The sequence below is a fragment of the Arthrobacter sp. Edens01 genome (assembly GCF_001307035.1).
Lineage (GTDB): Bacteria > Actinomycetota > Actinomycetes > Actinomycetales > Micrococcaceae > Arthrobacter_B.
The window spans coordinates 1,425,548-1,538,033 of the sequence record NZ_LKIU01000005.1 but is presented as its reverse complement, the minus strand read 5'-3'; the positions used below and the strand labels follow the sequence as shown (position 1 = coordinate 1,538,033).

General features: G+C 65.3%; 109 protein-coding genes, 1 tRNA gene, 1 pseudogene and 3 riboswitches (1 of these 114 only partly in view). Of the genes and pseudogenes, 74 read left to right on the top strand and 37 right to left on the bottom strand.

Features of this window, described 5'->3' with window-relative positions:
- From AO716_RS13310 to ribH, 7 genes are all read left to right on the top strand, one after another.
- Positions 1–151 carry the 3' end of an ABC-F family ATP-binding cassette domain-containing protein gene (locus tag AO716_RS13310; RefSeq protein WP_055241492.1) on the top strand. 1,442 nt of this gene lie to the left of the window's left edge, so the window shows 151 of its 1,593 coding nt (coding positions 1,443–1,593); the start codon falls outside the window, past its left edge; it ends in the stop codon at positions 149–151.
- A 106-nt stretch (positions 152–257) separates the two neighbouring features.
- A riboswitch (FMN riboswitch) is annotated at positions 258–404 on the top strand.
- Positions 405–509: 105 nt separating this feature from the next.
- On the top strand, positions 510–1,193 hold the full coding sequence (gene pnuC, locus AO716_RS13305; RefSeq protein ID WP_055241490.1) for a nicotinamide riboside transporter PnuC: 684 nt from the start codon (positions 510–512) through the stop codon (positions 1,191–1,193).
- A 2-nt stretch (positions 1,194–1,195) separates the two neighbouring features.
- A complete protein-coding gene (gene ribD / locus AO716_RS13300) occupies positions 1,196–2,257 on the top strand; it encodes a bifunctional diaminohydroxyphosphoribosylaminopyrimidine deaminase/5-amino-6-(5-phosphoribosylamino)uracil reductase RibD (protein ID WP_055241488.1) in 1,062 nt (353 codons plus the stop codon).
- Between the two features lie 3 nt (positions 2,258–2,260).
- Positions 2,261–2,902, top strand: a complete 642-nt coding sequence (locus tag AO716_RS13295; protein ID WP_055241487.1) for a riboflavin synthase — start codon at positions 2,261–2,263, stop codon at positions 2,900–2,902.
- A complete protein-coding gene (gene ribB / locus AO716_RS13290) occupies positions 2,899–3,540 on the top strand; it encodes a 3,4-dihydroxy-2-butanone-4-phosphate synthase (protein ID WP_055241485.1) in 642 nt (213 codons plus the stop codon). The genes AO716_RS13295 and ribB overlap by 4 nt, the downstream gene beginning before the upstream one ends.
- Positions 3,540–4,169 (top strand): GTP cyclohydrolase II, encoded by a 630-nt coding sequence (gene ribA / locus AO716_RS13285; protein ID WP_055241483.1) that lies wholly within the window; start codon positions 3,540–3,542, stop codon positions 4,167–4,169. Before ribB ends, ribA begins: the two co-directional genes overlap by 1 nt.
- A gap of 27 nt (positions 4,170–4,196) precedes the next feature.
- A complete protein-coding gene (gene ribH / locus AO716_RS13280) occupies positions 4,197–4,679 on the top strand; it encodes a 6,7-dimethyl-8-ribityllumazine synthase (RefSeq protein WP_055241481.1) in 483 nt (160 codons plus the stop codon).
- Here the strand turns inward: ribH and AO716_RS13275 are convergent.
- Entirely contained in the window at positions 4,676–5,155 is a 480-nt protein-coding gene (locus tag AO716_RS13275) for an SRPBCC domain-containing protein (protein WP_055241479.1), read from the bottom strand. The genes ribH and AO716_RS13275 overlap by 4 nt on opposite strands.
- A gap of 73 nt (positions 5,156–5,228) precedes the next feature.
- On the bottom strand, positions 5,229–6,605 hold the full coding sequence (locus AO716_RS13270; protein ID WP_055241477.1) for an MFS transporter: 1,377 nt from the start codon (positions 6,603–6,605) through the stop codon (positions 5,229–5,231).
- 189 nt (positions 6,606–6,794) lie between these two features.
- On the opposite strand from AO716_RS13270, the gene AO716_RS13265 reads away from it, so the two are divergent.
- On the top strand, positions 6,795–7,100 hold the full coding sequence (locus AO716_RS13265) for a hypothetical protein (protein ID WP_055241475.1): 306 nt from the start codon (positions 6,795–6,797) through the stop codon (positions 7,098–7,100).
- Between the two features lie 55 nt (positions 7,101–7,155).
- Here AO716_RS13265 and AO716_RS13260 read toward each other — a convergent pair whose 3' ends face one another.
- Positions 7,156–7,980, bottom strand: coding sequence for an NAD(P)H-binding protein (locus tag AO716_RS13260; RefSeq protein ID WP_055241472.1), 825 nt, complete (start codon positions 7,978–7,980; stop codon positions 7,156–7,158).
- Positions 7,981–8,102: 122 nt separating this feature from the next.
- On the opposite strand from AO716_RS13260, the gene AO716_RS13255 reads away from it, so the two are divergent.
- The 5 genes from AO716_RS13255 (at position 8,103) to AO716_RS13235 (ending at position 12,253) form a co-directional block, all read left to right on the top strand.
- The gene (locus AO716_RS13255; protein ID WP_055241471.1) at positions 8,103–8,618 is read left to right on the top strand and encodes a PH domain-containing protein; all 516 of its coding nucleotides are present in this window, start codon (positions 8,103–8,105) and stop codon (positions 8,616–8,618) included.
- Positions 8,615–10,192, top strand: coding sequence for a PH domain-containing protein (locus AO716_RS13250; protein ID WP_055241469.1), 1,578 nt, complete (start codon positions 8,615–8,617; stop codon positions 10,190–10,192). Before AO716_RS13255 ends, AO716_RS13250 begins: the two co-directional genes overlap by 4 nt.
- Positions 10,189–10,824 (top strand): TetR/AcrR family transcriptional regulator, encoded by a 636-nt coding sequence (locus AO716_RS13245; RefSeq protein WP_055241467.1) that lies wholly within the window; start codon positions 10,189–10,191, stop codon positions 10,822–10,824. The genes AO716_RS13250 and AO716_RS13245 overlap by 4 nt, the downstream gene beginning before the upstream one ends.
- Before the next feature lie 108 nt (positions 10,825–10,932).
- The gene (locus AO716_RS17315; RefSeq protein ID WP_152969963.1) at positions 10,933–11,442 is read left to right on the top strand and encodes a hypothetical protein; all 510 of its coding nucleotides are present in this window, start codon (positions 10,933–10,935) and stop codon (positions 11,440–11,442) included.
- A complete protein-coding gene (locus AO716_RS13235; RefSeq protein WP_055241463.1) occupies positions 11,429–12,253 on the top strand; it encodes a GNAT family N-acetyltransferase in 825 nt (274 codons plus the stop codon). Before AO716_RS17315 ends, AO716_RS13235 begins: the two co-directional genes overlap by 14 nt.
- 4 nt (positions 12,254–12,257) lie before the next feature.
- Here AO716_RS13235 and AO716_RS13230 read toward each other — a convergent pair whose 3' ends face one another.
- On the bottom strand, positions 12,258–13,172 hold the full coding sequence (locus AO716_RS13230) for a CPBP family intramembrane glutamic endopeptidase (protein ID WP_200907623.1): 915 nt from the start codon (positions 13,170–13,172) through the stop codon (positions 12,258–12,260).
- A gap of 281 nt (positions 13,173–13,453) precedes the next feature.
- On the opposite strand from AO716_RS13230, the gene AO716_RS13225 reads away from it, so the two are divergent.
- The 4 genes from AO716_RS13225 to hisF all read left to right on the top strand — a co-directional run bounded on the left by AO716_RS13225 (position 13,454) and on the right by hisF (position 16,201).
- Positions 13,454–14,032, top strand: coding sequence for a DUF3060 domain-containing protein (locus tag AO716_RS13225; protein ID WP_055241460.1), 579 nt, complete (start codon positions 13,454–13,456; stop codon positions 14,030–14,032).
- A 189-nt stretch (positions 14,033–14,221) separates the two neighbouring features.
- Positions 14,222–14,485: a phosphoribosyl-ATP diphosphatase gene (locus AO716_RS13220; protein WP_055241458.1), complete on the top strand. Its 264-nt coding sequence runs from the start codon at positions 14,222–14,224 to the stop codon at positions 14,483–14,485.
- Between the two features lie 90 nt (positions 14,486–14,575).
- A complete protein-coding gene (gene hisG, locus AO716_RS13215) occupies positions 14,576–15,418 on the top strand; it encodes an ATP phosphoribosyltransferase (protein ID WP_055241455.1) in 843 nt (280 codons plus the stop codon).
- A 12-nt stretch (positions 15,419–15,430) separates the two neighbouring features.
- Positions 15,431–16,201 (top strand): imidazole glycerol phosphate synthase subunit HisF, encoded by a 771-nt coding sequence (gene hisF / locus AO716_RS13210; protein ID WP_055241453.1) that lies wholly within the window; start codon positions 15,431–15,433, stop codon positions 16,199–16,201.
- A gap of 77 nt (positions 16,202–16,278) precedes the next feature.
- On the opposite strand, the gene AO716_RS13205 is transcribed toward hisF, so the two are convergent.
- The 4 genes from AO716_RS13205 to AO716_RS13190 all read right to left on the bottom strand — a co-directional run bounded on the left by AO716_RS13205 (position 16,279) and on the right by AO716_RS13190 (position 19,722).
- Complete coding sequence (locus AO716_RS13205; RefSeq protein WP_200907622.1) at positions 16,279–17,208, bottom strand: endo alpha-1,4 polygalactosaminidase; 930 nt, start codon at positions 17,206–17,208, stop codon at positions 16,279–16,281.
- Positions 17,201–17,695: a hypothetical protein gene (locus AO716_RS13200; RefSeq protein WP_055241449.1), complete on the bottom strand. Its 495-nt coding sequence runs from the start codon at positions 17,693–17,695 to the stop codon at positions 17,201–17,203. The genes AO716_RS13205 and AO716_RS13200 overlap by 8 nt, the downstream gene beginning before the upstream one ends.
- Before the next feature lie 79 nt (positions 17,696–17,774).
- Positions 17,775–18,962: a serine hydrolase domain-containing protein gene (locus AO716_RS13195; RefSeq protein ID WP_055241447.1), complete on the bottom strand. Its 1,188-nt coding sequence runs from the start codon at positions 18,960–18,962 to the stop codon at positions 17,775–17,777.
- A gap of 115 nt (positions 18,963–19,077) precedes the next feature.
- Complete coding sequence (locus AO716_RS13190) at positions 19,078–19,722, bottom strand: TIGR03085 family metal-binding protein (protein ID WP_055241445.1); 645 nt, start codon at positions 19,720–19,722, stop codon at positions 19,078–19,080.
- Positions 19,723–19,812: 90 nt separating this feature from the next.
- Between AO716_RS13190 and hisI the strand changes: the two genes are divergently transcribed.
- From hisI to pyk, 11 genes are all read left to right on the top strand, one after another.
- On the top strand, positions 19,813–20,196 hold the full coding sequence (gene hisI, locus AO716_RS13185) for a phosphoribosyl-AMP cyclohydrolase (RefSeq protein ID WP_055241443.1): 384 nt from the start codon (positions 19,813–19,815) through the stop codon (positions 20,194–20,196).
- Between the two features lie 30 nt (positions 20,197–20,226).
- Positions 20,227–21,813, top strand: coding sequence for an anthranilate synthase component I (locus AO716_RS13180; protein ID WP_055241441.1), 1,587 nt, complete (start codon positions 20,227–20,229; stop codon positions 21,811–21,813).
- Positions 21,810–22,430 (top strand): Trp biosynthesis-associated membrane protein, encoded by a 621-nt coding sequence (locus AO716_RS13175; protein WP_055241439.1) that lies wholly within the window; start codon positions 21,810–21,812, stop codon positions 22,428–22,430. The genes AO716_RS13180 and AO716_RS13175 overlap by 4 nt, the downstream gene beginning before the upstream one ends.
- Before the next feature lie 100 nt (positions 22,431–22,530).
- Positions 22,531–22,821, top strand: coding sequence for an HGxxPAAW family protein (locus tag AO716_RS13170; protein WP_055241437.1), 291 nt, complete (start codon positions 22,531–22,533; stop codon positions 22,819–22,821).
- Entirely contained in the window at positions 22,822–23,655 is an 834-nt protein-coding gene (gene trpC / locus AO716_RS13165; RefSeq protein WP_082413558.1) for an indole-3-glycerol phosphate synthase TrpC, read from the top strand. It abuts the gene before it with no gap.
- Between the two features lie 76 nt (positions 23,656–23,731).
- A complete protein-coding gene (gene trpB, locus AO716_RS13160) occupies positions 23,732–25,084 on the top strand; it encodes a tryptophan synthase subunit beta (RefSeq protein ID WP_229780075.1) in 1,353 nt (450 codons plus the stop codon).
- Positions 25,081–25,881 (top strand): tryptophan synthase subunit alpha, encoded by an 801-nt coding sequence (trpA, locus tag AO716_RS13155; RefSeq protein ID WP_055241435.1) that lies wholly within the window; start codon positions 25,081–25,083, stop codon positions 25,879–25,881. Before trpB ends, trpA begins: the two co-directional genes overlap by 4 nt.
- 2 nt (positions 25,882–25,883) lie before the next feature.
- Positions 25,884–26,936 (top strand): prolipoprotein diacylglyceryl transferase, encoded by a 1,053-nt coding sequence (gene lgt, locus AO716_RS13150; protein ID WP_152969962.1) that lies wholly within the window; start codon positions 25,884–25,886, stop codon positions 26,934–26,936.
- A 254-nt stretch (positions 26,937–27,190) separates the two neighbouring features.
- Positions 27,191–31,777, top strand: coding sequence for a glutamate synthase large subunit (gltB, locus tag AO716_RS13145; RefSeq protein WP_055241433.1), 4,587 nt, complete (start codon positions 27,191–27,193; stop codon positions 31,775–31,777).
- Positions 31,770–33,227 carry a glutamate synthase subunit beta gene (locus AO716_RS13140; protein WP_055241431.1) on the top strand — a complete coding sequence of 486 codons (1,458 nt, stop codon included), beginning with the start codon at positions 31,770–31,772 and terminating at the stop codon, positions 33,225–33,227. The genes gltB and AO716_RS13140 overlap by 8 nt, the downstream gene beginning before the upstream one ends.
- 106 nt (positions 33,228–33,333) lie before the next feature.
- Complete coding sequence (pyk, locus tag AO716_RS13135) at positions 33,334–34,845, top strand: pyruvate kinase (protein WP_055241429.1); 1,512 nt, start codon at positions 33,334–33,336, stop codon at positions 34,843–34,845.
- Positions 34,846–34,919: 74 nt separating this feature from the next.
- Here pyk and AO716_RS13130 read toward each other — a convergent pair whose 3' ends face one another.
- Positions 34,920–35,525 (bottom strand): ANTAR domain-containing response regulator, encoded by a 606-nt coding sequence (locus AO716_RS13130; RefSeq protein ID WP_055241428.1) that lies wholly within the window; start codon positions 35,523–35,525, stop codon positions 34,920–34,922.
- Between the two features lie 130 nt (positions 35,526–35,655).
- On the opposite strand from AO716_RS13130, the gene AO716_RS13125 reads away from it, so the two are divergent.
- Positions 35,656–35,740 (top strand) — tRNA-Leu (locus AO716_RS13125).
- 71 nt (positions 35,741–35,811) lie between these two features.
- Here the strand turns inward: AO716_RS13125 and AO716_RS17100 are convergent.
- Positions 35,812–36,870, bottom strand: a pseudogene (locus tag AO716_RS17100) (MFS transporter); the annotation flags it as partial.
- Between the two features lie 298 nt (positions 36,871–37,168).
- Between AO716_RS17100 and AO716_RS13110 the strand changes: the two are divergent.
- Positions 37,169–38,119 carry a zinc-binding dehydrogenase gene (locus AO716_RS13110; protein WP_055241422.1) on the top strand — a complete coding sequence of 317 codons (951 nt, stop codon included), beginning with the start codon at positions 37,169–37,171 and terminating at the stop codon, positions 38,117–38,119.
- Positions 38,120–38,196: 77 nt separating this feature from the next.
- On the opposite strand, the gene AO716_RS13105 is transcribed toward AO716_RS13110, so the two are convergent.
- Positions 38,197–39,129: a 5'-3' exonuclease gene (locus tag AO716_RS13105; protein WP_055241420.1), complete on the bottom strand. Its 933-nt coding sequence runs from the start codon at positions 39,127–39,129 to the stop codon at positions 38,197–38,199.
- A gap of 105 nt (positions 39,130–39,234) precedes the next feature.
- On the opposite strand from AO716_RS13105, the gene AO716_RS13100 reads away from it, so the two are divergent.
- From AO716_RS13100 to AO716_RS13090, 3 genes are all read left to right on the top strand, one after another.
- On the top strand, positions 39,235–40,203 hold the full coding sequence (locus tag AO716_RS13100; protein WP_055241417.1) for a bile acid:sodium symporter family protein: 969 nt from the start codon (positions 39,235–39,237) through the stop codon (positions 40,201–40,203).
- A gap of 81 nt (positions 40,204–40,284) precedes the next feature.
- Positions 40,285–41,109, top strand: coding sequence for an SDR family NAD(P)-dependent oxidoreductase (locus tag AO716_RS13095; RefSeq protein ID WP_055241415.1), 825 nt, complete (start codon positions 40,285–40,287; stop codon positions 41,107–41,109).
- Between the two features lie 89 nt (positions 41,110–41,198).
- Positions 41,199–41,672 carry an NUDIX domain-containing protein gene (locus AO716_RS13090; RefSeq protein WP_055241414.1) on the top strand — a complete coding sequence of 158 codons (474 nt, stop codon included), beginning with the start codon at positions 41,199–41,201 and terminating at the stop codon, positions 41,670–41,672.
- Here the strand turns inward: AO716_RS13090 and AO716_RS13085 are convergent.
- From AO716_RS13085 to AO716_RS13075, 3 genes are all read right to left on the bottom strand, one after another.
- Positions 41,669–42,403: an SDR family oxidoreductase gene (locus tag AO716_RS13085; RefSeq protein WP_055241412.1), complete on the bottom strand. Its 735-nt coding sequence runs from the start codon at positions 42,401–42,403 to the stop codon at positions 41,669–41,671. The two genes, AO716_RS13090 and AO716_RS13085, sit on opposite strands and share 4 nt — an antisense overlap.
- Before the next feature lie 87 nt (positions 42,404–42,490).
- On the bottom strand, positions 42,491–43,486 hold the full coding sequence (locus tag AO716_RS13080; protein ID WP_160317934.1) for a winged helix DNA-binding domain-containing protein: 996 nt from the start codon (positions 43,484–43,486) through the stop codon (positions 42,491–42,493).
- Between the two features lie 150 nt (positions 43,487–43,636).
- Positions 43,637–44,869 (bottom strand): ROK family protein, encoded by a 1,233-nt coding sequence (locus tag AO716_RS13075; RefSeq protein ID WP_235472084.1) that lies wholly within the window; start codon positions 44,867–44,869, stop codon positions 43,637–43,639.
- Positions 44,870–44,979: 110 nt separating this feature from the next.
- Between AO716_RS13075 and gap the strand changes: the two genes are divergently transcribed.
- Positions 44,980–45,990 (top strand): type I glyceraldehyde-3-phosphate dehydrogenase, encoded by a 1,011-nt coding sequence (gene gap / locus AO716_RS13070; protein WP_055241407.1) that lies wholly within the window; start codon positions 44,980–44,982, stop codon positions 45,988–45,990.
- On the opposite strand, the gene AO716_RS13065 is transcribed toward gap, so the two are convergent.
- Complete coding sequence (locus AO716_RS13065; protein ID WP_082413557.1) at positions 45,987–47,357, bottom strand: LssY C-terminal domain-containing protein; 1,371 nt, start codon at positions 47,355–47,357, stop codon at positions 45,987–45,989. The two genes, gap and AO716_RS13065, sit on opposite strands and share 4 nt — an antisense overlap.
- Positions 47,347–48,975, bottom strand: a complete 1,629-nt coding sequence (locus AO716_RS13060) for an SLC13 family permease (protein ID WP_055241406.1) — start codon at positions 48,973–48,975, stop codon at positions 47,347–47,349. Before AO716_RS13060 ends, AO716_RS13065 begins: the two co-directional genes overlap by 11 nt.
- A gap of 227 nt (positions 48,976–49,202) precedes the next feature.
- Between AO716_RS13060 and AO716_RS13055 the strand changes: the two genes are divergently transcribed.
- Entirely contained in the window at positions 49,203–50,300 is a 1,098-nt protein-coding gene (locus tag AO716_RS13055) for a tartrate dehydrogenase (RefSeq protein ID WP_055241403.1), read from the top strand.
- Here AO716_RS13055 and AO716_RS13050 read toward each other — a convergent pair.
- The 3 genes from AO716_RS13050 to AO716_RS13040 all read right to left on the bottom strand — a co-directional run bounded on the left by AO716_RS13050 (position 50,297) and on the right by AO716_RS13040 (position 54,622).
- On the bottom strand, positions 50,297–51,703 hold the full coding sequence (locus AO716_RS13050) for a cryptochrome/photolyase family protein (RefSeq protein ID WP_055241401.1): 1,407 nt from the start codon (positions 51,701–51,703) through the stop codon (positions 50,297–50,299). The genes AO716_RS13055 and AO716_RS13050 overlap by 4 nt on opposite strands.
- Positions 51,704–51,780: 77 nt before the next feature.
- Entirely contained in the window at positions 51,781–53,703 is a 1,923-nt protein-coding gene (locus AO716_RS13045) for an FAD-binding monooxygenase (protein ID WP_055241398.1), read from the bottom strand.
- A gap of 124 nt (positions 53,704–53,827) precedes the next feature.
- Entirely contained in the window at positions 53,828–54,622 is a 795-nt protein-coding gene (locus tag AO716_RS13040) for an IclR family transcriptional regulator (protein WP_055241396.1), read from the bottom strand.
- 190 nt (positions 54,623–54,812) lie between these two features.
- Between AO716_RS13040 and AO716_RS13035 the strand changes: the two genes are divergently transcribed.
- The gene (locus AO716_RS13035) at positions 54,813–56,480 is read left to right on the top strand and encodes an MFS transporter (protein ID WP_055241394.1); all 1,668 of its coding nucleotides are present in this window, start codon (positions 54,813–54,815) and stop codon (positions 56,478–56,480) included.
- Positions 56,477–56,992, top strand: a complete 516-nt coding sequence (locus AO716_RS13030) for a MarR family winged helix-turn-helix transcriptional regulator (protein WP_055241391.1) — start codon at positions 56,477–56,479, stop codon at positions 56,990–56,992. The genes AO716_RS13035 and AO716_RS13030 overlap by 4 nt, the downstream gene beginning before the upstream one ends.
- A 61-nt stretch (positions 56,993–57,053) precedes the next feature.
- Here the strand turns inward: AO716_RS13030 and AO716_RS13025 are convergent, their stop codons facing one another.
- Positions 57,054–58,910 carry an ABC transporter ATP-binding protein gene (locus AO716_RS13025; RefSeq protein WP_055241388.1) on the bottom strand — a complete coding sequence of 619 codons (1,857 nt, stop codon included), beginning with the start codon at positions 58,908–58,910 and terminating at the stop codon, positions 57,054–57,056.
- A 185-nt stretch (positions 58,911–59,095) separates the two neighbouring features.
- Here AO716_RS13025 and AO716_RS13020 point away from each other — a divergent pair, with 185 nt between their 5' ends.
- Positions 59,096–59,578, top strand: coding sequence for a GNAT family N-acetyltransferase (locus AO716_RS13020; RefSeq protein ID WP_055241385.1), 483 nt, complete (start codon positions 59,096–59,098; stop codon positions 59,576–59,578).
- Here the strand turns inward: AO716_RS13020 and AO716_RS13015 are convergent.
- Positions 59,575–59,895: a hypothetical protein gene (locus AO716_RS13015; protein WP_055241382.1), complete on the bottom strand. Its 321-nt coding sequence runs from the start codon at positions 59,893–59,895 to the stop codon at positions 59,575–59,577. The two genes, AO716_RS13020 and AO716_RS13015, sit on opposite strands and share 4 nt — an antisense overlap.
- A gap of 118 nt (positions 59,896–60,013) precedes the next feature.
- Here AO716_RS13015 and AO716_RS13010 point away from each other — a divergent pair, with 118 nt between their 5' ends.
- From AO716_RS13010 to AO716_RS13000, 3 genes are all read left to right on the top strand, one after another.
- A complete protein-coding gene (locus AO716_RS13010) occupies positions 60,014–60,478 on the top strand; it encodes a MarR family winged helix-turn-helix transcriptional regulator (RefSeq protein WP_055241379.1) in 465 nt (154 codons plus the stop codon).
- A 148-nt stretch (positions 60,479–60,626) separates the two neighbouring features.
- Positions 60,627–62,054, top strand: coding sequence for an ABC transporter permease (locus tag AO716_RS13005; protein WP_055241377.1), 1,428 nt, complete (start codon positions 60,627–60,629; stop codon positions 62,052–62,054).
- A gap of 81 nt (positions 62,055–62,135) precedes the next feature.
- Positions 62,136–63,428 carry a pyridoxal phosphate-dependent aminotransferase gene (locus AO716_RS13000; RefSeq protein WP_082413556.1) on the top strand — a complete coding sequence of 431 codons (1,293 nt, stop codon included), beginning with the start codon at positions 62,136–62,138 and terminating at the stop codon, positions 63,426–63,428.
- On the opposite strand, the gene AO716_RS12995 is transcribed toward AO716_RS13000, so the two are convergent.
- Positions 63,425–64,216, bottom strand: coding sequence for a putative protein N(5)-glutamine methyltransferase (locus AO716_RS12995; RefSeq protein WP_055241374.1), 792 nt, complete (start codon positions 64,214–64,216; stop codon positions 63,425–63,427). The genes AO716_RS13000 and AO716_RS12995 overlap by 4 nt on opposite strands.
- A 115-nt stretch (positions 64,217–64,331) precedes the next feature.
- Here AO716_RS12995 and AO716_RS12990 point away from each other — a divergent pair, with 115 nt between their 5' ends.
- Genes AO716_RS12990 through AO716_RS12975 form a run of 4 tightly spaced genes read left to right on the top strand, consistent with a single transcriptional unit; the run spans position 64,332 to position 67,414 of the window.
- Positions 64,332–64,742 (top strand): TOBE domain-containing protein, encoded by a 411-nt coding sequence (locus AO716_RS12990; protein WP_055241372.1) that lies wholly within the window; start codon positions 64,332–64,334, stop codon positions 64,740–64,742.
- Positions 64,739–65,506, top strand: a complete 768-nt coding sequence (gene modA / locus AO716_RS12985; protein WP_055241369.1) for a molybdate ABC transporter substrate-binding protein — start codon at positions 64,739–64,741, stop codon at positions 65,504–65,506. The genes AO716_RS12990 and modA overlap by 4 nt, the downstream gene beginning before the upstream one ends.
- Positions 65,496–66,338, top strand: a complete 843-nt coding sequence (locus AO716_RS12980; RefSeq protein WP_235472083.1) for an ABC transporter permease — start codon at positions 65,496–65,498, stop codon at positions 66,336–66,338. The genes modA and AO716_RS12980 overlap by 11 nt, the downstream gene beginning before the upstream one ends.
- The gene (locus AO716_RS12975) at positions 66,338–67,414 is read left to right on the top strand and encodes a sulfate/molybdate ABC transporter ATP-binding protein (RefSeq protein WP_055241365.1); all 1,077 of its coding nucleotides are present in this window, start codon (positions 66,338–66,340) and stop codon (positions 67,412–67,414) included. Before AO716_RS12980 ends, AO716_RS12975 begins: the two co-directional genes overlap by 1 nt.
- Before the next feature lie 7 nt (positions 67,415–67,421).
- On the opposite strand, the gene AO716_RS12970 is transcribed toward AO716_RS12975, so the two are convergent.
- Both AO716_RS12970 and AO716_RS12965 read right to left on the bottom strand, forming a co-directional pair.
- Positions 67,422–68,165, bottom strand: a complete 744-nt coding sequence (locus tag AO716_RS12970; RefSeq protein ID WP_055241363.1) for an SDR family NAD(P)-dependent oxidoreductase — start codon at positions 68,163–68,165, stop codon at positions 67,422–67,424.
- The gene (locus tag AO716_RS12965; RefSeq protein WP_055241361.1) at positions 68,149–68,871 is read right to left on the bottom strand and encodes a TetR/AcrR family transcriptional regulator; all 723 of its coding nucleotides are present in this window, start codon (positions 68,869–68,871) and stop codon (positions 68,149–68,151) included. Before AO716_RS12965 ends, AO716_RS12970 begins: the two co-directional genes overlap by 17 nt.
- Positions 68,872–68,993: 122 nt before the next feature.
- Here AO716_RS12965 and AO716_RS12960 point away from each other — a divergent pair, with 122 nt between their 5' ends.
- The 3 genes from AO716_RS12960 to AO716_RS12950 all read left to right on the top strand — a co-directional run bounded on the left by AO716_RS12960 (position 68,994) and on the right by AO716_RS12950 (position 71,497).
- Positions 68,994–69,662, top strand: coding sequence for a response regulator transcription factor (locus tag AO716_RS12960; protein ID WP_200907621.1), 669 nt, complete (start codon positions 68,994–68,996; stop codon positions 69,660–69,662).
- Positions 69,659–70,915 carry a sensor histidine kinase gene (locus AO716_RS12955; RefSeq protein WP_055241359.1) on the top strand — a complete coding sequence of 419 codons (1,257 nt, stop codon included), beginning with the start codon at positions 69,659–69,661 and terminating at the stop codon, positions 70,913–70,915. The genes AO716_RS12960 and AO716_RS12955 overlap by 4 nt, the downstream gene beginning before the upstream one ends.
- Positions 70,916–71,002: 87 nt before the next feature.
- A complete protein-coding gene (locus AO716_RS12950) occupies positions 71,003–71,497 on the top strand; it encodes a hypothetical protein (RefSeq protein ID WP_055241358.1) in 495 nt (164 codons plus the stop codon).
- 25 nt (positions 71,498–71,522) lie between these two features.
- Here the strand turns inward: AO716_RS12950 and AO716_RS12945 are convergent, their stop codons facing one another.
- Positions 71,523–72,431: a macrolide 2'-phosphotransferase gene (locus tag AO716_RS12945; RefSeq protein ID WP_235472082.1), complete on the bottom strand. Its 909-nt coding sequence runs from the start codon at positions 72,429–72,431 to the stop codon at positions 71,523–71,525.
- A gap of 116 nt (positions 72,432–72,547) precedes the next feature.
- A riboswitch (SAM riboswitch) is annotated at positions 72,548–72,666 on the top strand.
- A gap of 73 nt (positions 72,667–72,739) precedes the next feature.
- Here AO716_RS12945 and AO716_RS12940 point away from each other — a divergent pair.
- From AO716_RS12940 to hrpB, 4 genes are all read left to right on the top strand, one after another.
- The gene (locus tag AO716_RS12940) at positions 72,740–73,615 is read left to right on the top strand and encodes a MetQ/NlpA family ABC transporter substrate-binding protein (RefSeq protein WP_055241353.1); all 876 of its coding nucleotides are present in this window, start codon (positions 72,740–72,742) and stop codon (positions 73,613–73,615) included.
- Between the two features lie 69 nt (positions 73,616–73,684).
- On the top strand, positions 73,685–74,713 hold the full coding sequence (locus AO716_RS12935) for a methionine ABC transporter ATP-binding protein (protein ID WP_055241351.1): 1,029 nt from the start codon (positions 73,685–73,687) through the stop codon (positions 74,711–74,713).
- 1 nt (position 74,714) lies between these two features.
- The gene (locus AO716_RS12930) at positions 74,715–75,374 is read left to right on the top strand and encodes a methionine ABC transporter permease (RefSeq protein WP_055241349.1); all 660 of its coding nucleotides are present in this window, start codon (positions 74,715–74,717) and stop codon (positions 75,372–75,374) included.
- A gap of 79 nt (positions 75,375–75,453) precedes the next feature.
- Positions 75,454–78,081, top strand: coding sequence for an ATP-dependent helicase HrpB (gene hrpB / locus AO716_RS12925; protein WP_055241347.1), 2,628 nt, complete (start codon positions 75,454–75,456; stop codon positions 78,079–78,081).
- 51 nt (positions 78,082–78,132) lie between these two features.
- Here the strand turns inward: hrpB and AO716_RS17095 are convergent, their stop codons facing one another.
- Positions 78,133–78,645, bottom strand: a complete 513-nt coding sequence (locus AO716_RS17095) for a CarD family transcriptional regulator (RefSeq protein WP_160317933.1) — start codon at positions 78,643–78,645, stop codon at positions 78,133–78,135.
- 327 nt (positions 78,646–78,972) lie between these two features.
- Positions 78,973–79,878 (bottom strand): LysM peptidoglycan-binding domain-containing protein, encoded by a 906-nt coding sequence (locus AO716_RS12915; protein ID WP_055241342.1) that lies wholly within the window; start codon positions 79,876–79,878, stop codon positions 78,973–78,975.
- Positions 79,879–79,881: 3 nt separating this feature from the next.
- A riboswitch (cyclic di-AMP (ydaO/yuaA leader) is annotated at positions 79,882–80,055 on the bottom strand.
- 331 nt (positions 80,056–80,386) lie between these two features.
- On the opposite strand from AO716_RS12915, the gene AO716_RS12910 reads away from it, so the two are divergent.
- Positions 80,387–81,022 carry an MBL fold metallo-hydrolase gene (locus tag AO716_RS12910; RefSeq protein WP_160317932.1) on the top strand — a complete coding sequence of 212 codons (636 nt, stop codon included), beginning with the start codon at positions 80,387–80,389 and terminating at the stop codon, positions 81,020–81,022.
- 46 nt (positions 81,023–81,068) lie between these two features.
- Here the strand turns inward: AO716_RS12910 and AO716_RS12905 are convergent, their stop codons facing one another.
- On the bottom strand, positions 81,069–81,458 hold the full coding sequence (locus AO716_RS12905; protein ID WP_055241338.1) for a hypothetical protein: 390 nt from the start codon (positions 81,456–81,458) through the stop codon (positions 81,069–81,071).
- A gap of 253 nt (positions 81,459–81,711) precedes the next feature.
- Here AO716_RS12905 and AO716_RS12900 point away from each other — a divergent pair, with 253 nt between their 5' ends.
- On the top strand, positions 81,712–82,020 hold the full coding sequence (locus tag AO716_RS12900; RefSeq protein ID WP_055241336.1) for a hypothetical protein: 309 nt from the start codon (positions 81,712–81,714) through the stop codon (positions 82,018–82,020).
- Between the two features lie 181 nt (positions 82,021–82,201).
- Entirely contained in the window at positions 82,202–83,314 is a 1,113-nt protein-coding gene (locus tag AO716_RS12895; RefSeq protein ID WP_235472081.1) for a DNA alkylation repair protein, read from the top strand.
- Here the strand turns inward: AO716_RS12895 and AO716_RS12890 are convergent.
- Positions 83,241–84,440: an XdhC family protein gene (locus AO716_RS12890; RefSeq protein ID WP_055241333.1), complete on the bottom strand. Its 1,200-nt coding sequence runs from the start codon at positions 84,438–84,440 to the stop codon at positions 83,241–83,243. The genes AO716_RS12895 and AO716_RS12890 overlap by 74 nt on opposite strands.
- A 245-nt stretch (positions 84,441–84,685) precedes the next feature.
- Between AO716_RS12890 and AO716_RS12885 the strand changes: the two genes are divergently transcribed.
- The 4 genes from AO716_RS12885 (at position 84,686) to AO716_RS12870 (ending at position 89,759) form a co-directional block, all read left to right on the top strand.
- Entirely contained in the window at positions 84,686–86,041 is a 1,356-nt protein-coding gene (locus tag AO716_RS12885; protein ID WP_055241332.1) for a TrkH family potassium uptake protein, read from the top strand.
- The gene (locus tag AO716_RS12880) at positions 86,034–86,729 is read left to right on the top strand and encodes a potassium channel family protein (protein WP_082413551.1); all 696 of its coding nucleotides are present in this window, start codon (positions 86,034–86,036) and stop codon (positions 86,727–86,729) included. Before AO716_RS12885 ends, AO716_RS12880 begins: the two co-directional genes overlap by 8 nt.
- 134 nt (positions 86,730–86,863) lie before the next feature.
- On the top strand, positions 86,864–87,724 hold the full coding sequence (locus AO716_RS12875) for an oxygenase MpaB family protein (protein WP_055241330.1): 861 nt from the start codon (positions 86,864–86,866) through the stop codon (positions 87,722–87,724).
- Positions 87,711–89,759 carry a glycerophosphodiester phosphodiesterase family protein gene (locus tag AO716_RS12870; protein ID WP_055241329.1) on the top strand — a complete coding sequence of 683 codons (2,049 nt, stop codon included), beginning with the start codon at positions 87,711–87,713 and terminating at the stop codon, positions 89,757–89,759. Before AO716_RS12875 ends, AO716_RS12870 begins: the two co-directional genes overlap by 14 nt.
- A 19-nt stretch (positions 89,760–89,778) precedes the next feature.
- Here the strand turns inward: AO716_RS12870 and AO716_RS12865 are convergent, their stop codons facing one another.
- From AO716_RS12865 to AO716_RS12845, 5 genes are all read right to left on the bottom strand, one after another.
- Complete coding sequence (locus tag AO716_RS12865) at positions 89,779–90,036, bottom strand: metal-sensitive transcriptional regulator (protein ID WP_055241326.1); 258 nt, start codon at positions 90,034–90,036, stop codon at positions 89,779–89,781.
- A 432-nt stretch (positions 90,037–90,468) separates the two neighbouring features.
- Positions 90,469–91,122 (bottom strand): hypothetical protein, encoded by a 654-nt coding sequence (locus tag AO716_RS12860; protein ID WP_055241324.1) that lies wholly within the window; start codon positions 91,120–91,122, stop codon positions 90,469–90,471.
- Positions 91,123–91,248: 126 nt separating this feature from the next.
- Positions 91,249–93,579, bottom strand: a complete 2,331-nt coding sequence (locus AO716_RS17585; protein WP_082413550.1) for an alkaline phosphatase — start codon at positions 93,577–93,579, stop codon at positions 91,249–91,251.
- A 170-nt stretch (positions 93,580–93,749) separates the two neighbouring features.
- The gene (locus AO716_RS12850) at positions 93,750–94,370 is read right to left on the bottom strand and encodes an L-threonylcarbamoyladenylate synthase (protein ID WP_055241319.1); all 621 of its coding nucleotides are present in this window, start codon (positions 94,368–94,370) and stop codon (positions 93,750–93,752) included.
- Positions 94,371–94,418: 48 nt separating this feature from the next.
- The gene (locus AO716_RS12845; protein ID WP_055241318.1) at positions 94,419–94,829 is read right to left on the bottom strand and encodes a DUF302 domain-containing protein; all 411 of its coding nucleotides are present in this window, start codon (positions 94,827–94,829) and stop codon (positions 94,419–94,421) included.
- 149 nt (positions 94,830–94,978) lie between these two features.
- On the opposite strand from AO716_RS12845, the gene AO716_RS12840 reads away from it, so the two are divergent.
- The 5 genes from AO716_RS12840 (at position 94,979) to AO716_RS12820 (ending at position 98,157) form a co-directional block, all read left to right on the top strand.
- Entirely contained in the window at positions 94,979–95,446 is a 468-nt protein-coding gene (locus AO716_RS12840) for a hypothetical protein (RefSeq protein WP_055241316.1), read from the top strand.
- A 32-nt stretch (positions 95,447–95,478) separates the two neighbouring features.
- On the top strand, positions 95,479–95,949 hold the full coding sequence (locus AO716_RS12835) for a hypothetical protein (RefSeq protein ID WP_152969961.1): 471 nt from the start codon (positions 95,479–95,481) through the stop codon (positions 95,947–95,949).
- Between the two features lie 431 nt (positions 95,950–96,380).
- The gene (locus tag AO716_RS12830; protein ID WP_152969960.1) at positions 96,381–96,644 is read left to right on the top strand and encodes a hypothetical protein; all 264 of its coding nucleotides are present in this window, start codon (positions 96,381–96,383) and stop codon (positions 96,642–96,644) included.
- Complete coding sequence (locus AO716_RS12825; RefSeq protein WP_055241310.1) at positions 96,641–97,384, top strand: ABC transporter ATP-binding protein; 744 nt, start codon at positions 96,641–96,643, stop codon at positions 97,382–97,384. Before AO716_RS12830 ends, AO716_RS12825 begins: the two co-directional genes overlap by 4 nt.
- A complete protein-coding gene (locus AO716_RS12820; RefSeq protein WP_055241308.1) occupies positions 97,381–98,157 on the top strand; it encodes an ABC transporter permease in 777 nt (258 codons plus the stop codon). Before AO716_RS12825 ends, AO716_RS12820 begins: the two co-directional genes overlap by 4 nt.
- A gap of 30 nt (positions 98,158–98,187) precedes the next feature.
- On the opposite strand, the gene AO716_RS12815 is transcribed toward AO716_RS12820, so the two are convergent.
- Positions 98,188–98,604, bottom strand: coding sequence for a VOC family protein (locus AO716_RS12815; protein ID WP_055241306.1), 417 nt, complete (start codon positions 98,602–98,604; stop codon positions 98,188–98,190).
- Positions 98,605–98,828: 224 nt separating this feature from the next.
- On the opposite strand from AO716_RS12815, the gene AO716_RS12810 reads away from it, so the two are divergent.
- From AO716_RS12810 to AO716_RS12795, 4 genes are all read left to right on the top strand, one after another.
- Positions 98,829–100,046 (top strand): MFS transporter, encoded by a 1,218-nt coding sequence (locus tag AO716_RS12810; protein ID WP_055241305.1) that lies wholly within the window; start codon positions 98,829–98,831, stop codon positions 100,044–100,046.
- Positions 100,047–100,105: 59 nt separating this feature from the next.
- On the top strand, positions 100,106–101,140 hold the full coding sequence (gene ligD / locus AO716_RS12805) for a non-homologous end-joining DNA ligase (protein WP_055241303.1): 1,035 nt from the start codon (positions 100,106–100,108) through the stop codon (positions 101,138–101,140).
- 94 nt (positions 101,141–101,234) lie between these two features.
- Positions 101,235–101,858 carry a malonic semialdehyde reductase gene (locus tag AO716_RS12800; protein WP_055241301.1) on the top strand — a complete coding sequence of 208 codons (624 nt, stop codon included), beginning with the start codon at positions 101,235–101,237 and terminating at the stop codon, positions 101,856–101,858.
- Positions 101,859–101,984: 126 nt separating this feature from the next.
- Positions 101,985–102,737, top strand: coding sequence for a glycosyltransferase family 2 protein (locus tag AO716_RS12795; protein ID WP_055241299.1), 753 nt, complete (start codon positions 101,985–101,987; stop codon positions 102,735–102,737).
- Here AO716_RS12795 and AO716_RS12790 read toward each other — a convergent pair.
- Positions 102,734–103,687 carry an alpha/beta fold hydrolase gene (locus AO716_RS12790; RefSeq protein ID WP_082413547.1) on the bottom strand — a complete coding sequence of 318 codons (954 nt, stop codon included), beginning with the start codon at positions 103,685–103,687 and terminating at the stop codon, positions 102,734–102,736. The two genes, AO716_RS12795 and AO716_RS12790, sit on opposite strands and share 4 nt — an antisense overlap.
- Positions 103,688–103,818: 131 nt before the next feature.
- Here AO716_RS12790 and AO716_RS12785 point away from each other — a divergent pair, with 131 nt between their 5' ends.
- From AO716_RS12785 to galK, 4 genes are all read left to right on the top strand, one after another.
- Positions 103,819–104,664: a class I SAM-dependent methyltransferase gene (locus AO716_RS12785; protein WP_055241297.1), complete on the top strand. Its 846-nt coding sequence runs from the start codon at positions 103,819–103,821 to the stop codon at positions 104,662–104,664.
- Positions 104,665–104,759: 95 nt separating this feature from the next.
- Positions 104,760–105,572 carry a lysophospholipid acyltransferase family protein gene (locus AO716_RS12780; protein ID WP_055241295.1) on the top strand — a complete coding sequence of 271 codons (813 nt, stop codon included), beginning with the start codon at positions 104,760–104,762 and terminating at the stop codon, positions 105,570–105,572.
- A gap of 3 nt (positions 105,573–105,575) precedes the next feature.
- The gene (galT, locus tag AO716_RS12775; RefSeq protein WP_055241293.1) at positions 105,576–106,709 is read left to right on the top strand and encodes a galactose-1-phosphate uridylyltransferase; all 1,134 of its coding nucleotides are present in this window, start codon (positions 105,576–105,578) and stop codon (positions 106,707–106,709) included.
- Positions 106,706–107,848, top strand: coding sequence for a galactokinase (gene galK, locus AO716_RS12770; RefSeq protein WP_055241291.1), 1,143 nt, complete (start codon positions 106,706–106,708; stop codon positions 107,846–107,848). The genes galT and galK overlap by 4 nt, the downstream gene beginning before the upstream one ends.
- Before the next feature lie 76 nt (positions 107,849–107,924).
- On the opposite strand, the gene AO716_RS12765 is transcribed toward galK, so the two are convergent.
- Positions 107,925–108,581: an SDR family oxidoreductase gene (locus tag AO716_RS12765; protein ID WP_055241289.1), complete on the bottom strand. Its 657-nt coding sequence runs from the start codon at positions 108,579–108,581 to the stop codon at positions 107,925–107,927.
- A 225-nt stretch (positions 108,582–108,806) separates the two neighbouring features.
- Between AO716_RS12765 and AO716_RS12760 the strand changes: the two genes are divergently transcribed.
- Both AO716_RS12760 and abc-f read left to right on the top strand, forming a co-directional pair.
- Complete coding sequence (locus AO716_RS12760; RefSeq protein ID WP_055241287.1) at positions 108,807–110,330, top strand: carboxylesterase/lipase family protein; 1,524 nt, start codon at positions 108,807–108,809, stop codon at positions 110,328–110,330.
- Between the two features lie 66 nt (positions 110,331–110,396).
- A complete protein-coding gene (abc-f, locus tag AO716_RS12755; protein ID WP_055241285.1) occupies positions 110,397–112,034 on the top strand; it encodes a ribosomal protection-like ABC-F family protein in 1,638 nt (545 codons plus the stop codon).
- Positions 112,035–112,486 lie beyond the last annotated feature (452 nt).

Genomic DNA, 112,486 nt, shown 5'->3' with positions numbered 1-112,486 from the left:
CCAGGTCATGGAACAGGCACTGCTGCATTTCCCCGGAGCCGTGGTGGTGGTCAGCCACGACAGGTTCTTCACGGACAAGGTAGCCAACCGCCAGCTGGTCTTCGGAGCCGACGGCGGAGCGCCGGGGGAGATTGACCTGCGCGTCGCGTAAACGTGACCTCCGGCGTCCGGGACATGACGCCCCATGTCCCGGCCGTCACACGCTGCATAAAAACTTGAATCTGCATCCATAACCTGTGCGAGAATGTGGATTACACAAACGTGCTCCGGGGTCGGTGTAATTCCGAACCGGCGGTTATAGTCCGCGACCCGCACGTCCGGCTGGGATCCCTCAGCAGGACGGACGGTTGAACCGGTGAAATTCCGGTACCGACAGTTAAAGTCTGGATGGGAGAAGCACGTACAGTTTGTTGAACCGACGCCTCGGCGTACCCACTTGGGTACCCCGTGCTGTTGATGCATCGCACTGTCGTACCCCCGGAGCCGCCGCTACGGGATAAGGAACGACATTGGATTTTTTGCGGTGGCTCTTTGACGCGCAGATCCCCGTGGGGAGCTCTTCCCTGCTGGTGCGCGAAGTACTAGGCAACATCTTTGGGCTGCTCAGCGCCCTTGGCGGCATGCGCCGGAAGATCTGGGCCTGGCCGGTAGGCATTGCCGGCAACCTGCTCCTTCTGACCGTTTTCCTCGGCTCCATCTTTGGCGACGCCAGCACAGCGAATCTGCTCGGCCAGGCCGGGCGGCAGGTGATGTTCATCGCCGTCGCCATCTACGGCTGGCGCCGCTGGCAGGCCAGCAAAAACTCCGGCGCGGACGCCGTTACGCCGCAGTGGGCGTCAGGACGGGCACGGCTGGGCCTAGTCGCGGGCCTGATCCTGGGCACGGTGGCACTGACTCCCGTGTTCGGGATGCTTGGCTCCTACGAGCCGGTGTGGGCGGATGCCTGGACGTTCGTCGGATCGCTGCTGGCCACCTACGGCATGGCCAAGGGCTGGGTCGAATTCTGGCTCATCTGGGTGGCCGTGGACATCGTCGGTGTCCCGCTGCTCTTTAGCGCCGGCTACTACGCGACGGCGTTTATGTACCTGTTCTACGGCATCTTCACCCTGATCGGATTCTTTGTCTGGTGGCGTGCCAAAGCGAACGAAAAGCCGCAGGTGCAGGTTTCAATGCCGGACCCCACGGTGAGGTAGCCATGGCCTTTTCCGACGCCGAACATACGGCGATGGAGCAGGCGCTCCAGCTGGCATGCAGGGGAGTGCGCGGCGCGAATCCCCTGGTGGGTGCCGTGATCCTCCGCCCTTCCGGAGATGTCCTGGCGACCGGCTGGCACCGCGGTGCCGGAACCCCGCATGCAGAGGCTGATGCCCTCGCATCCGCTGCCGCGGCGGGCACGGACGTGCGCGGGGCAACCATGGTGGTCACTCTGGAACCGTGCAACCACACCGGCCGGACGGGGCCCTGTTCACAGGCGATTCTCCGTGCCGGACTCGCCCGGGTGGTTTACGGTGCCGCGGATACCAACGACGACGCTGCGGGCGGAGCCGCCGCCCTGGCCGCTGCTGGGATCGATGCCGAAGGCGGGCTCCTTGCCGGAGCATCCCGGGAACTGAACCACCGCTGGGCCGTCGCCACAGCAGCGCGTCGTCCGTTTCTCACCGTCAAAACCGCGCAGACACTGGACGGCAGGACGGCAGCGGCAGACGGCACCAGCCAGTGGATCACCTCTCCCGAAGCCCGGGCAGATGCCCAGGACCTGCGTCTCCGGGCCGACGCCATCCTGGCCGGCACCGGGACCGTCCAGGCCGACGATCCCCGGCTGACTGCCCGAGACCCAGACGGCAGCGACGCCGTGCAGCAGCCCCTCCGGGTGGTCATGGGCCACACCCCGGTTCCCGGCGGCGCACGCGTCCGGGGGGCCGACGGGAGGTTCCTGCACCTGAAAACCCATGATCCCGCCGTCGTACTGGCCGAACTGTATGACCGCGGCGTGCGGCACCTGATGGTGGAGGGCGGCGGCACCGTGGCCGGAGCGTTCCTGCGCGCCGGGCTGGCCGATGAGCTGCTGGCATACACCGCGCCCGCCCTGCTGGGTGCGGGCACCCCGGCGTTTGCCGGACTCGGCATTGGGTCCATGGCTCAGATCCAGCGCTGGCGCTGGGACCAGGCCGGGGGCGGGGCTGCCGTCCCCGTGGGACCGGACCTCCGGCTGCACCTCGAACCGCTTCCCGAAAATGACCTCAGAGTAAGGACCTGATACGTGTTTACCGGCATTGTTGCTGAACAGGGCAGCGTAGTTTCCCTGGAATCCGACTCATCCGACGCCGGAAAGGTACTGGTGATCGACGCCCCCCGCACCTCCGGGGAGCTCGGCCTCGGCGGATCGATCGCAGTCAACGGCGTCTGCCTGACCGCAACCGCCATCGACGGGAACCGGATTTCATTGGACGTCATGGGCGAGACCCTGGACCGGACCACAACCGGTTCGCTCGAAGCGGGCCGGAAAGTGAATCTTGAACGCTGCGTTCCTGCCGGCGGGCGCCTGGACGGGCACGTCGTCCAAGGCCATGTGGACGGTGTGGGGACCCTCTTGGAACGCGAAGACCTGGGCAGCTGGGACCGGCTGCGGTTCCGCGTGCCGGCCCGGCTGGCCCGCTACATCGCGGAGAAGGGCTCCATTGCCGTCGACGGCGTTTCCCTCACCGTCACTGCCGTGAGCGAACCACGGGATCCCGAGCCTTGGTTCGAAGTCGGGCTGATTCCCACCACGCTGGCCGAGACCGGGCTGGGTGCACTGAAACCCGGGGCCCCGGTAAATCTGGAAGTGGATGTGCTGGCCAAGTACGCGGAGCGTCTGCTCGCGTTTGCGGCTCCCGCATCCGGCCCCGAGGAGGAAGCATGAGCACCCGGATGGACCCGATTCACGCCGCAATCCGGGCGATCGCTGCGGGAGGCGCCGTCGTCGTCGTGGATGACGAGGACCGCGAAAATGAAGGTGACATTATCTTCGCCGCCCAGCACGCCACCGCTGAACTGATGGGCTTCACCGTGCGGTACACCTCCGGCGTGGTCTGTGTTCCGCTGCCGGGGGAATGGGCGGACCGGCTGGACCTGCCGCCCATGACCGCGGTCAACCAGGACGCCAAGGGCACCGCCTATACGGTGTCCTGCGACGCGGCGTCGGGCACCAGCACCGGCATTAGCGCGGCCGACCGGGCGCTGACTTCGAGGGTGCTGGCGGATCCCGCGTCCCTGGCCGGCGACCTGAACCGGCCGGGACACATCTTTCCGCTGCGTGCCCACGATGGCGGGGTGCGTGCCCGCCGTGGACACACCGAGGCCGCCGTCGAGCTGGCGCGGCTGGCCGGCTGCACACCGGTTGGGGTGATCGCCGAGCTGGTGCGCGACGACGGTTCCATGATGCGCCTGCCCGCCCTGCGGCAGTTCGCTGATGAGCATGGCCTGCCGCTGGTCTCGATCGAGGACCTGGTCGTGTATCTGGCGGCGGCCGCACCGGCAATAGCAGGAGGCCGGCGGTGATGGACGCAGCGAACGTGGTGCCCGGACCCGTAGTCCAGCTGCCGACGGCGTTCGGCGACTTCACCGCGCGGGTCTGGACCGATACACGGACCGGAGCCGAACACCTGAGCGTTTCCGCCCCGGGGACGGACCCCGACGGCGGAACCCCGCTGGTCCGGCTGCATTCCGAATGCCTGACCGGTGATGTATTCGCCTCTTACCGGTGTGACTGCGGGGAGCAGCTGGAACAGGCGCTCGGCCTGATCAGCCTGCACGGTGGAACCGTGCTGTATCTGCGCGGACACGAGGGCAGGGGGATCGGGCTGGCGAACAAACTCCGCGCGTACGCGCTGCAGGAAGCCGGCGCGGACACCGTTGAGGCCAACGAGCAGCTTGGCCTGCCGGTGGATGCACGGGACTATCAGGCCGCGGCGGAGATCCTCCTGCAAATGGGCACGCCGCGGATCCGCCTGCTGACCAACAACCCGGTGAAGCGGGACCGGCTTGAGGCGTACGGCGTCGAGGTGGAGGCGATGGTTCCCTCCGAGGTGCCGGTCCGGGCCGAGAACGAGCGGTATCTGCAGACCAAGCGGGACCGGATGAACCACCACCTGAACCTGCTGCGGGCCAATCCCGTGAAGCAGAGCTAACTACCGTCTACGAAGAGGACACGGAACATGAGCGGACACGGCGCGCCGGATAACGACGTCAGCAGCATCAGGGCCCAGGGCCTGGACATTCGGGTGGCGATTGTTGCCGCCAGCTGGCACACCGAGGTGATGAACGGGCTGGTGGAGGGCGCCCTGCGTGCTGCCTCGGATGCCGGGCTTGGGCCGAAGCTGGTCCGGGTTCCGGGAACGTTTGAGCTCTCCGTAGCTGCCGCGAGGCTGGCGCCGCACTTTGATGCCGTCGTTGCCCTCGGCGTCGTCATCCGCGGCGGAACCCCGCACTTTGATTACGTGTGCTCCTCGGCGACGCAGGGGCTTATACAGGTGAGCGTGCAGACCGGAACGCCGGTTGGTTTTGGCGTGCTGACCTGCGACACGGAGGAGCAGGCGCTGGACCGTGCCGGACTCGAAGGGTCATCGGAGGACAAAGGCTATGAGGCCTTTGCTGCTGCGGTCAACACAGTCGCTGTGCTGCGCGGGGCCGGGGTCTAGGGTTCCGGCCCTGTGCCCGCAAGGGTTTCGTAGGTGGCCCAGAACTCTGCCATGGGACGCGGCTCGCCAGCGAGCTGTGCTTCCAAGTAGAGCAGGTGTGTATGCCAGCCGGGCAGGTAGTTCCCTGTCTCGGCGCCGAGGGCCTCGTGTGTCAGGACCAGCTGCGTGCCGGTGCCAGTGACCGTGAGCTTGAAGCGCAGCCGGGAGACCGGTTCCTCAGGGAAATGCCAGGTCATGACGATCAGCCGCTCCGGTTCGCACTCCAGGATCTCACTGGTGCAGCAGTAGTCCTCGGCGTGCTCGATGATGACTGTGCTGCCGGTCTCGAACTGACCGCTCACCAGCCTGCCCATCCACTGCGGCAGTGCCTCCGGATCGGTGAGTCCCCACCACACCCGGTCCGGAGAAGCGTCCAGATGCCAGGAAATCGAGACTCGTTCGGCGGCTGTGTCCAGCGAGCTGTCTATGAGCGGCATGACGGGAGCCTAGCGGAGGGGCGTTCCTGATGCAGGAACTGCCCCTGAAACGCTTATATCAACCGGGCTCCGGCTAAGCCGGACTGCCGTCCCGCTCCGGCGTTCGGATTCCCAGGAACGCGATCAGTGCGGCGGCGAACATCAGCAGCGCCGTCGCCAGTACCGTCCGCTGGAAACCTGCGTAGTCCAGGGACCCGGCGGAAATGGTGCCGATAAGGGCAACCGTGATGAGGCCGGCCACCCGGCTGACCGCGTTGTTCACGGCGGATCCGATTCCAGCGTCGGTCTCGTTCAGCGCACCAAGCACGGCGGCGGTCAGCGGAGCCACCATGACCGCGAGCCCCAGGCTGAAGAGCAGCAGGCCCGGGAGCAGTTGGGTCAGCAGGTTCAGCGGTGGGCTGACCGAGAGCATCAGCAGGAAACCAATACCCATGATTGCCGGACCGCAGGTCATGAAGATCCGTGGGCCGTACTTCCCGGCCAGGTTTCCGAAGTAAGTGGAGAGCAGGAGCATGGCCACCGGAAGCGGCAGGGAAATGAGACCTGCTTGGATGGCAGTGAAGCCTGCCGCTTCCTGGACGAAAACGGTCAGCGCAAACGTGCCGAGGGAGAGCGCACCGTAAGCGGCTGCGGTCACCAGGTTTCCGTAGCGGAAGTTGCGGACACGGAAGAGGTATAGAGGCATCATCGGCGCTCTGGCGCGTGCTTCCCGAACCACGAACAGCACCAGGGCAGCCAGGCCTCCGGCGAGGGAGAGATACACTGCCGGGTCCGACCAACCCAGCCGCTCCTGTTCAATCAGTGCATAGACGGGGCCGCCCAGTCCGGCAACTGCGAGCAGCGCTCCGGGAATGTCCAGTGCGGTCCGGCGGCGCGGGCTGTCCTGCAGGCCCAGCATCAGCAGCAGGGTCAGCGCCACCGGCAGCACATTGACGGCGAAGATCAGGCGCCAGCTGAACCAGTCAACCAGCACGCCGCCCAGCAGCGGCCCGATGATCGCCGCGGTGCCGGTCCAGGCTGTCCACGTTCCGATGGCGCGGGCGCGCGCCGGCCCGGCATACGCCGTCGTAATTAAGGCCAGACTGCTGGGGACCAGCAATGCGGCCGCCATGCCCTGGATCGCCCGTGCGATGACGAGGACTTCCGGATCCCAGGCCAGGGCACAGCCGATTGATGCGGCGCCGAACCCAATCAGCCCCAAGGTGAGCACCCGGAGCCGGCCGAAGGAGTCGGAGAGCGAACCGGCAAGCAGGATCAGCGCGCCGAGGGTGAGCAGATAGGCGTTGACCGTCCACTGCTGGGTGGCGAGCCCGCCGCCGAGTTCCTCGCCGATGGCCGGCAGGGCGACGGTGACGATGCTGCCGTCAAGGAACGCCACGAATGAGGCGAGGATTGCGACGACGAGCAGGCGGCTGCGCTTGTCGGCAGGGGCCGGTGCGGTTTCCGCCATGTGGTGCGCCCTCTCCGGACAGGATGGCATCTGCTCCCATCATCACACCGGACTGCGTCTTACAGCACTGCCTCGGGGACGGCCTTTCCAGGAAGTTCTGCCGGAAAGCGGTGGCGCACTCCCCGTTCATGCCACAGAATGGCTCCTCATCCGCGCAGTTACCGCAGACCTACCAATGGGGAGAACACCGTGTCCACCAAGATCACCTTCATCATCGACAACCCGGCAGACCCAGAGGCATTTGAAACGGCCTACAAGGGTTTCGAAGGCAGCGCGCGAGAGCTTCCGCGCCTGCAGCGGTTCGAAGCGGGAAAGGTCTGGCCCAAGGAGAACGGCTCACCCACCCCGGCATACCGGACCGTGGACTTGTACTTCGACAGCTATGACGACGCTTCCGCGGCGGTGGCGACGGCCGAAGCCGCGGACTTCATGGGTCAGTTGAAGGCTACCGGGACAACGTTCATGGCCCTGTTTACGGACATCGGCGACGACTGACGCAGGCTGGCCGCCGGCGTATATGCCGCCTGTGCATATAAGGGCGGCTGGCTGATCAGTGCATGGCGCGGAACTGATCGAGGTGCTCGTGTGCCCACTGCCTAAAGGTCCGCGCTGGGCGTCCGGTGACTTCCTTGACGGTGTGCAGGACGGTGCCGGCGTTCCTGGGGGCGTGGGTGGCCAGCTGGATGCCGAATTCGATGTAGTCCGCGTCGTAGCCGTAGTTGCGAAGCCGTTCGCGCTCTTCGTCCTCGCTTAGCTGCACGAATTGGATCGGCTCTCCGATTGCACCGGCGAGCAGGCTGGTTCGCTCGGCCGGTGTGAGCGCCTCGGGTCCGGTCAGCCCGTAGGTCTTTTGTGCGTGCCGGTCCGTAGCGAGCGCTGCGGCAGCGACACCGGCGATGTCAGCTTCATGCACGACGGCGCTGGGATAGTCGGCGAGCATGGAGACTGTGCGTGAGGCTCGTATTTCGGGAGCGAGCTCCAGCGCGTTACCCATGAACTCGGCAGGCTGAATGATGGTCCAGCTGATGGAACTGGCTTTCAGTGCGTTGTCGACAGAGGTGGAGGACCAGCCGCCAAGGACAGTTGCCCGGCTGATGCCGGCGCGCTCTGCGAGATTAACGATCTCCGCCCCGTTGGTCAGATCTTCGCCGTCGTCCCCGCCAAAAGTGATTAGGTGTACGGCGTCCACGCCCTCAAATGCTGTTAGGAGACTGGCAGTGTTGGTGAGGTCGCCTGCGGCCACCTCGATCCCTTTCGGCAGGTCAGCTTTGGAGGGGCTCCGTGTGAGGGCGCGGACAGTGTGGCCGGCTCCGAGCAGCTCAGTGGCCAGGTGACGCCCGACCTGTCCAGTGGCTCCCGTGATGAGAATGCGCATGGCCCTCATCGTGGTACCCATTAAGGACAGTCCGCGTCCGCAATGTTCGTGGGACTGAAAAACGTTCGAATGAGTTTCGACCGAGCGGTTGATTATTCGACCGATCGGTCTAGACTCTGGGCATGACAGCTATTCCGGAGGTCGAGAAGCCCAATATAAAGGTCCGTCCGCCCGCCCATCAGGTGGACCCCCGCGCAACGGCGTGGTGGCTGGTACGAAACCTGTTGCTGTGCGGGATCCCGCTTGTGGTGTTGATAGCGGCCGCTGTTCTCTGGGATCAGGCCAGAATCTGGCTGGCAGCACCGATCGCCGCCGCAGCGCTGGTCCTGGCGGCGCGCGTGGTTATAGAACCGTGGTGGCGCCGGCGCGTGCACCGATGGGAGGTTACTGACCGGGCCACCTACGCATCGAGCGGCTGGCTGGTCACGGAATGGCGGGTGGCCCCGACGTCACGGATTCAAACGGTCGACGCTTTGCGCGGACCCCTTGAGCAGGTCTTCGGTCTCGCCACACTCCGGGTGACAACGGCGTCCTCGTCCGGCGCCGTCAACATACGCGGTCTCGACCGCCGCGTTGCCGAAGATGCCGCCGCACGCCTGGCAGTAATAGCCGAACTCTCCGAAGGGGATGCTACATGAGCGAGCCGGCGGCAGAGCAGTGGCAGCGCCTGAGCAGCCGCGTGGTGTGGGTTGACGTCCTGGTAAGTGTGCTCTCGCTGCTTCCCGGGGTCGCAGCGATCTGGGTTTTCGGCGCTGATCCATCGCTCACCGCGCTCTGGCCACTGGCCTTCGTGGCTGTTGCGGGCCTCAGCGGCGCCGCCGCCGACATCCTGAGGTGGGCCTTCACTACCTACCGCCTTACTGCCATGGACATCGAGCAGCGCAGCGGGGTATTCGTCCGGCGGCACCGCACCCTCCACCGTGACCGGGTGCGCAGCGTAGACATTGCCACCAAGCTCCGCCACCGGATTGCCGGTCTCCGCATCGTCACGGTGGGCGCAGGACAGCAGGCCGGAGCGGGTGAAGCGGCACTTGTCCTGGACGCGCTGTCAGCCGCAGACGCCGCTGCCCTGCGGGAAGACCTTTTCAACACCACCGTGGCCTCACCTTCGCCGACCGCCACCACCGCCGACGTTCTGGACACCACGGACAAGCGTGGGGAGAGGGAAGGCGGAGACAGAGCCGCAGAGGTCCTTGCCGTTTTCAAGCCCTGGTGGGCCGTCTACAACATGTTCAGCATCTGGGCCTACGCCATGGCCGCGGGGCTGCTGTGGGGCGGCTTCTGGTTGCTTTCAAGCTTTGGAATAGATGTTGTTGGCGTCGTTGCCAACATGGCGGACTGGGATTCGCTCGGCTGGGTCGTCATCACCATCCTGGTGCTCGCGGTTACCGGTCTTCTTGGAGCACTAGGACTCGGAGTGAACTTCCTCCTCGGCTACTGGAAATTCGAGCTCGCGCGTATCAGGACGGGGGACCACAGCCATCTGCGGACCCGGCGGGGCCTGCTGAGTACGCGTGAGGTTCTCCGCGACGAGCTCCGGATGCGCGGCCTGTCCATCAGTGAACCCCTCCTATGGAGGTGGATGCGCATGGCCGATACCAATGTCATCACCACGGGCCTCAACGCATGGGACCCGCAGGAGCCGACTGCAATCCTTCCCCGGGGGCCCGTAACCGAGTCACACCGTGTGGCAGGGAAGATCTTCGGACCCGAGAACCCTTTTGAGGCAACGCTGACGAAACACCCGCGAACCGCACTACGGCGTCGTCTCTGGTGGGGGACCGCGGGCTCTGCTGCAGCCCCCGCAGCCCTGCTCCTTCCCGCCCTCACGGGAGTGATACCGGGGTGGATGCCCTGGGCCGCCGCGGCGGCATGGCCACCCGCGCTGCTCGCCGCCGTCGTCGCCTACCGTGCGCTCGGCCACGCCATCGCGGACGAGTACGTGGTAGTGCGCTCCGGGCTCTTAAGCCGCACTACCTCAGCGCTGCGGCGCGACGCGGTGAGCACAGTAGCTGTGCGGCAGTCATTGCTGCAGCGCAGGCTGGGACTGGCTACCGTGTCGGCGATGACCGCCGCCGGCTGGTCCACGTATGAGATCCCCGATGTGCCGACAGACCAGGCTGCAGGGCTTGCCTCAGATGCGGCACCGGGTGTGCTCTGCGACTTCATCGAGCAGGGGCGCCCGCTGGCATCGACGATAATGGCCAAGTGACACCCCCCGAATATCCTTCGCGTACCTTTACCGGAACGGCGCGCCGCGCACAGATCATTCGTGCCGCCATCACGACCGTCAACGAGATTGGCTATCACCGGGCGTCACTGTCCGAGATCGCGGTGCGTGCCGGTGTCGGGAAAAGCGCGATCGTCTACTACTTCGCCTCGAAGGAAGCGCTGCTGCTCGGCGTTGTCGACGAGGTGTTTGGCAACCAGTACGAAGAGATCGTGCCGGCGGTGCAGGCTGAAAAGGATCCTGCCGGGCAGCTCCGCGCCTACGCACGTGCCTACCTGGCCTACGTCGATTCACACCGTGCCGAGATCACGGCGGGATTCGAGATCGTTGTGTCGCACCGAACCGAGGACGGAACGCCGCTCTATCTGGCGGGAACCGAGGAGGACTCGGCATTGCTGCGTGGCATCCTGTCCGCCGGAATGGATGCCGGAGTCTTCCGCCTGATGCCGCTGCACATTGCTGTATCACTCGTTGAATCGCTCCTGGACGTATGGGCCACTGAACTGCAGCGCGATCTGCAGGCCGAGCTCGGCAACTTCGGCGAGGAGACGGTCAATTTCCTGCTTCAGGGGCTCGCTGTTTCCCCGCCGGGCCTGTGCGGCGCGGAGCGCTGACACTCAGGCAAGGTGCGGCCGCGGAACAGTTGCTGATCAGGCACCCCGTGGCTGGAGCTGGCCTCTGGCCGCAAACCTGGCTCAAAAGGCGCATGTAGCGTGTTGACCATGAAGAATCTTCCGCTGTCGCTCGCGCTGGCCGCTATATCTGGTGCGCTCACCCTAAAAAGCCCGGCCGAATGGTCCCCGCGAGTGCGCCGTGCCTACGTTCTTGCCCCCGGCGCCGCAATTGGCGTCATAGTTGCCGCGGCCCTGCGAAGAGGCGCTCAGCAGGGACGGGAGCTGGCTGCCGCCGGGAGAGTGGATCTTGTCACGCCTGCAACTGCCAAGTCCGACGGCGGAGCAGACTGCCCCGCACCTCTTCCTTCCTATGTGCGTACTAATGCGGGTTCACAACGGACAACAACGATCGCATTGACGGCACTGGCTGGCGCGGTGGGCGTTGCCTCGAGCGGGATTCTGGCGCTGACCCTTGTGGTGGATGAGCGGATGGAAACGTGGTTGCTGCGTCGCGGAGCGGCCCGGCCGCGGCTCGTGATGGCGGTCATCACCGCCGTAACTTCCCTCGTCCTGGACCTGATCATGGACTCTAAGGACGCAGAGCATGCCTCTCCGTAGGCCCACCACGTCTTTGCAGCCCTTGCCTCTGTCGCTGGAGTCCGCCATGGACGCCGCGTGGCCGGCACTGGACCGGCACAAGTCCGGCGGCTGGATTCTCCGCGCCGCGGGAGGAGTAACCCAGCGGGCCAACTCTGTCTGGCCGAGGGGAATCAACGGACACTCCGGTGAAGAACTTTCCGGTCTGCTTCGCGAGGCACGGTCCTGGTACGGCCGCCGCCGGCTGCCGGTGATCTTCCAAATCTCCGAGGACGCCGACGACGCGGCGGCCCTGCACAACCTTCTGGACGTGGAGGGGTTCACACGACAGTCCTCAACCCGTGTCCTGACCCGGAGTGCCAAGGATCTCCCTGATCCTGCATTGTTCCCTGGGGCGCCGGCGGTGGAACTGTCGTCGGTGCCCTCGGATGACTGGATGCACGTCTGGTGGCTGGTGGACGGCCGCGGAGGCAACGAGGAACAGGCCATAGCCCTGCGAATCCTCTCAGGCTGTCCCTCCGTGTACGCCCTGGTGCGAAATAATGACGGCCGCCCCGCCGCCGTCGGACGCCTCGCGTTGCCGGAAGGCAGCAGCATGGGCGGCATCTACTGCATGTCTACACTCCCGGAAGCGCGTCGCCAGGGCTTCGCGGCAGCGGTCCTGGAGGAATTGCTGCGGGCAGGTAATGATTCGGACGTAACAGACTTTTGGCTGCAGGTGACTGCGGCGAATCTCGACGCGCAGGGGCTGTACGCCAGAGCCGGCTTTCGGCTCTCCGGCAGCTACGTGTACCGCCAAGACAGCCGGCATAGCGCGCCGAGCGGGCGCTGAACCGTCAGGATCCCGTTCGCCTGCCTGGCGCCCTCTTCCCATTCCTGCGGGAGAACACCACCGCGACGGCGAGAGCCACCACTGCCGCGTTCGCCGTGACGGTGCCCGCCCACGTTGTCGGCGGGACACCCAGAGTGAAGCTGGCAGCGTTGAACATGGTGTGGAAGAGGATGCACAGGAACACCGCGTTCCGGGGCGACAGAGCGAGAATCGCGCCGTAGAGGAAGCGGAACGCCATGATCTGAACAGCGAACATCCAGTAGTCGATGACGCCGGACTCATGGTTCGTGCCCGGGATGAAGAACAGCGGGACGTGCCACAGCAGCCAGATAATTCCGACCACCAGGGAGGAAACAAAATAGCCCCACCGGCGGTAGAGCTGCGGCTGCAGCGCCGTCATCCACCCGGCCTCTTCCATGCCGCCAATGATGAGGTTGCCCGGCAGCGAGAGAAAAAACATGAACCAGGGGAGTGCATATGCGGAGGGCCCCGAGATAAGCAGGTGGAGCGAAAAGTACACGCCGAGTGCCGAGAAGACCAAGAGATAGGCCGCCGGACGGCCCTTGGCAAAGAACACCATCCTCAGCCACGCGCCGGGACCTGAAACCTTCCCGGCCCTCCTCAGGACGAGATAGGAAGCAATGGCCGGCGAGAGGATATAAATCGAGAAGGGCACGTTCGCGAGAAATTCGGGCAACGTTGTGACGACATTGTTCACTTCATACCCGAACCGGGCAGCGATGATCAGTGCGCCCGCGAAGCCATAGGCGATCACGAACGTCAGCGCAGTGAACTGCCAGGCGATGCGTTTGTCCGTCACGCTGCAACGATAACGCTCGCTCACGGAACGGTTTTCCGATTCCCCGCGGCGGCCTGCGAGGGCGGCCATCGCCGCGGGTAAACAGGCCAAGGTTCCCACTCCCTGGTGTTCCTGTGGTCTACGTGGTCACTTCCGTAACACCGGCACCTGGGGATGGGAACCTCGGTGCCCAAACACCCGCGCCGCGCCATTCCGTCCAAGCCAGTCCGATTCAGCCAAGTCTGTGGACAATGGCGAGCCTCAACATGGCCGTCCCGGCCAACGTGTTGGAGACTGGACAGGCAAGCGGAAAAGCCCCGGAAGCGGAACCGCCAAAGAGCGCAGCTTCCCTTGGGGCAGGCCGCACAACACCCAGCCCCGTCTAGCTGAGGAGAACCCGCATGTACCGCAGTTTCCGTGTCACCGCGCCCGTGCTCACCGCAGTCGCGGGCCTGGCACTCGTCACCGGATGCACCAACCCGGCGCCGGAACCCCTGGAAACCGGTATCCCATCAACCAGTGCCGGAACACCGGAGAGCGTGAGCGCGTCTCCAACAGACTCAGGCACATCAGCGGCATCCGGGAACTCCGACGAGACGATTACCCTCAGCCGCGATGAAGAGCACCGAATTACTGAACCGAACACCAGCATTACCGTTACGTGCAACGGCGGGGGAGATATCGACGTCCAGACCAACGGCACCAGCGTGAAGACGACCGGTCAGTGTGAAGACATTGATATCCGCGGCAATGACAACTCAGTTACCGGCGAGAACGCTGAAAGCCTCGATATCGACGGCAACAACAATGAGGCCAACCTTAGGAATGTGCCCGAAATTGATGTCGGCGGGACCGGGAATACTGTCGGCGTCGAGGAGACCCGTGACATCGACGTCGAAGGGGAGAACAACAGCGTCACTTATGCCTCGGGGGATCCCACAGTCGAAACCACGGGCACGAATTCAATCTCGGCCCGATGAACCGTGGTAAACCCGGCGGGGGCGGTGCCGCAGCCAGGGAATGATTCCGATGATCTGAGCAGGCCTTCACCCGGATCAGTGGTTTGAAGATGCGTGGTAGCGCCGGGCGAGGACGCCGCCGGAAGCGTCCTTCGTCACACAGCCGAGCCGGAATGGGGCAGATTGTGACGCAGCGCGTACCCTTGATCTGTGAAAACCTTCGAAGAGCTATTTGCCGAACTCAGTGAGAAGGCGGCGACCCGGCCAGCCGGGTCACGCACCGTCGCCGAACTCGAGTCCGGCGTCCACGGCATCGGCAAGAAGGTAGTCGAAGAGGCCGCAGAAGTCTGGATGGCTGCCGAGTACGAGTCTGACGAAGCCGCAGCAGAGGAGATCTCCCAGCTGCTCTATCACCTGCAGGTCCTTATGCTTGCCAAAGGCATGACCCTGCAGGACGTTTACAAGCATCTCTAGCCACGCGCTGCCTTTGAGTACCCCTCAAACAGTGTGTGGCCCGCCGGCAGGCCCAGTTCCCATCTGACTTCCAGCGAAAGAAATACTCCAATGCTCCGTGTAGCAGTGCCCAACAAGGGCGCCCTTTCCGAATCCGCCTCCGCCATGCTCTCCGAGGCCGGTTACCGCCAGCGCCGCGACAGCCGCGAACTGGTGATGGTCGATCCCGACAACGACATCGAATTCTTCTTCCTCCGCCCGCGCGACATTGCCGTCTACGTCGGCTCCGGAACGCTCGACGTCGGACTCACCGGCCGCGACCTCTTCCTGGACGCGCAGGTGGATGCTGAAGAACTGATGAGCCTCGGCTTTGGTGCATCGACCTTCCGCTTCGCCGGACCGGTGGGGGAGTTCGCCTCCCTTGAAGAACTCAACGGCAAGCGCATCGCCACCAGCTACGACGGACTGCTGCGCGACTACCTGGCCGAACACGGCGTCGATGCGTCTGTGGTTCGCCTGGACGGCGCCGTTGAATCCTCTGTGCGCCTTGGCGTCGCTGACGCGATTGCCGACGTCGTTGAAACCGGTACCACGCTCCGCGCCGCCGGGATGGAGATCTTCGGTGAACCCATCCTGAAGTCCGAAGCCGTGCTGATCGGCCGCAAGGGTGCCAACCCCGCCGGGCTGGAGGTGCTCAAGCGCCGCCTCAAGGGTGTCCTGGTGGCCCGGCAGTACGTGATGATGGACTACGACGTCCGCAAGGAACTGGTCGAAGCGGCCGCTGCCCTCACCCCGGGACTTGAATCCCCGACCGTCTCCCCGCTGCGGGACTCGGACTGGGTAGCCGTGCGCTCCATGATCAAGAAGTCGGACACCAACCGCATCATGGACGAGCTGTACGACCTTGGCGCCCGCGCCATCCTGGTCAGCACCATCCACGCCTGCCGGATCTAGGGGAGCGCAGTCATGAGCGTTGCCATCCGCGTCATTCCCTGCCTGGACGTTGATGCCGGCCGCGTGGTCAAGGGCATCAACTTCGAAGGCCTGCGCGACGCCGGTGACCCGGTTGAGCTGGCCCACCGCTACGACCGCGCCGGTGCAGACGAGCTGACGTTCCTGGACGTCACCGCGTCCTCCGGGGCACGGGAAACCGTGTTCGACGTCGTCTCCCGCACGGCCGAGGAAGTCTTCATTCCGCTGACCGTAGGCGGCGGCGTCCGCACTGTTGAGGATGTTGACCGGCTGCTGCGCTACGGTGCGGACAAGGCGTCCATCAACTCTGCAGCCGTTGCGCGTCCGGACGTGATTGATGAGATCACCCGGCACTTCGGCTCCCAGGTGCTGGTGCTCTCCGTGGACGCGAGGCGAACGCACGACGGTTCAACGCCGTCGGGCTTTGAAATCACCACCCACGGAGGCCGCAAGGGCACGGGGATCGACGCCGTTGCCTGGGCCAGGGAAGCCGCTGACCGGGGCGTGGGGGAGATCCTGCTGAACTCCATCGACGCTGACGGTACCCGGGATGGATTCGACCTGGAAATGATCCGGGCCGTGCGGGCAGCCGTGCAGGTCCCGCTGATCGCTTCCGGCGGCGCCGGCGTGCCTGAGCATTTTCCGCCGGCCATCGCTGCCGGTGCGGATGCCGTGCTGGCGGCGTCAATCTTCCACTTCGGTCCGGACAACGCGATTGCCGACGTCAAGAAGGCCATCGCGGACGCGGGTTATCCCGTCCGGTAGCCATACCGCCGGGCTGTGCCCGGCGGTATGACCGGCTACTGCCGGCATCCTGCTGAGCGTCGCCCTGGAGCCGAAGGTCAGCAGGGCTGCCGGTCCGCCCCGAGATCCAGCGGCTTCAGCATTGAGGACAGGCCGAGGCGCGTGGACTCCGCGCAGAAGTCCAGGGAGCCTTCGTATTCCACGTGCAGCACCGCCTTGCCAGCCTCGGTGAAAGGCAGGTAGTCCCCGCATTCCCCGTACAGTGCGCATTGCTCATTTATGGCGAAGTCGAAGTCGCCCACAAGGTCGGGGATCTGATCCAGGTCGTTCTTCAGCGCCACGGACAGTCCGCGTTCGTGTGCCAGGCGGGCGACGGCGCGGTTGAAGGACAGCTGGTCCGCTGAGCTGAGCTCGAAGCCTGTCTCGTTGCGGTAGCCGTCCACGTTGTCCGGCTCCACGGCATCAAATCCCTTGTGTGCGCAGATGTCCATCCTGGCTGCCAGCAAGGGCAGCAGGATGTCCTGGCGGCGAATATCCAGCCACCGTTCATCCGGCCAGCCGTCCATCACCTTGCCCAGCACCTCGTCCGGAAACCCACCCGAATCCGGGCGGAAATCCTCCCAGGAGCCCACCGACAGGTAGCAGATAACCCGGCGGCCGTCCCGGTGCAGGCGGGCGACCTCGACACGGCTGGTCCGTTCGTAGTCAACGTCGTAGATCCGCGCGTCCACACGGGAATCCAGGGCGCCGGTGAGCTGCCACTGCCAGGTGTCTCCGGGGACGGGGACCCACCGCTTTGCCGCTGATTCCTCAGCATTTGCTGCTTCCCCTGAAACTTCGACCGTTGCCGGAGCCGTGTCCGCGGGGGAGGAGGCACCGTCGTCGCCCGTCACACAGCCTGCCAGGAACACAGCTGCCAGTGCGATGACCGGGATGCGGACCCAACGGGCGTCCTCCAACGGCCCCAGCAGGGGGTTGCGCCGGGACCGGTTCGAGACGAATCTCCGGTCCTGTGCCTGCCTAGGCACGGGCCTGGACCAGGTTGGCGTAGGGCAGGCGGCCGTAGCACCCGCGGAACCGGGCGTGGTAGTCAGCGTGCGCCCGGTTGAGTTCTTCCACCGGCAGTTCCTTCCACGCAACCAGCAGTGCACCGGCGCCGGCCAGCTGCCAGATGAGGCGGCCGTCCCAGTGCCCGGGCGGTCTACCCTTGCCGAAGTCCACAAACTCCTGGATTTGGCGCCTCAGACCGCGGTTGCCGTTGCTGCCGGGGCCGGCCTTGCCGATGAACAGGATGTCCGCCTCCGCGACCCATTCGCCGGCAAGCTCAGCCTCGGCCAGGGACGGGTTCTTCTTCTTGAATACACCGGCGGTGCTCTTTGGAAGGTACCGGGGTTCAAAACCCTCGGGGCGCAGTATGGCGAAGAGCCCCTGGCGCTGCGGGATCCGGTTGACCTCGAGGTGCTCGATCTGCCGGAATCCGGCAAAGCCATCGTCCTTGAGTGTTTTCCTGTTCACCGGAGTCCTTGCACAGAAGTGACCGGTTGCACCGGGCAGCCGGGGGCGAGGGCAACTCGCCCTCCAAGGATATCCGGGCTCATCGGCCCGGATTCGCCGCAAGGACCTCCGCGAAGGACCGGAAAGCCTCGTCCGCCGGGTGCACGCCCGGCACGTTCGATTCGTTCATGAACACCACTATGGTTGCCCCGGTGTCCGGGTCATGGAATGCGGCGGACGTGAACCCGATTCCTTCGCCGTTGTGGCCCCACCAACCGCCGGTCTCACCGATGCCCAGTGCGTACTGGTCATAGGGCGGACCGGTTTCGAGCGGGGCACCTGCCTGGCGCTCGTCCTGTGTATCCGCCTCCAGCAGCGATCCCGTAGCCAGAGCCTCTGCCCATACCCGCGCATCATCCACGGTCGAGAACAAGGATCCGGCTGCCGCGAAAATGGATGGGTTCTCCTGCTGGGGCTCCAGCACGCCGTCCTGCTCGACGTACCCGGTTGGATGCGGCTGGGCCCAATCCGACGGATCCGTGACGTAGCTGGTGGAGGTGAGTGCCAGAGGCTGCAGGATGCGTTCGCCCAGGACCTGGCTAAACGGCTGGCCGGTGACGTTCTCAATAACGGCACCGAGCAGGTTGGTGTTGGCGTTGGTATACACGCGCTGCGCACCGGGCTCGAACTCCGCCGGCTCACCGAGCACAAAGCTGTTGAGCTCTGCCAAGGTGAATATCCGTGCCGGATCCTGCTCATATTCTGAAGCGAAAGCATCGCCGGTGTAGTCGGCATTGCCGCTGGACATCTCCGCGAGCTGCCGCAGAGTAATCCGGTCGCCGTTGGTCACTCCGTCCACATACTCGCCAATGGTGTCATCGAGGTTCAGCAGGCCCTCGTCGGCGAGCTGGAGCAGCAGGGTAACGGTGTAGGACTTCGTGATGCTGCGCAGCGGCCACTCCATGCCGGGGGAGACCGCCGCGCCGCCGGCGGCGTCGGCCGTCCCGGACACGGCCTGCCAGGATCCCGCACCGGCTACCCAGACCCCGGCTGCGGCGCCCGGCACTTCGTAGCGTTCCATGACCTGCTCCAGCTGCGCCTGCAACTCAGCCTGCAGGGCATCGGGCAGCTCGTCCTCGGCCGATACCCCCGGAGACGGCGAGGAAAAGGGTGTTGTCTCGGAGTCCCGGGCGGTGTCAGGGGAGGAGCAGGCGACAAGCAGAAGCGCGGCGGCTGTACCCGCAGCCGCGAGCCGGGTGACAGACGCAAAGACGCAGTTCCTGCCCATGGGGATCTCTCCGAAGCCGGCGGTCAGTGCATTCGGCTTAACACTGGCAGTCCCCGCGTTCCCGGGCAACGAAAAAGGGTCCGGCGAATACGCCGGACCCGTAATCGAAAAAGGGCTAGAGGCCTATGTCGGCGCTTTCAAGCAACGCGACGGCGTCTGCCTGGCCTTCGAACATGACCAGGGCCTGCTGGGTGCGGCCGTGGGCATGCAGCAGGAGCTCGCACGGCTCTCCGACGATCGCCACGGACACAGCGGCACGCTTGGCAACATGGCGGGGACCGTCAGGCCGAACCAGGATGATTCCGACGTCGACACCGCGGTAGAGCAGTGCGGCACGCTTGAGGAGCTCAGACCAGAGGGCTTCCGAGTATTCGGAATCCAGTGCGCGCGGCGCCCAGCGGTCGCCGGCCCGGCGGATGTCTTCGGTGTGCACAAAGTACTCCACCAGGTTGGCGCTGTTGTCCACCGATTTAATCTGCATGGGAGACAGGAGCGGAGGACCTGACCGGAAAGACTTGACCAGCTTGGCGTAGCCCTCGGAAGTGGAGGCTCTGGCGGCCAGGGTGTCCATGGCTTTGGCGGTCTTGGCGGCGAACGGCTTTACGAAAAAGCCGAGCGCTGAGGCGGGCCGGTGTTCGCGCAGGTAAAGGTGCGCAGCAAGATGCCGGGTCTCCCACCCCTCGCAGAGCGTGGGCGCGTGGGGACCGGCCGCGAGCAGTGTTTCGGCCAGGACTTCACGAGAGGGTTCTACGAATTGCATCACTGCTGAAACTAGCATGGAACCCCCCGCATTGCCCGCTGAACGCGGCCATTCGGCCCCGGTGCGGCTAAACACACTAGAATCGTAGGGATGGCAACAGACACCACCCCCCAGACCCCCCATACGGACTCCGAACTGGACCCCGCAGTAGCAGCGACCCTGAAGCGCGATGACGCGGGACTGGTGGCGGCGGTCATCCAGCAGCATGACACCGGTGAGGTGCTGATGCTCGGCTGGATGGACGACGAAGCGCTTCACCGTACCCTCACCACGGGCCGGGTGACCTTCTGGTCCCGTTCCCGTCAGGAGTACTGGCGCAAGGGCGATACTTCCGGGCACGTCCAGCTCGTGAAATCCGTGGCGCTGGACTGCGACGGCGATGCACTCCTGGTTCGCGTGGACCAGGTTGGTGCGGCGTGCCACACGGGCACTCGAACCTGCTTTGAGGGCCGTGGCCTTCCGGTCTCTTCCTAAACACTCCCTTCCAAACCGAAAGCCCGATAAATGCAGGATCTAGGTGTTATTTCCCCTTCGCTGGAGGAATTCCGCGAACTGGCCGCGGACCGGCGGGTTGTTCCGGTCCGGCTCAAGGTGCTCGCTGACGCGCACACGCCGATCGGCATTTACCGCAAGCTGACCGGTGGAGAGCCCGGAACCTTCCTCATGGAGTCCGCGGCGTCCGGTGGTGTCTGGTCCCGTTACTCCTTTATTGGGGCACGCTCCCGCGCCACCCTGACCACCCGCGACGGCGAGGCTTTCTGGCTGGGTGAGCCCCCGGCCGGTGTCCCGGTGGATGGCAACCCGGTGGAAGCGATGGCAGCCACTCTGGCGCTGCTGGCAACAGACCGGTTCGAGGGACTGCCCCCGTTTACCTCCGGCCTGGTCGGTTTTGTGGGCTGGGAATCGGTGCGGCACTGGGAGAAGCTGACTTCCCCGCCCGTGGATGACCTGGACCTGCCGGAGATCGCCATGAACCTGGTCTCCGACATGGCAATTCACGACAACTCGGACGGCACCGTGCTGCTGGTGGCCAACGCCATCAACTTCGACGGCTCCGACGAGCGGGTCGATGATGCCTGGCTCGACGCCGTCGGACGCCTGCACAGCATGCTGGACCGCCTCGCGGCCCAGTCGCCCCAGGCGGTCACCGTACTTGAGGGCGGAACTGTCGACGTTTCCGCGCTCACCGCCGGCGTCAAGGAGTCCTGGCCCAAGCCGGAGTACCTGCGGGCCGTGGAACGCGGCAAGGAGGCGATTGTCGACGGCGAGGTTTTCCAGGTGGTCATCTCGCGCCGCTTCGAAATGGACTGCCGGGCCGAGGCCCTGGATGTCTACCGGGTGCTGCGCACCACCAACCCCAGCCCTTACATGTACCTTTTCAACTTTGAGGACGCCCGCGGGAACCCGTTCGCCGTTGTTGGGTCCTCTCCCGAAGCCCTGGTTACGGTGACCGGACGCGAGGTCATCACTCACCCGATTGCCGGATCCCGGCCGCGGGGGAAGACCCAGGAGCTGGACCGCGCCCTCGCCGAGGAGCTGCTCGCCGATGAGAAGGAACGCGCCGAGCACCTGATGCTCGTGGACCTGGCCCGCAACGACCTCTCCAAGGTCTGCCGCCCGGGCAGTGTGGACGTCACCCAGTTCATGGAGGTGGAGCGTTTCAGCCACATCATGCACCTGGTCTCCACCGTGGTGGGCGAACTCTCACCGCAGCACTCTTCGTATGACGTGCTTTCAGCCACGTTCCCGGCGGGCACCCTCTCCGGCGCGCCCAAGCCGCGCGCGTTGAGGCTGCTGGACGAACTTGAACCCCACCGGCGCGGCATTTACGGCGGCGTGGTCGGGTACCTGGACTTCGCCGGGGACATGGACATGGCCATCGCAATCCGCTCGGCCCTGCTTCGTGACGGCAAGGCCTACGTCCAGGCCGGCGGCGGAATCGTGGCGGATTCCGATCTTGAAGCCGAAGCCCTTGAGACGGTCAACAAGGCGGCGGCCCCGCTGCGTGCGGCGTTGATCGCCGGGGGTCTGGAACCGGTCACCGAGTCGGTGGCCCGGCAGATTTTCAACAGTCAGGAAGAGAACAAGTGAGCACAAGGCCAGCCTCCGGCGCTCCGCGCTGGCGGCGCAAATCAACGGTTGTCCTGGGAACGGTACTGCTCGGCGCAGCAGCGTTCGGTACCACCACCCGGACCTGGCTCGACGTCGTGCTGCCGCAAGCCGCGGTGGAAACCCCCGACATCGCCGTGGCGGGAAGTGAAGCAGCTACCGCCGTAACGGCGTTTGCCGTTGTGGCGCTGGCGGCAGCCCTTGCTGCGTCCATCGCCGGGAAGGTGGCCCGCTGGGTCATTTCCGTGGTGCTGCTGGTTGCCGGAACCGGTGTGGCGTACGCAAGCGCCGCGGTCATCAGCGATCCGGAGCAGGGTGCGGCCGGCGCCGTGGGCAAGGCTGTGGGCGTGAGCGGAAGCGCGGGTGCCGAAGTCACCCTCACCGCCATGCCCTACCTCGCCGCTGCCGCCGGCGTGCTGATCGCACTGGCCGGTGTGTGGCTGGCGGTGGCCTCCCGCACCTGGCCGGTCTCCCGCCGTTACGCCGCCCAGCCGGCCACCGGTGCCGCTGAGAAAACCGAGTCAACACAGCCCCCGATCGATGACATCGACAGCTGGGACCGCCTGACCAAGGGCGAAGACCCCACGAATTTCCGCTAAGCCGGGCCGTGCCCGGCCCAGCGCGCGGCGCAACAAGTACGAGAGTTTCTGCCAGCTAATGGCAGAATGGACCACAGACCCGTTTACGAGGAGATTTACCATGAGCACAAACGCCCTTGACCAGCAGGACACCAAGCCCGAGAACGATTCCGAGGCCCACGCCAGCATCCATGACGAGACCATCGGCCACGGCAACACCCCCGCCGCCTGGACCTGTGTGCTGATCATGATGGCAGGTGCCCTGGTTTCCAGCATTGGCTTCGTTATGGCCAGCTGGCTGATCTTCGGCATTGGCCTCGGCGTTATGGTCCTGGGCCTGGTCGTCGGCGGCGTCATGAAGAAGGCCGGCTACGGCGTCGGCGGCTCGAAGCTGAAGAACAGCGGACACTAAGTGACCGTTCTCGACGACATCATTGCCGGTGTCCGCGAGGACATGGCCCAGCGGAAGCTGAACCAGCCGCTGGAAACGGTGCAGGAGCGTGCCGCGCAGGCCGCTCCTGCGCTGGATGCCTTCGATGCCCTCGGCGGCAACGACAATCCGCGGACCGCCCTCCGGGTGATTTCCGAGGTTAAGCGCTCCAGCCCTTCCAAGGGTGCACTGGCTGAGATTGCCGATCCGGCGGATCTGGCCGTGCGCTACGAACAGGGTGGTGCCGCCGTCATTAGCGTGCTGACCGAGGCGCGCCGTTTCAACGGCTCGCTGGCGGATTTCGACGCCGTGCGGACCGCGGTAGGCATCCCGCTGCTGCGCAAGGACTTTACGGTTGATCCGTACCAGATCTGGGAAGCCCGCGCGCACGGGGCCGACCTGGTGCTGCTGATTGTGGCAGCCCTCGACGACGATCAGCTCCGTTCTTTCCTGGACCTGACCCATGAACTGGGCATGAATGCACTGGTTGAGGCCCACACCGCGGAGGAAATCCAGCGTGCCGGTGCAGCCGGCGCCCGGATCATCGGCGTCAACGTCCGTAACCTGAAGACGCTCGACGTGGACCGTTCGGTCTTCGCCTCCCTCTCCGAGTCCATTCCGGCCGGTGCGGTCGTAGTGGCCGAATCGGGGGTGCGTGATGCCTCCGACGTCGCGCACTACGCAGCACACGGCGCCAACGCGGTGCTGGTGGGCGAGGCACTGGTAAAGCACGACGATCCCGCAGCCACCATTGCGGAGTTCATGGAAACAGGAGCCGCGGCCATCGCCGACCGGCTGCAGGCCAGCGGACGCTGAGGACAACTTTCGACAAACCTTCCGTTAACCGCCAACAGCGGCGGTCCACGGACATAAGCAGGACAGGACAGGCCCCATGACCGGGATCCCGGAGAACAGCAGCCCAGCCGCAGCGGCAGGCACGCCAGAGCAGACGGTGACCGGGCAGGTGACTGAGTCCTTCCTTGCCGGGGGACCGTCGCTTCGCCACGCCGCCGGCCCGTACTTCGGGGAATACGGCGGGCGCTGGATGCCTGAATCCCTCATCGCGGCGCTGGATGAGCTCACTGACACCTTTGAGAAGGCCAAGGCAGATCCCGAGTTCACCGCCCAGATCGCTGAGCTGAACCGCAGCTACTCCGGTCGCCCCTCGCTGCTCACCGAGGCCAAGCGGTTCGCCGAGCATGCCGGGGGAGTGCGGATCTTCCTCAAGCGCGAGGACCTGAACCACACCGGCTCCCACAAGATCAATAACGTCCTTGGCCAGGCGCTCCTGGCCAAGCGCATGGGCAAGACCCGCATCATCGCTGAAACCGGTGCCGGGCAGCACGGCGTCGCCAGCGCCACCGCGGCCGCCCTGCTGGGGCTTGAATGTGTTGTCTACATGGGTGCCGAAGACTGCCGCCGGCAGGCGCTGAACGTCGCTCGCATGGAACTGCTGGGCGCAAAGGTCATCCCGGTCACCAACGGATCACAGACCCTCAAGGACGCCATCAACGAAGCCCTGCGGGACTGGGTGGCCAACGTATCCAACACCCATTACCTGCTCGGTACCGCTGCCGGTGCGCATCCTTTCCCAGCGATGGTCCGCTACTTCCACGAAGTCATCGGCGAAGAGGCACGCGAACAGATCCTGGAGCAGACCGGCAGGCTGCCCGATGCCGTGTGCGCCTGCGTGGGCGGCGGCTCCAACGCAATCGGAATCTTCCACGGTTTCCTGGATGACCCCTCCGTCGCTATCTACGGTTTCGAAGCCGGCGGCGACGGCGTGGACACACCGCGCCACGCTGCCACCATCACCCTGGGCCGTCCCGGCGTCCTCCACGGCGCCCGCACCTACCTGATGCAGGACGAGGACGGGCAGACGATCGAGTCCCATTCGATTTCCGCCGGCCTGGACTACCCCGGTGTGGGCCCCGAACACGCCTACCTCGCGGACATTGGACGGGTTTCCTACGAACCCATCAACGACAGCGAGGCGATGGAGGCCTTCAAGCTCCTCTGCCGCACCGAAGGCATCATTCCCGCCATCGAGTCTTCCCACGCCCTGGCAGGCGCCATAAAGGTGGGCCAGCGCCTGGCCGCGGAAGGCGATCCTTCCGGGAAGATCGTGATGGTCAACCTCTCCGGTCGCGGGGACAAGGATGTAGCCACCGCTGCCGAATGGTTCAACCTGCTCGACGAGAAGTCAGCTGAAGCCGAAATCGGCAAAGAAGGAGAACAGCTGTGAGCCTCTCAACCGCCAGCAAGTCCGCCGCCGCAATTGACCGGGCACGCGCCGACGGCCGTGCAGCCCTGGTGGGCTACCTCCCGGCAGGTTTCCCGTCCGTAAAGGAAACCATTGAAGCCGGCATTGAACTGGCCCGCGGCGGAGCCGACCTCATCGAAATCGGTATCCCGTATTCGGATCCGGTCATGGACGGTTCAGTCATCCAGGCTGCCACAAGCCAGGCCCTCGAAGCCGGGTTCCGCGTCCAGGAAGTGTTCGACGTCGTTGCCGGCATCACCGCCGAAACCGACGCCGCCGTACTGGTCATGACCTACTGGAACCCGGTAATGCGCATGGGAGTGGATGAGTTCTCCCGCCGCCTGGCTGAAGCCGGGGGAGCAGGACTCATTACCCCCGACCTGATTCCCGACGAAGCCGGTGAATGGATCGAAGCCTCGGACAAGTACGGACTGGACCGTGTTTTCCTTGTCGCTCCGTCTTCCACGCCCGAACGGATGAAGTCCACCGTCCAGGCCAGCCGCGGCTTTGTGTACGCGGTGTCCATCATGGGCGTCACGGGCACCCGCACCCAGGTGTCCGACGCCGCTGAGGGCGTTGTCAGCGCGGCCCGCGCTGCCGGAGCGGACCGCGTCTGCGTCGGACTCGGAGTGTCCACCTCGAACCATGTCCGGGAAATCGGCGCCTACGCTGACGGCGTTATTGTAGGCACCGCCCTGGTGGCAGCGCTCCGCGACGGCGGTCCCGCCGCAGTCGGGGAACTGGCCCGAGAACTCAGTACCGGAACCGGAAAGAACTGACCATGCCGATGTCCCTGGCGGTCCAGGCCGCAATTCCCAGCCCGCCCGCCGAGTTCAGCAGCTTCTCGCTGGGGCCGCTGACCATCCACGCGTACGCCCTGTGCATCCTGGCCGGCATCATCCTGGCCCTGTGGATGACCTCCGCCCGCTGGAAGCACCGCGGACTGCCGCAGGACACCGTCTGGGACATCGCCATCTGGGCCATACCCTTCGGCATCATCGGCGGCCGGCTGTACCACGTCATCTCCTCCCCGGACGCGTACTTCGGTCCGAACGGAGACCTGGCGCTCATTCCGCAGATCTGGCGCGGCGGGCTCGGTATCTGGGGAGCGATTGCACTGGGCGCCGTCGGCGCCTGGATCGCCTGCCGGCGGGCAGGCATCAAACTCTCTACGTTTGCGGACGTCGCTGCACCGGGCATCCTGCTGGCGCAGGCGGTGGGACGGTGGGGAAACTGGTTCAACCAGGAGCTCTTCGGCGGTCCCACGGACCTGCCGTGGGGGCTTGAAATCGACCCCAACAACACGAACTTCCCCGACGGCACCGCCCCGGGCACCCTGTTCCACCCCACCTTCCTGTATGAATCGCTGTGGAACCTTGCCGGAGTGGCACTCCTGCTGGCGCTGGACCGCCGGTTCAGGCTGCGCGGCGGACGGCTCTTCTGGCTCTACGCCGCCTTCTACACCGCTGGCCGGGTCTGGATCGAGATGCTGCGCATCGACGACGCGGAAATGGTCACGCTGTTCGGCACTACCCAGCGCCTGAACGTGTGGACTTCGATAGCGCTGCTGGTCTTCTCGATCGGCATGTTCATCTTCCTGTCCCTGCGGGCCCGCAAGGTTCCCGAACCGTCCCCGTACCTGCCCGGCTATACCCCGCCGGCCGGCGAAACCGCTGGCGGGAGTAACAATTCACCGGTTGATAACAAGAGCGAAACAGATTCCCGGAATGTGAAATCTGCGTCACAATCGAGTGACACGCGTGCTAATGTCGCAGAGACAAAAAACGAGGCAGCCAAGCCTCAGCGGCCCGGAGATTCGGGCCCAGCCACCTAGGACCAGTTCCCCGGGTTACCACCCGCGGCTGGTTCGGATGCCACACTGCGGTGGCGGCTAGCGGTAACCGTGCCGGGGACAACCCCGGCAGGACACCGGACGGTTCCGGCCATTGTGAACCGGCCCCCATCACAGCATGCAGGGTCTGTTCACCGGCTTAACCGTAATCATCTGACACGCCGGCCGGCACATGCTGCCGGCGTGGGGCCAACGTCGTCCCCTCCCAACGCTCAACAGGGGGAAGGACTTACCCTATGACTGACGCAATGTCCCCTCAGGCCGCCCAGGTGGTGTCTCCGTTCCAGCGGTTCGCGGCCTATCCGGAAGATTCAGGACTGTACCGCGCGGAAAACGAGAAGGATGCGTGCGGCCTGGCCGTCATCGCAACCCTTCGCGGGGAACCCGGACACGACATCGTCGACGCCGCGCTGACAGCCCTGCGCAACCTTGAACACCGGGGTGCCGTTGGTGCCGATGAAGGGACCGGCGACGGCGCCGGAATCCTGACCCAGGTTCCCGACGAGTTCTTCCGTGCCGTTGCAGGTTTCGAACTTCCCGCGCCGGGCGGATACGCCGTCGGCACCGCCTTCCTCCCCACCGAGGAACGCGAGCAGGAAACCGCCCGCGCAGGTGTTGAAGCCATTGCCGAATCCGAGGGCCTGAGAGTCCTGGGCTGGCGTGAAGTACCCGTTGTGGCTGACCTTGTGGGCGCCATGTCCCGGGCCTGCATGCCGTACTTCGTCCAGGTTTTCCTCGCCCCGGACGACGAGGACTGCACCGACCTCGATGCCCGGGCCTTCCGCGTCCGGAAGCGGTCGCAGAACAAGTTCGGCGTCTACTTCCCGTCCCTGTCCTCCAAGACCATGGTCTACAAGGGCATGGTCACCACGGCCCAGCTTGAGCCGTTCTTCCCGGACCTCTCTGATCCGCGGTTCAAGACCAAGCTCGGCATCGTGCACTCGCGCTTCTCCACCAACACGTTCCCGTCCTGGCCGCTGGCCCAGCCCTTCCGCACCATCGCCCACAACGGCGAGATCAACACGGTCAAAGGCAACCGGAACTGGATGCGCGCCCGGCAGTCCCAGCTCAAGAGCCCGCTGCTGGGGGAGACCCCCGAGGAACTCTTCCCTATCTGCACTCCCGGTGCCTCCGACTCCGCTTCCTTTGACGAGGTCGCGGAGCTGCTGATGCTCTCCGGCCGTCCGATCACGCATGCAGTGATGATGATGATCCCCGAGGCCTGGGAAAACCACGCGACCATGGATCCCGCCCGCCGTGCCTTCTACCAGTACCACTCCATGCTCATGGAACCGTGGGACGGACCGGCAGCAGTCTCCTTCACCGACGGCGACCAGGTGGGTGCCGTTCTGGACCGCAACGGCCTGCGTCCGGCCCGCTACTGGATCACCGAAGACGGCCTGGTTGTCCTTGCCTCCGAGGTTGGCGTGGTGGACATTGATCCGGCCAAGGTGGTCCGCAAGGGCCGTGTCTCCCCGGGCAAGATGTTCCTGGTGGACACCGCCGAAGGCCGCCTGGTGGAGGACTCGGAGATCAAGGCGGAGATCGCTGCCGCCAACCCCTGGGCGGAATGGGTCCGTGAGAACCAGGTGTCCCTGGAGGAACTGCCCGAGCGCGAGCACGTGCTGCACACCAAGGCATCCATCAACCGGCGTCAGCGCACCTTCGGCTACACCCAGGAAGAACTCCGTATCCTGCTGGGCCCGATGGCCCGCAGCGGTGCCGAGCCCCTGGGAGCCATGGGATCGGACACCCCCATTGCCGTGCTCTCCAAGCGGCCCCGGCTGCTCTTTGACTACTTTGTGCAGTCCTTCGCCCAGGTCACCAACCCGCCGCTGGATGCCATCCGCGAAGAGCTGGTCACCTCCCTGCAGAGTTCGATCGGCCCGAACGGCAACCTGCTGGCACTGGGTCAGGTCAAGACACACCAGATCGCGCTGAAGTTCCCGGTGATCAACAACGACGAGCTGGCCAAGATCGCCAACCTCAAGAATGTTGAAGGCGAAAAGGTCGCCCTGAAGGTCCGCGGCCTTTACCGGCCCGACGGCGGCGAATCGGAACTGCGGGCCCGCATCAGCGAGATCTGTGAAAAGGTCTCCGGTGCAGTCAACCGCGGGGTCCAGTACATTGTGCTCTCCGACCGTGATTCCAACGCCCAGTGGGCACCGATCCCGTCCCTTCTGCTGCTCTCGGCAGTGCACCACCACCTGCTCAAGAGCGCCAACCGCACCAAGATCTCCCTGATCGTGGAGGCCGGAGACGTGCGGGAAGTGCACCATGTGGCCGTGCTGATCGGCTACGGCGCCTCCGCCGTGAACCCGTACCTGGCGATGGAAAGCTGCGAGGAACTGGTTCGCAACGGTGATATCACCGGTGTCACCCGGGAACAGGCAGTTGCCAACCTGATCAAGGGCCTTGGCAAGGGCGTCCTGAAAATCATGTCCAAGATGGGCATCTCCACCGTCGCTTCCTACTGCGGCGCGCAGACGTTCGAAGCCATTGGCCTGGGCCAGGAACTGGTGGACGAGTTCTTCCACGGCACCCAAACCCAGCTCGGCGGCGTCGGCCTGGACGTCATTGCGGCCGAAGCCGCTGCCCGCCACACCCACGCCTACCCCGCGGATGAGATCGAGGAGCCGCACCGCAGCCTGGAGAACGGCGGTGAGTACCAGTGGCGCCGCGAGGGCCCGCCGCACCTGTTCAACCCGGAGACGGTGTTCCGTCTGCAGCACTCCACCCGTGAGCGCCGCTACGACGTGTTCAAGGCCTACACCCGGGGTGTGGATGACCAGTCGAAGAACCTGATGACACTGCGCGGACTGCTGGACTTCAAGACCGGTGAACGCCCGCCGGTTCCACTGGAAGAAGTCGAGCCCGTCTCCAGCATCGTGAAGCGCTTCTCCACCGGTGCCATGAGCTACGGCTCCATCTCGAAGGAAGCCCACGAGACCCTGGCCATTGCAATGAACCGTTTGGGCGCCAAGTCCAACACCGGTGAAGGCGGCGAGGACGTGGACCGGCTCCTGGACCCGGAGCGCCGCTCGGCCATCAAGCAGGTGGCTTCCGGACGCTTTGGCGTCACCAGCCTTTACCTCACCAACGCGGACGACGTGCAGATCAAGATGGCGCAGGGCGCCAAGCCCGGCGAAGGCGGCCAGCTGATGGCGCAGAAGGTCTACCCGTGGGTGGCCAGTACCCGGCACTCCACACCCGGCGTCGGCCTGATTTCACCGCCTCCGCACCACGACATCTACTCGATCGAAGACCTCGCCCAGCTGATCTACGACCTCAAGCGGGCGAACCCGTCCGCCCGGGTCCACGTCAAGCTGGTCTCCGAGGCCGGAATCGGCACTGTGGCAGCGGGCGTGACCAAGGCCAAGGCCGACGTCGTGCTGGTGTCCGGCCACGACGGCGGCACCGGCGCGTCACCGCTGAACTCGCTCAAGCACGCCGGCGCTCCCTGGGAGCTGGGCCTCGCCGAAACCCAGCAGACGCTGATGCTCAACGGCCTGCGCGACCGCGTTGTGGTGCAGGTGGACGGCCAGCTGAAGACCGGACGCGACGTTGTGATTGCGGCCCTGCTCGGCGGCGAGGAGTTCGGGTTCGCCACCGCACCGCTGGTAGTTTCCGGCTGCATCATGATGCGCGTGTGCCATCTGGACACCTGCCCCGTGGGCGTCGCGACTCAGAACCCTGAACTGCGCTCCCGCTTCACGGGCAAGCCTGAATTCGTGGTGAACTTCTTCGAGTTCCTGGCAGAGGAAGTACGGGAACTGCTCGCCGAACTCGGTTTCCGAAGCCTGGAAGAGGCGATTGGGCACAGCGAAATGCTGGACACCCGTGCCGCCGTGGACCACTGGAAGGCCGACGGACTGGACCTGGAGCCGATCCTGCGCGGACACGAAGTGGACCCCGGTGCGCCGCTGCGCAGCCTGGTGCCGCAGAACCACGAACTGGATGCGCACTTCGACAACAAGCTGATCGAAATGAGCTCTGACGCGCTGGCCAGCCGCCAGCCGGTCCGGATCGCGCTCGACGTCGTCAACACTGACCGCTCGGTGGGAACCATGCTGGGCCACACAGTCACCAAGACCTTCGGCACCGATGTCCTGGCGACCGACACGATTGACATCACCCTCACCGGACAGGCCGGACAGTCACTTGGCGCCTTCCTGCCGGCCGGCATCACCCTGCGGCTCTACGGAGACTCCAACGACTACGTGGGCAAGGGCCTTTCCGGCGGGCGGATCATCGTCCGCCCGGACCGCGGCAACGTGTTCCCGGCTGAACGCAACGTCATTGCGGGCAACGTGATCGGCTACGGCGCCACCAGCGGAGAGATGTTCCTGCGCGGACAGGTGGGCGAACGCTTCCTGGTCCGCAACTCCGGCGCCACGGCCGTTGTGGAAGGCATCGGCGACCACGGCTGCGAGTACATGACAGGCGGCCAGACGCTGATCCTGGGCTCTACCGGACGGAACTTCGGTGCGGGCATGTCCGGCGGCACCGCTTTCGTGGTGGACCTGGACCCCGCACGGGTGAACAAGGACGCACTGGAGAACGGCGAACTGCTGCTTCTGCAGCCCGACGCCGAGGACGTGGACATTGTCCGCGGACTGCTCATCAAGCACGCTGAGGAAACCGGATCCACGCTGGCCGCCGGCCTGCTGGAGGATTTCGAGAACACTGTTTCCCGCATAACCAAGGTGCTGCCGCGCGATTACGCAGCTGTGCTCGACGCCCGTGCCTCCGCGGCCGAAGCGGGGCTGGACCCCGACGGCGCCGAGGCATGGACCAAGATTCTGGAGGTAACCGGTGGCTGACCCACGCGGATTTTTGAAAGTACGGGAGCGCGAAACGCAGCCCCGCCGGCCCGTTTCCGTCCGCATCATGGACTACAAGGAAGTCTACGAGCGGCAGGAAAAGGGAGTCCTCAAGGAGCAGGCCGGACGCTGCATGGACTGCGGCATTCCGTTCTGCCACCAGGGCTGCCCGCTGGGGAACCTGATCCCCGAATGGAACGACCTCACGTGGCGGGACAAGGGCCAGGAAGCCATCGAGCGCCTGCACGCCACGAACAACTTCCCCGAGTTCACCGGCAGGCTCTGCCCGGCGCCGTGCGAAGCGTCCTGCGTGCTGGGCATCAACCAGCCGCCGGTAACCATCAAGCAGGTCGAAGTCTCCATCATCGACCAGGCCTTCGACGAGAACTGGGTCCACCCGCACGCTCCGGAACGGCTCACCGACAAGACCATCGCCGTCGTAGGCTCCGGCCCGGCGGGACTGGCCGCGGCCCAGCAGCTAACGCGGGCAGGCCATACCGTTGCCGTCTATGAGCGTGACGACAAGATCGGCGGCCTGCTCCGGTACGGCATCCCCGACTTCAAGATGGAAAAGCTGCAGGTGGACCGCCGCCTGGAACAGATGCGTGCCGAGGGCACCCGGTTCCGCACCGGTGTTGAGGTTGGCAAGGACATCTCCTGGGAGCAGCTGCGCCGCCGGTATGACGCGGTGGTGATTGCCACCGGTGCCACGGTTCCGCGCGATCTGCCAATCCCGGGGCGGGAACTGTCCGGCGTCGTCTTCGCGATGGATTATCTGGTGCAGTCCAACCGGGCCGTTGCGGGGGAGAAGGTCAAGAACCAGATCCATGCCGAAGGCAAGCACGTGGTCATCCTGGGCGGCGGCGACACGGGAGCCGACTGCATCGGCACGGCCCACCGGCAGCAGGCGGCGTCCGTGACGACCCTGGCAATCGGCAAGCAGCCGCCGGCAGAGCGTGCCGCTCACCAGCCGTGGCCCATGTACCCGACCCTCTTCGAAGTGGCCAGCGCCCACGAAGAAGGCGGCGAGCGGACCTACCTTGCCTCCACCGTTGAGTTCGTAGGCGAGGACGGAAAGCTCACCGGCGTGAAGGTTGCGGAAACCGAGTTCGTGGACGGGAAGCGGCTGCCGAAGGCCGGGACGGAGCGGGTCATACCCGCTGACCTGGTGTTCCTGTCACTGGGCTTCACTGGTCCGGAGCCTGCCGGGCTGGCCGAGCAGGTCAACACCGAGTTTGACGAGCGTTCCAACGTGAAGCGCGACGGGTACTACATGACGGCGACGCCCGGTGTATTCGCTGCCGGTGATGCCGGACGCGGCCAGTCACTGATCGTCTGGGCCATCGCGGAGGGGCGTGCCTGTGCTGCCGCGGTGGACCTGTGGCTGGAAGGTTCCACCCGGCTCCCTGCCCCTGTGGCTCCGGGTGACCGCGCTATCGCACCGCTGTAACAGACCGAATTCCAAGGGCGCCGGACCACCGTCCGGCGCCCTTGGCGCAGGCGGAACAGCACGTTTCGGCCTGCGGAAAAGCCAACGGAAGACTAGGGTAGGACATATGAGACGCGCAAAGATCGTTGCAACCTTCGGACCCGCTATCGCCAGTTACGAAAACACCGTAGCCGTGCTGCGTGCGGGGGTGGATGTCGCCCGTATGAACATGAGCCACGGGGACCATTCTGTCCATAACAACACCTATGAGAACGTGCGTAGGGCGTCCGCGGAGCTGGGCAAGCCCGTTGGCATTTTCGCCGACCTGCAGGGCCCCAAGATCCGCCTGGGACGGTTCGTGGACGGACCGCATCACCTGAACCGCGGTGACGTCTTCACCATCACCATTGAAGACGTTCCCGGCACCTCAGAGATTTGCTCCACCACGTACAAGGGCCTTCCCGGTGACGTGAACGTGGGGGACACCCTGCTCATTGACGACGGCAAGGTGGGCCTGCGGGCCACTGCCGTAGACGACACCAAGGTCGTCACCGAAGTGACTGTGCCCGGACCGGTTTCCAACAACAAGGGCATCAACCTTCCCGGCGTGGCTGTGAACGTACCGGCCATGAGCGAGAAGGACGAGGCAGACCTGCGGTGGGCCATCCGCCGCGGAGTGGACATGGTTGCGCTGTCCTTCGTCCGGAACGCCGTTGACGTGGCACGGGTGCACGAGGTCATGGACGAAGAGGGACGCCGCGTTCCGGTCATCGCCAAGATCGAGAAGCCGCAGGCAGTCGCTGCGATCGAGGAAATCATCGACGCATTCGACGCGATCATGGTCGCCCGCGGCGATCTCGGCGTTGAACTTCCGCTGGAAGACGTTCCCCTGGTCCAGAAGAATGCCATTGAGCTGGCCCGCCGCTGGGCCAAGCCCGTCATCGTGGCCACCCAGGTCCTGGAATCCATGATCGACAGCCCCCGGCCGACCCGCGCCGAGGCCTCCGACTGCGCCAACGCGGTACTCGACGGCGCAGACGCAGTCATGCTCTCCGGTGAAACGTCCGTGGGCAAGTACCCGATTGACACCGTGAAGACCATGGCCAGGATCATCGAATCCACCGAGGAACACGGCCTGAACCGGGTTCCCCCGCTGGGCAGCAAGCCGCGCACGCGGGGCGGAGCCATCACGCGTGCCGCCGTGGAGATTGCCGACCAGCTGGACGCGGCCTGCATCTGTACGTTCACGCAGTCCGGTGACTCAGCCCGCCGGCTCTCCCGCCTGCGCCCCAAGAAGCCGGTGTTCGCCTTCACCCCCGTGGAGTCGACCCTGAACTACATGTCCCTGTTCTGGGGTATCCAGCCCATGCTCGTGCCGTTCGTGGAGCACACGGACAAGATGACGGAACAGGTTGACCAGACCCTGCTGGAAAAGGGCATTGTCGAGGAGGACGCAATGGTGGTCATCGCTGCCGGTTCGCCTCCCGGACAGGCCGGCTCCACCAACCTGATCAAGGTCCACCGTGTTGGCGATGCCGCCGACACCGGCCAGTCCGGTGACGGCCGCCGCCGCGAGAAGGAGAAGGTCGGCCCGTGGCCGGTCAAGGAAGCCAACAAGGGCAAGGCCCGGTCCATCTAGGACCCCTGCCGTAATAGGAAGAACCCCCGTCCGGAGATCCGGACGGGGGTTCTTCCTATTGGGTCTGAAAGGAGCTAGTTGACCTGGTTGATGATGGTCTCGGCAACCTCACGCATGCTCAGGCGGCGGTCCATGGAGGTCTTCTGGATCCAGCGGAAGGCCTCTGGCTCGGTGAGCCCCATCTTGGTGGTCAGCAGGGACTTGGCCCGCTCCACCAGCTTGCGGGTAGCGAACTGTTCCTTGAGGTCCGTTACTTCGTTTTCGAGTGCCTTGATTTCCTCGTGGCGGGACAGCGCAATTTCGATGGCCGGGATCAGGTCAGCGGGCGTGAACGGCTTGACTACGTATGCCATGGCGCCGGCCTCGCGGGCACGCTCCACCAGTTCCTTCTGGCTGAACGCCGTCAGCAGGACCACAGGGGCGATCCGGGCCTTCACGATGGCTTCGGCTGCGCTGATGCCGTCCATAACCGGCATCTTGACGTCCATCAGCACCAGGTCGGGCTTGAGCTCGTTGGCCATCTGCACGGCCTTCTCGCCGTTGTCCGCCTCACCGACGACGTCATAGCCCTCACCGGTGAGGATCTCGACGATGTCCAGACGGATGAGAGTTTCATCCTCTGCAACGAGGACGCGCCGCGCGGGACTATTGGACGGTACGGACTCGGATGACTCAGACACAGATGCTCCTTGGAAAGACGACAGCACTACCGGTGGCTGCCGGTAGTTCACGAAAACAGCCTATCTGCATGTAGAGTGGTTTCGCGCCCAACACGGGGAATCAATCCGCTTGATCAACGTCACAGGGCCTGCCCGAATGGCGGAATTGGCAGACGCGCTGCACTCAAAATGCAGTATCGAAAGGTGTGTGGGTTCGAGTCCCACTTCGGGCACCAGCAGCAGTCCACGCAAGTATGACTGCAACCAGGAGCACTGCTGCATAGCCCAGTCCTGAGTAGCCGACAGCGGTGAGCACCGGACCTGCCAGTGCACCTCCGGCCGCACCGGCCGCGTTCATCCCCAAATCGGATACCCCCTGGACCGCCGGCCGCTCCGGAACCTCAACCGCTTCGGAGACGAGTGCCGACGCCGAAACCACCGACGCGGACCACCCCAGTCCCAGCAGAACAAGGCTCACCGTCACTGCTGCACCGGAATCCGCAGCTGTTCCGGCCACGATCAAAGCCGCCAGCAGCAGCCCCTGTCCCAACAGGATCACCCGGTGGCGTCCGGCGCGGTCCGAAAGCCAGCCAAAGACCGGAGACAACGCGTACATCCCGGCAATGTGCAGGCTGATGGTGAACCCAACGAGACTGATCGACGCGCCGTGGCTGCTCAGGTGCACCGGGGTCATCGACATCAGCGCCACCATCACCGCATGGCTCAGGGCAATGACTGCCACCGCGTACCGCGCCTGCGCGTTGGTCCGCAGGATCCTGAACCCCGACCGTTTCGAAGCCGGAGATGCATCCCCTGCACCTGCGGCGCGCAGGCGCTTCAGTTCCAGCAGCGGGTCCGGCCGCAGCCCCGTGAGGTAAACGGCGGCGGCTGCCAGCTGCGCGGCGAGCGAAAAGACAAACGCACCGGTTAGCGGCGGCAGGCCCAGCGAGCTTCCCAGTACTTCTCCGGGCCCGAAGAGGTTCGGCCCCAGCACTGCCCCTATGGTTGTTGACCACAGCACTATTGAAAGGTCCCGCCCGCGGCTGCCCGGGGTTGAAAGGTCGGCGGCCGCGAAGCGGGCCTGCAGGCTGACGGCGCTTCCGGCTCCCAGCAGCGCCAGGCCCGCCAGGAGGATCGGGAAAATGCCGGCGACGGCGGAGGAGACTGCGGTGACCGCCCCGGCAGCTGAGACCAGTGCACCAACCGAGAGGGACACCCTGCGTCCGCGTGCCTGGGCAAGGCGGGCCAGCGGAACCGCTGCCGCAGCTGCACCCAGGGTGCTCATGGTCGCTGCCATTCCGGACCAGGCGGGGGAGCCGGACAGGGCTGCGGCCAGCAGCGCACCGAGGGAAAGCGTGGCTCCCATGCCTATTCCGCCCAGGATCTGCCCCGCCACCAGGACGGCAAGTACGCGGCGCTGGGACAGATGTGCAGGGGCCTGGGAACCCGTTGCCGGGGTGCTGGGCTGATCGTGCATTGTTCCCCGTCCGTGCGTGATTGGTTCTGCTGGCAGGATATCCCGGTCCGCACCCAAAAGTTGGCCCTGACGTGCTGTTCTTCACATCCCAAACGGCCTTTTTGCGGGGCTGGCCGGGCGTAGGGTGAAAATGTGGAGGGCACCTGGACCAGGGCCTCCACTGAGCCAAATGAAAAGGAGATGCCCCATGAAGGCATGGCAGTTCACCGGCACAAACAAGCCCCTGGAACTCAATGAAGTACCCGAACCCCACGCAGGCCCGGGACAGGTGGTCGTCGAAGTCAAGGCAGCAGGCGTCTGCCACTCCGATGTCACCGCCCTGGACGATCCGGGATGGATGCCCCTGTTCTTCGAACTCCCGCGCACGATGGGCCACGAGAATGCCGGTGTGATCACCGAGGTTGGCCCGGGCATGGAGCACTGGAAGGTCGGAGACCGTGTGGGCCTGGCCCCGGTCATGAGCGACGGCGATGCGCTGGGTTACGGCAAGTGGGACGGTGGATTCGCGCCCAAGCTCGTTGCCACCGATGACAACCTGGTGAAGCTCCCCGACGAAGTCCCGTTCGACCTCGCTGCCATGGCCACCGACGCAGGCCTCACCGCCTACCATGCGATCATGGCCGTGGGCGGCGCCAAGGCCGGCATGAAGGTTGGCGTCATTGGGCTTGGCGGGCTCGGCTACATCGGCGCCCGCGTGGCAGTACTCTCCGGCGCAGAGGTCTACGGCGCGGAAATCAACGCCGAGACGCGCAAGCTCGCCGATGAGATCGGCCTGGCCGGCGTTGCCGAGTCCATCACCGAGTTCAAGGACAAGGGACTGGACCTGATCGTGGACTACGCCGGTTTCGGCACCACCACGTCACAGGCCATCGAAACCCTGGCCGAGTTTGGAACGCTTGTGCAGGTAGGCATGGGCCGTCTTGAGGCCACTATCAACACCTACCCGATCATCATTAACCAGCTGAGCATCAAGGGTTCAAAGTCCGGGACCAAGGAAGATCTCGAAGCCCTGTACGAGCTGATGAAGTCCGGCAAGCTGAACCCGCCGATGAACATCATCACGCACGCAGAGATTCCGGATGCCATCGACAAGCTGCGCGCCGGCGGCGTGATCGGCCGCTTCATCGCGCAGTACTGAGAGCCGCACAGTACTGAGGACCGCACAGTGCTGAGGATCGCGCAGCACTGAGACCCGCAGGACTGCGGGTCACGGGCTCAGGCAGCTGAGTCCAGGGACGCCAGGAGCCGGCGGACCGAACCACCCAGGTTCCAGTCCCCGGCCAGGGTCTCAAGACGGGCCCGCCGGTCCCCGGTGACCGGCTGCAGCCTGGCATCCTTCAGTGACGGCACCTCGAGGCCGCGCACCAGCCGAACCACGGCGGGCGCGGCCTCGAGGTATTCCCGGGCAGCGTCGAGTTTGGACCGCATGTTTGCCGAGAGGGTGCTGCCCTTGTCCCCGGCGGCCGCCAGCAGGGAATCAAGGGTGCCGAACTCGGCAAGCAGGGATGCGGCGGTCTTCTCGCCGATGCCGGACACGCCGGGCAAACCGTCCGAGCTGTCGCCCCGCAGGGTCGCGTAGTCCGCGTACTGTTCCGGAAGCACCCGGTATTTGGCAACGACGGCGGCGTCGTCCATTTCCTTGAGGTTTTTCATGCCTCCCGCCGTGTAGAGGACCCGGATGCCGCGGCTGTCGTCGATGACCTGGAACAGGTCACGGTCCCCGGTCACCACGTCCACCGGCATCCCGGCCTGGGCGGCATAGCTGCCAATCACGTCGTCGGCTTCGTGGTCCGGAACGCCGGCGACGGCGATCCCCGCCAGGGAAAGGACCTCCTGGATCATCGGGATCTGTGCCTCAAGCGCGTCCGGTACCTCTTCGACGTCGCTCCCGCCGTCCACCACGCGGGCCACGCGGTGCTCCTTGTAGGTCGGCAGCAGGTCAACCCGCCACTGCGGCCGCCAGTTCTCGTCCCAGCACGCGATCAGGTGGGTCGGCTTGAACTCGGTCACCAGCCGGGCAATCATATCCGCGAGTCCGCGGACCGCATTGACCGGGGTGCCGTCCTGCCGGCGCAGTGAGTCCGGAAGCCCGTAGAAGGCACGGAAGTACAGCGAAGCGGTGTCGAGTAGCATTAGGCGATCGGACATACGGCTGATCCTTGCATGAATCCACCTCCTCTGCAGCGGTGTATCAAGCCCAGCTGCGGCGCGTCGGACTGCTCCCGCAGGGCAGGCTGTGCCAGCATTTGGGGCATGGCCAGGACTCCCGGTACCTCCGTTCCCCAGCCGGTTCGGGCAGCTGAAGAACGCAGCGCCCGGATAGCGGTGACTGTCTTCCCGCTATTGATCCTTGCCGGAGGAGCGGTGGCCCTGGTGTTTCCGGAGCCGTTCTCCGGCCTTGGCCCGCTGATCAACCCCGGGCTCATGGTGATCATGTTCGGCATGGGACTGACCCTGACCCTGCCGGATTTCGCCCTGGTGGTACGGCAGCCCCTACCGGTACTGCTGGGCGTCATCGCCCAGTTTCTAATCATGCCGCTGCTGGGGCTGGGCATCGCCTGGGCCCTGCAGCTTCCTCCGGAACTGGCTGCCGGGGTCATTCTGGTGGGCTGTGCGCCCGGCGGCACGGCGTCGAACGTTGTGGCCTACCTGGCGCGTGGAAACGTTGCGCTGTCGGTTGCCATGACCTCGGTGTCAACGCTGCTGGCTCCGCTGTTCACACCGTTGCTGGCCCTGTGGCTTGCCGGGCGGTACATGTCTGTAGACGCCGGTTCCATGGCGCTCACGATCGTCCAGATCGTGCTGATCCCCGTCATCCTGGGACTGGTTATTCGCTCCGTGGCACCACGGGCCGTGGACCGGGTCCTCCCCGCGCTGCCCTGGATCTCGGTCCTGGCGATCACATTCGTGGTTGTAGCGGTAGTGGCGGGAAGCGCTGCAGCGATCCTCACCGCAGGCTGGCTGATCCTGCTGGCCGTAGTCCTGCACAATGGCCTGGGCCTGGCCCTCGGTTACGGAGCCGGCCGGCTGTTCCGGCTGCCGGTGCCCTCCCGCCGCACCATGGGAGTGGAGGTGGGCATGCAGAACTCCGGGCTGGCTGCCGGCCTGGCGCGGGAATACTTCAGTCCCGAAGCAGCCCTGCCGGCGGCGGTGTTTTCGGTCTGGCACAACGTCTCCGGAGCGCTTGCGGCTTCGTACTGGCGGCGTCGTCCGAGCTCCTGAAACCCGGGCCGGCCACTTTCCCTGCCGGCGGGGCGCCGCTAGGGTGAGGCAGTCCCGGTATTTCGAGGAAAGCAGGCCCCAGTGGCTCCCAAAACCATTGTGATCACCGGTGCGTCCGACGGCGTGGGCGCAGCGGCCGCGCGGCGGCTCGCCGCAGACGGGCACCACGTCGTTCCGGTGGGGAGATCCCTGGAGAAAACGGCGGCGGTCGCGGAGGAAATCGGCAGCGAGTACTTCACCGCTGACTTTGCGGACCTGGGCCAGGTCCGCAGCCTGGCCTCGGACCTCCTTCAGCGCTATCCGGAAATTGATGTCCTGGCGAACAACGCCGGAGCAATCTTCGGCAAGGAGCGCCAAACTACGGTCGACGGACATGAGATGACGTTTCAGGTGAATTACCTTGCACCGTTCCTGCTGACACGGCTGCTGACCGACCGCCTGCTGCATTCCCGGGGAACGGTCATCAACACCTCCAGCGCCGCCAGCCGCCTCTTCGCCAAGCTGGACATTAACGACCTGGAGGAGGAAAAGAACTACTCGCCCCAAAAGGCCTATGGAAACTCGAAACTCGAGCAGATCCTCTTCACGGAGGAGTTCGACCGGAGGTACCGCGCTGCCGGGGCTACCTCCACAGCCTTCCACCCGGGAGTCATTGGTTCGAGTTTCTCAAGTGCCGAGGGATCCGCCATGCGCTCGGTTTACCAGGGGATCATTGGCCGGTTCCTGCAGAGTCCGGAGAAGGGGGCGCAGACGCTGGTGTTCCTGGCCGAGGGCACCCCGGGAGCCGACTACCCTACGGGAAAGTACTTTGTCCGGTCCAAGCCGGCCCGGACCAACCGGCTGGCGGGGGATCACCTGCTGGCACTGGACCTGTGGAACCGTTCCGTGGCCATGCTGGAGGGGTAGGCACGTGTCCGCTTAGACGCTCAGGAAGTCCTCCAGCAGGCCTGTCTGTTCCCTGGCTGGCTGATCGAACGAATAAGGAGCACAACTGCATGCGCACCAGCGCCGGGATCCTGCTCTACCGTCGCACCCCGGAGGAAGCCGCCGGCGCCGCCGTCGAGGTTTGGATCGCACATATGGGTGGCCCCTTCTGGGCGCGCAAAGAGGATCACGCATGGTCCGTTCCCAAGGGTGAATTCACTGCTCCGGAGCCGCCGCTCACCGCAGCCCTCCGCGAGTTCGCCGAAGAGATGGGCTGGCCGGCGCCAGAGGGCGAGTACGAACTCCTGGGAACCTTCCGGCAGTCCTCAGCGAAGTTGATTACGGTTTTTGCGGCTGCTGCGGATTTCCCCGGACGGGAAATCCGCAGCAACACTTTTGTTCTTGAATGGCCTGCCGGCTCCGGTAACCTTGGAGACTTTCCGGAAGTTGACCGCGCCGGCTGGTTCACCGCAGAGGAAGCCCGGGCCAAACTGGTCAAAGGCCAGATCCAGGTGCTTGACGCCCTTCTGGCCAGACTGGACTAATGCAGCTGCTTTCGGGGCCGCACCGTGACCTCATTGAGCCCGACGCCCGGCGGCTGTGCGACCGCGAAGGCCACCACTGCTGCGACGTCCTCCGCGGTAATCGAAACTTCGGCGTAGGACGCTTCAGTCTGTGCCCTGGTTTCCGGGTCCGTGATGTGACCGGGCAGTTCCGTAGCGACCGCGCCGGGCTCGATGACGGTGACGCGCACGTCCGGAAGGAGTTCCTTGCGCAGACAGTCGGAGAATCCGATCAGGCCCCATTTGGTGGCGGCATAGACTGCGTCACCGGGCCGGGAAGTCCGGCCCGCGACGGATGAAATATTGACCAGGTCACCGCTGCGCTCACGCAGCTGATCCAGGAAAACCTCCGTCGCAGTGATGGCCCCCAGGAGGTTGACGTTGACCATTCTCTGGTAATCGGAGTCGAGTTCCGGTCCGAACGGGCCCAGAAGCATGACTCCGGCGTTGTTGACCAGCACGTCTGCTCCTCCGAGCTCGGTTTCTACCCGCTGTGCAGCCAGGAGCAGATCATCCCGCCGGGTAACGTCCGCTTCAAGGGCGAGGGTGCCTGGCCCAAGTTCAGCGGCCAGGGCGTCCAAACGGTCCTTCCTGCGGGCGAGCAGGGCAACGCTGAATCCTGCGGCATGCAGGGTCCGCGCAGTTGCCGCTCCGATTCCGGAAGAAGCGCCCGTTATGACGGCAGCCTTTCCGCTGTTCTCCTCAGTGCCCATGCCGGTAACCTTCCGGTCAGTACTGCGTGGATAGGTCCCATCCACGCTAGCCGCGCTGGCCGTTGCCCAACAGTGCTTCCGGAGCCTTCAGGCCCGCTTCACTGTCACCGGTGTGCCCAGGTAGGCGGCATAGCGGTCCGCAGCGCGTTCCACGGCGTTCCAGTCGCGGGTAGTGACCGGCGAAAACGGCTGGACCGAAACCGCCGTGGCGTTCCGGGTGGTCTTCCGCGACCAAATCCCGGCTACCCGTCCGTGCAGCATCAGGGTGGGCTTGAAGACCCCGTTGTTGCCCGGGACCGTCAACGGCGCATGTTCGGCGGTAAGTGCGGCGCTGCGGTCCTTGTAGCCGAGCAGGTATTCATCGAATCCCGGAAGCAGGACGGCGGATTCCAGCCGTGCAGTCTGTGCTGCAGGGGCAGTCGCGGCCAACTGCCAGTGGACGGCGCCGTCGTATTCGATCTCTTCCACCTCCCGGCCGCAGGCCGCGATGCCGCGCCGGACAGCGGTGACGGGCAGCTTGGTCCACCATGCCATGTCAGCAATCGTGGCGGGTGAGCGGCCGGCCAGGTACCGGCGGACCAGCTCGGCCAGGGCGGCGTCCCCTTCAAGGTTCCTGCGCTGCGGTATCCATTCATCGAGCAGGACGAACTGCTGCTCGGCGCCGTTGAACGGTCCAAGAACCGTGGTGCCGGCGACCGCGAGGTGCCACAGCAGATGGTAACCTCGCTGTCCTGCGGTGGAGATGCCTGCGGTCTCGAACCGTGCCAGCAGGTCCTTCCTGCCCAGCGCCGTTCCGCCGGACAGGGATTCCACGGCGGTTTCCCTGGCCCGATCCAAGGTTCTCGGGTCCAGTTCGAGTTCTTCCCGGCGGCGGGCTGCCGAACGCAGCGTCCGTTCGGAGGTAAGAGCCAGGATCCAGTGAACATCTTCGGCACGCATCACGTGCAGGGTGCCCCGGAAGGGCCAGGTGCGAACCAATGCCGCATTGTCGAAGGATTCCCTGACCTGAGCCAGCGTGGCGTCCGTGCGCAGTCCCAGGGACCACAGGACGCCTGGCAGGTCCTGGCCCTGGAGGGCGAACATCCTGGTGCCTGCTGCTTCCGGACCGGCCTGATCCCCTGACGGAGAAGCGGAAAGGGGGAGTCCGTGGCTATGTCGGCGCCGCCGCAGCAGTTCGGTCCGCGTAATGGACTTCATTCCACCCTCCGGTGCCGGGAACCATGAACCGCAAGTCTAAGCCGGGTTCTCCGCCTCCGGTGAGACGGCAGGCACGCTGCCGGGGCGCAAATCAAGCAGGCGGGCCTCCACGTAGTCGAGTGCCAGCCGGACGGCACCGGTGGCAACCAGCATCTCGCCGAGCTCGGAGACGGCAAGGCGGGGCGGATCCGGAACATAGTGTGCCAGCTCTTCGGTCATGACCGGCAGCAGGGCGGTGGCGGAAGCTGCTACAGCACCGCCAATCACGATCAGGCGCGGGTCAAAGAAGGTGGAGACGAGTGCCACAACCCGGGCCATCCGCCGGGCAATCCGGTCAAGGATCTCCGCGGCAGTGCCGTCTCCTGCTGCGGCTGCCTCGAACACGTAGCGTGCTGAAACGCGGTTGGTCTGAGTGCCCACCAGTTCCCGGATCATTCCGGTGTGTCCCGCATCCAGCGCGGCGGTGCCCCAAAGACGGGCCAGTTTGGCAATGCCGTCCTGGTTGCCCACACCCTCCACCAGTTCAAGTCCTCCCATGGTTCCGGCGCGGCCCCGCGCGCCGTGGACCAGTCGTCCGGATTCGATGACACCTGTCCCCAGCCGTTCGCCGGCGAGGATCACCGCAAGGTTTTTCTCATTGGCACCTGCCCCGCGCCAGCGCTCGGCGAGTGCCGCCAGCTTCGCATCGTTTTCGACGAGCACGGGCCAGCCGAAGCCCTTGCTGAACTCTTCGGTGAGGCCAAGGTCGAACATTGGTGCCAGTTCCTGGCCGGGGGCGATGCTGCCTTCGGGCGTCACCTGCGCGGCGATTCCGAGTGCGACCCCCAGCACGCTGGACTCCTGGACCGCGGCATCCGAGAGTGCCTTCCGTGCGGCCGCTATGACCGCAGAGCGGCGGTCTGCGGGCGTACCGCCGCGGTGGGGGAAGCGGGACTCGGTACCGCCAACCACGGTCCCGGCGAGGTTGGAGACCATAACCCGGACGGTGGCCAGGCCGACGTCGAGCCCCAGCACGAACCCGGCGCTCTCGTTGAACTCAAACCGGCGGGCCGGGCGGCCCTTTTGTCCGCCCGTGCGCGGGGAGGGGGCTTCACGCGCCCATCCGCGGGCGATCAGGTCGTCGCACACAGCTATTACCGTGGCCCGGGTGAGGCCGGTGGCTTCGATCAGATCCGTCCCGGTGGCCGACGGTACGCCGCGCAGCACGTCAAGGACAGAGCGCAGGTTGGTACGGCGGAGCAGCTGCGGCGTGCTGGCGGAGGTGTCCAAAGTTAGGGCCCCTTTGACGAGTGGCGGGAATAACAGCATAATTGTACTAGTTCATATATTTAGTCTCTAAATCTAATGACACTCTAACCCCTAGCCTTCAGGAGGCCCTCGTGAGTATCCGAGTTGGAATCAACGGTTTTGGCCGCATCGGGCGCAATTTCCTCCGCGCCGCCCTGCAGAAGGGAAGCGGTTTCGACGTCGTGGCCGTCAACGACCTGGCTGACCCGGAACAGCTGGCCCACCTGCTCAAGTACGACTCGGTCGCAGGACGCCTGGCCGAGGACGTCAGCGTGAGCGACGGCAACCTGCTGGTAGGGGGCCGCACCATCAAGGTTCTGGCCGAGCGCGATCCGGGCAGCCTGCCGTGGCGCGACCTTGGTGTGGACATCGTCATCGAATCCACCGGCCTGTTCACGAAGGCAGCAGACGCTGAGAAGCACATTGCTGCCGGCGCCCGGAAGGTCCTGATTTCCGCTCCCGCCAAGGACGAGGACTTCACGGTGGTGATGGGCGTGAACGACGGCGATTACGATTCCGAGAAGCACAACATCATCTCCAACGCTTCCTGCACCACCAACTGCCTGGCACCGATGGCCGACGTGCTCAACCGTGAATTCGGCATTGAGCAGGGTCTGATGACCACTATTCACGCCTACACGGCAGACCAGAATCTGCAGGACTCCCCGCACCGCGACCTTCGCCGGGCCCGTGCCGCCGCGCTGAACGTGATTCCCACGTCCACCGGCGCAGCCAAGGCCATTGGCGTGGTCCTTCCTGAACTCAAGGGCAAGCTGGACGGCTACGCCATGCGCGTTCCGGTCCCCACCGGCTCGGCCACGGATCTGACCGTCACGGTCAGCCGCGAAACCACCGTGGAAGAGGTCAACGAGGCGTTCCGCGCCGCGGCCGCTTCGGACCGCTGGTCCGGGATCCTGACCTTCACCGAGGACCCGATCGTTTCCTCGGACATCGTCGGGGACCCGGCCTCCTGCATCTTTGACTCCGGCCTGACCAAGGTCCAGGGCAACCAGGTCAAGATCGTTGGCTGGTACGACAACGAGTGGGGTTACTCCTCCCGCCTGGTGGACCTGACCTCGCTGGTGGCTTCCAAGCTCAGCTAGTTCCGTCCGGGGATCCCTTCTCCCCGCCGAAAGGGCAGAAACGGCTCGTTTGAACGCTGAAACGAGCCGTTTCTGCCCTTTCGTTTAAGGTGGGAGAACTTCCGCGCCCGGCCGCTGGAGAGGGCCAGGAGAATGAGCACGTCCAGCGCATAGGCCGGCCGCTCGCTTTGCAGGACCTGGTCCGGGTCCCCTGCAATGAACGTTGCCCCCTGAAGGATGATGGACACCGAGCTCAGGGCCATGGCCGTAATCCGCGCCCAGTTGGTTCCCCTCAGGACCAGCAGCGCCAGGGTGCCTTCGAAGGCCGAGAAGGCCAGCAGCACAATCCCGGCCGGAACGTACACGTCTGCTGCGGCGAACAGTTCGCGGTCATTCCCGGCAAGGTCTGCCACCCACGTCCGTTCGGCCGAGCCGGTAAAGAGCAGCCCGGCAACCGCGAGGGCGGCAGCCACGCGCAGCAGGATCAGCACCGCGCCAACAACAATCGGTGCCGGACGCCCCGCGCGGTGCCGTCCCCGCCTGCCGCCAAGCTGGTCCTGATAAGCCCCGTGCACGGCGCCGGCGTCGAGGATGGGCAGGTTTCCGTCCGTGCGGATGCTGTCACCGCCGCCGTTGCGTGAGTGGTAGCCCGAGGAAAAGTCCTGGATGACTGTCAGGGATACTTCATCGGATGCTCCGAGTACGGATTCAACAACGTGGTCGCGCTCATGGTCCACGTCCGGGCTGATCCGGTGGGTCACCTGCAGCGTGAAGTAGGAGAGTCCCACGGCCCGGTCGTAGGACGCTGCGGCCAGCCAGTCCACGGCGATCCCTCCCGGCAGCTTCCACCCGTCCGGACACTTCCAGAACCGGATATGGTGCCGTTTCCCGGGATTGCCGTCCACTTCCTGCTGGTAGGCGAAGTCCTGCTGGCGTTCGAAAAGGAACAGCGGAGAAACCGGAGCCGCATCGTAGCTGCGGCGGAGGAGGGTCGAGGTGACGATCTTCCAGCTGCTCTCAAAATTTACGGGGTCCGCCTGCGTCCAGCCAGCCGTCCGCATGAGGGCATGCAGCTGCCCGGCGCTCCCGTTGAACGCCAGGTTCACGGGGTCGCCGAACAATCCGTCGCTGGTCCGGGTGCGGCCCATGAAATAGTCGGGCACGTAAATGCTGGTGAGGATCCTGTGCAGCCGGGGCAGTACCAGATAGGCCAGGGCAGCCCAGAAGAACACCAGGAACCAGAGGCGCCTGAGGGTCAGGCTTTCGTCCAGGAGCAGGACGGCAAACCAGATGGCTGCCACCCCGCCGAAAACGAAGAACCCCCAGTCGAAGCCTGCCTCGACGGCGGCCCGGCGCGTCCGGGCCTGTCCGTCCTGGTCAGCCGCCAATCCCCACCAGGCCAACCATGAGCGGCAGCAGCGCGATGATCAGCGCCGCCCCAAGAATGTCGAACACCAGGCCGGTGCGGATCATGCGGATGATCGGGACGGCACCGGACCCGTACACAATCGCGTTCTGCGGTGTGGAGACCGGGAGCATAAAGCCGAACGACGCTGCGAAGGTGGCAGCCAAGGCCGGAACAAACGGGTCCAGTCCCATGGCGGTGCACAGGGGTATGACAATGGGAACCACGACGGCGGCGGAGGCGGTATTGCTGGTGGTCTCCGAAATCAGGATCGCCAGGAGCGTGGAGAAGGCCGTGATCGCAACGATGCTGGTGATCCCCAAGCTGTCCGACGCGGCGTTGCCAATGGTCTCAGCGAGCCCGGTTTCTGCCAGCAGGGCCCCGAAGATGATGCCGGTGCCGAACAGCAGAATGGTTCCCCAGTCGATCTTGGCAGCATCGGTCCATGTCAGGGTTGCCTTCCGTTCCTTCCAGTTCGTGGGCAGGATGAACAGGAGCGACGCCCCCAGCACTGCCACAATCCCTTCATCCAGCCGGTCATCGAGGAAGGCATAAACCTCCGAGTCGGTCCCCGCTATCAGCGAAGCGACTGCGGGGGTCAGCCACAGCACGACTGTGACGCCGAAGGCGATCAGCGTATTGATCTCGGCCCGGCTCATCTTCCCGTGCTCGGCCTTCTGCTCGCGGATGTACTCCTCCACGCCCTCGATCCGGCGGACCTCGGGACGGTTCAGCAGGAACATAACCAGGGCCAGGATGACGAACATGCCCAGGCACAGCGGCGCGGCGGCGGCCATCCACTGGGCGAAGGAGATCCGCTCGCCAGTGGCTTCTTCAATAAGCCCGCGGCCGATCAGGTTCGGCGGGGAACCAACCGGGGTGAGCAGCCCGCCCACGCTGGCGCCGTAGGCAAGCATCAGCATCAGGGCCGCGCCAACCCGCAGTCGGAGCGGATCAAAGTCCGGCCTCACTTCGCCGCGGTCCTGCATCAGCTTGGCAATCACCACCAGGATCCCCAGCGCCGTGGGCAGCAGCATTGCCACCGTGGCGGTGTTGGAGACAAAGGCCGAGAGCAGGCAGGTGATCGCACCGAAGGCGATGATCACCCGGTAGGTTGAGCGCCCGACTCCCGGCAGTGACAGGACGGCGAACGCCAGGCGCTGCGCCAGGCCGTGTTTGAGCATGGCCTGGGCCAGGATGAACGCCCCGATGAACGTGAAAATGGTGGTCGACCCGAACGGCGCGAGCACGGCCGTGGATGGGGCTACGCCCAGGATCACGACGGCGGCGACTCCAATAAGGCCACCGACCGGGATGGGTACAGGCTCACAGATCCACAGCACGATGACCCCCAGCAGGATCGCCGCGAGCAGCTGCTGGGTCTGGTCCATGTCTGAGGGCCACAGCGCGAACACGATGGTGACCGCCGGGGCAAGGAAGAACCCAATGGTTTGGCGGGCTCGTTCAAAACGCTCCTCGCGCGGCGAAAGTGTCTGTTCGCTCAGGGTCCGGAACGTGCGTCCGCCCAGCAGTGCCGCTTCAACGTCAGTTCGGACCGGTTCTCCGCCGCTGGTCCGTGAGGGGGATAGATCCTGGGACATCCTTGTCCTCCGTATCGGTGGGTGACGTGCAGACAAAGGTAGCCCCGCGCACTTCGGCCCGGAAGAGCGGCGGGATGCGGACGGCCCGGGCAGGCTGAACTTCCGGCGCACCAGTCCCGTTCTTTGGGGGGCGGGGCATGTGTGTTGCCTGGCAGAGGGGTGGCATTCCGCCGGCCGGGGCAGATAGGCTCGCGCATTCGGCGAAGTGTTCAGGACGGCAGGACCAGATGGAACAGAGTTTTCGGATTGCGGTAATTCCCGGAGACGGGATCGGGGGAGAGGTAATCGCTGCCGGTCAGCAGGTGCTGGAGGCGCTGGCGCGCGGCTCAGGGGGAACCTGTCGATTCGAGTGGATCGAGTACCCCTGGGGCAGCGCCTACTATGCCGGGCACGGTGTGATGATGGACCCCAAAGGTCTGGAGCTCCTGCAGGACACGGATGCGATCTACTTCGGCGCAGTGGGCTGGGAGAACGTGCCCGACCACACCAGCCTGTGGGGCCTGCGGCTGAACATCACCCAGAACTTTGACCAGTGGGCAAACATCCGTCCGGTGAAGTTCCTGCCCGGAATCCAGTCCCCCCTTCGCCGGGCAGACACTGCCGATTTGGGCTGGATAGTGGTCCGGGAGAACTCCGAAGGAGAATACGCCGGGCTGGGTGGGCGGAACCTTGCCGGCCGCGGGCCCGGCAACGAGGTCGCCGTCCAGACAGCGCTCTTTACCGAGGCCGGCTGCGAACGGATCATCCGGTTCGCGTTCGACCTGGCTCTCGACCGGACTGTGCCGAAGGTTTCCTCGGTGACCAAGTCGAACGCCCAGCAGTACGGGATGGTCCTCTGGGACGAAGTGTTCCGCCGGGTGGCAGCGGACTATCCCGGCGTGGAAACCGAGAGCGTCCTGGTTGATGCCATGAGCGCAAAGTTCGTTCTGCAGCCGGAGAGCCTGTCCGTTGTGGTGGCGTCCAACCTTTTTGCAGATATCCTCTCCGACCTTGGATCCGCACTGGCGGGCAGCCTCGGGCTGGCCGCCAGCGCCAACCTCAACCCCGAGCGGCGCTTCCCGTCCATGTTCGAACCGGTGCACGGATCCGCGCCGGACATCGCAGGGCGGGGAATCAGCAACCCGGTGGGAGCGATCGCCAGCGGCGCCCTGATGCTGGACCATCTGGGACTGCCGGGGGAAGCCCGCCGGCTGGAGCAGGCGATTGAGGCCGTCACGGCGTCGGGCATAAGGACCCGCGACGTTGGCGGCAGCGCCGGAACGGCGGAAGTCACTGAGGCCGTCATCGCTGCGCTTCGTGCCACCGCAGCAGGCGGAGCGGGCTAGCGGATGCTTCCATACGCGTCGAGGGCGTGCTGCCGGGATTCCCCGAGGTCCACCAGCGGCTCCGGATAGGACGGCGTCAACGCTTCCGGAACCCATCTGGCGATGTAGGCGCCGTCGGGATCAAAGCGTTTGGCCTGGGTCACGGGGTTGAAGATACGGAAGAAGGGAGCTGCGTCTGCCCCGGAACCTGCCACCCACTGCCAGTTGGCGGGATTGCTGGCCGGATCCGCGTCCACCAAGGTTTCCCAGAACCATTCCTCGCCCACGCGCCAGTGGACGCCAAGGTTCTTGACCAGGAAGCTGGCGGCGACCATACGAACGCGGTTATGCATCCAGCCCATCTCCCACAGCTGGCGCTGGCCGGCGTCCACCAGCGGAATTCCGGTGAGTCCGGCCTTCCAGGCATCCAAGGGGTCCAGATCCTGCAGCGGATCCGCCGCGCGGCCGGCGCGCAGGATGGGCGGAGTCTGCGGACCGGCATCCTCCGGCCATTCCCAGGGAAAAGCATCGAAGGCCGGGCGGAGGTTCCTCGTTGCCAGGTCCGGATTGTGGAAGAGCTGATGCCAGCAGAACTCGCGCCAGCCGATTTCAGTGCCGAACACGTCCGGACCCGGGCCGTTCCCCCGGACCCGGGAGAGCGCATGCCAGACCTGGAACGGGCTGAGGTGTCCCCACCGCAGGTACGGAGAGAGTCTGCTGGTCCCGGGCGTGGCAGGGTGGTTCCGGCCGTCCTCGTAATCCTGCACCGGCCCGTCGAGGAACTCCCGGAGAGAGGCCAGTCCAGCCCTTTCACCGGGAGTCCAGGCTTTGGAGAGGCCCGCGGACCAGTCAGGGTTGCGGGGCAGAAGGTTCCAGTCGTTGAGGTCCTCACCGGCAGGCAGGCCCGACGGCGGTGCGGCGCACCTGGCCGGAGTGTCCAGCGGTGCACGGAAATCCAGTGCCGAGACCGTGCGCCAGAACGGAGTGAAGACCCGGTAAGGAGCGCCCTGCCCGGTGCGAACAGTCCAGGGTTCGTGGAGCAGAGAGCCCTGGAAGCTCTCTGCCTGGAGTCCGGCGGCGGCGGCCCATTGTTTGATGGCGGTGTCCACTTCACGCTCGGGACCGCCGTAGCGCCGGTTCCAGAAGATCCGGTCGGCACCCGACTGGCGCAGAAACCCGGGAACGCTCCGGGCCGCTGGTCCCCGAAGGAGCACCAGGGGGATACCGAGCGCTGACAGATCCTTCTTCAAAGCCAGCAGTGCGTGGTGCAGCCACCACTTCGCCGCCGAACCGAGGGGGCGGATCCCCTCCGTCTCTTCGTCCAGGACGTAGAGGGCTGCGGCATCGCCCTCATGTACGGCGGCCAGAAGGGCGGGGTTGTCCGCCGTGCGCAGGTCATCGCGCAGCCAGGCAATGGAGACCACGTGCAGGTCCTTTCACTGGTGGTGCACCGGGTAGTACGACCCTACCCGCGGCGGAACCTGCATGCGCGTTCCGCGGGTTAGTTCGCAGGCTCCAGCATGATCCCTGCGAAGAAGTCTGCAAGTTCCCCGTGGGCGTCCAATGGCAGGACATGGGCCACGTACTGGTCCGGGCGCACCACCACCAGGGCTCCGCCGCTGCGGTCGATGCCGCGCTCGTCGAAGATGTCCCCGGCACGCGGGTCCGGTGTGAACGTCTTCTCGTAGTCAATCAGTCCAAAGGGCTGCTTCCGGGGAAGCAGGAAGGCAGGTAGGTCAGCCACACTGAAGCTCCGGTGTCCCTGCTGGTAGACAGCACGCATGTCGAAGACCCCGTCGGGGTCGGCGCCCGCGGGGGTATAGAGACGCACGGGGGAAGCCGGATCCCCGGACAGGTAACGGCAGAGCCCGGCGAGCCGGGAGTCCGCATCCCCCGGGGCTGCGGCGTCGGCAAAGGCATAGAGCCGCCAGCGCCCGTCGGCCTGCGCCTGGTGCCCCAGCTCCAGCGGTTTCGCATCTGCAAGGCGGATGACCGGGGCGGAGTGGAAACGTTCGCCCACCGGGAAGCCCTTGGCCAGGTCCTGGTAGTCAGCGGTACCGGTGATCTGGTTCTGCGGGTACTCCGTCGCGAAGCCGGCAGTGAAGCGCCCGCCCTGGGTGAAGATTGCCTGCCGCTCGGCCGGATCCATGCCTCCGCCGTCGGGATTGGCCGGGTCCCTGGGTTTCGCCGCCATGGCGCTGGACCAGAGCAGATCGAAATCGATCAGCCTCTGCGCGATCACCTGCCGTTCAGCTGAGTAGGTGTCCAGCAGCGACGCTGGACTTCGGTCCTGAAGAACCGCTCCAAGTTTCCAGCCGAGATTGAAGCCGTCCTGCATGGACACGTTCATCCCCTGGCCGGCCTTCGCCGAATGGGTATGGCAGGCGTCTCCGGCAATGAACACGCGGGGGGAGCGGCTGCCGCGTTCCTCCGGCCGCACGTCGTCGAACCGGTCTGCAACGCGCTGCCCGACTTCGTACACTGACCACCAGGCGATGTCCTGGACCTCGAGCGTGTAGGGATCGAGAATCCTGCGGGCTGCCTCAATGATGCTTTCGGCGGTGAAGCGGTTCCGTGCGTCCCGGTCGCCGGGGTCAAGGTCGCCGAGGTCCACGTACAGGCGCACCAGGTAGCCGCCCTCGCGGGGAATGATGAGGATGCTGCCGCCGGACGCGGACTGGATGGCCGATTTCAGCCGGATGTCCGGGAAATCGGTAACCGCCAGGACGTCCATGACTCCCCAGGCGTGGTTCCGCGCGTCGCCGCGCAACTGGATGCCGAGGGACTTGCGAACAGCCGAGCGGGCGCCGTCGCAGCCCACCACATACTTGGCGCGCACCGTCACTTCCTCACCGGTGTCCGGTCCTCCGGTGCGGCGGAGCGTCACGGTGACGGGATACCCGCCACCGTTTCCGACGGTGACAGCTGTGGCTTCCAGTCCGTAGTCCGGTTCCAGGCGGGTGGGGGAGTTGCGCATGTGCTCGAGCAGGTAGTCCTGCATCCGGGCCTGGTTCACGATCACGTGGGGGTATTCGGAGAGCCCGTCGGCGACGTCCTGGACCCTGCCCGTGCGTTCGATTCCGGTTCCGGCGGCTGCGGGACCCCAGAACGTGGTCTCGTTAACCCAGTAGGCTTCGCGCACCAGCCTGTCCGCGAGGCCGAATGCCTCGAACATTTCCACGGTCCGGCAGGCGACGCCGTCGGCCTGGCCTTTCGCCAACGGACCTTCCCGGCGTTCGACAATGCGAGCGGTGATACCTGGAAACTCGGCGAGCTGGGCTGCAAGGACCACACCCGCCGGGCCGGTTCCCACCACAAGGACGTCGACTTCCTCAGGCAGGGGGCCTTGCCCGTTTTCGCGGCCGGGGGCTGCGGGCCGGACATCGGGGTCGCCGGGACGGTAGCCGTCGGAATAGAACTGCACTGTTGCTCCTGCGGTTGGGCGGCCCGCTGCGGGGGCCGGAAACGTTGCTGGCGCCGCGGGGCGCTCCGGCCAACAGTAGTGACGCACGGAACACATGGAGTACAGGATTCTGCACAGCAGAATGTTAGGAAGTGCCGGGGATCAGTCCGCCCGTGTCGAGGCCACGGACCAGGTCCCGGCCTGCGGTCATGAGTGTCCTCAGGGTGGCTGTTTCCTGGATTCGTTCGGCGCGGTCCAGGGGAGCGCTGACCGAGATGCCCAGCACTGCCTGGTGCCGCGGGGAGGCAGAGACGGGAACTCCGACGGCGGCAAGTCCCGCCTCCGTGCCTCCGATGTTCACGGCGTAGCCGAGTCTGCGGACCTCCCGGAGTTCGTTCAGCAGTTCCGGCACCCGGACGGTGCCCGACGTCCCGGGCTGGGGCTGGCGGGCATAGAGGTGGCCGACGGCGGAGTCGGACAGGGTGGACAGGATCGCTTTCCCAGCCGAGGACAAATGGGCTGGAAGGACTGTTCCCGCGCGGTTGCCCACCCGGAGCAGCTGCGGTCCCTCTGCACTGAAGAGGTATCTGGCGGTAGTGCCAACGCGTTCCACGAGGTTGACTGTTTCCTGGAGGCCGAGGGCCAGTGCTTCCAGATGAGGACGCGCGGCGGCGATGAGTGCACGGTCGGGGCCGGCTGCCGTGCCGCTGCGCAGGGCAGGGCCGGCGCAGTACCGCCGCTGGTCGTCCTGGAGGGCGAATCCGCGGTAGACCAGCGTGGACATTAACCGGTGTGCAGTGGACGGGGCTACGTCGAGGGCCCGCGCTGCGTCGGCGATCCGCAGCCAGCTGTTCTCCTGCAGCAGGAGGATCAGCTGCAGGGCACGGTCTGCTGAGTCGACGGCATAACCGGGCTTCTTGACGATTCGAATGTTCTGCACAGCAGAATCCTAATGCGGCACTGTGTTCTTCAGCACGAAAGTAGTTGTCTAAGGCAACCACTTGTATAGTTGACATGAATCAACTATCAGCAGGAGTCCGATGCCCCCCGCAGCCAAAAGCGCCACAATCCCGCCCGAGAAGCCCAGGAGGGTGAAATCGCCCAAGAGGACGGTTTCGCCCGATGGAACCATGACTCACCGCCAGGTGCTGGAGTCCCTGTCCGGACTGCTCCTGGGCATGTTCGTTTCCATCCTCGCGGGCACCGTGGTGTCCACGTCGCTGCCGCTGATCATCTCGGACCTCGACGGCGACCAGTCCGCCTACACCTGGGTGGTTACGGGAACGCTGCTCGCGACGACCGTCTCGACGCCGCTCTGGGGCAAGTTTGCCGACCTGTTCAACCGCAAGCTCCTCATCCAGCTTGCACTGGGCATCTTTGTGCTCGGATCGGCCCTGGCGGGCTTCTCGCAGGACACCGGCACGCTCATCGTCTTCCGCGTGCTGCAGGGCCTGGGCGCCGGCGGCCTTGCTGCGCTGAGCCAGATCATCATGGCGGACATCATCAGCCCGCGGGACCGCGGGAAGTACGCCGGACTCTTCGGAGCCGTGATGGCTGTTGGAACTGTCGGCGGGCCGCTGCTGGGCGGCGTCGTAACTGATGCCTTTGGCTGGCGCTGGAACTTCTTCATCGCCCTTCCGGTAGCCATTGCAGCGATCATCCTGCTGCAGCTCACCCTGCACCTGCCCAAGCATGCCAAGCGCAAAGTCCACATCGACTACCTTGGCGCCGTCCTGATCGCCGGCGGTGTATCGCTGCTGATGATCTGGGTGACCCTTGCCGGCAACCAGTTTGGCTGGGCATCCCTGGCGTCCTTCCTGATGGTCGCCGGTTCCGCCCTCCTGCTGATCGCAGCCGTGATCGTGGAGTTCAAGTCCCCGGAACCGATCATCCCGCTGTCCATGTTCAAGAACCGCACGTTCACGCTTGCCGTGGTGGCCAGCATCTCGGTGGGCGTTTCAATGTTCGGCACTTCGGTGTTCCTGGCCCAGTACATGCAGCTCGCCCGCGGCGCCACGCCCACTGAATCCGGGCTGCTGACCATCCCCATGATGGCCGGCCTTCTCATCGCGTCCACCCTGTTTGGCGGTGTCATCAGCCGGACGGGCAAGTGGAAGGCCATCATGGTCTCCGGCGGGGTCCTCACCGTCCTCGGAACGATCCTGCTGGGCACGCTGACGTACGAAACCAACCTGGTGCTGGTGGGCGTCTACATGGCCGTACTTGGCGCCGGGCTTGGCATGCTTATGCAGAACCTGGTGCTGGTGGTCCAGAACTCCATTGAAGTGAAGAACCTCGGCGTCGCGACCAGTGCCGTCACCTTCTTCCGCAGCCTCGGCGGCACCGTGGGTGTGTCGGTGCTCGGTTCGGTGCTTGGCACTATTGTGTCCAGCCACATCAAGGACGGCATCAGCGCCCTGGCTCCCGCGGACCAGGCGGCTGCGGCCGTCGCCCTCGGCAGCGGCACCATTCCCAAGATCTCCGAATTGCCCGCTGCTATCGCCGCCCTGGTGGAAAGTGCCTACGGAGTCGGCGTGGGGCATGTGTTCATGTACAGCGTTCCGCTGGCTGTCGTGACACTGATTGCCGTTATCTTCCTTCCGAACGCCAAACTGGGCCGGCAGAACGCCGTGCAGCTGAAGAAGGCCGCCGCTGCCAAGGCAACCGCCGGAGGTCCCGCCGCTGCGGAGGTGGAGTCCGCCGAACACGCTCTTTCTGCTGCTGCCACCGGGTCTGTTGGCCTGGTTGACCCGTCCTCACCGGCCGGGCAGCCGGGCGGCGAACACGCCGGAAAGTGACTTCCCAGGAGCTCTCCCGTGAGCAGGCGCAGCGCGAGGTTGAACAGAATCTGCGCCTGCTGACCGAGGTTGTCCGCTCCCGGATGCGTGAAGCCGCCCGGGGCGTGGATCCGTCGCTGTCCTTGTTCGGACTGAAAGTGCTCCAGCTGCTCAAGCGGTTCGGGCCGCTGCACTCAGGTGCTGTGGCTGAACTGCTGATGGTGGATAAGAGTGTCATCAGCCGGCAGTCGCGCCAGCTCGAGGTCCTGGGCCTGATCGAGGTCCAGCCTGATCCTGCGGACGGGCGGGTCCGGGTGCTGGTGCTGACACCAGCCGCCGCCGAACGGGTGACGGCCGTGCAGACGGGGATCATGCTCGATCCGGCTGTGCTGGGCTCCTGGTCCACCGAGGACCTGCACCGGTTCGCCGGGTACCTTGCCCGGCTTGGCGGCGGCGGGAGCCCTGGACTGCGGGAGTCCCTGGCCCGGCAGGACGCCCAGGGCACGACGGCGGTGCTGGAGGAACCTGCCTAGGCGCACGTCCCGACGTAAACAGCGGAAGGCGGCACCATCATCGGGCTGGCCTTCCGCTGTTCTAGTTCAACGCGGGCGCCTCGGCCCGGCGTGCGGCCAGCCGGGCAAACGGTCCATTGGCCGCTGCCAGTTCGGCCGGAGTTCCGCGTTCAACGATCTGCCCGGCGTCGAGCACAACCACCTGGTCGGCGTTCTGGACCGTGGAAAGCCGGTGCGCGATGGTGAGGGTGGTGCGTCCTGCGGAGAGCTGCTCCAGAGCCAGCTGCACCTGTGCCTCGGTGGTGTTGTCCAAGGCTGAGGTCGCCTCATCCAGTACGAGCACCGGGGGATTGCGCAGGATTGTCCGCGCGATGGCCAGGCGCTGCTGCTCCCCGCCGGAGAAGCGGTGGCCGCGGGCTCCGACCAGCGTGTCCAGGCCTTCGGGGAGTGAATCGATGGCCGCCGAGATTTGGGCCGCACGCAGTGCCTGCCAGAGTTCATCATCAGCGGCCTCAGGGGCAGCCAGCAGCAGGTTCTCCCGCACCGAGGCATGAATCAGGTAGGTCTCCTGCGAAACGACGCCCACGATCCGGGACAGGTCCTGCGGGTGGATATCCCGAACATCAACTCCGTCAATGGTGACCCGTCCCGCGGCTGGGTCGTTCAGCCGCGGGATCAGTGAAGCCAGAGTGGACTTGCCGGACCCGGTCGCTCCCACCACCGCGGTGGTTGTTCCCGATGCCAGCGTCAGCTTAATGTTGCGCAGCACCGGTGTGCCGCCGTCGTACGCGAAATCCACGTCCTCAAAGCGAACCTCGCCGCGCACCCGGCCCGATTCCAGACGCACCGGATCCTCCGGTGCCTTCAGCTGCGGTTCGAGGTCCAGGTACTCGAAGATCCGGCTGAAGAAGGCCAGCGCGGTCACCCACTGCACGCCGATGTCCAGCAGGCCCATTACGGGCCGGAAGATCGCTGCCTGCAGTCCGGTGAACGCGACCAGGGTCCCGATGGTCATGCCTCCGCTCGTCGCCGGGAAGCCGGCGGCCAGGTAGATCACAGCGGGAATGGCGGCGAAGACAATCTGCATGGTGGCCATCCGCCAGCGGCCGGCAAGCTGGCTGCGCAGTTCCAGGCCCACCAGGTTCTCCGAACGTGCGGTGAAGCGTTCGGCGTCGCGCGGGACGGTGCCCAGTGTCTTTGCCAGCCGGACGCCGGACACGGAGAGGCCCTCTTCAACCTGTGTGTGCAGGGCGGCGAGTTCGCGCTGCCGTTCGTCGGTGATGCTCCGCCGCAGCTTGGCTACGCGCCGGGACAGCCAGATGGCCGGCGGGAGGACCACCAATGAAATCAGGCTCAGTCCGGGGGAGAGGGCAGCCATGGCGATGGCCGTGGCAATGGTGGTTGTCAGGTTGGAGGCTACGCCGGTTGCGGTGGTTGTGACGACGGACTGCATGCCGGAAATGTCGTGGGTGAGGCGGGACTGGACTTCGCCGCCGCGGGTTTTGGTGAAGAATCCCAGCGACTGCGCCTGCAGATGGGTGAAGAGTTTGGTCCGCAGGGTGTGCATGACCCGCTGGCCCATGGCGGTGGCAAGCCAGGTCTGGACCACGCCGATCACGCTGGTCAGGGCCGCTACACCAACCATGGAGGCGGTGAGGATGGCCAGCAGGCGCAGGTCCTGGTTGGGCAGCGCGTCATCGATGACGGCTCGTACCAGGAATGGCTGGGCCAGGTTGACCACCGAGGCTGCGGAGATCAGAAGCACAACGACGGCGATGGTGCGCGTGTGCGGTGCGAACAGGGCTGCGATGCGGCGCAGGCTGACCGGATGGCGGGTGAGCTGTTTCTTATCGGCAGGGTTCAGGCGCGCCGGTCCGCGTCCTCCGCCGCCTCCGCCGGGGCCGCTGGTTCCGGGGACTGCGCCAGGTCCGTCGGGCATGCCGGCGCCTGGGCGTTCTCGGGTGCTGTGGGTTGTTGCCAAGGTTCCTCCTGCGGGATGTCCGCTGCGGGCGGGTTGACTGCCGGCGGATATGTAGAGGTTACCTCATTATGTGGTTTATGGGTATATGTGGGCGCCTTGTCACAGTAGGCATACACCACGTGCCGGCCCCTAGTTTGAACCGTATGACGATTTCGCTGCGCCGCGCGGACTTCTTGGATCCGCGCCTGTCAGTTTTCCTGCAGGCCCACCTGGATGAGCTGCGTCCCACAGCACCTGCTGAGAGCCGGCATGCCCTGGATCTGGACGCCCTCCGCCATTCCTCGGTTCGACTATGGGTAGCCTGGGACGGCGAGTCCATTGCCGCGACGGGTGCCCTTGTCGTCCTGGAGCCGGGGCACGAGGAGCTCAAGTCAATGCGGACAGCCCCCGCAGCGCGCGGCCGCGGCGTCGGCCGGTTGATGCTGGAGCATCTGCTGGAGGATGCAGCTGCCCGCTCGGTTCAGCGGATCTCGCTGGAGACCGGAAGCGTGGACTTCTTCGCTCCTGCGCGTCGGCTCTATGAAAGTGCAGGGTTCGTTGCGTGCCCTCCCTTTGGCAGGTACAACGAGGATCCGAACAGCGTGTATTTGAGTCTGGCGCTTCCTGTGCCGTCCGGTCCCGCCTAGGGGTCCGGGCTATTCCGGCACCGAAACGCCTCATACTCTCTCTTTCGAGCCTCGAGCTCTTCCTGGTAGGCCATTGCCTGCCGGCGCCGTTCCTCGTCCTCCCGTCGTTTATCGGCAAGCCGCACGGAGGAGCGCCACTGGGCCCGATGAATGAACGCAATCAGAGCCAGCGCGATCCCGGACAGGAGGAGAGCCAGTGCCACCGGCCGCGGCCCGTCGCCCTCGACCAGCCGCATGATGCCCAAGGGGATCAGCCACCCGATAGTAAACCCAACCATGCTCCAGACCGTCCGGGGGAGCTTCACGAATTCTCGCACGGTGTCCTATCCTCAGTCGGTTGGCTGGGCTTGGCTGGTCTGCCGGAGTCTACATCCGCACACAAGTACGGCGGCTACCTCAAAGTGTGGTTATACATTGAATGGCTAGACTGGGGACATGCCGCACCCCGACGCCGACTCCGCCGCCCTGGGCGATCTGATGCACGCTGCCTTCCGGGGCCTGCGCGGCCGCTGGATGAAGCAGCTGGCACCGTTTGACCTCACTCCGCACCAGTTCCGCGCGCTCAACGCCGTGGCACGCAGCGGAGGCGAGGGCGGACTGCGGCTCAAAGACCTGGCAGAGATGCTCCGCATAGCGCCGCGGTCGGCCACGGAAGTCGTGGATCAGCTGGAATCCAAGAACCTGGTGCAGCGGGGACCGGATCCCTCCGACCGGCGCGCCACCCTCATCTCGCTGACGGACGAAGGCATAAAAATGCGCTCCGAAGTGCGCGAGGACAGAGCACGGCAGGCCGATGAGTACTTTGCCGTTCTCTCCGAGGAAGACCGTACCGAACTCGAACGAATCCTGGCGCAGCTGGCACAAGAGAAGCCGCACGGCAGCCGGCACCACAGCGGTTAACCCGGGGAAAGTTCTGCCGCACACGCCGCCGGGGCCGCCTTGGACCTGTGCGCCGGCTAAGGCTGCACGTACCGTTCATAGGGATAGTGCTTCCCCCAACGTTCGGCACGTGCGGTAACACCGCGCGGTATCCCGGGAGGTAGTTCCCATGCCCGCACACGAACCACGCTCACGCCGCGGCACAGAACCCAGCGCGCGCCCCCAGTACAACGGCAGCCGCGCAGGAGCCTATTTCTCCCCGCGCACCTGGCTGCTCCCGCTGCTGGTCCTGCTGGTCCTGGGCGGAGCCGGCTCCGCGCTGTACATCGGCGGGCTGGGCAGTCCGGAGAGCAACCTCAACCACCTGCCGGTCGCCGTCGTGAACCGCGACCAGGGTGCGGACACCCCCACCGGCCAGGAGAATTTCGGTGAGAACCTCACCAGGACTATGGAGGATGGTTTCTCCTCGTCGGATGAAATTGAGCTGCGCCCGCTGAGCTGGGATGAGGCGCAGTCCCAGCTCCGTTCCGGGCAGGTCTTTGCTGCGGTGGTGGTGGAGGAGGACTTCTCCGAAGCCGCAGTATCACTCGTCTCCTCCTCGCTGACCGACGGCGACGCCAGCCGCCCTCAGATCACCCTTTACACCAATCCGCTGGCCAGCCCGCTGGCGAGCCAGCTCGCGGCCGAGGCCGTCGAACCGGCGCTGAAGCAGGCCAGCACCAGTGTGGGCGAACAGCTGGAGGAAACCGCCCGCCAGGCCCAGGGTGAGGCAACCGAACGCCAGGACGCCGAGCTGACCGAGGCAGGAGTCCCGGCACAGGTGCAGGAACAGCTGGCACCGAAGATCGACGGAACCTCCGCCGAGGTGCTGCGGGATCCGATCCAAATCACCGAAACGGCCTTCCAGAAACCTCCCGACGGCGCCGCGCTGGGCATGGGTGCCTTCTTCTACTCGGTCCTGCTGATGGTGGTGGGCCTCAGCGGGTCCGTGACGCTGCACTTTTTGGTGGACTCCCGCGTGGGCGTCCTTCCCGTGGAGCTGGGGCCGCGCTACGTCCTGGGCCCAAGGCTGCTCCCGGCACGCTGGGTGGATTTCCTGCTCAAGTGGGGCATCGCCGTCGTCGCCGGACTTCCCACGGCGGGACTGATGATGTGGGTGGCGAACGCCGTGGGCATGCCCATCCCGCACGGCGGGTGGTTCTTCTTCAGCACCTGGCTGTCCATCGTCACGGTGTCCGCAGTGACCTTTGCCCTGATCACGATCTTCGGCAGCGCAGGCATGGTGCTGTCGCTGATCTACGTGGTGTTCATGGGCCTTCCGGCTGCTACCGGTGTGGTGCCGCTGGAAACGCTCCCCGGATTCTTCGCCTTTATTGCCCGCGGCGAGCCGCTGTACCAGATGACTATCGCCAACAAAGCGATCCTTTACTACGACGCCGAAGCCTCCGCCGGCCTGCAGGCAGGGCTGATCGGGATGGGAATCATCGTTCTGATCGCCGTGGTGCTGGCCCTGCTGTTCTCGTTCCTCTACGACCGGATGCGCGGAGTCCGCGAAGCGGCGGCGGACGTGGAAAAGCACGCTCCCCGCGCCGCCTAACACCTCAGGCCGTGGGGTGCCTGGAACCGCTTTGTCCTGTGCCGGTTTGGTTCGGAGCCGCCGCGGTGGGAAAATCCGATCATGCCCCTGATGCAGAATTCCAGCCGTTTGCAGAACATCCGCTACGACCTGAGGGGGCCGGTACAGGCCGTCGCCAAGCAGATGGAGGCGGCGGGGCAGCGCATCCTGAAGATGAATCTCGGTGATCCGGCACCGTTCGGACTCGAAGCTCCGGAATCAATCGTGGTTGACATGATCCACCACCTGCGCGGAGCTCAGGGCTACAGCGATTCCAAGGGCATTTACTCAGCCCGGACCGCGATCTCGCAGTACTACCAGACCCGCGGACTGATGCAGATTGGCGTCGATGACATCTGGGTTGGCAACGGGGTCAGTGAACTGATCTCAATGACCCTGCAGGCGTTCCTGGAGGCCGGCGACCAGGTGCTGATTCCATCACCGGACTATCCGTTGTGGACGGCCTCGGTGATGCTCTCCGGCGGAGAAGCCGTTCATTATGCCTGCGACGAGGAGAACAACTGGTGGCCGGACATGGCCGACCTCGAAGCCAAGATCAGCGACCGCACCCGTGCGATCGTCATCATCAATCCGAACAACCCCACCGGCGCGGTCTACCCCCGGCACATCCTTGAGCAGTTCGTCGACCTGGCCCGCCGCTACAACCTGGTGCTTTTTTCGGACGAGATCTACGAAAAGATCCTCTACCGGGGTGCAGAACACATCCATACGGCCTCGCTGGCGGGTGACCTTCCGGTGTTGACTTTCTCCGGACTGTCGAAGGCCTACCGGATGCCCGGCTACCGGGCCGGCTGGGTGGCGATCACGGGAAAGCGGGCGGACACCGCCAGCTACCGGGAGTCACTGGACCTGCTGGCGTCCCTGCGCCTGTGCCCCAACGTGCCGGCACAGCATGCAATTCAGACGTCCCTGGGCGGATACCAGAGCATCAATGACCTGGTGAAGCCCGGCGGCCGCCTCGCTGAGCAGAGCGACCTCGCCTGCCGGCTCCTCAATCAGATCCCCGGCGTCAGCTGTGTGCCCGCGTCCGGTGCCATGTACCTGTTTCCGAAACTGGACCGGGGCATGTATCCGTTCGACGACGACGAGAAGTTTGTCCTGGATCTGCTGGAGGAACAGAAGATCCTGGTCTCGCAGGGCACTGCGTTCCATTGGCCTGCCCCTGACCACTTCCGGTTCGTGATCCTGCCCGCCGAGGAAGACATCCGCGACGCAGTCAACCGGATTGCCGAGTTCCTCGAAGGGCACCGGGTGTCGGATGCAGCAATGGATGCCGGCGCCGGGACTGTGGCCGATGCCGGGAACGAAGCCGGACAGGCCGCGCCCGCAGCCTAGACGTAACGGTTCTTCAGCGTGCCGGACACCACCGCTGTGGCGGTGTCCGTGTCGGTGCGGACTGCTGCGTCAAACCCGGCGGCGGCGAAATCCTCAGCCAGGTCCGTGGCCTGGCCGCCGCTGCACTCAGCCAGCAGTTCCCCGCCCCGGCTTAGCCATTGCGGTGCCTGGGCGGCGATCCGGCGGAGCAGTTCCAGCCCCTCCCTGCCGCCGTCCAGTGCGGCGGCGGGTTCATGAATACGGGCCTCCCGGGGGAGGAAGGGCAGCTGCTCCGTAGGAACGTAGGGAGCATTGGCAACAACTACGTCGATCCTCCCGCGCAGGTGCCGGGGCAGGGCGTCGAACAGGTCCCCCTGGTATACCTGCGCCTGCCCACCCAGATTCGTGCGGGCGGCGGCGACTGCCTCCGGCGCTAGATCCGCCGCGTGCAGTTCCACCTGGGGGATAGCCGCGGCAAAGACGGTACTTAGTGCGCCGCTGCCACAGCACAGATCCAGGATTACAGGGGCGTTCCGGCGGTTCGCGGACTCGAGTGCCGCAGCGGCGAGGAACTCCGTGCGCCGGCGCGGAATGAAGACACCCGGATACACGTGCACACGCCGTCCCAGGAACTCTGCCCAGCCCAGCACATATTCAAGCGGTTCGCCCGTGAGCCGCCGCCGAAGCAGGCTCTCTGCCTCGCTCGCTGAGGAAGCACCGCGTAGAAGCAGGTCCGCCTCTTCCAGTGCGAAGACGCATCCAGCCTGCTGCAGCTGCGCCGCGAATCGGAGCTGCTGGTCGGCTTCCATGCCGCCGCTCCTTCCCTTTGCGTAGGCCACTGAACAAGCTCTCCTACCGGATGTGATGCCGCAAATATCTCCGCACTGAATGGAAATGAACGCATCTGCGGTTTATTGTCGTTGCATGCCTAGCCTGAGAGTTGCCGAAGCTGCACGGTTCCTTGGTGTCAGTGACGACACTGTGCGCCGTTGGATTGAGAACGGTACCCTGACCGGACACCGGGACGCCAGTGGCAGACAGGTCATCGACAGTCTGGAACTGGCCCAGCTTGCCCGCCGGCAGTCCCAGCTGCCCGAGGATCCAACGGAAATCGCGAGCTCCGCCCGCAACCGGTTCGTGGGACTGGTTACCGAGATCATCTCGGACAAGGTGATGTCCCAGGTCGAGATCCAGTGCGGACCGTTCCGCGTTGTCTCCCTCATGAGCACCGAGGCCGTCCGCGAACTGGGACTCGAACCCGGTTCCACCGCAACGGCGGTGGTGAAGGCAACCAACGTCATCGTTGAAACGCCGCCGGGAAAGAAGCTTCCGTGAGCCGGTGCCGTTTCGGTACGGTCATTACGGCCTCACTGGTCGTCGGCGTGCTGGCCGGGTGCTCCAACACGGCCGCGCAGCAGAGGGAAAGCGGTCAACTGACCGTGTTTGCTGCAGCGTCCCTGTCCGCTCCCTTCACCCGGCTGGCGGAGGACTTCGAGGCGGCTAATCCCGGGACTGCGGTGCGGCTTAACGTGGCCGGGTCCGCAGACCTCGCCGCCCAGATCCTTGCCGGTGCACCGGTGGACGTTTTCGCTTCCGCTGATGAGGCCAACATGGCCAAGGTGGTGGACGGAGGGCTCACGGCCGGTGAACCCCGGGACATCGCAACGAATACCCTGACCATCGCCGTCCCAAAGGGAAATCCGGCGGGCATCACTGGATTTGCCGATCTGGCCGGCGCGGGTGTGCAGGTGGTGGTCTGTGCCGTGCAGGTTCCCTGCGGCGCTGCTGCGGCAGAGCTGGAAGAAGCCGCCGGCCTTCGCCTTTCGCCGGTCAGTGAAGAGACTTCGGTAACGGGAGTACTGGGCAAGGTGGCTTCCGGAGAAGCCGATGCCGGGCTGGTCTACGTTACTGACGTCCTTGCGGCTGGAGAGAGTGTCCAGGAGGTACCGTTTCCCGAGGCGCAGCAGGCCGTGAACCGGTATCCGCTGGTTCAGCTCGCCGGCCCCGCCGATGCAGACCTGGCAGCTGCGTTTGTCCGGTTCATCCGGGGCGCCGAAGGCCAGGCGGCGCTGGAGGAGGCCGGTTTTGGTGCCCCCTAGCAGTACGGTGCCGCTGCCGCGCTGGGTGCTGGCCGGCGCCGTCGCCGGAGCGCTGTTCCTGCTGCTGCCGCTGGCCGCGGTGACCGCTGAGGTCAACTGGGCAGAGTTCATCCCCCTGGTGACGTCGGACGCCTCGCTCGCTGCCCTGTCGCTGAGCCTGCGCACCGCAGCCGCGAGCACCCTGCTCTGCATCCTGCTCGGCGTACCGCTGGCCCTGGTCCTGGCCAGGACGCGGTTCCCGGGAAAGCGGCTCGTCCGGTCCCTGGTGCTGCTTCCTCTGGTGCTGCCTCCGGTGGTGGGCGGCATCGCCCTGCTGTATACCTTTGGACGCCAGGGGCTGCTTGGCGGGACGCTGGACCTGCTGGGCATTCAGGTCGCTTTCTCAACCACGGCGGTGATCCTGGCTCAGACCTTTGTGGCACTGCCCTTCCTGGTCCTGACCCTTGAAGGAGCCCTCCGGACTGCAGGAACCCGCTACGAAGCCGTTGCTGCAACGCTCGGCGCCCGCCCCTGGACGGTCCTCCGCCGGGTCACCGTACCGCTGGTTCTCCCCGGACTGGCGAGCGGGGCAGTGCTTTCCTTTGCCCGCTGCCTGGGTGAGTTCGGTGCCACCCTGGCCTTCGCAGGCAGCCTGCAGGGTGTAACCCGGACCCTTCCGCTGGAGATTTACCTCCAGCGGGAGGCCGACGCCGACGCCGCGGTGGCACTCTCGCTCGTACTGGTCGTGGTGGCTGTGGCAGTGGTGGGGCTGTCCTACCGGTCTGCGCCGGGACGCTCCGCTTCCACCCGGTCCGCTGCGGGACGTTCAGCACCGGCAGGAGCAGCGGGCTGATGGCACTGCGAATCCAGGCGGAGCTTCCGGATCGCGGGGTGGACGTCGCCTTCGAAATCGGGGACGGGGAGACCGTGGCTCTGCTCGGTCCCAACGGGGCCGGGAAATCGACCGTTGTATCGCTGCTGGCCGGCCTGGTGCAGGCAGAGAACGGCCGCGCTGAGCTGAACGGCACCATCCTCTTCAGCCTCTCCAACGGCAAAGGACTGTCCCTCCCGGCCTACCGCCGCGGAACGTCCCTCCTCGCCCAGGAAGCGCTCCTGTTTCCGCACCTGAGTGCCGAGGAGAACGTTGCCTTCGGCCCGCGCAGCACGGGCACCTCACGCAGGGCGGCCCGGGCAGCTGCCCGGCGCTGGCTCGCCGAAACGGATGCCGCTGCATTCGCCTCCAAACGGCCGGGTGAGCTCTCAGGCGGCCAGGCGCAGCGGGTGGCCCTGGCCCGCGCCCTGGCTGCGGAACCGGACCTGCTGCTGCTGGATGAACCCATGGCGGCCCTGGACGTTGAGACGGTTCCAGTGATGCGCAGGCTGCTCAAGCGTGTCCTGGCCGGGCGCAGCGCACTGATCGTCACCCACGATGTGCTCGATGCCCTCACCCTCGCGGACCGGGTCCTGGTGATGCAGGAAGGACGGATCGTTGAATCCGGCCCGCCCGCCGAGGTGCTGCGGCGCCCGCAGAATCCCTTCACAGCCAGCCTTGCCGGACTCAATCTAATCCGTGGAGGGGTTAGCGGCGGCCGTCTCGTGACCGCCGATGGACTGCAGATCACAGTTCCGGACGCCGGTGCTGCAGCGCAGGCCGCCGGCGCGCTCCTGGCGGCGTTCCCGCCGTCGGCCGTTGCGGTCCGAAGGCCGGGCGCACCCGGCACTGCTGACCCGGGCCGGGAAGTCCTGAGCGTTACCGTAACGGATCTTGAACCGCAGGGGGACCGGATTCGGGTGCGGGGCGCGGGCCTGGCTGCGGATATCAGCCCGGCCGCCGCAGCCGAACTGTCCCTGGGCGTGGGAGAGCAGGCGGAGTTCCTTCTCGATACCTCAGCGGTGACCAGTTATGCGGCGACGGCGGTGCCGGGCTAGCAGCCGCTTAGTACAGCTTGATGGAGCCGCCGTCTGCCATCAGGGTCTGTCCCGTCATATAGCGGGAGTTTTCACTGCCCAGGAACACAACGACGGGGGCAATGTCCGTTTCCGGATCACCGAGCCGGCCGAGCGGAATACCGTCGAGGACTTCCTGGTAAGCGTCCGGGAATGCCTTGCTCCACTGCACGATTCCCGGAGTCAGGGCAACGGGAGAAACTACATTGACCCGGATGCCGTCAGCTGCCCACTCGGTGGCGGCCGTCCTGGTAATGGCGCGGATGGCTTCCTTCGCCGCGGAGTAGGCCACCTGGTTGGGCAGGCCCTTCATACCGGCTCCGGAAGCAAAATTGATGATGCTGCCGCGGGTCTTTTTCAGTTCCGGATAGGCGGCGCGCATGAGGTAGAAAGTGGCCATCGTTCCGGTGTTGAAGGACAAGTCCCAGATCTCTTTGGTGGTTTCCAGGATGGAGGCCTGCCTGGAAGCGTGCGCATTGTTTACCAGGATGTCCAGGCCGCCGAAGCGCTCCACCGTCTCGGCGACGATTGCAGCGGCGTTCGCCTCGACCGAAATATCCCTGGCAATGAAAATCGCCTCGCCGTCGAGCTCAGCCAGCAGCTTCTCACCCTGATCCTGGTCAATGTCCACGACGGCGACCCTTGCCCCTTCGGCGAGGAACCGCCGGACGATTCCCCGGCCGATGCCTCCTGCACCGCCGGTGACGATCGCGGTCTTATTCTTCAGTTGCATGATCTTCCTTCCGTAAAACCGGCTCCCGGGAAGGACCCGGTGCCTGGGCGCTGAATTCGATGCCGCGGATGAAGTTGGCCACCAGGAAGTCCAGGGACTGCCGGGAAACCTCGTCATTGATGCTGCGGTGCTGGAAGCGTTCTGCCCGCGGATAGGGTTCCGGGTTGTGCGGCTGCAGGTTGCCGGATTCCCGCTTTGACCCGTCGGGACCGGAAACAGGCGTGGCAGGAACTGCCGGCGTTGAATCAGCCGCCGCGGCAACGGACACGGTTCCTATGACTGCAGCTGAGACTCCCAGCAGGCAGTCGAACCCTTCGTCTTCCGTCAGGCCGGCAGCGGAGAGACTGGAGAGCAGGCGTTCCACATCTGCCGGGTCAGCCAGATTGACCACGCGCCGCGGACTCAGAATGATGCCCAGCAGCCAGGGGTGGGTGGTAAAGGTATGCCACAGGGAGCCGGCCATGTGCGCCAGCATGTCCTGCCACCGGTGTTCTCCCTCCGGCAGGAGGGAGTAGCTCTTCACGGCGTCGGCCATCAACAGGAGAAGTTCCTGCCGGCCGGCCACGTGGCGGTAGAGAGCCATCGCCGAAACGCCCAGGTCACCGGCGACCCGGCGCATGCTGACGGCCTCCAGCCCTTCGTTATCCGCGATCCGGGCAGCAGTACGGGCAATCACTGCCGAACTTAGCGGCTGGTCTGCTGCCACGGAACTTCCTCCGAACGGTGGTGTTGAGTTACTGCCGGAACCACTCGCGGAATCCGGGTTGTTTACAGTGTAAACCCGCAAGGGCGGGTACATCCGGTTCTGCCCGCTCATATACTCGCGCAATGGAGGGCCAACCGCGGATCCTGGTGGTGGAAGATGACGTGCGCCTGGCACAGATGCTTACGGAGATCCTTGAGTCAGAGGGTTATTCAGTAACTGCAGCCCATGACGGGCAGCGGGCCCTTCACGTGGGCCTCACCCAGGACTTTGACGTACTTCTGCTGGACCGCGGCCTGCCGGCGATCGAAGGCCTGGATGTCCTGGCGCGGCTGCGCAGCAGGGGAGTTGCTGTGCCGGCCCTGGTGCTTTCCGCCCTTGGAAACCCTTCCGACCGGGTCGAAGGGCTGGACCGCGGGGCAGAGGATTACATGGGCAAACCGTTCGACGTCGACGAGCTGCTGGCCCGCCTTCGCGCGCTGCGTCGCCGCACAGCGCCGCAGGTGCCCGTGCTGCCTGTACCCGGCGGAATGTTTGATACCGGCGGCAGGACTGTGACGCAAAGCGATGGAGCGGTGGCAGTGCTTTCCGAGCGGGAGGCAGCTCTTCTGGAAGTGCTGGCGCGCCGCCCCCTGCAGGTCTTTCCCCGTGAGGACCTGCATGACCTTGTGTTCCCGGACGCCGATGACGACGGCGTTGTGGATACCTACGTCCATTACCTGCGCCGCAAGCTCGGCAGGGCCTCGGTCCTGACGGTACGGGGAATCGGCTACCGGCTGGGCAAGTCAGCATGACGCGGCGCTGGTTCCGGACGGAGCGGGGGAACGACGCCGATCCGCGGCGGGCGGCACGCCGTCTGGCTTTGCAGTTCACGGCACTGACAGTTGTACTCCTCTCCCTGGCCGGAGCGGTTGTCTACTATCTGGCGGCCGCCGGTGCCGAACGGGCGCTGCAGGACCGCCTTGAATCGGCGGCAGCCCTGAAGAACCCGCGGGATGCTCCGCTGGACATCTTCCTTGCTGTCTATGACCGTGGCCGGCTGAGCGTATCGAGGGACATGCCCGAGGGCCTTCCGGTTGAAACATCACTTGCATCCGTGGCTGCCGGCGGCGGGGAAGTCGAGGAAACAGTCGACGCGTCGGGTACTACGTTTCGTGTGCTGACCAGGACTGACGGCAGGGACGTAGTCCAGGCGGCAATTGATACTTCCGAAACCCGCGGGCAGCTGGACCGGCTGGTGCTCGCCCTCGTTTCAGCCGTCCTGCTTTCTGCAGTGGTTGCGGCGCTCTTTTCCGTCCTGGCGGCACGGGCTGCGATGCGTCCGCTGGTGGAGGCGCTGGCGCTGCAGCGCAGGTTTGTCTCCGATGCCAGCCATGAACTGCGCACACCCCTAACTCTGCTCAGCACCCGGGCGCAGCTGCTTCGGCGCCGTCTGGGTGCCCGGCCTGCGGAAGGTGGTCCGGCGGAACGGTTCGAACCGCCTGAGCAGAAGTTCGTGGAGTCCGGCCTGGATGAAATTATCGCGGACACGGGAGTGCTGACCGGAATCCTGGAGGATCTGCTGGAGTCCGCCGATCCCCGCCGGGCGGGCCCGCCGGAGCCCGTTGACCTGGGCGCCGCGGCGCGGCAGGGGGCCGAGACTTTCGCCACCGCGTTAAGGGCTAACGGACTGCAGCTGAAGCTTGATGTCCCAGGTACGCCGGTTCGAGTCCGTGCCGCGCCGGCAGCGGTGCAGCGGGTAATCACTGCGCTGCTGGCCAACGCGTCCGATTACGCCCGTTCCACCGTTTGGGTCCAGGTATCGGCAAGCGGGCGCGAAGGTGTCCTCCGGGTTTCCGACGACGGCCCGGGCCTGCCCAGCGAACTCCGCGGGCGGGTGTTTGAACGCTTCGCCTCTGTGCGGGAGACCTCCGGCGGGCATACCCGCCACTATGGACTTGGCCTTGCCCTGGTCGCTGAGATTGCCGGGAGGTTCGGCGGGACGGTGCAGGCTGAACCGGGCCACGGCATGGGCGCCTCGCTGACGGTTCGCCTTCCGCTGGACTAAGGCGGACTTCTAAGAAACTTCGAAGAAAGACCCGGTTGGATAGAAAACGTAGGTATCCACACTCTGTTTGCGAAGGTGAAAGCAACCATGGAGATTGGCAGCAAAGCCAAGAAGATCATTGTCTGGAGTGCCAGTGGCCTGGCAGCTGCCGGCCTGCTGACCGGCACTTTCTTCACAGGTATGGCCGTTGCGGATAACACGGAACCTGCGTCGGTCACGTCCGAACTCGACGGCGAGCGTCCGGAGCGTCCTGAGCACGGCGATCACGGAGACCTGCCGCAGGACAACGATACTGAGGGCAGGGATTCCCAAAATAAGGATTCAGGGAGCCAGGACACTCAGGACGAGGACACTCAGGACGAGGACTCGCAGGACAGCGGCTCGGCGCGGCCGGACCGGCCGGATCGTGACGGCGGGCCGGACGATGATGGCAGGTCCGGCAAGGACGGCTCCGGCAAGGAAGACGCCGGCCAGGGGGACAACAAAGACGGCCACGGGGAACGTGGCGGCCACGGCCCGCGCCACGGGCTCCCCGAGAGCGAAGGCGAAGTACCGGCTGAGGATGCTCCGGCCCGGAGCTAGGTGCCGTGCCCGGCAGCTGCGGTTCCTAGACCTGCAGCAGCTGGGCCTGGGCAGCTTCCCGATGTTCGGCCTGACCGGTGGTCAGCGCAAACATTGCATAGTTCAGCGGCCCTGCAGCGATCAAAGCGGTGCAGCGCTCTGCCAGGCGCGGCTCGGCAACGCCGGCCGCGTCCTGGTAGGCGCGCACCACAGCGTCGAAAGAGTCCGGCGAGATGAGCTGAACGTACATGAACTCCAGTGCCGGGTCGCTGACCTTGGCCGTGGTCCAGTCCAGAACGGAGACGATCCGGTCTGTTTCATCGAGCAGCAGATGCGCCGGGTACAGCTCCCCGTGGGTCAGGACCACCCGCTGCGGCCACAGACCGTCCTCGTCCAGCCACCGCCGCCAGCCGGAGAGCAGGGCAGAATCGATCCGGAATTCGCCCTCCACCCTTTCCAGGTTCTCAGCCCAGTACCCGCGGACTGCCTCAGGATTCTCTGACGGAATACCCGCTGCCGCGGCGGCAGCGGGATCCATCGTGTGGAGGGAAGCTATCAGCGCTGCCAGGGACTCAAGGTATTTCGCGGAAGCAGGATCGAAATGCCAGTTCGGCTGGTTCTCCGCGTTCATAGTGAGGCCCGGCGTTCCAGGCAGCAGAGGGTAGGCCACCAGATCGGATTCCTGGATTTTCCAGTCCGGCACGGCGACACCCAGCCTCGGACGCACAAAGTCCAGGATTGCCTGTTCACGCGCCTGGTGTGCTGCGACGTCGGGGCGTCGCGGGAGCCGCAGTACCCACTCCTGGCCAGTGCCGGCCTCCGTGGCGAAGGCGACGCGGTAATCCAGGCCGGCTTCATTGAAGCTGACACTGCCCGGATCCAGCGTCAGGCCATGAGAGGCGGCCAAGTCGAAGATATCCCCGGGGCTCGGCTGTGTTTCGGGCATCTGGCTCATTTTTCCTTCTCTCCTGTGAGACGTTGCATTTCGCTGGAATTCACCGTGTGACGCCGCACGACGCCGGATGTCGCGCCGGTGGCCATCGTATCTTCCGGTCCCTACTGTGGGGGAAGAATCAAGAGCTCCAGCCATCGGCCCTGGCCGGCTGGACAGCAACCCTCTCGTCGTAGCGGGGTGCTCCAGGTGAAGATTCGGCCCTGCCGCGGACATCCCCGCGGGGCAAGTACGGCGCCGGCACTGCCCTCACAGCGGCCTGCGCCCCATCGTTCACGGCCCGCCGTGAACCCACCGGAGAGAACCGAACCATGAAAATCAGCAGGAAACTCCTGTCCCTGGCCGCTGCACCCCTCTTAGTCCTGGGCATCGCAGCCTGCGGCTCTGCAGCAGGTGACGAAGGAACCGTAAAGATCGGCGTCGTGGGTGCCAGTGATCCGTACTGGGCAACCTACGAGGAAGCTGCCGAAGCGGAAGGCATCGACGTCGAAATCATCGACTTCGCGGAATACACCCAGCCCAACCCCGCTCTCACCGAGGGCGAACTGGACCTGAACCAGTTCCAGCACATCATCTACCTTGCCCGGTATAACGTCTCTGCCGGGGAGGACCTGGTTCCGGTGGGATCCACCGCCATCTACCCGCTGGGTCTGTACTCCACGCAATACGACTCGGTGGAGGAGATCCCCGACGGCGCCACTGTGGCGGTGCCCAATGACGAGAGCAACCTGGCCCGCGGGCTGCTGGTGCTGCAGTCCGCAGGACTGGTGACCCTGGCCGACGGCGGAAGCGCCTTCTCCACGCTCGATGACGTCGATGAGGCCAAGTCCAAGGTGAAGGTCACTACGCTCGAAGCATCCCTCACACCGACGTCGCTTCCGGACGTCGCCGCGGCGATCATCAACAACGACTTCGTCGAGGATGCCGGGCTCAGTGCCGCTGACGCCATTGCCCAGGACGATCCCTCCGATCCCAAGGCGATCCCGTATGTGAACGTTTTCGCTGCACGTTCCGGGGAAGAGAACAACGAGACCTACCTGAAGCTGGTGGAGATCTACCAGAACACGCAGGCCGTGCAGGACGGAGTGCAGAAGGCTTCAGGGAACACCGCTGAGTTCCTCAAGGTGCCGGTCGAAGACCTGCGCAGTTCACTGGCCGACGTCCAGAAGGACATCGAAGAACAGTAGGCAATCCGCCCGCGGGCCGGTTCGGCGCTGCCGGACCGGCCCGCGCAGCCTGTCGGACAAGGAACAGCAATGGCTCTCATTTCACTGCGGAACGTCTCCAAGACCTATCCGCCTGCCCGCCGGGGCGAACCCCCGGTTACGGCGCTGCAGGACATCAGCCTTGAAATAGAAGCCGGGGAGATCTTCGGCATCATCGGGTATTCCGGAGCAGGCAAAAGCACCCTGGTTAGGCTCATCAACGGATTGGAGGCTTCCACCGGGGGAGAGATCACAGTGGATGGCCGCGCGGTTTCCGGTGTGCCCGAGCGCAAACTTAAAAGCCTGCGGCTGGACATTGGAATGATCTTCCAGCAGTTCAACCTTTTCAACTCCAAGACCGTTCGCAGCAACATCGCGTACCCGCTTCGTGTTGCCGGGCGCAGCAAAGACGAGATCACTGCCCGGACCAATGAGCTCCTGGCCTTCGTTGGGCTCACGGATAAAGCCGGCAGTTATCCTGAACAGCTTTCCGGCGGGCAGAAACAGCGGGTGGGCATCGCCCGGGCATTGGCAGCCTCCCCGAAGATCCTGCTCGCGGACGAAGCGACCTCGGCGCTGGATCCCGAAACGACCCAGGAAGTCCTGGCCCTGCTCCGCAGGGTGAACCGGGAGCTGGGGATCACCATTGTGGTGATTACCCACGAGATGGAGGTCATCAAGGACCTCGCCACGCGGGTCGCCGTGATGGACGCCGGGAGGATCGTTGAACAGGGCGGCGTGTTCGAGGTTTTCTCCAACCCGCGGGAAGAGTCCTCGCGCCGGTTCGTCTCCACCGTGGTCCGGGGGATTCCGTCAGCTGAGGAGGTGCGTACGCTGCGTTCCCGGCACGAGGGGCGGATGGTGACTCTTTCCTTCCGTGACGGGCACAGTTCCCAGGCTGCGGTGTTCCTGGAACTTGCAGCTGCCGGCGTCGGTTTTGAGCTGGTTTACGGCGGCATCAATGACATATCAGGCCGGGCGTTCGGCCATCTGACCCTGGCGCTCAAGGGCGCCGACCAGGCGATCGACGGCGCCCTGGCTGCCGTCGGGCATGGCATCAAGGTAACGGAGCTGGGCTGACATGGAAGACCTGATACCCCTGACGCCCCAGCTGTGGACCGCTGTGGGAGAAACCCTGTACATCGTGGGCCTGAGCCTGCTGTTCGGCGGGATAGGCGGACTGCTGATCGGACTGGGGCTGTACACCACCCGGTCCGGTGCCCTGCTGGCCAACCGTGCCGTCTTTGGGATCCTGAACGTGCTGGTCAATATTTTCCGGCCCATTCCCTTCATCATCTTCCTCGCCGCGGCCCAGCCGCTGGCGCGTTCAGTTACGGGCAGCGGAATCGGCAACAACGCCATCATCTTCACCCTCTCGCTGGCAGCGGCCTTCGGCATCAGCCGGATTGTGGAGCAGAATCTGCTGACTGTGCAGCCCGGGGTTATCGAGGCAGCACGTTCCGTGGGAGCAGGGCGGAGGCGCATCATCCTGACGATCCTCATTCCCGAGGCGCTTGGACCGCTGATCCTGGGGTATACGTACATTTTCGTGGCACTCGTGGACATGTCTGCGGTGGCCGGGTACGTCGGCGGCGGCGGCCTGGGCAACTTTGCCATCCAGTACGGCTACCGCCAGTTCAACCCCGTGGTGACGTGGGCAGCCGTGGCGGTGATCATCGTCCTGGTCCAGCTGGTCCAGTTCCTGGGCAACCAGACCGCACGGAAAGTCCTGCGGCGCTGACCATCCCGGCGGCTGATTCCGGCCGGATGATGGGCAACAGCCTGACGGGTCTGTTGGCCGGGCGGGAGACAATAGGCAGGTGAACACTGCATTCCCCGCCGCCGACCTGCTTCCCAAGGGACCCTTTGATCTGTCCAGGCTTGGCAGGGGACTCGTGTTCGCCCAGGCCCTCCCTGCTGCCGCCGCCGCATTGACGCCCGGCAGCACCTGTGCCGGCAGCGCCGTCGTGCAGGCCCCGCCCGGAACCGGCAAAACCACCCTGATACCGCCGCTGGTCGCCAACCTTGTGGCAGGGGCCGGCGTGCCCGGACGCGTCGTAGTGACCCAACCGCGCAGGGTCGCTGCGCGTGCAGCCGCCCGCCGGCTGGCGGCCCTCGACGGCAGCGCTGTGGGGGAGCGGGCGGGCTACACCGTCCGGGGGGAAAGCCACGCCGGCAGCCGGACCCTGGTCGAGTTCGTCACCCCGGGGATCCTGCTCCGGAGGCTGCTGGCAGACCCGGGCCTGGACGGAACAGCCGCCGTCATCCTGGATGAAGTCCACGAACGCGGGCTGGAAACCGATCTCCTCATCGGGATGCTCGCCGAGGTACGGCAGCTGCGAGAGGATATGACACTGGTTGCCATGTCCGCCACGCTGGATGCCGGCCGATTCGCAGAGCTGATCGCTTCCCCGGAAACTCCCGCACCGGTGATCGACTGCCCGTCCGCCTTGTATCCGCTGGAGGTCAGGTGGCAGCCGCCTGCCGGGAAACGGCTGGATGAGCGGGGGATCACCCCCGGTTTCCTGGATGCGCTGGCCGGTCTCGCAGCGCGCGGACATGCCCTGGCTCTGGCTGAGGACCCGACAACCGATGCACTGGTCTTTGCCCCGGGTGCCCGGGAAGTAGCTCACGTGGCCCGGCGCCTGCGGCAGGAACTGGGAACCGGCACGGAGGTCCTTGAGCTGCACGGCCAGGCGCCTGCGGCGGAGCAGGACAGGGCCGTCTCCGGCCGGTCACCGGGCGGCCTGCCGCGCATCATCGTGTCCACCTCCCTGGCTGAGTCATCCCTGACAGTTCCCGGGGTGAGGCTGGTGGTCGATTCCGGCCTCTCGCGTGAGCCGCGGCGCGACGCCGCCCGCGGCATGAGTGGCCTGGTCACGGTCAGCTGCTCCCGGGCCTCGGCACAGCAGCGTGCAGGCAGGGCGGCCAGACAAGGCCCCGGCACCGTGATCCGGGCCTACTCCGAGGCAGCCTATGCCGCGGCTCCGGCCCAGCCCGCGCCGGAGGCAGCCGCAGCGGACCTCACGGCTGCGGCACTGGTCCTGGCCTGCTGGGGAACTCCGGGCGGGCGCGGGCTGCCCCTGCCGCAGACGCTTCCGGCCCCTGCGCTGGAAGACGCTGAAGCCGTACTGCGCAGCATCGGTGCCGTCGATGCGGAGGGACGCGCCACAGACACCGGGCAGGCACTGGCACGCATCCCTGCTGACCCGCGGCTTGCCCGGGCCCTTGTCGACGGTTCACCGCGGCTGGGTGCACGCAGCGCAGCCGAGATCACGGCCATGCTCGCCGGAGACTACCGGCCCGCAGGTGCCGACCTGGTGCGGCTCCTTGCCGCGCTGCGCTCAGGAAAGGACCCGGGCTCCCGTGCTTTCAGCCGCGAAGTCCTGCGCCTGCAGCAGTTCGCGAGGTCCCCCCAGGCCGCGACGGCGTCGGATCAGCGTGTTGGAACTGGGGAAGCTGTCGGTTATCTGGTGGCCCTCGCCTTCCCGGACCGGGTTGCGCGGCGGGTGGCCGGAGCTTCGGACGAGCAGTACCTGCTTGCCTCCGGGACAAGGGCAGGGCTGCCGGCAGACAGTCCGCTGCGGGGGCACGAGTGGCTGGCAGTGGCGGACGTTTCCCGGGCAGCAGGCAGAGCCGCGGCGGGCACCGGCGCCGTCATCAGGGCAGCTGCGCCGCTTGATGACGGTACAGCGGAGGACGCCGCATCACAGCTGCTTGTGGAAGAAATCATCGCCCGGTTCGACGGCGGCAAGGTTAGTGCCCGGCGCGTGCGGCGGCTGGGTGCCATCGAACTTGCATCCACGCCGGTCCGGCCAGCCGCGGCGCAGGGCCGCGGTGCAGTGGCACGGGCGCTGGCAGAACAGGGGCTGGGGGCTGTTGGCTGGTCGCCGGCGGCCGAGGGGCTGCGGCGGCGGCTTGCACTGCTTCACCGTGAACTTGGGGCGCCCTGGCCCGACGTCAGCGACAGGGCGCTGCTGGCCCGCCTCGATGACTGGCTGGGACCGGAACTGGAAGCTCTGGCTTCAGGCGCCCGGGCCTCCGATGTGAATCTGCTGGAGCCGCTGCGGCGCCTGCTGCCCTGGCCGGAGGCATCCGGACTCGACGCCCTTGCCCCGGAACGGATCCTGGTGCCAAGCGGCACCCAGGAAAGGATCAGTTATCCGGACGTGGAGGACGACGCCGGACGGCCGGTGCTGGCAGTCAAGCTCCAGAAGTGCTTCGGCTGGGCGGAATCTCCGCGGATCGCTGACGGCAGGGTGCGCCTGCAGTTCCACCTGCTCTCGCCGGCTGGTCGGCCGCTGGCGGTGACCGATGACCTGGCATCATTCTGGTCCGGTCCGTACTCGCAGGTCCGTGCGGAGATGCGCGGCCGTTACCCGCGGCACCCCTGGCCCGAGGATCCCTGGACGGCACCTGCGACTGCCAGGACCAAGGCCCGGATGTAGTGCAGGCCGCCACCCCGGGGTGACGGCCTGCACGGCGTGAAGAACAGGGGGCTACGTGACGGGCTCAGACAGTGAGTCCGCCGAACCCGACCACACGCCGTCAAGAACAGCGGATGCTTCATCCTCGCTTACGCCGAGCGAGAGGGAAATCTCCGTGAGCAGCGGACGGCGGGCATGCCTGAGCATGTCCCGCTCAGCGTGCGAAAGTCCCTTGTCCAGGGACCTGAGCGTCAGGTTGCGGACCACCCTGGCTACGTCTGTGATGTTGCCGCTGGCCAGCAGCTCGGTGTTTTCCTTGAAGCGGCGGGACCACTGGGTCTCTTCGGCGTCTGCGCCGGCCTTCAGCACTTCCATGAGTTTCTGGAGTTCCGGGCCGTTCAGCACCGGACGAAGCCCAACTTCTGCGGCTTTGGCCATGGGCACCCACACCTCAAGCTTGTTGGCCTGAACCTCCAGTACGAGGTACTCCATCTCCTCGCCGCGCACTTTACGTGTGGCGAGACGGAGAATTGCTGCGGGACCGTGGTGGGGGTGGACTACGGTTTGGCCTACGTTAAACGTCAATGTGGTTACCTCTGGCTGCGTCGATACCTGACCCGACATCCGCGGCGGCCCGGTTGGAAAGGCGCTCGGGGGACGGTCGTCCCGCCACCCGCCCGGACGTGCTGGGCAATCGTGACGGAAGCGCGGATGCGGTACCAGCACATGGGTGAAGGTTCCGGCAGCCGCGAGTCTGGCAGTTTCCATTATTTCATGTCTTCGGCCGATGTACCGGTGTGCGTGCCAAGCCCGTCCGGTTCGTAAGGCGGTTAAACCCGAAGTGCCCCTCCCGGTTCCGGGAAGGGCACTTCGGTGCAGGCGGCTGGGTGCCAGCGCGCCCGGCTGCGCGGACTATGCGCGGTAGTAGACGGGGCCGGAGCCGAGGTTGGCGGTGGCGATAACGGTCTGGTTGCCGTTCATTCCGCTGTGGATGGCCTGGCCGTCGCCGATGTAGATGGCGATGTGGGGGACACCTGCTCCGCCGTTGGCGTAGTAGATCATGTCACCCGGCTGCGGGTTGGATACCGGGGTGCCGTAGGCGGCCAGCTGTGCCGGTGCCAGGTCGCCCACCGAGTGGCCTGCTGCACGCAGTGCCTGCTCGACGAGGATGGTGCAGTCCTGCATGGCGCCCAGCTGGGCGTAGGCAGAGCTGAGCATGATCGCGCCGGCGCCTGACGCTGCAGCGGGTGCTGCGGCGGGAACAGCGGCCTGGGTGGTGACGTTGCTGTAGTCGGTGTAGGTTCCCGGGTCGGTGTAGGCGGCGGCCGGAGCAGCGGCTTCGACCGGAGCGGTGTAGGTTTCCACCGGCGCGGTGTAGGCGGCGGGAGCCGGGGCAGCTGCAGCCTCACCGGAGACAGTGATCACGTCACCCGGGTAGATGATGGATTCCATTCCCAGTCCGTTCAGCGCAAAGACGCTGTCAAGGCTGACTCCATAAGCGGCGGCGATTTCACCGAGGGTGTCGCCGGAGACTACGGTGTGGGTGGTTGCCGCAGCGGGGGCAGCGGTTTCGGCTGCCGGTGCCGCGACGGTTTCTGCCACGGGAGCAACGAAGCTGGCTGCTGCAGCCGGGGCGGCTGTGTCATTGGCAACGACGCCGGCCTGGGCCGGAGCTGCCATGCCGAACATCAGGCCGGAGCCTGCCACAACCGCTGCTGCGGTGCCGGTAACGGTGCGGGCTTTGCCCGGTGCTGCTTTTGCGATGGTGGTCCAGATGCTGGACTCAGCGCAGTGACGTCCGCGATTCTTAGAAGACAAGGTATTACCTCTCCCTATACCTGCGAGGTGAGCTGTCGGGTTCGGATGGGAGTCACCCGGCCGCCGGTCTCATCCGGTCGGCTTAACCCCAAGGATTCAAAGGACCCAAAAAATTGGTTCCCCCGCCCCTGCCGTCGTAGTGCAAAAGGGACCCCGGGCAAGCGGCAGAGTTAGGTAACGAGCCTGGGGGCGCCGCATCAGGTTTGCGGCATGCCAAGGACACTACACGGAAATTCATCTTGGTTGCAATTCGGTAACGGCGGCGTGTTGCCATTGTGTTGTTTGGGTCACCATGCTAATAGACAGCCTGCTGTCTTCCTCAGTCACATGCGGCACAGGACTACCAGCCCGGCGGCGGTCTGCGATCCACATTTCTAAACCGCCCGCACACTCCGCGTTTTGCTGCACAGGGTGGCGGTTCCATCGATCAGGACTACCCTTAAGTACCCCCGTATTCCGGCGAAGGAGAGCGGTTGTGGTTCAGGAACCCAGTGGCAGCGGAGTCCGCTTGCCAGTCCAGGAAATCGTCCGCGAGATCGTCATTCCGGCCGGCGTTGCCGGTCCTGATCCCCTGGTTATGGATGTTCGCTGCTATGCCGTGGCGCAACCCGGAGGGATTGTGGTCATTGACACAGGAATGCCCGACGCTGAGTCGGGAATTGCTGAGGCGGTGGAAGCGCTGGGGGGTTCATTCGGAGACGTTAGGGACATCATCCTGACGCATCTGCATATGGACCACGTGGGCTCGCTGTTCGCGATTGCCGAGCAGGCGCCAATGGCTGCCATTTATGCCGGTGGGCCCGATTCACCTGACATCCGGGCTCCGCGGCGGGTGCAGGGCCTGGGCGAAGGCGACTATGTTCAGGACCTGCAGATCTTCGCCACACCCGGCCACACCCCGGGGCACGTGAGCGTGTTCCATGAAGGCTCCGGAACCCTGTTTATAGGCGACGCAGCCGTAAGTGCTGAAGGCGGAGTTGAGCGCAGCCCGGAAGCATTTACGTCTGATGCGGCGCGTGCGGAGGAATCCCTGGAGCGAATTGCCGCCCTGGAGCCCGAACGGATGCTCTTCGCTCACGGCGCGGAGATTGCTTCTCCCGTGCAGTCGCTGGCACGCCTGCTTGGCGGGCCGTACGGGAGCTAGGTCCCTGCCGGCCGGCTCGAGCCGCCAGAGGGGAGGTTCTGGCGCCTTATTTGGTGCTGAACCAGACGAACCAACCTGCTGCGGCGGCAGTGAGCACACCAGCGGCCACCAGTGCCAGGCCGGAAATGCCGGAGACGCCGGCAAGAAGCAGCCAGCACAAACCGAGCACGAGGGCGGCTGCACCGGCACAGAAAGCGCGGCTCCGGCCGGCGGATGCGCTGAGGTACGCTGCAACGCTTGCGGAGCAGGTGAACGAACCGCCCAGTACGGCACCGCCAATCAGAGTCCAGAGGATGAAGCGGGCAGCATCCCCGGATTCGACCGTGTCCGCAAGGCGGAGCTGGAAGTTGAGGAGGCCCAGTCCCATCCCGACAACCGCCCCAAAGGGGATGAGGAGAAAGATCTTCCTGCTGGCCCTGGCGGGCTTAGTGCTCATGGGTTCAACTCTATCGCCGCATCGTGAGGGCGGCGTCACTCGCCGGGGGCTATTTATGAATGATTCAGAATAACTGCTAATCTCGAAGCATCACGCAGAACGTATCCGTTCGGCGTTCCCGTCCGCCCCGATGCACGCAGGCGGCGGACCCGCAGCGAGGCCATGCCAGTGCCGGCTGCCCCGACTTAAAACCCATGCCGTCCCGGCGGCGCACTTTGTGCTGCCCGGAACAGACTGCTGTCTTAGGAGAATCGTGTTCAAAACCAAGAAATCCGCGCCGGGCATCACCTCCCCGCAGACCCGCGTGCCGGCCCTCGGCGGCAGCTATGTTGCCCGCTTTGGCGGAGCCGGGCCAGTTGCGTCAGCAGCAGAGCCCCAGGCAGAGTTCCGCTCCGTCCTGCCGTCCTACACCACGCAGTTCGACGGCGGGATCCGTTCCCGCCGCGATCCGGCAGTGGACAATTACACGGCGGCCTTTCCGGAAGCGTCCAGCCGGGAACCAGCCGTACTCCGGCCTGCCGGGATCGGCCGACGCGGCTGCTATACCGACGTTGACCTCTAACCGGGGCGCCGGGCTGACCGGCCGTCCTGTCCGGGCCGCGAGGGATCGGCACCACGGGGATGCCGAGGCCGTCCCGTCTGAGTCCCGGTGCCGCCCGCTCCCTCCGGTTTCGGCACCGATAGGATGAATCCGGGAATCGGACAGTAGAGCAGGCAGCAGCGGGGGGAACACAATGGGCGCAATGGACAACCTGCTGGGACCGGCCGAAGTCGCCGTCCTGCACCGGTGCCTGGCCGCCGCCGCGCCGGTGCATGGGCTGCAGAAGCTGATGGAGTCCGTTCCAGCGCTCGACCCGCTTTCGCTGCGGTCCCGCACCGACCTGCTGGCCGGGGTTTTGGCCGGCGCATACCCTTCCTACGCCAAGGCATCTGCGGCCTACCGGTCCGCCCTGCAGGACCCGGGTTTTGAAGGATGGATTATGTGGCCGGTATCCGAGTCGGCCGTCACGCTGGCCCTTGCCGACGGCAGCAGTTCAGCTTTTGACGACGTCCTCGAGCTGCTGGCTGAACTGACGCCGAGGCTGACCAGTGAGTTCGCCATCCGCAGACTGCTTCAGGCGGACCTGAACCGTGCTTTGGACACAGTTGGGCGCTGGGTTGTGCACCCGGACCCGCGGGTGCGGCGCCTTGCCAGCGAGGGCACCAGGCCATACCTGCCGTGGGCTATTCGCGTCCCTGCGCTCACTGAACGCCCCCGGGCCACCCTGCCCATCCTTGATGCACTCCGTGACGACCCCAGCGAGGACGTACGCCGGTCGGTCGCCAACCACTTGAACGACATCTCCCGCCATGCGCCCGAAATCACTGTGCAGACGGCGGCCCGGTGGCAGGAAACAGCATCACCGGCCACCCTCCGTGTCATTCGCCACGGACTCCGAACCCTGATCAAGAAGGCGGATCCAAACGCCCTGGCTCTGCTGGGATTCACCCCCGCAGAAATCACCGTCGAGGGACCGGAGTCCCCAACTACGCGGCTGAGCCTTCCCGGCCGAATGACATTTGGCTGCACCCTCGAAAACACCGGCAGCACTGCAGCCCGTCTCGCCGTCGACTACGTAGTCCACTACGTCAAGGCGAACGGGCAGACTGCGCCCAAGGTTTTCAAACTGGCCGTGCTGGATCTGGCCCCGGGGGAGCGCCGGACACTGGCCGCTGCGCATGAATTCCGGCAGATGACCACCCGCCGCCACTATGCCGGCAAGCATTCCCTCCAGCTGCAGGTCAACGGAGTCCGGTACGGCGGCCTGGCGTTTGAACTTGAGCTGGCGGAAGCGGCTGATCCATCCGGGCAGTAAGCGGACGCTCCTGGTGGTGGATCCGTTCGTCGAGCAGCCGGAGCGGGATGCCTGATCCTCCCCAGGCCTTGCCGATGAACTCGGCGGCGATGGATACGGCGGTTTCCTCGGGAGTCCGTGCCCCAAGGTCCAGGCCGATTGGGCTGTGGAGAACCGCCAGCTCTTCGGCGCTGATTCCCGCCTCCGCCAGGCGCTGCAGCCGTTCCCGGTGGGTGCGCCGTGATCCCATGGCACCAACGTAGGCAACCGCGGGCCCGCCAAGGACTGCTGCCAGCAGAGGAACATCGAACCTGGGGTCGTGGGTGAGGACACAGACCACACATCGGGCATCGATTAGCCCGGCGTCGAGCTGCTCCTGGTAATAGACATGGGGCCAGGCGGCAACCACCTGGGCTGCGTCCGGAAAGCGTCTTTCCGTCGCAAAGACAGGACGTGCGTCGCAGATGGTTACCTGATAACCCAGGAAAGCGCCCAGACGGGAAAGTGCTGAGGCAAAGTCAACCGCGCCAAACACAAGCAGCCGGGGAGGCGGAGCGAAGGCGCTGACAAAGACAGACATCCCGGTACCCAGCCGTTCCCCGTCAGGCCCGTAGGTGAGCACACCGCTGCGGCCCCCAGCAATCAGGCCTGCCGCGTCGTCCGCCGCGGCCTGGTCTGCCCGCGGACTTCCCAGGGAGCCCAGTACCCCTTCCGGCAGGACCACCAGTTTCCGTCCCAGCCGCTCCGGGTCCGGGTGCTCGATTATGGTCGCAATCCCTGTTCCCAGACCGGACCCAACCGCGGCGTGCGCTGGCCCGAGGACCGCAGACTGCGCGGGCGGGAGTGCCTCGATGAAGACTTCCATGGTTCCGCCGCAGGTCAGCCCAACGGCGAAGGCGTCACCGTCACTGACCCCGAAACTTGCCAGAACGGGTCCGGAGCCGGCAATGCAGTCAAGCGCCTGTTCGTACACAGCGCCTTCCACACAGCCCCCGGACACGGAGCCGACGACCGCGCCGTCACCGGTTACCAGCATCTGTGCTCCGGGAGGGCGGGGTGCGGAGTCGAAAGTCCGCACCACGGTGGCCAGTGCAGCAGTCCGGCCCGCTTCCCACTCTGCGGCCAGTGTCCGGTGGAGCTCGTGCATGGTTCAGCTGCTCCTCTCCCCGCCCGCACCCCTGCCTGGCTGCCCGCCGGGTCTCGGCGGGCCAGCAGCGGGGTGTACCCGTAGTTAATCCAGCGGCTTTTGGTAGAGCACTCTACAACCGGAGCTGCGCTGGGCAACCGGGACTTCGCTGCGTTTCGCCCCCGGGGCGGCCGGATCCGGATTGATTGAACCGGATAGGCCGCCGCGGCGGTGACCGGAGGGGGGCCCGGGCGTACTGTCAGTGTGTGGCTGAACGCCCCAGGCAGGGACACCGCGGGCGGGTCTCGCGTCCTTCACAGGTGGTCTTCCTCGGTTTTGTGGCCGCTGCCCTCTGCGGAACGGGACTGCTGATGCTGCCTGTCTCCGATGCGGCCCCCGGCAGCGCCTCCTTCACTGATGCCCTGTTCACGGCGGTCTCTGCGCTGTGCGTGACGGGACTGTCCGTCGTCGAGACCCACGTGTACTGGTCCACCTTCGGGCACGTGGTCATCCTTGCGCTGATCCAGATCGGCGGACTGGGTGTCATGACGTTCGCATCCATCGTGGGGCTGGCCGTTATTGGCAGGTTCACGTTCCGTTCAAGGCTCCAGGCGATTGCAGAAAACCGGAGTCAGGAACTGGACGGGACCCCCAAGGTGGTCGCCGGCGTCGTCAAGATATCCCTGGGAACGGAAGCGGTAATTGCCCTGGTCCTCGCAGTGCGTTTTTGGCTCGGATACGGAAAGGAACCCGGTGAAGCGCTCTGGCTGGCAGCCTTCCACGCCGTATCGGCCTTCAATAACGCCGGCTTTTCGCTGTTCGAAGGCAACCTTGAGGCCTACGCTTCAGACCCGCTGATCTGTCTTCCGGTGGCGGCAGCAGTGATTATTGGCGGGCTGGGCTTTCCCGTGCTGGTCCAGCTGCGGAGGGCCTGGCGACAACCGCTGCGCTGGAGCATCAACACACGGCTGGTGGTGTGGGGAACCCTGATCCTGCTGCCTGCGGGAAGCGTGTTCATAGCCGCCAGCGAATGGAACAACCCGGACACCTTTGGGGGAATGTCCGGCCCGGAGCGCGTGCTTGCAGCCTTCTTTATGTCGGTGCAAACCAGGACCGCGGGATTCAGTTCGATTGATGTAGCCCAGATGGAACCGCTGTCCTGGCTGGGCATGGATGTGCTGATGTTCATTGGGGCCGGACCTGCGGGCACCGGCGGCGGCATTAAGGTAACAACGTTTGCGGTGCTCGTGTTCGTCGTCGTGGCTGAGGCACGCGGCAACCCGGAAGTGAGCGCACTGGGCAAGGCACTGCCCGCCTACACTGCGCGCCAGGCGCTGGTAGTCGTGCTCGTTGCGGCCGGACTGATTGCGGTGTCAACCGCAGCCCTTATGGCGCTCACGGACTACTCAATGGATCGTCTGCTCTTCGAAACCGTCTCGGCCTTCGGGACGGTTGGTTTGTCTGCGGGGGTATCTTCCGCCCTGCCCGTAGCAGGGGAGCTGATCCTGGTGGTACTCATGTTCACAGGAAGACTCGGGCCCATCCTGCTGGCGTCGGCACTTGCCCTTCAGGAGCGCAGGCTCAAGTACAGACTCCCTGAGGAAAGGCCGATCATTGGCTAGGCTCAACATCTTTACCGGAAGGGAGTCGGCGCGGATCCGCGAGTCCGACGCCGTGGCCGTGATCGGACTTGGCAGGTTCGGCCAGTCACTCGCCCTCGAACTCATGGCCAGCGGAATCGACGTGCTGGGCATTGACGGGGAACAGCAGGTGGTCCAGAGCCTGGACGGACGCCTGACCTATGTGGTGATGGCGGACGCCACCCAGGAGGATGTGCTCCGCCAGCTCTCAATTCCCGAGTTCAACCGGGTGGTGGTTGCCATAGGGCAGGACGTTGGTGCAAGCATCCTGACCATATCCCTGCTGCTGCGATTCGGAGTCCCGCAGATCTGGGCCGAAGCGGTCAGCGAAGCGCACGGTACGGTCCTGCGGCAGCTGGGTGTCCAGCACGTCATCTTTCCTGAAAAGGACATGGGACGGAGGGTTGCCCACCTGGTCCAGGGCAGCATGCTCGACTACATCCCCCTGGGCGGGGACTTCGCGGTGGTCGAGACCTCGCCCCGGCAGTTCCTGGCTGGTTCCACTATTCACGGGGCGGAAGTGCGCCGCCGCTACGGCGTGGTGATTGTGGCGCTGCGCAAGTCCGACGGCGAATGGAAGTTCGCGGAGCCGGACATAGTCCTCGAAGAGGGCGACGAACTCCTGGTTGCCGGCCCCACCGGGAAGGCCGAAGCCTTTAGCCGCCTGTAACCGGCGGATGCCCCAATTGTGTCGCAGTCATGACGCGGGTCCAGGGGCCGTGCTTATATACTCAACGCAAGTTGGACGTAGTCCAATTTTGATTGGTCATCCGGAATCCGTCCTGACCTGCATGAGGAGCAAATGTGACACAGACAGCCCGTCCAACCGATCAGCCGCGGCAGGACGACGGTTACTTTGGTCCGGAGAGCATCAGCTGGCGCCTCTATGCTGATCCGTCTTCCAAGCTTGGCGGAATCGCAGCACTGCTGCTCCAGGCCCTGAACCCCGGCATGATGCGGCTGTTCTCCGAAGTCAGCGTCACCGGCCAGGATGCCGCTGCCCGGGGGGAACGCACGGGGCAGTACATCGACACCACGATCTTCGGCGACAAAGCGCACGCCGACGCCGCTGCACGCGCCGTGCGGGGCATGCACAAGCACGCCAACTGGCAGGATCCCACTACCGGGGAAACGCTTCGTGCCGAGACCGGTGACTGGATGGACTGGACCCACAACACGCTGGTCTACGCCGTGCTGCGTGCTGCAGATGCCTTTGGGCCCAGTCTCACCGCCCAGGAGCGTGACCAGTTTGTGGTCGAGCAGCACATTGCTGCCGAGCTGGTCGGGATTGACCCGGCCCGTTTGCCTGCGACCTGTGCCGACCTGGAGAAGTACATTGACGACCAGCGCCACTGGCTGGCGCTCTCCCTTCCCGCCGCTGAAGTGAGCCGGGCGATCCGCAAGCCGTCGCTCCGGGGCAATCCGGTGAAGGTCTGGACGGGAATCGTTATCCAGGACGGGATACTTTCCCTCCTGCCGGACTGGGCGCTGCTCCTTTACGGTGTGGCCGGGCGGCCAATGAACCTGCGCGGTGCGGCAAGGACCACCAGGGGAATGATGGCGGCGGCGCGCCATAACCACTCCTACGAGAACGTGATTACTGGCCTGACCACGAAAGTCGACACGCATCCGTACCGAAAGGTGCGCAACCGTGCAGGCAAGTAGGCACGACGGGAAGGTCCGGCCGAACCTTTCGCAGCGTGCCGCCGGAATTCCGCGGCTGGCCAGACGGGCGGGCCTTCAGGAGTGGCCGGCCGGCCTGCGCAGCCGCGTTCTGTTCCCCGCCCTCCTGAAGGCAGGCTGGTCGATCCTCAGGCAGGGCGGCTGGCGGCTGCTTCTGGTGTATGCGCTGAGCCAGGCCGTGCCGCTCGCGATCATCTCCCCGCTGATCCACTGGATGTTTACCGAGGCACTTGCTGCTGCCGGGGTCCATGCAGTGGATTCTGCAGCCTTGGCCTCGGCCTTCGGCAACGGGCGTTCACTTGGATGGATTGCGGCCCTTTGTGTCCTCGCGGTGGCAACGGTTTCTCTGCAGCTCAGCGTGCTGGTGGTGGCTGCCGGGCGGGTGCGTTCCGGTCTCAGTCTTGGCCCTGCAGCGCTGTTTCGCGGGATGCTTCCCGTCTTGAAGCGCCTTCCGCGGCTGGGATCCCTTCCTCTTGGGGTTTACCTGTTCCTGGTGGTTCCCCTAACCCAGGCCGGTCTCTTTTCAGTCCTTACGCATTCAATTGCCGTTCCGAATTTCGTCTCGGGTGAGATGCTGAAGTCCACACCGGGAACCCTGGCTTACGTGGGTTTCCTGATGGTTGTGGGTACTCTTGCGCTGCGTTATTCGCTGGCGGTTCCGTTCTTTGCCCTGGGAGGAGTTGCCGGCGGCAAAGCCATGAGGCTTAGCTGGCAGGTGACAAGCCGGACCACGCTTGCTTTGCTGGCTGCGGGTGCGGCGGCAACGGCCGGTGCGTTGCTGGCCGGCGCAGCTTTGGTTTTCCTGTCCCTGCTCCCCACCCTTGCTGCCGATCTGTTCCTGCCTGCGGGTGCAGCCCGTGTTGCTGCGTACAGTCTTGGAACCGCACAGGTGGCTGGTGTTGTTCTTGCCGGCAGTTTCGTCATGTTTATTGCGGGCATGCTGATCGAACTCACCGAACGCAGTCTTCCGCTGCTTCCGGGGAAGGTCACGTGGCATTCAGGTGACGACGGCGGTGTTGCGGGCGGGACCGCTGACAGCGCAAAAGCCGGTACCGGCACTGAATCCACAGGCGTCCACGGGCTTGGCCGGGGTGGTGGCTCCGGCGTCCAGGCAGCCGCGACGTCCAGCGCCCGCCATGGCATCCGCTCCGGCGCCGCGCGAGCCGGTGCGGCCAGTGCCGCCGTCGTGCTTGCCCTGATTTTGGGAACTCTGAACATTCCTGTGATGGAGGGACTGCGGGAGGTTCCCCAGGCCTTGATTCTGGGTCATCGCGGGTTCAGCGGCGGGGGAGCGGAGAATACGATCTCCGGGCTGCGTGCGGCTTCATCAGCTGGTGCCGACATGGTGGAGATGGATGTCATGCAGACCTCTGACGGCGGGTTTGTGGTGATGCATGACGCGTCTCTTCAGCGCCTGGCGGGCCGGAATGCTGCTGTGGCGGATCTGACGCTCGCTGAACTTACGTCGATGACTGTGCAGGACCAGTTTGGCCATACCGACTTGATCCCGTCCCTGACCGATTACGTCCGGGCTGCCCAGGAGATTGGGGAGCCGTTGCTAATCGAGATGAAGATGCACGGCGGGGAGACTGAGGACTATGTGGAGCGCCTGGTTGCCGAGCTTGAATCACTGGAAGCACTCGAAGAGAACATCTACCACTCGCTCGACAAAGACAGTGCTGAGGAGCTCAAGCGCCTGCGTCCCGGTTTGTACGTGGGCCTGACTATGGCTGTTGCTGGTGTAGCCGCGCCGGAGACCACCGCCGACTTCATCGTGGTTGAGGAGGCGTCATATACCGATGCTGTTCGGGAGTCGGCATGGAAAGACGGCAAGGAGTTCTACGTCTGGACAGTGAACGGACCGGAGGCCATTCGGAACATGCTGCGTGATGGTGTGGACGGGATCATTACGGACCATCCCGATCTTGCGTTGCAGGACCGGAACCAGATGGGACCCAATGAGCCCATGAGCAGCAAGTTGTATGACGCGCTTATGCGGTTCGTGGTGATTTTCTAGGGCTGCGGGGGCGCCGGAGCTAGGCCAGCGACATAAAGAGTTTTTCCATCTCTGCACGGTCCACCGCGGGGTCGTCGCTGGTCAGGCACTGTTCAAGGCCCGAGGCGATAATCGCAAAACCTGCACGGTCCACGGCCTTCGAGACTGCCGAAAGCTGAGTGACAATGTCCTTGCAGTCACGGCCTTCCTCCAGCATGCGTGCGACCGCTGCCAGCTGTCCCTGGGCGCGCTTGAGACGGTTGATGATGGGGCCGGTGTCTTCGCTGTCTAGCTGCATTTGTGTCTCCTGTGCTGCGTGATGCGGGTGTCTGACTCCCGTTCATGTTATACCCCGGCGGGTAATTTGCATACCCCTAGGGGTATCCCTCATAGTGGTGCTGTTGCCAGGCAAACGCCCTGGTGGACGATTCATAGCAAGGAGAAAACCATGTGCCGTGCCGTAAAGTGCCGTAGCTGCGGAAAATCGACCTGGGCAGGGTGTGGAAACCATGTGCAGGAAGTCATGCGCAATATCCCGAAGTCTGACCGCTGCACCTGCGACCGGAACTCGCCCAGGCCCAAGCCCGAAAACGCCGGCTGGCTGGCCAAACTCTTCGGCCGGTAAGGCACCGGGAGACTGCACCGCGCCCATGGGGGCCCGCTGATCATGCGGGTGTGAAGCCGGCGCGTACGGGCGGACCGCGCCGGCTCCCGGCCTGGAACGCCGGTCCTAGAGGACAACTCCATCGGGCAGTTCGGGAGCATCAAACTTCTGCCGCTCACACTCCGCCTGCAGGGGCGGATACGTCTGGGCAATCAGGTCCAGGATCCGGTTCCGCACAATCAAATACGCTTCTCCCACGCCAACAACGCCCTTGAACTCCTTCAGCTCCTCCTCATAGGAGGTCTGCCTGTGACGGAGGTAGTTCACGGTCATCCGGTCACGCCGCGCCTGAGACGTCCGTGGGCCAGCCGGAGACTGATTCCTGCGCAACCGGGAATTGTAGTGATCCAAAGCCAGCTGTTGGACTTCGTCCCATGGTTCCGGATCAATCCGCAGCTCCAAAGCCCTGGCCGCAGCGACAGCCTCCTTCTTCTTCGCCAGCGCTCGTTCCCGAGCAGCCAGCTGGCGCTTACGTGATGCTTCCCGGGCCCTGCGGAAATCCTCTGTGGCTTCAACGGCCTCCACTCTCTCCCGGGAGTAGAGCTTCATGGGCGCAGCCTTCCTGGAGAACGGATTGCGTGCGGTGCGGTCCGGTTCCGGGAGGAAAGTCCTGATCTGCGTCTCAGTCCATCCCCGTTCCTTCTTAAGGTCCGCCGCAATCAGGAAATCTTCACTGTTGGCAGGCTTCGGACGCGGCGGATGGTGCTTTCCACGGGACATAGGTGCTTCTTCGATGGTGCGGGCAGGGCACCCTCCAGTCTAGTGACTCATCCGGCACACAGAACGACGGCGGCCCCGGCCCGTCCGGGCGCGGAAGCCGCCGTCGCCGGTCAGTCCCGGATAAGGCTAGGAACGGCCGTAGGCCCGGGGAAGCGGGATCCCGCGCTGCTCCATCACCAGCCGCAGCCTGGTCGGATAGTCAGTGATGATGCCGTCCACACCGAGGTCAATCAGATAGTTCATGACCGCAGGCTCGTTCACCGTCCACGGCACGATCTTCAACCCCGCATCCCTGGCCTCGGCAACCATCTGCCGGGTGACGGAGGTGTAAATCGGTGAAATCACGTCGTAACCCTGGGCGGCAGCGGCCATGACGGCAGAACCGTCGTAGTCATCAATATCGATTCCGCCGAGGATCGGCGCAGCTCCGGGCTGGCCAATCTCCAGTGTGCCGGGTGCGGCAACCAGTGCAACGCGGGGCAGCCGCGGAGCCAGGCGCCCAACCAGATTCAAAGCTGACCAGTCAAAGGACTGGATAGTCACCCGGTCTGACATACCGGACCTGCGGACTTCATTCACCACGGCTCGGGTAAGGGCTTCCATTCCCGGCCCGCCGGCACGGCCGTCCTCAACTTTTGTCTCGATATTGAAGCCAACATTCCGGGCCCTCAGCTCCTTGGCCAGGGCGAAAACGTCCCTCAGCTCCGCGATGCGGTTCCCCTCAACGACCTGCTGTTCGGGATACCCCGGAAGCTGTGCGAAGCCGCAGTCCAGGGTCTTGAGCTGCGCCAGCGTCAGCTCTGCAACCCGGTCGCCCACATAAGGGAAGTCAGGGTCGTTGGCGCCGGCAGGTTCAGTGTCACGGCATTTCGTGGCCAGGATGACGTCGTCATGCCAGACGACGACGGCGCCGTCCTCACTCAGGTGCGTGTCCAGTTCCAGCGTGCTCACGCCCAGCTGAAGCGAATGCCTGAATGCAGCCAGCGATTCCTCGGTGTACTCGCCCCGCCCTCCGCGGTGGGACTGGAGGTCCAGGGCGGAGCGTTTGGCGCCGGTCCGCATCTGTTCAACCATCACGTCGAAAATGTGCGTGTCCTCGTAGAACCCGCCCAGCCTTTCCGACCCGGGTCCCATGGCGGTGAGCGGGACGTCAAGGGCCGTGTGGCCGTCGGTTGTCCAGTCAACACTGAAGACCTGGTCTGAGTTCGCGACGGGAAGCGGTCCGTCCTCCGCCGAGATCCCGTCGCCGGACTCATCCTGGTCGTCGTTGAACGCCTCGATGGTCATGCCGCCGGTCTGATGATCGCCGACGACAATCAGCAGAGTGTTGCCGTCCGCCTCAGCGAAGTCCCGGGCCACTGCCACGGACTGCTCGAAGGCAATGCCTGACTTAATGGTCAGCTCGGCATCGTTGACGTGGGACATCGAGTCGATGCCCTCATCCTCCACGAGCAGGAAGAATCCCTCGCCCTCGGTTCCGCCGCCCCCGCCGTGTCCTCCTCCGCCGCCGTGCCCGCCGCCGTGCCCGCCGCCGTGCCGGGCCTGCGGTGCGGAGGTGGAGAGCAGCTCCAGCGCTTTCTGCGTCATGGTGGTCAACGGAACCGTCGGTTCGTAGATCTCCTCGACGTCGTCTCCGTACTGGAACATTTCCTCGTTGGCGAACAGTCCGAGCACCTTCGGGCCCTGGGCTTGGAGGAGCCCTCCCTCATCCCAGACGTATTCATAACCGTCGGCCTGTGCCTGCTCAACCAGGTTGACGGTGCCGGTGCTTTCCTCGGACGGATCCTCAGGCGGGTTGTCCGGGTGCATTCCGGGGTTTCCGGCCGGATACCAGTGGTCCTCGCCGCCGCCCAGGATCAGGTCCGGCCGGCTGGACTCCAGGAACTGGCGGGCAATTTCGCTCTGCGCGCCGCGGTCCGCCACATGGGCACCGAACGCCGCCGGCGTGGCGTCCGTTACCTGGGCAGTGGTAACCAGCCCTGTCGATTTGCCCAGGGCAGCTGCGATCTCCAGCGCCGTAGGCACCGGCAGTCCATTGAGGTCGACGCCGATTGCCCCGTTGTATGTTTTCACTCCGGTGGACATTGTGGTTGCCGCCGCAGCCGAGTCGGTGACGAAGGTTTCCGGATCAGCCGAGTTGGTGTGCACCAGGCCAAGTTCCGGCAGCGAGTCCATCACCAGTTCACCGGTAAGTCCAACGTGAGAGAGCCGGATGGCGTTGCGCTGGGCCGTGCCCATGCCGTCGCCTACCATCAGGATGATGTTCCTGGCGGCCTGCGGTTCATCGGGTCTCGGCTTCTTGGGGCCGCGGTCCTTCTTGTTCCCCGCCGGCTGCAGGTCTGTCTGTCCGGCTGGGGTTTCCGTCGGGTCGCCGGCAAGGCCGGACCCTCCGCCGCAGCCGGAGAGGATCAATCCGCCCAGTATCGCCGTCGTTACTGTCAGTCTTCCCTTGTTCATTTATGGATTCCCGTCTCAGAGTGTGCGAGTGGTGACGCAATCCCCCCAATCAAGTGCGTTCACCCTTCGGGAGCACTGCGGGAGTGTCAACAGCAGCCGGGAATATAGGGGCCGGGCACGCAGGATCGCTGCGGCTTCAGAGCCAGGGCGAACCAGAGGCAGGGCAGCGCCTACTCGAACCGGGACGCGTCTCCGGTTCCGTGGCGCACCACCTCGGCAACACCCGAGGAAAAGTCGACTACGGTCGTAGGATCCGGACCGCAGTGGCCCGAGTCGACCACTCCGTCCAGGACGTGGTCCAGGCGTTCCTTGATTTCCCAGCCCTCGGTCAATGCCTCCTCCTGGCCCGGCAGGAGCAGTGTGCTGGAAAGAATTGGCTCATCGAGGTCCGCGAGAATGGCCTGGACCACCTTGTTGTCCGGGATGCGCACGCCCACCGTCTTCTTTTTGGGATGCAGCAGCCGGCGCGGCACTTCCTTCGTCGCAGGAAGAATGAACGTGTAGCTCCCCGGTGTCACTGCCTTCAACGAGCGGAAGACGTCGTTGTCCAGCTGGACAAACTGGCCCAGCTGGGCGAAGTCACGGCAAACCAGGGTGAAATGGTGTTTGGGATCAAGGTCCCGGATGCTGCGGATGCGGTCCAGGGCGTCGCGGTTGCCTACCTGGGCACCGAGTGCGTAGCAGGAATCGGTGGGGTAGGCGATCAGGCCGCCGCCGCGCAGCATGGCGGTGATCTGGCTGATAGTGCGGGGCTGGGGATTCTCAGGATGAACATCAAAGTATCTGGCCATGGGATGAGCTTACGCGGACGGTGAAAGCACCTGCCCGGACTGGTCCGCTTAAACCGGGCCGGCAGACTCGCTCAGGGTGTGCATGGCCGCCTGCAGTCCATCCGAGGTCCGTGAGACAACCTGTGCCAGCTGTTCCTGTCCCGCGAGGTCAACCAGTGACTCGGGGTTCAGGGCCTCAATTACGGACACTGCCCCGCCCGGGTCCTCACGGACTACTACGTTGCAGGGGACCGCAACCCCGATTGCACGGTCCAGTTCCATGGCCTCACCGGCCAGGGCCGTATTGCACGTCCCCAGAATGCGGTAGCCCAGCATCCAGTCCGGTGCCGAGGCGCCAAGCTGGGCCGCGAAGTCGGAATCGCTCATAATGTCGAAGCCGTGGGCCGCGAGGGACTCCTTGGTTAGCCGTACGGCCTCTTTGAACGGAGCCCGAACTGCAACGGTAAAGGTGTTTTCCATGGGACAACCCTCTCGGCGTAGGCGCCGGCCGGATTCCGGCGTTCCACAGCCAGCATAGGACCGCGGAGAGATCCCAAAACAGGGGATGTGCGCTGATTCCCGGTCAGGGGCGTGGACTGGACCGTACCGCAGAGCCAATACTTCCTGCCATGGGAATACGGCGTTCGGAGTTACAGGCATATCCCGACGGCGCCGGCCCTCCGCGGCGGCCCCGCTCCGGCAGGGAGAAAGCACTGGTCGTCCTTGAGTTTGCAACGGGCACTGCAGCAGCGGCGTCCGGCGCGTTGCTTACTGCCCGGCCCGGCGGAGCGTTCCTGCACTCGGGTCCGTCGGTGCTGCGCAACACTCCTTTTCGCAGCTGGCGCCTGCCCGGTGCCCTCTTGGCCGCGGGATGCGGAGGCGGATTCCTGCTGGCGGGGTTCCTCCAGCTGCGCGGCCACCGCCGGGCCAGGGCGCTGTCCGTTGCTGCCGGCACCGCGCTCGTTGCACTCGAGGTGTGGGAGGCCGCGTATATCGAGTTTCAGCCGCTGGTTCTCCTGTACGGAACCGCAGGATGTGCCGTGGCTGTCCTGGCGCTTTCCCTGCCCCCGGAAAAGAAGTTGTCACCCCAGGGTTGACGAGGGTTTACCCGGGGTCTACCGTTGGGCGCATGATTCGTAAACCCCGGGATGACAGGATGGCAGGCGCCTCTGTACAAGGCCAAACCGAGGATCCGGCCTGGGCCCGGACACTGGCCCACCGGACAGATCCCGCGGAGCGGCTCGATGCCGCCCTCCGCTTCAGTGATGCAGGTGTATCTGCGGCGGAGGTCAGCTCAGTCCTGAAGGACGGTGGAGACGCACTGTTCGCAGCGGCGGCAGCCGGGCGGCCGGGCTGGGCGGAACCCTTTGGCGGGCTGAAGGCTGCGGCCCTGCTGGCAGCGGAGCTCAGTGCACTGGCAGCGGCGCTCAACTCGCGTGCCTCCGGAGTCCGCTCGGCCGCCGTCGCCCTTCTGCTGGAGGACTACAGTGCCGTCTCCGTGGCACGGGAGCTGGGAGTGTCGCGGCAAAAGGTGTATGAGGTCAGCCGTTCCGGGTTCAAACCCCCGTACCTCGACACCGTGCCGTGGAGGAGGCCCTGAACAATGCGCGAGCACGTCGACCTTCCCGACGAAGACCGTCAGCGGCTGGTCCACCCGATGGACCTCCCCGACGCGCGCAGGTCCTATGTACGCTCCCTGTGGCTTCGGGAAGCCGCGTCTCCCAAGTTCTTCTTTCTGCTCGCCGCATTCCTTTGGGCGGTCAGCAACAACTTCATCACACCGCTTGCCGCACCGTTGTCCACGGCGGTGTTTGCGGCCCTGGCTGCACGGAAAGCCGAGAGGGACTCATGGTCATACATTCCACGGCGGCGCCACGACCTGGCACGGGAAACCCCCGGGGCATGGGTAATCGCGGGAGCTGCGTTTCGCGCCGGAGCCCTTTTCCTCGGTTTGGCGGTTATCTGCATCAGGGCTGCTGCGCTGTCTCTCCCTGAGGGGTGGCGGCCTGGACCGTTGGTTCCGGAGCCGCGGTGGCGGTTCTTATGGGAGTGGAACTGGTATGGGTTCTCCGTACGGCCCGCGCCAACCGGGAACGGGTGCGCGTCTGGCCGCAGGTCTTCACCCTGGCCGCTGTTATCGGGGCGGTCGCCCTGGCCGTTGCCGTGCTCTCAGGAGAAGGCGCCGGGTGGAGGCTGGAGGAGATTGCTGCCGGCGCCGCCGTGATCGTAGGGGTACAGGTCATCTGGTGGATTTCACAGGCGCGGCCGCGCCGCGGGCTGGAGGAACAATCATGAGCACCACCGTGATCGACGTTCGGAACGCTGCTCTCCGGCTCTCCGGGAAACCAGTGCTGCGGGACGTGAGTTTCACCGTCGCCGAGGGAGAGATTTTCGGCATCCTTGGCCCCAACGGCGCCGGAAAGAGCACGACGGCGGAGTGTCTGTCAGGAGCCCTGGTGCCCGAACACGGCAGCATCAGGGTGGCTGGAATGCAGCCGCACCATGACCTTGCAGGGATCCGGGAAACCGTGGGCTACCAGTTCCAGTCTGCCCAGCTCCCGCCGGCTCTGCGTGCCCGGGAAGCCATTGAGCTATTTGCGTCCTTTTATCCTTCGCCCCGGAACAGCGTGGAACTGCTGGAGGCTGTCGGTCTGGGGGACTGCGCAAAAACGCCGTACGGGCGGATGTCCGGAGGGCAGCAGCAGAGGTTGTCCATTGCCCTGGCACTCGTCGGAAACCCCCGCATCATCGTGCTGGATGAGCTCACCACCGGGCTCGATCCGGAGGGCCGCCGTGACGTCCTGGAGCTGATCCGCCAAATGCGGCGGGAAGGGGTGAGCGTTGTGCTGATTACCCACTTCATGGACGAGGCACAGCGGCTTTGCGACCGCGTCGCGGTGCTCTTCCGGGGCACCACCTGCTGGACCGGGCCGCCCTCCGAACTCGTGGCTGAGGCCCGTGGACGGAACCCCGAAGTGAATGACCTCGCCGACGCCTACCTTGGCCTGCTTGAGGAACTAAGGAGAAACCAGTGACAACGCTGCCTTCGACCCACAAGCCCCAGCCATCGGCAACCGCGGCATTGCTGGGCACGGAGGTCCGGCTCTTCCTCCGGTCTCCGGTCCTGCTGTTTATGGCACTGGGATTTCCCGCTGCACTGCTGGCCCTGCAGGGGCTGCTCATCCCGGGGACCCGCGATCCGCTGAATGGAGCCGGGTCCATGAGCGCATTGGACTTCTTCGTTCCAATGGCACTGTCCGTGGTGATGGCCAGCGTGGGTTTGTCCAACCTTCCTTCAACGCTGGGCGGCTACCGGCAGCTGGGACTTTTCCGGCGGCTCGGGGCGACTCCGGCCGGCGCGCACCGGGTCCTGGGTGCGCAGCTTGCCGTTAGTACGGCCTCCCTCGCGGCTGGGGCAGCCCTCGCGGCCGTCATCGCGGTGTGGGCGCTCGGTGCGAGACCTCCGGAGGTTCCACTGGCGGCGCTTGCAGTGTTCCTGCTGGGATCCGTGCAGATGCTCGCCCTGGGCGCCGTCGTCGGATCCCGGGCCAGGAGCGCGCAGAGTGCCAACGGGATTGGAACCCTCATCCTCTTCGCATCACTGTTCTTCGCAGGAGTGTGGACCCCCGGGCCGTTGATGCCGGAGCCGGCAGCCGCCGTCGCAGGATACACCCCGCTCGGCGCTGCCGCAGAGAGCCTGACGGCAGCCTGGTACGGACAACCGCTGGACCTGGTTCCCGTCGTTGTGATGGTTCTCTGGACCGTGCTGTTCTCTGCGCTTGCCGTCCGGCTCTTCCGCTGGCGCTAGGAACCTCCGCCCGGAACGCCGCAGCCGCCGCTACGATCCGCCGTCCTCGATGCTGATCATCCAGCTGGTACCAAAACGGTCGGTCAGCATCCCGAAAACATCACCCCACGGAGCCCGCTCCAGCGGCATCGTCATCTGTCCGCCGTCCAGCAGTTTGTCCCAGTAGCCGCGCAGTTCGTCGCCGTCGTTGCCGCTAAGCGAAATGGAGTAGCTGCTGCCCTCGTCCAGGTTCATGCTGTCCGGGGTGTCAGAGGCCATAAGGACAAAACCCTTGTCCGTGGTCAGCGAGGAATGCATGATCTTGCCGGCCTCGGCCGGGTCTTCGGCCATGTTCATATCGCCAAAGGTAGAGCTCTCCAGGGTTCCGCCAAATACGTCCTGGTAGAACGCCATGGCCTCCGCCGCATTGTCGCGGAAACTCAGGTAGGGATTCATCTGGCTGGGCATGGCAGGTCCTCTCGTGGGGATGGTGGGTGCGGCGCAGCACCGGTGTCCGAAAAGTATGCACTTGGCCACACCGGCGGGGAAGAGGGTGCCGGGAAGTCCGCGAAATCCCGCCCGCCCGGCCCGGAGCGGGCCGTCACGCAGTGCGCTCGGCCGCGCCTGCGGGAGTAGCGTTGGGTAGTTGGGTTAGGCAACCTAACAGGGAATCAACGGACACGGAGCGAACATTGCCGCAGCAGGGCAAATCCACCAGGGATGACGCCGGAGATGGCCGGCTGTGGAGCAAGCCCTTCAGCCTTGCCATCGCGGTGAACTTCTTTATCTCACTCGTCTTCTACCTTCTGATGACCTCAATGGCGCTTTATGCCGTTGACCGCTTCGGGGCCTCTGACACCGCTGCCGGGCTGACGGCCGGCTCCTTCGTTCTTGGCGCCCTCACAGCGCGGGTATTCGCCGGAAAGTTCCTGGACTTCGTCGGCCGGCGCAGGATGCTGCTGGCCGGCCTGCTCTTCTATACAGTTGCCGCGCTGTTCTATACCCCGGCAGGCAGCCTGGAAATCCTCATTGCCATCCGGGTAATCCACGGTGCCGCTTTCGGACTGGCCAGCACGGCGCTTTCCGCCTCTGTCATGGCGCTTATTCCTGCAGGCCGCCGCGGAGAGGGGACCGGATACTTTTCGATCTCCAACACCCTGGCCACCGCCGTCGGACCGTTCCTCGCAGTCCTGCTCGTGGACCGCACCAGCTACGGCGTGCTTTACATGGTCACGGCAGCGTGTGCCGCAGCATCCCTGCTGGTTGCCCTGGCGCTGCGGCTTCCCGAACGCACGCTCAGTCCGGCTGAAGTCGCAGCGAAATGGCGGATGCGCCCGGCTGACGTCCTGGAACCCCGCGCGGCAGCCATCGCATCGGTGATGCTGGTGGCCGGCGTCGCCTACTCGGGAGTGCTGACCTTCCTGAACTCCTACGCACAGGAGCAGGACATGGTGGCAGCGGCGTCGGGCTTTTTCCTGATCTACGCAGGCGTAGTCTTCGTCTCCCGCTTCGTGGTCGGCCGCCTGCAGGACACCCGCGGTGACAACGCCGTCGTCTACCCGATCCTGGCCTCCTTCGCGGTGGGGCTGGGGCTGCTGGCATGGGCGCCCAACAGCACCGTCCTGGCAATTGCCGGCGCCTTCGTGGGCATGGGCTTCGGAGCGCTGATGCCCACCGCGCAGGCCATCGCCGTCACTGTGGCTCCGGACCACCGGATTGGGATCGCCACCTCCACGTTCTTCCTGATGCTCGACGCCGGAATTGGACTTGGACCGTTCCTGCTGGGCCTGCTCATCCCCCTGACCGGATTCACCGGAATGTACGCGGTCCTGGCGGTGGTTGTCGGGGCAGCAATGATCCTGTACCACTTTGTCCACGGCCGCTCAGCCCGCCGGCCGTCAAGGCCCTGACCGGCCACAGCACCGCAGGAAACGCTGACATGCCTGCGGTCAGCAGGTAGCCTGCCTGCATGGCCGCGAAAGCAACTACCATTTCCGTGCCCGGTCCCGACGGCGTCCGCGAGGTACGCATCTCCAGCCCGGACCGCGTGCTGTGGCCGGAGTCCGGTTTCACCAAACTGGATCTGGCCACATACATGGTTGCCGTGGGCGGGGCATTCGTCGCTGCCAACGGTGACCGCCCGCTGTCACTGCAGCGTTTCCCGGGCGGGATAGACGGTGAACAGTTCTTCTCGAAGAACCCGCCCAAAGGAGCGCCCGACTACGTCCGGGACGTAATGGTGGTGTACCCAAGTGCACGTTCCCATCCGCAGCTGGTTATTGACGAACCCGCCGCAGCCGTCTGGGCGGTGCAGATGAATACCATCGTGTTCCATCCATGGCCCTCCCGTGCCGAAGATTCGGATAACCCGGACCAGCTTCGGATCGACCTGGATCCGCAGCCCGGAACCGACTTCGACGACGCAGTTCCGGCCGCAGCCGCCCTTCGGGAGGTGCTCGCTGAAGCAGGGCTCGAGGCCTATATCAAGACCTCGGGCAACCGGGGGCTGCACGTCTTCGCGCCCATTGAACCGGTGCGGGAGTTCCAGGACGTCCGGCACGCCGTTATCGCCGCCGCCCGGGAACTTGAACGCCGCATGCCACAGCAGGTGACGACGTCGTGGTGGAAAGAGGAACGCGGCGAGAAAGTGTTCGTTGACTTCAACCAGGCCAACCGCGACCGCACCATGGCCGGGGCATACAGCCCGCGGGCACTGCCGCATGCACCGGTCTCCACTCCCGTCACCTGGGACGAGCTTGAGAGCGTGGATCCGCGTTCCTTCACGGTGGAAACGGTGCCGGACAGGCTGGCGGACACAGGGGACCCATGGGCAGACTTCGGCGACCGTCCGGGCAGCATTGACGTGCTGCTCCAGTGGTGGCAGCGGGACCTTGAAAGCGGGCTCGGCGAGCTCCCGTTTCCTCCCGACTACCCGAAGATGCCCGGTGAGCCTCCACGGGTCCAGCCGAGCCGGAGGAAGATGGACCTGCCCGAAGAATCGTAGGTGTGAGGATTATCACCCGGTCGATTGGGAAGGGGGCGGGTGGCGGCGGTGTTAAGCACCTCGAGTAACTCCGCCAAAAAGAAAGTCCTTCTTCATGAGCAACAGCGCCACCCAGTCACTCCAGGACCACGCCGTCGTCAGCAGCGAAGCCCTCGACACCCTGTTCCTGGAAGCACGCACCGCCAACACCTTCAGCTCCGAACCGGTCACGGAGGAGCAGATGCGGGCCATCTACGAACTGACGAAGATGGGTCCCACATCGATGAACATCCAGCCGATGCGCATCACCTGGGTGAACTCCCCGGAAGCCCGGGAACGCCTGGTCAAGCACATGGCCGAAGGCAACCAGGGCAAGACCGCTTCAGCCCCCGCAGTTGCCGTGCTCAGCTTCGACACTGAATGGCACGAAGGCTTCCCGACCTTCTTCCCCCACGCTGCAGAGCGCAAGGCCATGTTCGACGGCAACGAAGAGCTGCGCACGGTTATGGGCAACAACAACGCCCACATGCAGGCTGCCTACTTCATCATGGCTGTCCGTTCCGTTGGCCTGGCTGCCGGACCCATGGGCGCGTTTGACGCCGCAGCGATTGATGCTGAGTTCCACGCCGGTACCAGTCAGCGCACCTTTATGGTTGTCAACGTCGGAAAGCCCGGCGAGAACCCGTGGTTCGACCGCCTGCCGCGCTACGACTACGAGGCCGTGACCACCACCCTGTAGCCCTCCGCAGCAAAAAGGGCCGGCACCTGCCGGCCCTTTTTGCTGCCCCGGCCGTGTTCGCCCCGCTTCTCCTTCCACTCCGGACAGCGGCGGTGGGAGGATGTCATAGGCCGGAGGGCAGGGGATATGGCAACCATTTCAGTAGTAATACCCGCGCATAACGACGCCCCGTTCCTTGCCGTCTGCCTGGCAGCCCTGGCAAGGCAGACCCGCGTTCCTGACGAGGTTGTGGTGGTGGACAACTGCTCCGAGGATGACACGGCCGGGGTGTGCGCAGCGGCGGGTGTGCGCAGGGTAGTCGAGGCCCTCCCGGGTGTGGCCGCGGCAACCGCATGCGGTTTCGACGCGGCTGAAGGGGACATCCTCGCCCGGCTGGACGCCGATTCCGTGCCACCGCCGTACTGGCTGGCCCGGATGGAAGAGCTGGTGGAGGACGCCGGTCCCATGACGGCAGTTACCGGCCCCGGCAACTTCTACGGCGGCAACCGGCTCACCCGCTGGATAGCTGAGAACCTCTACATAGCGGGTTACCGCTGGTCAATGAACATCCTTATGGGGCATCCGCCGATTTTCGGCTCAAACTTCGCCCTGCACGCGTCCATGTGGAAACGGCTGCGGGAGGGAATGCACCGGTCCGGCAGCCGGATCCATGACGATCTGGATCTGAGCTGGCAGATTGCCCCGGACATGGACGTCCTATGGGTGGACTCCCTGCGGGTCGGGGTCTCTGCCCGCCCGCTGGAAAGCTGGAGGGGCCTGGGGCGGCGGCTCTCCATGGCATGGACAACCTTCCGCACGGACTTCGAGCAGCAGGGCCCGGTGGAACGCCGGAGGCTGCGGCGCCGGTGGCGAACAGAGCACGGTCCCGGCCGCGCCTAACCGACAGCCGGCGGCGCCCCGTCCGCGTAGAGCGCCAGCAGGTCCCGCGCCAGCTGGTTTGGTGCGGTCTCGCACGGGCTGTGCCCACCCCGGTAAACCGCCAGCCGGGCCTTGATTGCCCGGGCAAATCCGGCATGTACCCGGTTCGGCCAGACATCGTGTTCCCCGACTGCCACCAGCTTGGGCAGTGCCTGTTCCGCAAGCTGTGCCCGAACATCAGGAACGTGGCGCATCAGGGTAATGATGTCCCGAATTGACTGGCGGCGCGTGACCTGGAAGCGCCGGCGCACAAGATCCATCCTCGAGGCAGGAACCCTGGCGAAGTTCCGCTTGACCCCCCACACAATGAGATCTGCACTGGCGGGGCCGGAAACCAGGGGAGCGAACCTGCCCAGAATGCTGACCGAGCGGAAAGCCAGGCCCGGTTCCGGCGGGGCGCTCATCAGGGTGAGGGTGCGGTAAAGCTCCGGATACCGCAGGAGCCCCAGTTCGGCAATGACCCCCGCGAAGGAATAGCCAAGCACGTGGGCGGGCTCCCGGAGGGTCTGCAGGACTGCATAAAGGTCTTCCACAAACAGGTCGTAGTCATAGTGGTCCCTTGGGGGAGTGAGATTCTCCGGTCCCGCAGCTGCGGACTCGTACTGGCCGGCCAGGTCGTAGGCGAGGACGTAGTAGCCCTGTGCTGCAAGCAGGGGCATCAACAGGGAGAAATCCTCCTTGGAACCCATGACGCCGGGCACCAGGACCACCGGCGGACATCCTGGATCACCCATGGCGTCGGCGGCAAGCACTCCACTGGGAACCGTCAGGCCCAGACGCACCGAACCTTTGGGCAGGACCGACCAGTCGATGGAACCAAGCTGTGAATCCAGTTCCGCCGCGGGCGGTGCGGCAGTGCCGGAAGCAGCGGCGTCGAACGCGTTTGGCGCGTCACCTTCCGGAAGGGCCATACCTAACGATAGCCAGCAGCGCTGCTGCAGGAAGGATCCGGGGAGCCTTTACACTCTTTGGTACCAAGATCAGAATTGGCCCAGCGGGCCGGACCGGTCCGGACGTCTTGCAGTGTGCAGGAGAACCAGTCATGGAAACATCCCATCCGCAGCCCGGGCCGGACAGCGAGCTGAAAAACAGGCACCGCCGGATGTGGGCGCTGGGCGATTACAAGAGTGTTGCTGCTGAGGTTGTTCCCGAACTGGGTGCGGTGCTGGCTGCTGAAGCCGGTATCGGCCCCGGCGACTACGTCCTGGACATCGCGGCAGGTACAGGCAACGCTTCAATTCCCGCTGCCCTCGCCGGGGCCGACATAGTGGCACTGGACCTCACCCCTGAACTTTTGGAAGCCGGGAGGGCGATCGCCGGCTCCCAGGGCATCGACCTCGAGTGGGTGGAGGGCGACGCCGAGGACCTGCCCTTTGATAACGGGACGTTCGACGCGGTTATCTCCTGTGTTGGTGTGATGTTCGCACCCAACCACCAGCGCGCTGCCGCGGAACTGCTGCGGGTCTGCCGTCCGGGCGGAACGATCGCGCTGCTGAACTGGACCCCCGAGGGATTCGTCGGTGAACTGATGTCGATTATGCGTGATTACCAGCCGCCGCAGGCCGCAGTTCCCGGACCGCCGCTCTGGGGCCGCCAGGACTACGTTTCAGGGCTGTTCGGCGGGGGCGTCCAGGACTGGCAGGGCCGGCAGCAGATGGTCACAGTGGACAGGTTTGAGAACCCCGGACACTTCCTGGAGTTCTTCAAAGCCAACTTCGGGCCGGTGGTGGGGGTCTACCGCGGACTGGGGGAGGACATCGAACGCACAGCCGCCCTGGACCGCGAACTCACATCCCTGGCCGAACGGCATGCCCGCGCCGCAGACAACGGGATCGAAATGGACTGGGAGTATCTCCTGCTCCGGGGCACCGCCGGCGAAGGGCGCTAAAGTACTTCGCCGACGGCATGATGGTGCTTTTCCGCTCGCCGGGAGCAGGGGATAAACTGCAGTTGCTGTTACCGTCCCCAGCCAAGGAGCCGACTGTGCCCGCCAAACGCCGGCCTAACAAGTATGTTTACCGTTCGATCGTCTTCGCCGGAGTCGCAGCAGTGAAGCTGTTCCGGGTCAAGGTGATTCCGTCCGGCCTGGAGCATCTGCCCAAGGACGAGGTCATCCGGGGGCTGAACCGCCAGGTGGTTCCCGGCAAGGGAGCAGTGGTGGCCATTACGCACTTTGGCTACCTGGATTTCGTGTTCGCCGAATACCTTCTGTGGAAGCAGCTCAAGGTCCACATGCGCTTCCTGGTCACAAAGAAAGCCGCCCGCAAAAAGTTCGTGGCAGCCGTCTGCGACTGGTGCGAACACATAGTGGTGGACCGTTCCAACGGCGGAGCGGCCTACCCCATTTCAGTCGAGAAACTCCATAAGGGCGACTACCTTGCCGTGCTTCCGGAAGCCGGCGTCAGCCGCAGCTTTGAGGTCCGGCAGCTCAAGACCGGAGCAGTACGCATGGCCGCTGAAGCCGGTGTGCCCATTATCCCGGTCTCTGTCTGGGGTGGGCACCGGATGCTCACCCGCGGGCACGGCCTCAGCCTGAAGGCTGTTTGGAAAACACCGGTACGGATCCATATTGGTGAGCCCCTGAGGATCGATCCGGCCGCACCGGTCGCTGAGGAAACTCTCCGCCTCCAGAAGATCCTGCAGGAGGGGATTGACCAGTGCATCGACACCTATCCCGAGAAGGCCCCCGTGGGTGCCTGGTGGATGCCGGTAAGCCGCGGCGGGTCGGCAATGACCCCCGAGGACCAGGTTTTGCTGGACGAAGCAGACCGCGCCAAGTACAAGATCACGGGCTAGCCGGTGGATCCGGCAGGATCCGGAGCATTCGAACCGGCCCGGACGCACCTCGCTGACGGCCGGGAGCTCCTGTACTTCCACGACGGCGGTGCGGGTCTGCGCCAGGGTGGAGTTCCACCGGACACCCGGTCCCTGCCTCCGCGGCCGGATACTCCGGTTATGCGTTTTGATCCGCTGCTGGGGGACTGGATTTCCTACGCCGGGCATCGTCAAAACCGCACGCACCTGCCTCCGGCCGCAGAGTGTCCGCTGTGTCCTTCCGTGCCCGGACGCGCCACCGAAATACCGGCGCAGGAGTACGACGTCGCGGTCTTCGAAAACCGGTTTCCCGCTTTTGGTCCGGGCACCGCCGGATCCCTGCCGGACCCTGCCGGCGCTGAGGCACCCGCGGCCGGCCGCTGTGAAGTGGTCGCCTTCTCCCCGGACCATCAGGGGTCCTTCGCCGGCTTGAGCCTGGAGCGGATCCGGACAGTCATCCGGGCCTGGACCCACCGCACAGCCGAACTCTCGAAGGTGCCGGGTGTAGCCCAGGTGTTCATTTTCGAGAACCGGGGCGCCGACATCGGCGTGACCCTGCATCATCCCCACGGCCAGATTTACGCTTACCCGTACGTGACCCCCACAACGCAGCGCCAGCTCGATTCCCTGGCCGGGTACCACGCTGCTGCCGGCGGGGATCTCTTTACGGATCTCCTTGCCCGCGGGCAGGAAGGGCAGCGCATCGTGGCACATGGACAGTACTGGACGGCGTATGTCCCCTACGCGGCGCGGATGCCCATAGAAGTCCACGTGGTGCCGCACCGCCACGTGCCGGACCTGCCCTCGCTCACCGAGGATGAACAAACCGAACTCGCAGCGGTTTACCGGGATGTGCTGCGCCGGATCGATGGTCTGTACCCGACGCCCACTCCATACATCGCAGCCTGGTACCAGGCGCCCGTGGACCATCCCGGCCGGGAGAAGTACCGCCTCCATCTCCAGGTAACCTCGCCCCGGCGGGCAGAGAACAAACTGAAATACCTTGCTGGATCTGAAGCCGCGATGGGCGCCTTCATTTCAGATGTAACCCCGGAACAAACCGCCGCGCGCCTCCGCGCTGCGCTGGTGGACCCGGCAGGGACAGGCGGAAAACAGTGAGCACCGCCGCGGCAGCGTTCAGCGAACTCTACGGATACGCGCCCGACGGCGTGTGGTCGGCTCCGGGGCGCGTCAACATCATCGGGGAGCACACGGACTACAACGACGGCTTCGTCTTCCCGATGGCGATCGACCGGCGGGCCCGCGTCGCGGCTGCCCAGCGGCAGGACGGAGTGCTCCGGCTGGCCACAACAGCGCCGGGGGAACCGGCGGAGATTGCGGCAGCGGACCTGGCCCCCGGAGTCCTCTCCGGGTGGAGCCGGTACCTGGCAGGGGTGCACTGGGCGTTTGGGCAGCGGGGTGTCCGCGTGCCCGGCATGGACATCCTGCTGGAGTCCGATGTTCCGGTTGGAGCAGGCCTTTCCTCCTCCGCCGCCATTGAATGTGCTGCAGCCCTGGCTTTCGCCGAAGCGGCCGGCGCGGACCTGCCGCGTGAAGAGCTGGTGCTGATCTGCCAGCAGGCGGAGAACGACTTTGCCGGGGCCCCCACCGGAATCCTGGACCAGTCTGCGTCCCTGCTGTCCCGCGAAGGGCATGGCTTGTTCCTCGACTGCAGGTCGCGGCAGAGCCGCCTGGTTTCACTGGACCTGGGCAGCGAGGGCATGACAGTGCTGGTCATCGATACAAAAGTCAGCCACGCCCATGACTCCGGGGGCTACGCGGAACGCCGGCGGGACTGCGAGCGGGCCGCGGAAGAGCTGGGCGTGGGAGCGCTGCGGGACGTGGACCTGTCCGATCTGGTGCTGTCCGCCCAGGGTATGGACCAGCGTGCCTACCGGCGGGCCAGGCACGTGGTGAGTGAGAACTCCCGGGTGCTTACCGCCGTCGGGCAGCTGGAAGCGGGACGGCCTATCCGGTCCCTGGGGCCGGTGCTGGCTTCCAGTCACGAGTCGCTCAGGGACGACTTTGAAGTCTCCTGCCCCGAACTCGACCTGGCGGTGGAGGCTGCCATGGCAGCCGGCGCGGCAGGTGCGCGGATGACCGGAGGAGGGTTCGGCGGATCAGCCCTGGCCCTGGTCACCGAGGCCGGGGCTGATTCGGTGGAGCGGGCCGTTACCCGCGTCTTCGCACGTGCCGGATACACGGTCCCGGAAGTTTTCGCTGTCGATCCGGGAGCCGGTGCCCGGCGCGAAAGCTAAGGCGGGGGAACGGGGTTAAAAGGGGCGGGCCGGCCGGATAACTCCGGCCGGCCCGCCCCTTTTTGCTTATGGTCTGCTAAGCCTTCGTCACTGCGCTGACGGCGTCACGGATAGGGGTATCCCCGTTGATGAACTCGATGAACTGGCCCACGGTCCCTGGCTGCTCAAGCACTTCGGCAGCGACAGCTGCGACGTCGGTGCGGGAGACACTGCCGTCCTGGCCGCCGCCAACACTGATCCGGCCGGTGCCGGGGTCATCGGTCAGCGCGCTGGGGCCAAGGATGGTCCAGTCCAGCCCGCTGCGGCGCAGATGGTCGTCAGCCGCTGCCTTCGCCTCGGCGTAGGCGTAGAACCCGTTGTCCGGGTCCACTCCGTGGTCCTTGCCGGCGCCCATGTAGGACACCATGACGTACCGCCGGACGCCGGCCTGCTCAGCGGCTTCCATGGAACGGATGGCAGCGTCGCGGTCCACGGCATAGGTGCGCTCGGGGGAACCGCCGCCCGCCCCGGCAGACCAGACAACGGCGTCGTGCCCGGACAGGCGCTCCGCCAGTTCAGGAGTGTCAAGCTTTTCGAGGTCGGCCACAATCGGTGCTGCGCCCGTGGCAGCAACTTCCTCCACGTGGTCCGGGTTCCTGAACAGCGAGGACACCTCGTGCCCGTTCGCTGCGAGGTCCTTCGCCAGCTGAAGTGCCACCTTGCCATGTCCGCCAATGATTGCCACGCGTGCCATGGTGCTCCTTTCGTCGGGTACGTACAGGAAGCATAAGCATACTGATGGTTGCGGGGCCGGATCTTCAGCCGCGGGCGGAACCGGGAATACCGGTGCCGGACAGATCCGGGGAAAAGCGGAGGCGGTATTGGTGAAGGGGATGGTCTGTGCAGGCGGTGCGAACTAATATCCAAAGGTGCCCGGGCTGGCCGGCCAGCGCCGAGGGGCCAAGGCGAAAGGAAGTACATGTCTACTGCCACCGCGGAAGCTGATCTCACCGTCCAGACTGCAGAGGGGGCGGTCCTCGGGCGGCTCGCAGGAGCCGCCAGGGTCTGGAGAGGCATTCCGTACGCGAAGCCTCCCGTCGGAGAACTCCGGCTGCGGCTGCCGCAGCGTGCGGCCCCCTGGACCGGTGTACGCCAGGCGGGTGATTACGGACCATGGGCCCCGCAGCGGGTGCGCAGGCTGCTGCCGGGTGCGGCCGCCAAGACACCAATGAGTGAGGACTGCCTGTCCATCAACGTTGCCGCCCCCGCCCAGCCGGCAGATTCGCCCCTGCCTGTCCTGGTCTTTTTCCATGGGGGCGCCTTCAATACCGGGTCAGCTGCCATGGAGATGGTCGACGGGTCCCGGCTGGCATCCGAGGGCAACGTTGTCTTCGTATCGATGAACTACCGTCTTGGCGCCCTGGGCTTTATGGACTTCCGGGCGTACTCGACAGCCGGGCGTACCTTCGACGTCAACGTTGGCCTGGCGGACCAGGTGGCAGCCCTTGAATGGGTCCGGCGGAACATCGCGGGCTTCGGCGGGGATCCGGAAAACGTGACCATATTCGGCGAATCTGCCGGCGCCATGTCCGCTTTGACGCTGATGTGCGTTCCGTCCGCCGCCGGACTGTTCCACCGGGCGTTCCTGCAGAGTCCCGCGCCGGGGGCGGCCTATGGGCCGGAACTGGCGTCACAGTGGGCCGAGCAGTTCCTCGGGCTGCTGGGGACCGGTCCCGGGGGTGCTGTGGAAGCTCTGGCGACGCTGCCGGCGTCGTCCCTCGTTAAGGCAGGAGATGAGCTGAGCAGCAAAATCACGCCCGAAGCCCAGCCCGGGGCGCTGAGCCTCGCCCCGGTGGTTGACGGATCTTTCCTCCCGCTGCATCCCCTGGATGCGTTCGAGCAGGGACGCGCTCACCGGGTTCCGCTGGTGATCGGCACCATGGAGAACGAGGGAGCCCTGTTCGACCGGCTCCATGACATCCTCCCCACCTCCGCGGAGCGGATCCGGAAAATGTTCGAATTGACCGACCCGGAGGCGCAGGACCGGGTGACAGCGGCATACCGGGGGTTTCCGCACCGGAAGCAGGCAGTGGAGCTGGGAGGGGACGCCGTCTTTTGGTATCCCAGCGTGCAGGCCGCCCAGGCACACTCCGGCTATGCACCGACCTGGTCCTACCGCTTCGACTATGCGCCGCGAGCCGCGAGGGCCGCAGGACTCGGTGCCACCCATGGCCTGGACCTGGCTGCTGTCTTTGGCAATTACGACACCGGCACGGCGCGGGCCCTGCTCAGCCTGGGGAACCGGCGTACCACCATGAATGTCGGGCACAGGTTCCGCTCCGCGCTGCTGCGCTTCGCCCGGACAGGTATGCCGGGTCCAATGTGGCCCGGCTACGATTCGAGCACGCGCCGCACCAAGATTTTCGACCGGTACGACCGCATTGAACTGGACCCGCGGGCAGTCCGCCGGCGGGCCTGGGACGGCTACCAGGGGTACCGCTAGCGGCTGGGAGGGCCGCCTCTTTAGGCCCGCGCGGTGACAGGAGAATAGCCGCATAAGATTGAAGCCATGAGCGCCACCCTTGTTGCCCGCAGCCTGTCCGGTGGTTACGCCCACCGGGTCCTGTTCTCCGACCTTTCACTCACTGTCGCCCCCGGCGATGTTATTGGCATTGTCGGCGCCAACGGGGCCGGAAAATCAACGCTTTTCCAGCTCCTCGCCGGAGCAGGTGTCCCGTTCGAAGGGACTGTGGAACGGCATCCTACGGACGCCTTCGTGGGCTGGATGCCGCAGGAACACGAGCGCGTTGAGGGTGAGACGATCGCCGAATACGTGGCGCGGCGCACAGGTGCCGCCGCAGCTACAGCTGCGATGGAGGCTGCAGCCGAGGGGCTCGAGTCCGAATCGGTCCAGGCCCAGGACGAATACGCCTCCGCCCTGGACACCTGGCTGGCCTCCGGGGCCGCAGACCTGGACGAGCGTATGCCTGCCGTTCTGGCCGACCTTGGCCTGGACGTCGGCACCGAGGCCCTGATGACCGGTCTCTCCGGTGGCCAGGCGGCTCGGGTGGCCCTCGCAGCACTGCTGCTCAGCCGCTTTGACATCGTCCTGCTGGACGAACCCACGAACGACCTTGACCTTGACGGCCTCGCGAAGCTGGAGGAGTTCGTCCGGGGCCTTCGGGGTGGCGTAGTGCTTGTTTCGCATGACCGGGAATTCCTGGCCCGGTGTGTCACCCGGATTGTGGAGCTGGACCTTGCCCAGAACCAGGTCGCCGTGTACGACGGCGGTTACGATGCCTTCCTTGAAGAACGGGCCGTTGCCCGCCGGCACGCACGCGAGGCCTACGACGAGTTCGCCGGCCGCAAGGCCGAACTGGTTTCGAAGGCCAGGACCACCCGGGAGTGGAGCTCCCAGGGCGTGCGCAACGCCATGCGCAAGTCACCGGACAATGACAAGATCCGGCGGCGGGCGAGTATGGAGTCTTCCGAAAAGCAGGCGCAGAAGGTTCGCCAGATGGAATCCAGGATTGCACGGCTCGACGAAGTTGAAGAGCCCCGCAAGGAGTGGCAGCTGCAGTTCTCTATAGCGGCTGCACCGCGTTCCGGGTCAGTGGCGGCCGTGCTCAATGAGGCCGCAGTATCGCGTGGCAGTTTTCGGTTCGGACCGGTTTCACTGCAGGTCAACGCGGGCGAAAGGATCGGAATCACCGGCCCAAACGGCGCGGGTAAGTCGACTCTGCTTGCCTTGCTGCGGGGTACGCTCAGCCCGGACGAAGGAACTGTGTCGCTGGGATCCTCGGTTGCCCTCGGCGAAATTGACCAGCTGCGTACCCAGCTGGCAGCCCGGGAGCCGCTGGCGGCTGCTTTCGAATCCTGCGTGCCTGAAATGAATGCGGGTGAAGTCCGCACCCTCCTCGCCAAGTTTGGCCTCAAGGCAGATCAGTCCGGAACGGCCGTGGGTGCGCTGTCTCCGGGCGAGCGTACCCGTGCAGCCCTGGCACTGCTCCAGGCCCGGGGGGTGAACCTCCTGATCCTCGATGAGCCCACCAACCACCTGGACCTTCCGGCGATCGAACAGCTCGAGGAAGCACTTGAGTCGTATACCGGGACGCTGCTGCTGGTTACCCACGACCGCCGGATGCTGCAGAACGTCCGCCTGGACCGGATGTGGAACGTCAGCAACGGCACCGTGACGGAGAAGTAGCCAGAGCTGACATCTTGCCCCAGGGTGTGTGACAAGTGTGAAAGATGTGATAATAGTTTTCTAAGGGTGGCAGCTGCCTTCATGGATGATCAGCAGCGCTGCCGTATCGCGGGGGAAAGAAGTTGTTATGGCTTCGATGAGCGCATGGATGCATGCTCAGCCAAGGTCTCAGGAACGGCCGTCCACCAGGACGCCGGCTTCACTGCGCATGATCGACATACCGGTCCTGCTGACAGTGTGGATGCTGTGTGTGCTAACCGACTGGAGCACGCCGGCCAAAATCATGCTTAACGTCTTTGCGGTGGCTTTTCTATGCCTCAAAGAGGTAGCAGTCCACCGCTATCTCCAGCAGAGGGAACATCGGCCCGCGCGCCTTGTCCTCGTGCCGCAGCAGTCCTAGTTCGCCGACCTGCCCTGGCCGAACCTGGCCTTGCCTAACCGGCGCACCGCGG

Excerpts from the sequence above, each read along its gene's own strand:
- AO716_RS13235 (WP_055241463.1), top strand. The coding sequence starts at position 11,429 with ATGCCTCTCCGTAGGCCCACCACGTCTTTGCAGCCCTTGCCTCTGTCG.
- AO716_RS12865 (WP_055241326.1), bottom strand. The coding sequence starts at position 90,036 with ATGCAGCTAGACAGCGAAGACACCGGCCCCATCATCAACCGTCTCAAG.
- AO716_RS12960 (WP_200907621.1), top strand. The coding sequence starts at position 68,994 with ATGGAGGGCCAACCGCGGATCCTGGTGGTGGAAGATGACGTGCGCCTG.
- AO716_RS13225 (WP_055241460.1), top strand. The coding sequence starts at position 13,454 with ATGTACCGCAGTTTCCGTGTCACCGCGCCCGTGCTCACCGCAGTCGCG.
- AO716_RS12905 (WP_055241338.1), bottom strand. The coding sequence starts at position 81,458 with ATGAGCACTAAGCCCGCCAGGGCCAGCAGGAAGATCTTTCTCCTCATC.
- AO716_RS13100 (WP_055241417.1), top strand. The coding sequence starts at position 39,235 with ATGGCCAGGACTCCCGGTACCTCCGTTCCCCAGCCGGTTCGGGCAGCT.
- AO716_RS12800 (WP_055241301.1), top strand. The coding sequence starts at position 101,235 with ATGAGCAACAGCGCCACCCAGTCACTCCAGGACCACGCCGTCGTCAGC.
- AO716_RS13060 (WP_055241406.1), bottom strand. The coding sequence starts at position 48,975 with ATGTCCCAGGATCTATCCCCCTCACGGACCAGCGGCGGAGAACCGGTC.
- AO716_RS13055 (WP_055241403.1), top strand. The coding sequence starts at position 49,203 with ATGGAACAGAGTTTTCGGATTGCGGTAATTCCCGGAGACGGGATCGGG.
- ribH (WP_055241481.1), top strand. The coding sequence starts at position 4,197 with ATGAGCGGACACGGCGCGCCGGATAACGACGTCAGCAGCATCAGGGCC.
- AO716_RS13105 (WP_055241420.1), bottom strand. The coding sequence starts at position 39,129 with ATGTCCGATCGCCTAATGCTACTCGACACCGCTTCGCTGTACTTCCGT.
- AO716_RS13000 (WP_082413556.1), top strand. The coding sequence starts at position 62,136 with ATGCCCCTGATGCAGAATTCCAGCCGTTTGCAGAACATCCGCTACGAC.
- AO716_RS13020 (WP_055241385.1), top strand. The coding sequence starts at position 59,096 with ATGACGATTTCGCTGCGCCGCGCGGACTTCTTGGATCCGCGCCTGTCA.
- ribD (WP_055241488.1), top strand. The coding sequence starts at position 1,196 with ATGGCCTTTTCCGACGCCGAACATACGGCGATGGAGCAGGCGCTCCAG.
- AO716_RS12785 (WP_055241297.1), top strand. The coding sequence starts at position 103,819 with ATGGAAACATCCCATCCGCAGCCCGGGCCGGACAGCGAGCTGAAAAAC.
- hisI (WP_055241443.1), top strand. The coding sequence starts at position 19,813 with ATGGCAACAGACACCACCCCCCAGACCCCCCATACGGACTCCGAACTG.
- AO716_RS13275 (WP_055241479.1), bottom strand. The coding sequence starts at position 5,155 with ATGCCGCTCATAGACAGCTCGCTGGACACAGCCGCCGAACGAGTCTCG.
- AO716_RS12760 (WP_055241287.1), top strand. The coding sequence starts at position 108,807 with ATGTCTACTGCCACCGCGGAAGCTGATCTCACCGTCCAGACTGCAGAG.
- AO716_RS13270 (WP_055241477.1), bottom strand. The coding sequence starts at position 6,605 with ATGGCGGAAACCGCACCGGCCCCTGCCGACAAGCGCAGCCGCCTGCTC.
- AO716_RS13010 (WP_055241379.1), top strand. The coding sequence starts at position 60,014 with ATGCCGCACCCCGACGCCGACTCCGCCGCCCTGGGCGATCTGATGCAC.
- hisG (WP_055241455.1), top strand. The coding sequence starts at position 14,576 with ATGCTCCGTGTAGCAGTGCCCAACAAGGGCGCCCTTTCCGAATCCGCC.
- AO716_RS12995 (WP_055241374.1), bottom strand. The coding sequence starts at position 64,216 with ATGGAAGCCGACCAGCAGCTCCGATTCGCGGCGCAGCTGCAGCAGGCT.
- AO716_RS13025 (WP_055241388.1), bottom strand. The coding sequence starts at position 58,910 with ATGCCCGACGGACCTGGCGCAGTCCCCGGAACCAGCGGCCCCGGCGGA.
- AO716_RS12970 (WP_055241363.1), bottom strand. The coding sequence starts at position 68,165 with ATGCAACTGAAGAATAAGACCGCGATCGTCACCGGCGGTGCAGGAGGC.
- gltB (WP_055241433.1), top strand. The coding sequence starts at position 27,191 with ATGACTGACGCAATGTCCCCTCAGGCCGCCCAGGTGGTGTCTCCGTTC.
- AO716_RS13080 (WP_160317934.1), bottom strand. The coding sequence starts at position 43,486 with ATGTTCGCCCTCCAGGGCCAGGACCTGCCAGGCGTCCTGTGGTCCCTG.
- AO716_RS12850 (WP_055241319.1), bottom strand. The coding sequence starts at position 94,370 with ATGGCCAGATACTTTGATGTTCATCCTGAGAATCCCCAGCCCCGCACT.
- AO716_RS12845 (WP_055241318.1), bottom strand. The coding sequence starts at position 94,829 with ATGGAAAACACCTTTACCGTTGCAGTTCGGGCTCCGTTCAAAGAGGCC.
- AO716_RS12935 (WP_055241351.1), top strand. The coding sequence starts at position 73,685 with ATGGCTCTCATTTCACTGCGGAACGTCTCCAAGACCTATCCGCCTGCC.
- AO716_RS12890 (WP_055241333.1), bottom strand. The coding sequence starts at position 84,440 with ATGCACGAGCTCCACCGGACACTGGCCGCAGAGTGGGAAGCGGGCCGG.
- AO716_RS13250 (WP_055241469.1), top strand. The coding sequence starts at position 8,615 with ATGAGCGAGCCGGCGGCAGAGCAGTGGCAGCGCCTGAGCAGCCGCGTG.
- AO716_RS12940 (WP_055241353.1), top strand. The coding sequence starts at position 72,740 with ATGAAAATCAGCAGGAAACTCCTGTCCCTGGCCGCTGCACCCCTCTTA.
- AO716_RS13035 (WP_055241394.1), top strand. The coding sequence starts at position 54,813 with ATGACTCACCGCCAGGTGCTGGAGTCCCTGTCCGGACTGCTCCTGGGC.
- AO716_RS12950 (WP_055241358.1), top strand. The coding sequence starts at position 71,003 with ATGGAGATTGGCAGCAAAGCCAAGAAGATCATTGTCTGGAGTGCCAGT.
- ribA (WP_055241483.1), top strand. The coding sequence starts at position 3,540 with ATGGACGCAGCGAACGTGGTGCCCGGACCCGTAGTCCAGCTGCCGACG.
- ribB (WP_055241485.1), top strand. The coding sequence starts at position 2,899 with ATGAGCACCCGGATGGACCCGATTCACGCCGCAATCCGGGCGATCGCT.
- AO716_RS17315 (WP_152969963.1), top strand. The coding sequence starts at position 10,933 with ATGAAGAATCTTCCGCTGTCGCTCGCGCTGGCCGCTATATCTGGTGCG.
- hisF (WP_055241453.1), top strand. The coding sequence starts at position 15,431 with ATGAGCGTTGCCATCCGCGTCATTCCCTGCCTGGACGTTGATGCCGGC.
- AO716_RS13110 (WP_055241422.1), top strand. The coding sequence starts at position 37,169 with ATGAAGGCATGGCAGTTCACCGGCACAAACAAGCCCCTGGAACTCAAT.
- AO716_RS13195 (WP_055241447.1), bottom strand. The coding sequence starts at position 18,962 with ATGGGCAGGAACTGCGTCTTTGCGTCTGTCACCCGGCTCGCGGCTGCG.
- AO716_RS12975 (WP_055241365.1), top strand. The coding sequence starts at position 66,338 with ATGGCACTGCGAATCCAGGCGGAGCTTCCGGATCGCGGGGTGGACGTC.
- AO716_RS12790 (WP_082413547.1), bottom strand. The coding sequence starts at position 103,687 with ATGGCCCTTCCGGAAGGTGACGCGCCAAACGCGTTCGACGCCGCTGCT.
- AO716_RS12765 (WP_055241289.1), bottom strand. The coding sequence starts at position 108,581 with ATGGCACGCGTGGCAATCATTGGCGGACATGGCAAGGTGGCACTTCAG.
- AO716_RS12840 (WP_055241316.1), top strand. The coding sequence starts at position 94,979 with ATGGGAATACGGCGTTCGGAGTTACAGGCATATCCCGACGGCGCCGGC.
- AO716_RS12930 (WP_055241349.1), top strand. The coding sequence starts at position 74,715 with ATGGAAGACCTGATACCCCTGACGCCCCAGCTGTGGACCGCTGTGGGA.
- abc-f (WP_055241285.1), top strand. The coding sequence starts at position 110,397 with ATGAGCGCCACCCTTGTTGCCCGCAGCCTGTCCGGTGGTTACGCCCAC.
- AO716_RS12825 (WP_055241310.1), top strand. The coding sequence starts at position 96,641 with ATGAGCACCACCGTGATCGACGTTCGGAACGCTGCTCTCCGGCTCTCC.
- AO716_RS13260 (WP_055241472.1), bottom strand. The coding sequence starts at position 7,980 with ATGCGCATTCTCATCACGGGAGCCACTGGACAGGTCGGGCGTCACCTG.
- lgt (WP_152969962.1), top strand. The coding sequence starts at position 25,884 with ATGCCGATGTCCCTGGCGGTCCAGGCCGCAATTCCCAGCCCGCCCGCC.
- AO716_RS13005 (WP_055241377.1), top strand. The coding sequence starts at position 60,627 with ATGCCCGCACACGAACCACGCTCACGCCGCGGCACAGAACCCAGCGCG.
- ligD (WP_055241303.1), top strand. The coding sequence starts at position 100,106 with ATGGCCGCGAAAGCAACTACCATTTCCGTGCCCGGTCCCGACGGCGTC.
- trpB (WP_229780075.1), top strand. The coding sequence starts at position 23,732 with ATGACCGGGATCCCGGAGAACAGCAGCCCAGCCGCAGCGGCAGGCACG.
- AO716_RS13190 (WP_055241445.1), bottom strand. The coding sequence starts at position 19,722 with ATGCAATTCGTAGAACCCTCTCGTGAAGTCCTGGCCGAAACACTGCTC.
- AO716_RS12795 (WP_055241299.1), top strand. The coding sequence starts at position 101,985 with ATGGCAACCATTTCAGTAGTAATACCCGCGCATAACGACGCCCCGTTC.
- AO716_RS13170 (WP_055241437.1), top strand. The coding sequence starts at position 22,531 with ATGAGCACAAACGCCCTTGACCAGCAGGACACCAAGCCCGAGAACGAT.
- AO716_RS12990 (WP_055241372.1), top strand. The coding sequence starts at position 64,332 with ATGCCTAGCCTGAGAGTTGCCGAAGCTGCACGGTTCCTTGGTGTCAGT.
- AO716_RS17585 (WP_082413550.1), bottom strand. The coding sequence starts at position 93,579 with ATGAACAAGGGAAGACTGACAGTAACGACGGCGATACTGGGCGGATTG.
- AO716_RS13085 (WP_055241412.1), bottom strand. The coding sequence starts at position 42,403 with ATGGGCACTGAGGAGAACAGCGGAAAGGCTGCCGTCATAACGGGCGCT.
- AO716_RS12815 (WP_055241306.1), bottom strand. The coding sequence starts at position 98,604 with ATGCCCAGCCAGATGAATCCCTACCTGAGTTTCCGCGACAATGCGGCG.
- AO716_RS13255 (WP_055241471.1), top strand. The coding sequence starts at position 8,103 with ATGACAGCTATTCCGGAGGTCGAGAAGCCCAATATAAAGGTCCGTCCG.
- AO716_RS12895 (WP_235472081.1), top strand. The coding sequence starts at position 82,202 with ATGGACAACCTGCTGGGACCGGCCGAAGTCGCCGTCCTGCACCGGTGC.
- AO716_RS12945 (WP_235472082.1), bottom strand. The coding sequence starts at position 72,431 with ATGAGCCAGATGCCCGAAACACAGCCGAGCCCCGGGGATATCTTCGAC.
- AO716_RS13090 (WP_055241414.1), top strand. The coding sequence starts at position 41,199 with ATGCGCACCAGCGCCGGGATCCTGCTCTACCGTCGCACCCCGGAGGAA.
- AO716_RS12860 (WP_055241324.1), bottom strand. The coding sequence starts at position 91,122 with ATGTCCCGTGGAAAGCACCATCCGCCGCGTCCGAAGCCTGCCAACAGT.
- AO716_RS13180 (WP_055241441.1), top strand. The coding sequence starts at position 20,227 with ATGCAGGATCTAGGTGTTATTTCCCCTTCGCTGGAGGAATTCCGCGAA.
- AO716_RS12835 (WP_152969961.1), top strand. The coding sequence starts at position 95,479 with ATGATTCGTAAACCCCGGGATGACAGGATGGCAGGCGCCTCTGTACAA.
- pyk (WP_055241429.1), top strand. The coding sequence starts at position 33,334 with ATGAGACGCGCAAAGATCGTTGCAACCTTCGGACCCGCTATCGCCAGT.
- AO716_RS12955 (WP_055241359.1), top strand. The coding sequence starts at position 69,659 with ATGACGCGGCGCTGGTTCCGGACGGAGCGGGGGAACGACGCCGATCCG.